Genomic DNA, 112,990 nt, shown 5'->3' on the forward strand with positions numbered 1-112,990 from the left:
CCCAGGGGGACGACGAGCACGCCGGTCGACAGCACCGGTTCTCCGTGCACATCCGTGGAGGTGTACATGATGCGCCACCCACGCGCGGCGAACGGAACACCCAGCAGCGGGTCGGCCTTCACGACCGTCCCCGGTGTCGGATCGATCGGCCCCGCCGGAGCCGTGTAGAACTCCGGCACACCGGGACGCTCCAGGGCGTTGCCCGCGACACGTGCCGCCTCCACGGCCACCAGCCCCCCCACGAACGCCAGGAGCGCCGCGAAGAACCCGAACGCGAAGCGATGGCTGGTCAGATGTCTCACTTCAACGGCTCCACGGCGGTGATCTTCGCGAGCCAGGGGCAGTAGATGTCGCTCGTGAGAGTGCCGTCCTCGACGTACTCGGGCAGTCCGTCGCACACCTCCGTGGTGAAGTCGGCGAACTCGAGCGAGGCCGGGTCGATGTGCCAGCTCCACGGCTCGTTGACAGAGGGGTCGTCGCGCACGATGGTCCCCACCGGGATGTTCGCCACTTCTTCACCGGCGAGCAGCTGCTTCGCGTGAGTCACCAGCTCCGCGGAGTCGAGCTCGATCTTGAACGTCTGGCCTTCGATCTCGAAGGTCGCGACGCTCGGCACAGCGTCGTCGTCCGCCGAGCATCCGGCAAGTGCGACGCCGGCGAGCGCGAAGGCCGCGATGCGTGCGGTCACTCGAATCCTCGTGTTCATCCCTGTTCGACACCTCTCTTCGGATCGATCCCGCCGCCGTGGCGAATCCTCCTCTTCAAGGATGGGGCGACCCCGCCGAGTCAGGACTGGTCGTTTCGCACAGTCATGACGTTCGGCTCGCGCTCCAGGCTGGTGACATCCACCTCGGCCGGCCTCCGCGCCCTGCGAAGCCGAGAACACGTGACCCACAGGAGACTTCATGCTCACGCGCACCCCTGCCCTCATCGGCACGGCGCTGGCCCTCATGCTCGCCCTCGGCTCAGCGGGAGCGGCATCCGCCGCCCAGAGCACTTCACTCACGGCAAGCCCGGAGAACATCGCGGTCGGCGACATCTCGACGGTGACCGCAACCGACCTGGGAGGGCTCGAGACGGCCGTCTTCGGACTGGACGGGACGCCGGGAGGGTCGCTCAAGGTGATCGGCGCGAGCGGATCGGCGTCGTCGGCTGAGGTGCCCGTGACCTCCGGCACCGCCAGCGTGGACTTCTCGTCGACGGAGTCTGGCACCTTCACGATCTCGGTCGGCAACGGCGAGACCGTGCTGTCGACGACGACGATCACCGTCACGGCCGGAAGCGGTGGCGATGCACCGACCGCGACGGTCGAGGCATCCCCTGCATCCGTCTCCGTAGGCGACAGCTCGACCATCACCGTCACCGGCCTGGGAGATCTCGCGACAGCGGACTTCGGTCTCGACGGGACACCCGGCGGCTCGCTCTCGGCGGAGAGCGCGCGCGTCGCCGACGGCACCGCGAGCGTCGAGTTCACCGCGACCGAGCCGGGGACCTTCACGATCGCGGTCAGCGACGGCGAGACGGTGCTGGGCACCACGACCGTGACGGTGTCGGCGGCTGGTCCGTCGCCGACAGCGTCCGTCACCCCCGTGACTCCGGCACAGGATTCGTCGAACGGTCTGATCTGGACGGTCGTGGTCCTCAGTGTGCTGGTGGTCGGAGCCATCGTGACGATCATCATCCTCGCTCGTCATCGCCGCTCTGCCGCCGCCTGACGTCGACCGCCGCGACCCGGCGGCGACATCCTCTTGACCTCCGGATGGAACTCTGATGACCGACTCACCGCTCACCTCTCGCCGCTCGTCGCAGCGCCGGCCGACCCGACCGAGATGGAGGTGGCGCATCGCTCTCAGCGCTGTGGCCGTCGCCGCCGTCGTCGCCGCTGGCACGCTCGCAGCCCCCGCGCTCGCTGGGCTGCAAATCCGTGTGGCCGACGGGTCTGCGGTGGAGATCGGCGGGTCGACGAGCGCGGTTCTCGTACCGGAGGGCTGGTTCATCGACCGATCGCGCGCCGGATTCCTGACGGTGACCACACCCGACCGCTCGCTGGCAGTGGAGATGTCGGCCGCCGAGGACTCGCCGCTCAGTGTTCTCGAGCGGGTTTCGGCGCCTCTCGAGTCGCGAACGGATGCCGCTCAGGTCGGCCGCATCCGGGAAGAGGTGCTGGCATCCGGTGTGGATATCGTGCATGCGGATGTCGGTCCTCGCGCAGTGGCGGCGGCACTGGGCGAGGGCCCCGTCGTGGCGGTTTCCGCCGTCGTCGCCGACGACCGCACGATGGCCGCGTATCGGCGCAGCATGGCCGAGATCCTCGAGGCGGTGCGCCCGTGAGGCGTCGCGTCGCCCTTGCGTCGGTGATGATCGGCGTTCTCGTTCTCTCCGGCTGCGCGCCCGCGGCGGATCCGGCCTGGCGCACCCCGGCCTGGTCCCCTTCGGCTGTCCTCGAGACCGTGCTCCCGGAGCCTGTCGACCCTGCCGGCGTCTCAGGTCTCGTCGGTCATCGGCTCCGCAACGACGATGTCGGCGTGCAGGCGCGTTTCGCCCTTCTGCCGGGCCACGGGCCGGTGGTGGATGCCTTCAACGAAGCCGTCGCCGCATTCGTGCGAGGAACGATCGACGCGCGGGCCCGGGCGGTCGCGATCGGCTACACGCCCCACGCGCACGCGCCCGGCTCGGGTCTGAACGCACGCGGCTGCGTGCCAGGATCGACATCACGGTCCGGCCTCGAACTGCTCGCCGATCCGGCGATCGGGCCGGCGGGCGGGGCGGGCGCCCTCGTCGTGTGCGACATCGTCGCGGCATCCGGATCCTTCCTCGGCGAGCGGGTCCGCGCTGTGACCGGCGGGCCGGACGGAGTGACATCCGACAGCTCGTCGACGCTCTACGTGGACACCGCCACCGGCGAGGTCGTCGACGCGACCGCGCTCTGGATGCCGGATGCCGCCCGCGCGATCGCAGCCGATGTCATCGAGGAGCTCCGGCGGCGGGCCGGCTCCCTCTCTCTCGCCCCGGCCGCCGAGGATGAGGGTGCCATCGCCCTGGTGCAGGCGGCGCTCGCCGGCTCGGTCCCGTCCCCCGAGGGGATGATCGTCACGCTGGCGCCCGGGTTCACCGCGGAGGTGCTCGTCGGACTGGGAGTCGCCCCGACGGCGGCCCCGATGCCGATCGCGGTCCGCCCGGGATCGGCCGACCAGCTGCTCACTGACACGGGCGTCCGGCTTCTCGCGGCATCGGGTCAGCAGTACAGTGGCCCGGCGCGCGGGGGAGCGGGCTTCGACCGCACCGACTGCACCCTCCTCCCGTGCGTCGCTCTCACCTACGACGACGGTCCTTCGCGGCTCACCCCCGGCATCCTCGACGCCCTCCAGGCGCACGGCGCGGCGGCCACGTTCTTCGTGCAGGGCAAGAACATGCGCAGCTACGCCGACGTGGCCCGGCGAGCTGTCGCCGAGGGAAACCTCGTCGAGAATCACAGCTGGAACCACCCGAACCTGTCGACGCTGACGGGTGTGGAGGTGTCCCGGCAGCTCGGCGACACGAATGCGGCGATCCTCGAAGCCACCGGCGCGCAGGCGACCGCGTTCCGCCCGCCCTATGGCGAGTACTCCGCTGCCGTGCTCGCGGCGGCGGGGATGCCCGCGATCCTGTGGGACGTCGACGTGCGCGACTGGGCGGGGCTCTCGGATGGCGACCTCATCGCCCAGGCCGTAGCTCAGCCGCGACCAGGATCGATCGTGCTCCAGCACGACGTGCACGAGAACACCGCCCGCACCGTCGGGGCCGTGTACGAGGGCCTTCAGGACCGCGGGTTCTCGCTCGTCACCGTTCCGCAGCTCTTCACGGGTGGCTTTCCCTCGTCAGGGGCGTGGCGCTCCGCCCGCTGAGCGGCGGTTCGAAACGTGTCGGAGAGGTGACGATGGAGACCGCGAATGGGCGGCTCTTCGGCTGTCGGTCGATCCGGCAATCAGAACTGGCATTTCTGTACAGGCGGGAACGTCCCGATCTCCACCAGAGTGAAAGCACAGTCAACCTGTGACTCGCGTGGCGGACCCGCACACACGACTCGAAGGCGGAAGACCATGTCGGACATCAACATCACCAACCCCCTTGCTCGCCGTTCGCCCCTCGGTGGCAGCATCGGGGTCGCCGTCGCATCGATCGTTCCCGTGCTGGCCCTCGCGCTCTTCCTCGTCTTCGGACTTCTCGGCGGGTGGACGTGGAGCTGGGCGTTCTTCCTCCTCATTCCGGTCAGCGGCATCCTCGTCTACGGCCTCCGTGGCGGGCAACGATCCTGACAGGCCGGCACCGGGCAGGGGCATGCCGAAGTGAACCACTCATCTACCCAACAGCCCGTCCGAGCACGGCTTGGCCGGCGCATGTTCGGGCGGGCTCGATAAGCGCCCGGCGGCCTGAGTGAGAACTAGTCGAAACGCACAGTCGTGCAGGATGCCGGCGGGATCAGGCTGGTTTCACAGCATCCCATCGTCGACAGGATCCCCATGAGCCGTTCCCTCTCTCCCCGCCTCACCATCGCCTGCCTTGCGGCCCTGAGCTGCGGACTCGTCCTCGCCGGCTGCGCTCAGACCGCCGCGCCCGAGCCCACGCAGACCTCCGCTCCGGCACCCGAGCCCACGCAGACCTCCGCTCCCGATCCGGCGTCGCTGACGTGCGACGACATCCTCCCCACCTCGGTGCTCGACTCGGCGCTGGGCGCCTCCTTCACCCTCAACAGCGACTTCGTGCCGCAGACCGGATCGGCCGGCTCGGAACTCGCGGCCGCGGGCGGAGTGGCGTGCGAATGGACCGACGGCGCAGGCGCGACCGTGCTGGTCGCAGCGGGCGAGCCCGGCCCGACCGTCATCGAGGCAGCCAAGGCGGAAGCCTCCCGCGCGGGCACCGCCACCGACGTCTTCGGCGCATCGCTCACGGGGTTCGCCTCGGGAGCGAGCGGATCGACGATCGATGTCTTCAGCGAAAGCGGAGCGTGGGTGCAGACGACGTCCACCCTGTACTCCTCCCCCTCGGATGCGGTCTCGATCGTCGAGCAGATCATGCAGGCCCTCCCCTCCGGGTAACAGCGTGTTCGGGGGCTTACCCGCCCCTCATGTCGCCCGCATGCCCGGCACCGACGGCCTTGTGACCTGGGCGGCGGAAGAGTACTTTCCGACCATGGGAGGCACGGGGGTGCGCCGTCATCGCCGCGAGGCGCTCGTATGCGTCGCGTTGCTCATCGGTGTTGCTGCGCTCACCGTCGGCTGTTCGGGTGCGCCGGGTGGCGCTGGCGCGAATATCGTGAAGAGCATCGTTCGCCAGGCTCAAGAAGCCCGCGTCTCGGTGTGGTCGGATGACGCGGTGCGAGCGGCGGCCCGTGAGATCCAGCTACCCGGGGTCGCCGACAAGAGGCGGGTGGCTGCGGCGCGACTGACGGAGGCCGGCCTCGACTTCGCCTGCATGCTCCCGGTGGGGGATTCGGCGGCGCTCGCCCGCATGCAGCTCACGGCGGAGATCCAGCGACGGGCGGACGCGACCGCGCAGAACAGCAGCCTCGCCGACGTCCATGCGCATTACGCCGCAGCGGAGACCCAGATGTCTTCGCTGATCGACGAAACCGCGGTGGTCGCTGCGCTTTCTCTCCTCGCCACGTACTGCAACATCGACCAAGCCGCCTTCTGAGACCGGCGGCGTCGTGCGGTGCGGTCAGCCGAGCCGCCCGGCGTCGTACCCGCGCCGTGCCGCTGCGATGAATCGCTCGACGGCGCTCTCCGGCGACGGGTCGCGCAGCACGCCGGAGGTCGAGCCCGTGCCCGCCGCGCCTGCGCGCATGATGTCGTAGACGTCGTCCGGGGTGCCCACGCCGCCGGCGTGCATCATCAGCACGCCCGGGGCGAGGTCGCGCATCCGTTCGTCGATCGCACGGATCCACGGACGGGGAGCTCCGCCGGCCGCGCCGATGAGCGCCGGCGGCTCGTAGAGGACCACGGTCGGGTCGAAGTCCGAGAGCGCGATCACCTCGTCGTCCGTCCCCGCGTAGACCATCGTCATCAGGCCGTTCGCCTGCGATCTGCGGATCGCCCGCTCCAGCGCCGGCAGATCATCGAGCGCGAGCCCGAACTCGAGGCCGGATGGGTGGCGCTCATCCCGCAGGGCCGCATGGCGACACCGGACGACCTGACCGGGCTCGTGGTCTTCCTCGCGTCCGGGGCGTCGAGCTATCTGACCGGCCAGCAGATCGTCATCGACGGCGGCTACACGGCCGTGTGAGGTTCCGGCTCGTCGGGCGCGCCTACGCCACCGGGCATCCCAGCTCGGTGGCGACGGCGCGCATCGCCGACGCGGCGGCATCCACCGTCATGAGGGCGTTCCCGCCCACGATGTGGAGGCCGTAGGCGTCTTCGAGGGCGACGAGCGTCATCGCGAGCGTCTCGTCGTCGAGGCGCGGTGCGAACACGCCCGCCGCGCGTCCCGCCTCGACGATGCGCCGGTAGGTGGCGAGCTGGCGGAGGTAGAGCGCCTGCACGAGCTCGTCGTGCAGCGACGCGTCGCCGGCGAGGGCGTCGAACTGGTACAGCAGGCCCATCAGCGCGTCGTCGGGCCCGGTGGGCAGGCCTTCGGCGATCGCGACCCCCAGCTGCACGCGCGGGTCGTCGATCTCGGCGAGGGCGGCGTCGCGAGCGGTGCAGAAGCGCTCGATGCCGGCCGAGTGCGCCTCCAGGAGCAGGGCGTCGAGATCGTCGTAGTAGTAGAGCACCGCGCCGCGGGTGAGGCCCGCGCGCTGGGCGACGTCGGTGAGGGAGAGCGAGCGCAGTCCGCGTTCGGCCCCGACGGCGAGCGTCGCGTCGATGAGCGATGCGCGTCGGCCTTCTTGACGACGGGGGCGAGCCATTCCTTGACACTAACGCAAAAGAATGTCAGGCTCACGGCTATTCTTTGGCGATCGAGTCAAAGAATGGATCTCCGCCCGACTCGCGGACGCAAAGGAGCGATCGTGTCCTCTCACACCGACACCGGCGACACCCCACCCCTGGACACCGCCACCCTGACGACGCACGGCGCGAACCTCTCGCGCTCCCTCGGGCTGGGCGGCAACGTGCTCATCACCCTCTCGGGCATCTCGCCGGCCTCGAGCGTCTTCATCCTCGGCGGTGCCGCGCTCGCGGTCTACGGCACCGGTGTGTTCTGGGGCTTCCTGCTCGCCGGTGTCATCAGCATCCTCGTCGGCTTCTGCTACGCCGAACTCGGCTCGCGGCATCCGATCGCCGGCGGCGACTACACCCTGGTCAGCCGGGTACTGGGGCCCGCGGCGGGATCCGCGGTCTTCTTCATCAGCCTCGTGAGCCTGCCGCTGATCATCGCGATCTTCGCCCTCGGAGTGGCCGACTATCTGGGCGTGGCGATCGCCGGACTCGACCCGCTCTGGACGGCGCTCATCGTGATCGTCCTCACGACCATCACGGCGTGCTTCAACATCCGCACCAACGCGTGGGTCACCGGCGTCTTCCTGTTCCTCGAGATGGCGGCGCTCGCGCTGCTGGCCCTCCTGGGCTTCATCCACGTCGAGCGGCCCCTCACGGCGCTGCTGCAGCCGGAGTTCCTCGACACCGCCACCGGCGGCCTGGCACCCCTCGGCATCGCGGGGCTCGTCCTGGCGATCACGCAGGGCATCTTCTCCTACAACGGCTACGGCGGGGCGATCTACTTCGCCGAGGAGACCAAGAACGCGCGCCGCACGATCGCCCGTGCCGTGCTGTGGAGCGCCGCCATCACGGTGGTCGCCGAACTCGTCCCCCTCACCGCGATCCTGCTGGGAGCGAGCTCGCTGCCGGAGCTGTTCGGCGCCGCGCTGCCGGTCGAGCACTTCCTCGCCGAGCGCTCGGGTCCGGTCCTCACGATCCTCGTGCTCGTCGCGATCGCCTTCGCCATCATCAACGCCATCATCGCGATCGCGCTGCAGTCCGGCCGTCTGCTCTTCGCCGCCGCGCGCGACCGCGCCATGCCGGCGGCGCTCGCCCGGCCGCTCTCGCGCATCTCGACGCGCACCCGGATGCCGATCACGGCGACGCTGACGGTAGGCGTGATCTCGCTCGCGGCGTGCTTCGTGCCGCTGGACGTGCTCCTCAACGCCACGGGTTCGACGCTCGCGTTCAGCTACGGCTTCATCGCGGTCGCGGCCATCGTCGCGCGCCGCACGCGGTCGGGGGATGCTGCGGGCATCTACCGGATGCCGGCCTGGCCCGTCGCGCCGGTCGTGGCGCTCCTGGCGATCGCGACGATCTTCGTGATCGGCATCCTCGATCCGGGGCAGTGGCTGAGCCTCGGCATCGCTGCCAGCATCGTGGCGGCCGGATTCCTCTACTACCTGGTCTACCTGCGCACGAACCCGGCGACCGCGCACCTCCTCTCGGGTGCCGACGACGAGGAGACCGTCTGATGCTCGATCTGCTCATCACCGGCGCCCGGGTGCGCACCTACGCTCCCGGAGCCCCGCGCGCAGAGGCCGTCGGCGTCGTCGGCGATCGGATCGCCTACGTGGGGGATGCCGCGCAGGCCCCCGCCGCGCGCCGCACGATCGATGCCGACGGACGGCTCGTCACGCCCGGCATCGTCGACAGCCACAACCATCTCCTCCTCGGCTTCGACGAGGACGCCGTGAGCCTCGAGGGTGCGCACGACCTCGCCGAGGTGCGCCGTCGCATCGGCGACTTCGCGACGCGGCGCCCCGAGCTGCCGTGGGTGTGTGCGGAGAACGCCGTGTACTCGATCGTCGAGAACCGCCGCCCGAACCTGCGCGACCTCGACGGCCTCACCGACCGCCCCGTCTTCGTCACGACGTACGACCAGCATTCGGTGTGGCTCAACCGCGTGGCGCTCGACGTGCTCGGGATCTCGCACGGCGGCGACATCGCGTGGGGGCGGCCGGAGCGGGATGCCGACACCGGCGAGCCGACCGGCTGGGTCACCGACTTCTACACGAGCGCGATGACGGTCGCCGGTCTCGCCGAGCTCCAGCGCGACATCCCGATGTACTCCCCGGAGCGGCGCTACCGGAAGATCCTCGCGAGCATGCGCATGGCGACGTCGGTCGGCATCACGACGGTCGTCGAGCCCCAGGTGCCGCTCGCAGAGCTTCCGCTGTTCGAGCGTGCGCTCGCCGAGGGCGAGCTGTCGTCGCGCGTGATCGCGGCACTGTTCCACCCCGTCGGCGCCGACGGCGCCTTCCGCGAGAGGATCCGCGACACGATCGACCGCTTCGCCCGTCAGCCGCGGCTGAGCGTCGGGCCGATCAAGCTCTACGCCGACGACGTCATCGAGCCGCACACGGCCCTGATGCTCGAGGACTACAGCAACCGCCGCGGGCTCCGCGGCCGACCGAGCTATCCGGGCCGCGAACTCGTCGACATCGTCACCGAGCTCGACCGGCTGGGGCTGCAGACCCACACGCACGCGACCGGGGATGCCGGCATCCGACTCGCCCTCGATGCGATCGAGAACGCGGCACGCGTCAACGGCACGCGCGACCGGCGCCACGGCGTCGTGCACGTCGAGTGCCTGCACCCCGACGATCTGCCCCGGTTCCGGCAGCTGGGCGTCACGGCCGCGATGCAGCCGCGCCACTGCTCACCCGATCTCGTGGCGGGCACGTGGATGGAGAACGTGGGGGAGGAGCGCTGGGATCGGGCGTGGCGGTTCCGCAGCCTCCTCGACGACGGCGCGACGGTGGCGTTCTCGAGCGACTGGCAGGTCGGAGAGATGGATCCGCTCGTGGGGATCTACTCGGCGGCGACGCGCGCGGGTCTCGACGGCGCGGATGCCTGGACGGCGTCGGAGCGGGTCGGCATCGACCGCGCGCTCGAGGCCTACACGGTGCACGGTGCACGTGCGTGGCACCGGGAGCACGAGATCGGTCGCCTGGCCCCCGGCATGCTCGCCGACCTCGTCGTATGGTCGGGCGACCTCCTCGCCCACGAGGGCGATCCGTCGCGCCTGCTCGACGAGCACGCCGAGGTCACGCTCGTCGGCGGCCGCGTCGAGCACTCCCGCGGTGCCGTGACGGATGCCGTCGGAGCGATGCTCGACGACCCCGCGGGGTCGGCGTCGATCGCCGACCCGCACGCGCACGAGGCCGCGCACGCGCACTGAGCGCCTGCGCGGCCTGCGCGGATCACCAGGACAGGATGACTCCGGCGCCCGCGAGACTCGCCGTGAACTGCCCGTTGTACTGAGTCGCCGAGATCTGCCACGAGACGACCGAGGAGTCGACGAAAGACCTTCCCGCCCCGCCTCCTCCTCCTGCGGAGATGCCGCTCGCGCCGCCCCCTGCTGCGCCGCCGGTGACGCCGCCGCCGCCGCTGCCCCCGTTGCCGCCCAGGTCCTTCGCTCCGATGCCCCGAGCGCCGGTCGACGACGTCGCACCGCCTGCGGCGCCGCCCTTGCCTCCCAGGGGCGGTGCGGTGCCCTGGCTGCCGTTCATCCCCGCGATGCCGGGGGTCCCGCATCTCGTATCGCTGGCGTTCGAGAACTCGAGACATCCCGCGCTGCCGCCCATGCCCGCCAGGTCGGGGTCGCCGCTGCCGCCGCCCTGGCCGCCTCCGCCCCCCGCGACGACGATCTCGTGCCAGTTGCTTCCGTCGGCGTTCGACAGTGCGATGAGGGTCGCGCCGCCGCCGGCGCCTCCCGTGCGCGAGTCCTGCTTGGCGGTGTTGGCCGGCCCGCCGGACATCCCTTCGGCGCCCCATCCGCCGGCGCCGGTGGCGCCGTCTCCGCCCACCGCGATCGTCACGATCTGGCCGGCCGTCACGGGAAAGCTTCCGGTGATGATGGCACCGCTGCCACCCTCCTTGGTGACCGGGTGCACAGCGCCGCCGCCGTCGCCCCCGGCGGCCTCGAACCTGACGCTGGTCACGCCCGCGGGCACGACCCACGTCTCGGTCGTGCCCGTGTACGAGTACTGCACCGGATTGCCGGCGGCGGTGGACCGGAGCGCCGGGGCGGGCGCGGGGGTGCGGGTGGCGACCGATGACGGTGCCGGCTGCGCGGTGCTGCCGCCGGCAGGAGCGCCCGCCTCGGCATCGGCCGGCTGCGCCGTTCCGGCGGCGGGGGACGTCGCCGGGGCGCGGTCCGCCATTCCCGCGGACGACGTCCCGGCGGAAGATGAGCACCCGGCGATGGCGAGAGCGATCAGGGGGACGAGTGCTGCCGCGAGCTTCCAGCCCTGCGGCCGGCGCCGTGCCGGCCCGGGGCGAGATCCGTGCGGATGCGATGTGGGCTTCTCGGACATGGGGGACCTTTCTTCGGGGGACTGCGACGTCCCGTATGGGGCGTCACCGCCACGGTCCTGGACCCGGCTCCAACCGCACTCCAACGCGATCCACCGCCCCGCCCGGTGTCCCGCGATTCTGGTCGCTACACTCCTAGCGACCAGACGCTCTCGCGCGCAGCAGGCGTCGAGCTGATCCGCCTCGCGACGGGAGGGGTGTCGGATGCCGTCGATCTCCACCGCCGCCGGACGTATGGAGTATCAGGAGGCAGGGAGCGGGCTCCCGCTTCTGCTCCTCCACGGCACACCGGGCGGCTCGGATCAGGGGCTGGCCGCGGCGCGGGTGCTCGCCGTCCGCGCCCGCGTGATCGCTCCGTCCCGCCCGGGCTACCTCGGCACTCCGCTGACGACGGGTCTCACGCCGAGCGAGCAGGCCGATGCGATGATCGCCCTCCTGGACGAGCTCGGTGTGCGCAGCGCGGTGGTTCTCGGTGTCTCCGGCGGAGGGATGGCCGCCGCCGCTCTTGCGGCGAGGCATCCGGAGCGGGTGCGGGGTCTCGTGCTGTGGTCGGCGGTGACGACACCGGCGAGGATCCCGGTGTGGCCGCTGACGCACGGGCCGCTCGCGAGGCGATCGACGGGGGAGGCGCTCCTTCGCGCACTGCGCCGCTCGCCGCGACTCCTGATCGGCCGAGCCGCCCGCGACGAGACCGCCGCGGAGTCAGCTCTGGCCATCGCGGAGACGGTGTTCCCGATCCAGCCGCGTCGCGACGGCCTGGTCAACGATGCCCGCCAGGCCTCCCGCCTCGACGCCGGCATGCTCGCGGACATCACGGTGCCCGTGCTCGTCGTCCACGGCACGAAGGACCGAAACGTGCCCTACCGCCACGCGGAGAACGCGATGCGAGCGCTGCCGCACGCTCGACTCGTGACCGTGACAGGTGCGGACCACTGGACCACGCCCGCCGACCGCCAGGCCCGCGAGGCTCTGCGGACGTACCTCGACGAGATGCCGTCCGCTCCTGCGTGAGGTCTGCCAGGGCGGGCATTGGAGCGGCGTTGGAGCGCGACCGCCGAGAGTCGGGGGATACCCGAGGAGGCCACCATGACCCGAGAGATCACCGTCGGTTCGCGCAGGGCTGCGCTGTGAGCGCCCTCTCGGTGTGGACGTACCCGCACGCCGGTGGCGCGCGGCGATTGGAGAGAACCCTGACGGACGGCACGCTGGGAGATCTGGCGGTCGCGGACGGCGCTGTCGTCACGTGGGCGCGGGGACGCGCATCGGCGCAGGTGCGCGAGCTGCAGGGCGTCGCTCGCACCTGCAATCTCGGAACGGCCTTCTGGGGCATGCTGTTCGGGATCGTCGTGTCGGGGCCCGAACTCGCGACCGTGGGCGGAGCGCGGCGACCCGCTCTCGACGACTCGCTGGAAGGCGTGGGGATCGATCGGGACACCCTCATCGCGCTCCGGCGCCGGTTGCGGCCAGGCGGATCGGCGGTTGCGGTGATCTGTGCCGAGGCCGTGGCATCCGCGATCGAATCCGTCCGTCCGAGCGTCGTGATCGACCTCCCCGCAGCGGCGTCGGATGCGGGCCAGCGGACGACGAGGCCGCTCACCGAGGGCCAGGAGCAGGCGCTGCGTCGGATCTTCGCATCGTAGGCGGCGCGCGGCGGATCTGCTGTGCTCTACTGGTGCCATGCGGGTGCGCGACCTCGGACTGCTCGGTGTCGAGGTCGACGGCGTCGAGCAGCCGCTGCGCGGCCGTCGCCCGCAGGTTCTCCTCGCTCGCCTCCTGGTCGGGGTGAACCAGCGGGTCACCGCGTCGGAGCTCCTGCAGGTCGTGTGGGGCGATGACATCGCCGATCACACCTCGACGCTCGAGTCGCACATCTGGCGTCTCCGACAGACGCTCGAGCCGCACCGGCCCGCCCGTCGACCCGCCCAGGTTCTCACCACGGACGTCGACGGCTACCGGCTGCTCGCGCGCGTCGACGACGTCGATTCGCTGCGCTTCGAGCGGGAAGCCGGCGAGATCCGCGAGCTGACCGCCTCCTTTCACGCCGGCAGGGTGCTGCAGCACTGCGACGAGGCGCTCTCCCTCTGGCGCGGGCGACCGTTCGAGCCGGTCTCGGACGAGATCTGGGCGAGCGCGGCCGTCGCCCGACTCGAGGAGATGCAGACCGAAGTGGCCGCGACTCGCATCGACGCCCTCCTCGATCTCGACCAGAATCAGCAGGCCCTCGCAGACCTCGAGCGTCTGATCGAGCGCGCGCCCCTGCGCGAGCGCCACTGGTCGCAGCGGATGCTGGCGCTGCACCGCGCCGGCCGCACCGACGAGGCGCTCGAGGCGTACCAGCGGATCCGCCGACTGCTCGACGAGGAACTCGGGCTCGCACCCGGGGTCGAGCTGGACCGGCTCCACCACCGCATCCTGGATCAGGATGCGGGCCTCGTCGTGCGGCAGTCCGTCGCCGCCCCTGCACTCCCGTCCGACGCCCCGCGGCCGCTCCCGCGCCGCACGACTCCGCTCATCGGCCGAGACGGCGACCTCGGGCGGATCTCGCGCCTGGTGGCCGGCCATCGCCTGGTCACTCTGACCGGCGTGGGCGGGTGCGGCAAGACGCGGCTCGCTCTCGAGGCCGGCCACGCGCTGGCATCCGAGTTCCCCGACGGGGTGTGGTTCGTCGATCTCGCGACGATCGACGACGAGTCGATGGTCGCCGCGCTCGTCGCATCCACGCTGCGCCTCGCGCCCGGCGTGGTGGGCTCCGCCATCGACTCCACGGTCGACCACCTCCGCCGTCGGAGGATGCTCCTCATCCTCGACAACTGCGAGCACGTGCTCGCTGGCGCGGCCGCCTTCGTCGAGCAGGTCGCCGACGCCGACGCGCGCTGCGCCGTGCTCCTGACCAGTCGCGAAGCCGTCGCCTTCCCGGGCGAGGTGATCTGGACGCTCGGCCCGCTGCCTGTGGACGCGTCGTCGACGGGCGAGTCGTCTCCGGCGGTCGAGCTCCTCCTCGCCCGCCTGTCGGAGGCCGTGCCGGAGCTCGAGGTCGACGACCATGTCCGCGAGCAGGCGGATCGGATCTGCGCCGCGGTCGACGGACTGCCGCTCGCCATCGAACTCGCTGCCGCCCGAGTGCGGACGGACGGTCTCGCGGCCGTCGCGACCCAGGCGGCAGCCGATCCGAGCCGACTGAGACGGCTTCGGAGCACGGGCGGCACCCATCATGACAGCGTCGGAGATGCGATCGAGTGGAGCCATCGCACCCTCACCGTCGACGAGCGGATCCTGCATCGTCGACTCGCGGTCCTCCCTGGACCGTTCACGGTCGAGGCGGCTGTGGCGCTCGCCGCACCCTCCGACGGCTCGGTCGCGGAGGTCCCCGCCGACGCGGTACCCGATCTCCTGTCGCTGCTCGCCCATCGCTCCCTGCTGGTGCCGGTTCCGCCTTCGACATCCCGGGGTCGGATGCGGTTCCGCCAGCTGGCGACCGTGCGCTCGCACGCGCGACGGGCTCTGACGGTGGAAGGCGAGGTCGCGGCGGTCGAGGATGCCCGCGACACGTGGGTGAGAGCGCTCGTCGCTGCTCGGCCACGGGTGTTCAGCCCCGACCCCGACCGCTGGTACGACGCCGTCGATGACGACTTCGACGCGGTCCGCAGCACGCTGCGCCGCCTGCTCGTCGAGGAGCCACGGCCGCAGGGGGCGGCCGTGGTGACCGGGCTCGCGGGCTACTGGTACCTCCGCCGCCGCCTGGTCGAAGGACTCACCTGGCTCGAACTCGCGGAGTCCGCGACCGGCGTCGAACCCCTCGACCAGGCGGGGGTCCAGTGCGCCCTCGCCGTGCGCTACGTTCTGCAGGGCCGCAGCGATCTCGCCCTGCCTCATGTCGAACGAGCCCGCAGCGGACTGGCAGTCGCTGCAGACACCGGACTGGCCTGGGCGCTCGCCGGACTCGCCTACTCGCTGCTCACCGGCGCCGAACCCCGGCTCGTCGCCGTGGTTCTGCGCGACGTCCGCGAGGTCGCCTCCGCGACGAACGACACTGCTCTAGCGGTCGTCGTCGACGCCCTGGCCGCCACGACCGCTGCGCGCCCCGACCCTGCTGAGGTGCAGGCGGTCTACGACCGTGCGGTGCTGCAGGACAACACGTTCGCCGCATCGATCTGCGCATCGTTCTTCAGCCTCTACGCGCTGCTGACCGAGGATCCTGCACTCGGCGAGCTCTGGGTCGGCCGTGGTCGGGAGCTGCACAGGCGGGTCGGCGGACGGGCGTTCAGCGGCTTCGACGAGAACGCGGCCGACTTCGCCGCGATGGCCGGGGACGTCGTCCGCGCCGCGCGGCTCTATGGGGCCTCCAGCTCGGCGGCGTTCCGTGACGGAACCGTGTGGCCGAGACAGTCGGCGACCCGAGAACTGATCCGCCGCACCGAGGACGCGCTCTCGCGAGAGGACTTCCTCCGAGCATGGCGCGCCGGTGAGGAGCACACCGGCGTCTAGCCGGATGCTGCGTTCCGCGGCCTGACCGGCGGCGCCGGCTCGCGCCGTTGGAGCGGCGTTGGATCCGAGGCTGTCACCGTCGTCGGAGACGTCGATCCGCGACGTCGTGACGAGAGAATGACGGAGGCGACCGTGTTCGCATATGTGAGCAGAATGCGCGAGAACGCCGCGCGCCGGCGGCGTCGCGCGACGTGGTCCGCGGCACCGGGGGTGTCCATCGGGCACAGGCGGCCGCAGCGCCGGGGGCCGGCCCGCGCCGCTCTTGCCCGGGTGATCAGCGCGCTGGCTCTGACAGCCGGATGCGTCGCAGGACCAGCCGTCACCGCGCTGGCCGCGGAGACCCCCTCGCCGGCTCCGACACCCTCGTCGATATCCACTCCGACCGCGACCCCGACTCCTTCGTCCGAGCCGTCGTCTTCGCCCTCACCGTCGTCGTCCTCGCCCACGTCGTCCGCCGACCTCTACGACCCGGGCGCCGTGACGGTGACGCCGCCCGCCCCGACGAACACGACATCGTTCGCGTACACGGCGAGCCGCAGCGTGTCCAAGGGGAAGTTCCAGTCGATCTACGGAGGATGCCCGGATGGATGGTACGTGCGCCCGGGGCAGCCGAGCGCGCAGGTTCCGACATCGCCGAACCCCTCGGTGGCGGCCGCGACCGGGCAGTACGTCGCATCGGAGGGAGCCAGCTTCTTCACCTCCATCCCGTCGACCGGCGACGGACACCTCTACCAGAACGTCACCGATCAGTTCCACAATTGGAGCATCGCCAGCGACCATCCGGCATCGCTCACCTGGTGGTGCGACGCCGTGCCCTCCTGGTACGCCGATGCGCCGCCGCTGCCGAAGACCGCGACCGGCGGCGAAGGGGTGAGCCCTGTCGACCCGTCCTGCTTCTACTGCAACATGACGATGCAGTACACGAACCTGTCCACCGGCCTGGCGCTCGACCCCGGCGGCTCCATCGGATCCCCGGTCCTCGTGCAGCAGCCGACCGGAACGTCCGCGCAGAACTGGTACCTGCAAGGGGACAGTGGCGGAAACGCCTTCGCGTACGACATCGCGACGTTCGGGTTCTGGCAGCCCGCGATGCTGCTCAGCACGGCGATCGCCGACGTCAACGGGTTCTTCGTGTTCGCGAGCGCGTCCGACGAGCCTCCGTCGGGAGGTCAGATCTCCTACGTCGACTGGGGTGCGGGACAGGTGTCCGAGGCCGTCATGCTGATGCAGACCGACACGACCTGGTCGGGGTCCACCCCGATGGGCGGGTCGTGCCTGACGGCGACCGGTGGGCCCGGTTCCCAGGTGACCGCGGCTCCGTGCGATGCGACCGACGATGCCCAGTGGTGGGTAGAAGCGGAAGGGAAGTGATGATGAGCGCCTCACGTATCGCGGTGACCGTGTTCGTCTTGGGTGCCGTCGGCGCCATCGTGAGCGGCTGCGCCGTCGGAGCGGATCCCGCTCCGACGCGGATGCCCGTTCCCGAGATCGCCTCGACGGGCGAGCTCGGCATCGAGTGCGAAGAACTGCTCGATGCCCTGCCCGGCTGGGAGCTCGATCCGACTCTGTCGCCGGGCCCGGGGACTCCCTCGGCGGCGGCTGCTCTGGTAGGCGGAACGGGCTGCGTGCTCAGCACGGGCGACACGCACCTGCTGATCGGCCTGGCTCATCCCGACGAGGCGTCGGCGTCCGCGCTGCAGGACTACTTCCGCATCAACGGTCTGACCTCTTCCAGAGATCTCGGCAGTGACGCATACTTCGACCCGGCCACGGGCGACGCCGAGATCTTCGAGGACGGCAAGTGGATCACGGTGGTCTCGGACTCGTTCGCGTCGCCCTCCGACGCTGAGGAAGTGATCGCGGCGATCAGAAAGGTCGCTGCCGCGCACGGCTGACGGTCCGCGGGATCGCCGGCGAGCCGTTCGCATGAGTTCGGGTCGGGAGACGGCACCGGCGCCGTATTTGGCAAGATGGGATCGTGTTCACAGCGGGCCGCCCAGGTGCCGTCTATCGAACGCAGGATTCCGGGTGGCACGATGAGATCCGACGACCGCTTCCCCGCTTCGGTGTTCTCGCGCGGCGAAGAACCCGACGCGCGGTTCTCGCTCGCGAACGAGCGGACGCTGCTCGCCTGGATCCGCACGGCGCTCGCGCTCGTCGCCGGAGGCGTGGCGCTGGAGGTGCTCGGACTCGACCTGCATCCCGGACTGCGACTGGGAGCATCTCTCGTCCTGGTCGTGATGGGGATCCTCACGCCCATGCTCGCCTGGTTCGGCTGGATGCGCACGGAGCGCGCCCTCCGAGAAGCGCGACCGCTTCCGTCGTCACTCCTCGGGCTCGCGCTCGGTGTCAGCGTCATGGTCGCGGGCGTGCTCGTGCTCCTCGCGATCATCCTGCGATGAGCGAGCTCTTCGATCCCGGACTGCAGCCCGAACGCACCGAGCTCGCCTGGCGGCGCACGGCGCTCGCCCTCGCGGTCGGCTCGCTCGTCGCGCTGAGACTGCTCCCCGAGGCGTTCGGAAGCATCGTCTGGTCGCTGGGCGGCGTCATCGGCCTGATCGGCAGCGGTGCGCTCCTGGCCGCATCGCGCCGACGCTGCCGGGCGATCGACGAGACACTGCGGGCCCAGGGAGATCGGGCGAGGATGCCCGGGGGAGTGCTGCTGCTCTCGCTCGTCGTCGGCGTGACCGTGATCGCTCTCGTAGGCGGCGTCATCGTGGTGGCAGCCGTCCTGCGCTGAGTCCTCGCCCGCGAAGGCCGACGCGAGCCCATTCCGAGCGTATCTCGATCCGCGGCACCGCTTGACGCTGGGCCACTTCTGCGCATATCTTCTTCGAAGCGGTTCGAATCGAAGCGGTTCGACGATTTGGTCCCGCATCTCGATGACGAGGCGCGATGCCGCGACACGAAGGAGTGAGATGACGACGCTGCCTCAGCCGCAAGCCGTCTTCCAGGAGGCCGCAGCGCGGAATCTTCGGAAGAAGGGTCGGCGACTTCGCCGAGGGAGAGCCGATCGCGCGCCGCATCGCACATCCGTCCGGCTCTTCCTGTGCATCGCCCCCTTCCTGGTGCTGGCGTTCCTCTTCTCCTACCTGCCGCTGTACGGATGGATCTTCTCGCTGTACGACTACAAGCCCGCGCTCGGGCTGGAGGGGAGCGAGTTCGTCGGCCTCCAGTGGTTCCAGCTGCTCGTGAGCTCGCCGACGCAGTTGGCACAGGTCGGCCAGGTCCTGATGAACACGCTCGCGATCAGCTTCCTCGGGATCGCGACTTCCGTCCTGCCGCTGTTCTTCGCGATCTTCCTCAACGAGATCAAGGCGCCCTGGTTCCGCAACTCCGTGCAGACGCTGACGGCACTGCCCAACTTCATCTCGTGGGTGCTCGTCTACGTCATCGCCTTCTCGCTTTTCTCCAGCTCCGGTCTGGTCAACGACGTGCTGATCGATGCGGGCATCGTCACAGCGCCCGTCAAGTTCCTGGACTCCGACCAGAACGTCTGGCTCACCATGACCCTGTGGAGCATCTGGAAGGGGCTCGGCTGGGGGGCGATCATCTACCTCGCCGCGATCGCGGGGATAGATCAGTCGCTGTATGAGTCTGCGCGCATCGACGGCGCCGGCCGATTCCAACTCATGCGCTACATCACCATCCCGCAACTGATGCCGACTTACCTCGTCCTCCTTCTGCTGTCGATCGCCAACATCCTCAACAACGGGATGGAGCAGTACTACGTCTTCCAGAACGCGTTCAACAAGCAATGGATCCAGGTTCTGGATCTGTACGTCTACAACATCGGAATGACCGGCAACAGCCTCTCGCTGGCGACGGCGATCGGCATGCTCAAGAGCCTCATCTCCGTCGCGCTTCTGCTGACCGTCAACGCGATCTCCAAGCGCGTGCGCGGCGAATCGATCGTGTGAGGAGCCCGAGATGACCGCTACTGCAACACGCACCCTGACCACCTCGACAACCGGCGGGTCGCGAAGGGATCGGCCGCCCACGGAGCCGCTGCGGCCCGGAGACATGCTGTTCCGCGCGTCCAACGCCTTCGTGTTCATCGTGTTCGCCCTGATCTGCGCCTACCCGTTCTACTACTTGATCATCAACTCGATCAGCGCGAACGATCTTTCGGCTGCAGGGGACGTGCGCATATGGCCCATCGATGTCCATCTCACGAACTATGCGCAGGTCTTCCAGCTGCCCGGGCTGCCGCTGGCCGCGGTGGTGAGCATCGGGCGCACCGTCATCGGCACGGTTCTGACCGTGCTCGCCTCGGCTTTCCTCGGATTCATGTTCACTCAGAGCCGGATGTGGGGCCGCCAGTTCTGGTACCGGTTCCTCATCATCACGATGTACTTCAGTGCCGGGCTGATCCCGATCTTCATCGTCATGAAGACCCTGGGTCTGACGAACAACTTCTGGGTGTACGTCCTGCCCTTCGTGGTCCAGCCTTTCAACGTCATCCTCGCCAAGACCTATGTCGAGTCGATGCCGCGCGAGCTGCAGGAAGCCGCGGAGATGGATGGGGCGAACATCCTGCAGGTCTTCTTCCGCGTGTACCTGCCCAACATGGTGCCCATCTTGGCGACGATCGCCATCTTCAGCGCCGTCACGCAGTGGAACAGCTTCCAGGACACCCTCATCTACGTCACGGACCAGAGCCTCTACACCCTGCAGTTTCTGCTCTACATGTTCATCAACCAGGCCTCCAGCCTGGCCATCGCGGCACAGAACTCCGGCGGGAATCTTGCACAGATAGCGGGTCTGGCGGGCGAGCAGACCCCGACTTCCATCCGGATGACGGTCTCGGTGCTGGTGATCCTGCCGATCATCTTCGTCTATCCACTGTTCCAGCGCTTCTTCGTGAAGGGCATCATGCTGGGCGCGGTCAAGGGCTGACCCGTCCTGCGACACCAAGAAAGGAAAGCAATGAAGCTGCGAAAGAAAGCCACGTTCGGCGTCGCCGCGCTGCTCGTCGCGGGTTCGCTCGTCTCGTGCACCGCGGGCGGAGGCGAGCGGGAGGCGATCGAGGAGTTCCCCGAGTCGTGGGACGAGACGATCACGATCGATGTGTTCGACGGACTGGCCAACTACATGGGCATTCAGCAGGGGTGGTTCGCCAAACTCGTCGAGGACAAGTTCAACATGAAGTTGAACATCATCGCCCCCAACGTCGCCGGGGGAGGTGACACTCTGTTCAACACCCGGGTGGCGGCAGGCGACCTCGGCGATCTGATCATCACGGACAAGGGAGAGCGGCTCACCGAACTCGTCGAGGGCGGGCTGCTCATGGATGCGACGCCTTACCTGCCGGCGATGGAGCACGTCAGCGCGTACAAGCCCGCTCTGGACTACCTGAACGACGGCAAGGACGGAGTCTTCGGCTTTCCGTCCAACGTCTCGTCACTCTCTCCGACAGAGCCGTCCGAGGGCCTCGAGCCGATCTTCGGAGCCTACGTTCGCTGGGACTACTACAAGGAGCTCGGCTATCCGGAGATCGATACCGTCGAAGACCTGCTTCCCATCCTCGCCGACATGCAGGCGGCTCACCCGACTGCCGACAACGGCAACCCCACCTATGCCTTCTCGCTTTTCAAGGACTGGGACGGCAACATGATGGTCGCCGGCAAACAGACCGCGACCTTCTACGGGTACGACGAGCTCGGATTCGCGCTGGCGCGTGCCGACGGCTCGGACTTCCAGAGCATCCTCGACCCCGACAGCGAGTACATGCGCAACCTCGAGCTCTATTTCGAAGCGAACCAGCTCGGACTCCTGGACCCCGAGTCCACGACCCAGAATTACGACACCGTGTACTCCAAGTACCAGAACGGGCAGGTCCTGTTCAGCTGGTGGCCATGGCTTGCGCAGGCTGCCTACAACACCGACGCGAACACGGCTGAGGGCAAGGGCTTCATGATGGCTCCGGTCGCGGACCAGAAGTCCTACTCCGTCGGCGCCGAGATCTACGGTGGGGGACAGGTGTTCGCGATCGGCTCGAAGGCGGAGGACCCGGAGCGCATCGCTGCTTTCGTCGACTGGCTCTACTCGCCGGAGGGCGCCTACGTCAACAGCAGCCAGGTCGGCGCATCGTCGGGCCCGCAGGGGCTGACGTGGGACGTGAACGACGCCGGGGAGCCGGAGTTGACCGAGTTCGGCCGAGAGGTCTTCCTTCAGGGAGGCGGAGTCGTCCCCGAGGAGTGGGGCGGTGGCAACTACGCGGACGGGGTCTCCGCGCTGAATCTCAGCGCGGTCGTCCCGGTGGACGTCGACCCCTCCACGGGACTGCCGTACAGCTACACGCTGTGGCCCACCTACCAGGAGAGCATCGCGGATCCGCTGAGCGAGGACTGGTCGGCGGCGATGGGCGGCGCCGCGTCGACCATGGACTACCTGAAGGAGCGGGATCAGATCCTCGTCGCCACCGGTGCCAGCTTCACCACGCCGGCGGACAGCTCCGAGATCGAGACTCTGCGCAACCAGATCAAGGAGATCATCAAGCAGTTCTCGTGGCAGATGGTCTCCGCCGAGAGCGAGTCGCAGTTCGACTCGCTGCGGAAGGAGATGATCGACACCGCCAACGGTCTGGGCTATGAGAAGGTGCTGTCGGTCGACATGGACAACGCGCAGGCGCAGGCGGACGCGCGTTCCGCTGTCGCCGAGGAGTTCGGCGACTGATCTGACGTGCATGTGAAGAAGGGCTCGGGGTGTTCACTCCGAGCCCTTCTTCACGCGCCGATCACGTGGCTCAGTCAGGTCGCGCGTCGTGCGAAAACGCTGCGGAAGATGAACGCGCTGACGTAGGCGCCGACGGAGAATCCGATCGTGGCGACGAGGATCAGGAAGGGAGGGAACAGGATGGCGATGGCGACCACGGAGACGGGGATCACGAGCAGTCCCATGGAGCGCAACGGCTCCGCCGCCGGGAGCAGGAGTGAGTTCTTCAGGGTGCGCGACACGCTCGCCTGAAGCCACGCCGTCTGCGCCATGGCGAACACGAAAGCGACGAAGAGGTAGAGCGCCCCCAGGACGGCCAGCAGGCCCAGGGCGCCGGCGAAGACCGCGTCATGGGAGAACCAGAACACGCTGCTTGCGACGAGCGCCGTCGCGGGCAGGGCGAGCAGGAGGAAAAGCGCCGTCGCGCGGCCGAAATCCGCCCGCATCGCCGGGAAGAAGTCTTTGAGTGGTCGGCCGCTCTCGTCGTCCGAGTAGCGGATCGTCACCGTGAAGAGAGCGGAGGTCGCTGCGCCGATCGTCAGGAGCGGGACGCAGCAGAGAAGGTACAGCGCGTTGAGAGCGACGAAGGTCAGGAAGACGGTGAAGCCTCCGAGCGCGCGGCTGTCGGGGTCGATCCTCATGCGCCGGCTCCGGCGGGAGGCGTCCGCACGATGCACCGCCTCATCGGACTGTAGAGATCGAGGTCAGCGCGGGCGGGAGCAGGCGGACCGTCGGGGTCGCCCCCTCGCTCAGAATCGCGCACAGCATGTCGGTGGCGGCAGCGCCCATCGACTCGGCGGGGATCGCGATGCTGTCCATGAGTCCCGGTGTGGCGCGGGCGAGGTCCTCGGGGCAGAGGGCCATGACCGCGGGGCGGCGGCTGTCGCCGCGGGCGGCGACGATCGCGGCGGCCGCGTGGGGCAGGCCCCCTTCGTTGTGGATGAAGAAGCCGCTCGCCTCGGGATCGCTCCGCACGATCTCTCGCGCCACGTCGGCTGCGCGTTCGTCACTGGGACACGCGTGAACGCTGCCGATGACCCCGCTCGCCTGGCAGGCCGCCAGGAATCCGCGAGCCAGTCGATCGGCATACGCCGTGTGGCGCTGCATCACCTCGGGCGGAGAGCCGATCAGCACGAGGCGGCGATGCCCCTCGCCCGCGAGTCTGTCGACAGCCATCCACCCCGCTGCCTCGAAGTCGAAGTCGACGCAGGGCAGGGTACGTCGCCCGTCGGGCAGCCCGATGAGCACGCTCGGATGGCCGAGCTTCGACAGAGTCTCGATGCGCGGGTCGTCGGACTCGATGTCCATCACCACGAGGGCGTCGACCATCGAGCCGTTCGCAGCGCGTTGGAGCGCCTCGGAGTCATCACTGGCGAGGAGCAGGATGTCGTACCCGTGCGCGCGCGCCCGCGTGACGACGCCCGTCACGACCTGCATCACGACGTGCACGTCGACACCCGTCCGGAGAGGCGCCTGCAGCCCGATGACGTTCGTGGAGCGCGAGGCGAGGGAGCGGGCGCCCGCGTGCGGACTGAAGCCGAGTGACTGTATCGCCCGCTCGACACGTTCCCGTGTCATCGGCGAGATGGCGCGCTTGCCGCTCATCACGTAGGAGACGGTGGAGATCGACACGCCTGCCTCGTGGGCGACGTCAGTGATGGTGACCACGTGTGCAGGACCCCCTTCGACGAAGCGGTTCGCTATGCCCGAGACCATATCCCGCTGGCAGTTGAACATCGCTTACTTCATAGTATAACGTCGCAGTGTTGAAGCGCTTCGATAGCTCGACGACATGGACATCGTGGTCACCGCGAACTCACGGGCGCGAACTCACGATGGGGACGCATGTCACTCGAGGCGAGATGAACCCCTGCGAAAGGCATCCCACGTGAAGTTCACCGACGGCTACTGGCTGACCCGTCCCGACATGAGTCCGCTCTATGCCGTCGAGGTAGATGACGTCCGAGTCGACCGCAGTGCGGGAACGATGACCGTCTATGCGCCGACGGCGGTCACGCGCGACCGCGGCGACACGCTCAACCGGCCGATGCTCACCGTGACATTGTCGGCACCGGCGGAGGGCATCATCAAGGTGCGCCTCGAACACCACGCGGGGCGTGTCGCCCGCGGGCCGTTCTTCGACGTCCACGACGACAGGGCACACACCCCCGAGTTCGATCAGAGCGCCGACGAGAGCATCCTGCGCTCCGGCTCCCTGGCCGTCCGCGTCCGACACTCGGGTCCGTGGCGGATGGACTTCGAGTGCGATGGCAAGCTCGTCACGAGTTCGCTGCCGCGCTCGATCGGGCACGTCACCGGTGCCTCTCCGTCGGGCGGTCCGAAGGCGACGTGGGTGCACCAGCAGCTCTCGCTCGAACCCGGGGAGCGGGTCTACGGACTGGGTGAGCGCTTCGGTGCATTCGTCAAGAACGGTCAGAGCGTCGAGTCGTGGAACGCGGACGGCGGGACCTCGAGCGAGCAGGCCTACAAGAGCGTGCCGTTCTATCTGACCACGGGCGGCTACGGCGTGTTCGTGAACCATCCGGAGAACGTGTCCTTCGAGGTGGGCAGCGAGGTGAATTCCCGCGTGCAGTTCTCGGTCGCCGGAGAGGCGCTCGAGTACTACCTGATCGCCGGCCCGCAGCCGAAGGACGTTCTGCGTCGCTACACCGCCCTCACGGGACGCCCCGCCCGCGTCCCCGCGTGGTCGTTCGGTCTCTGGCTCACCACGTCGTTCACGGCGAGCTATGACGAGCAGACCGTGTCGGCCTTCGTCGACGGAATGGCCGCGCGCGATATCCCCCTGTCGGTGTTCCACTACGACTGCTTCTGGATGCGCGAGTACCAGTGGACCGACTTCGAGTGGGACGCGCGCGCCTTTCCCGATCCGTCGGGCCAGATCCGTCGCATGCACGAGCGCGGGCTGCGCGTCTCGGTGTGGATCAACCCCTACATCGCCCAGCGGTCGGCGCTGTTCCGGGAGGCCGCGGATGCGGGATTCCTTCTGAAGCGCACGGACGGGAGCGTGTGGCAGTGGGACCTGTGGCAGGCGGGAATGGGACTGGTGGACTTCACGAATCCGGCCGCCGCACGCTGGTATGCCGACAAGCTCCAGGGCCTCCTCGACCAGGGCGTGGACGTGTTCAAGACGGACTTCGGCGAGCGGATCCCGACGGAGGGGGTGAGCTGGTTCGACGGGTCGGATCCCCTTCGCATGCACAACTACTATCCGCGGCTCTACAACGAGACCGTCTTCCGCCTCCTCGAGCAGCATCACGGCGAAGGCGACGCGATCGTGTTCGCCCGCTCCGCCACGGCCGGTTCGCAGCAGCATCCCGTGCATTGGGGCGGTGACTGCGACTCCACGTACCTTTCAATGGCCGAGTCTCTTCGCGGCGGACTGTCATTGGCGATGTCGGGCTTCGGATACTGGAGCCACGACATCGGCGGGTTCGAAGGCACGCCGGATCCCGACGTCTTCAAGCGATGGCTGGCGTTCGGCTTGCTCTCCTCCCACTCTCGGCTGCACGGGTCGGACTCGGTGCGCGTGCCTTGGGCCTTTGACGAGGAGGCGGTGGATGTCACACGCCGCTTCACCAAGCTGAAGATGAGTCTCATGCCGTACCTCGCGGGCGCCGCTGAGCTGGCGCACACGGAAGGCATTCCGATGATGCGGCCGATGCCGCTGGAGTTTCCGGCGGACCGGTCCGGCTACGACGCCGACACCCAGTACATGCTCGGGGGCTCGTTGCTGGTCGCGCCGATCCTCCGCGCCGATGGCACGGTGGAGTACTACGTGCCCGATGGCGAGTGGACCTCGCTCCTGGACGGAAGCGTCGTGAACGGGCCGCGCTGGGTCACCGAGACGCACGGCTACGAATCGATCCCGCTCCGGGTCCGCCCTGGAACGGTCCTGCCGATCGGCGGGGACGACTCGCGCCCGGACTACGACTGGGCCGAAGGAGTCACTCTCCGCTGCTTCGCACTTCCGGACGGATTCGACGAGCCGACGATCATCCGAGGTCACGACGGCGGGGCCCGCGTCGGCTTCCGAGTGCGGCGTGAGGGCGGCCGCATCGTCGCCGTCTCCGATGACGCGACTGCGTCGTGGTCTCTTCGCGCAGGTGAGCGGCAGGTCACTCGCCGGGGGCCGGGAGAGCTCTGGATCGACCTCGACGAGGATGCGCGATGAGCTCGAACGACGTCACGGTGGTCACGCCCGGCAGTCCGCCTCTTCCGTTCCGCGATACGAGTCTGCCGTTGAGGGCCCGCGCCGATGACCTCCTCGCGCGCCTCACAGCGCAGGAGAGAGCGGCGATGCTGCATCAGGCGACCCCCGAGATCGCTCGCCTCGGGATCGCGGAGTGGCGCACCGGCTGCGAGGCGCTGCACGGAGCTGCGTGGCTGGGAGTCGCCACCGTCTTTCCGCAGTCCGTGGGTCTGGCGGCGACGTGGGACCTCGACCTGGTGCGCCGGGTCGGAGAGGTCGCCTCTGTCGAAGTGCGAGCGAAGCGTGCGGAAGACCGGCTGGTGAGCCTCAATGTGTGGGCTCCCGTCGTCAACACCCTGCGGCACCCTCGCTGGGGTCGCAACGAGGAGGGATACTCCGAGGATCCCCACCTGACCGGAGCCATGGGTCGGGCCTACTCCGAGGGGCTCCGTGGAGACCACCCGCGAGTCTGGCGCACGGTTCCCGCGCTGAAGCACTTCCTCGCCTACAACAACGAGACCGATCGCTCCACGACGTCGTCGGAGATGTCTCTGCGCACGCTGCACGAGGAGGAGCTTCCCGCCTTTCGCGATGCAATCGAGTCCGGTGCTGCCGGGGGGATGATGCTCGCCTACAACAGGGTGAATGGAGTTCCCGCCCACACGCAGCCCGAGCTCGTCGCTGCGGCGAGGACGTGGACCCGGGGATCGCTGGCGATCGTCTCCGACGCCGGTGCGCCCACCTTCCTCGTGACTTCGCAGCGCACGCAGCCCGATCACGTCCACGCGACGGCGGCGCTCCTGCGCTCGGGGCTCGACTCCTACACTGACAACGATGCGGATGCCGCGCCGACGACCGGCTATCTGCGCGACGCTCTTGCTGAGGGCATGATCTCGCAGGCCGACATCGATGCGGCGGCTCTGCGCATCCTCGAACTCCGGCTGCGATCCGGAGAGTTCGACGGAAGCGACGACCCGTACGCGGAGATCAGCGGCGCCGACATCGATCTGGCGGAGTCGCGGGCCCTCGCACGTGATGCCGCGACCCGATCGGTGGTCGTCCTGCGCAACGATGCCGACGTGCTGCCCCTGTCGGGACCACGACGGGTCGCCGTGGTCGGGCCCCTGGCCGATGCCGTTCTGACGGACTGGTATGCCGGCACGCCGCCGTACTCGGTCGGGATCGCGTCGGCCGCGAGGGAACGGTACGAACAGGTCGACGTCGTCTCGGGGGCCGACACGATCGCTTTGCGCGCCCACTCGACCGGCGCCTATGTGCGATGCTCTGACGAGGCCGTTCTCTGCGCGGATGCGCAGAACGCAGATCACGCCTCGCAGTTCGACGTGACCGACTGGGGCGACGGCGTGCTCACGCTCCGCGCCCACGCGAGCGGGTGCCTGGTGACCGGTGCGAGCTGGCCCATGCGGGCGGACGCGGAGCGCGTCGGCGGATGGGTCGTGCAGGAGAGCTTCCGGTCCTACGTGCACGTCGACGGATCCTGGTCGCTGCTGCACATGGGCACCGGGCGCTGGGTGCGTTCGTTGCGCGACTCGGGACTGCTCGCGGCCGAGGCCGTGACCCTGGACGACGCCGAGAGGTTCACCGTTCGAGTCGTGGAATCGGGCCTCGCGGCCGTCCGGGCCGCGGCCGTCGCCGCAGATGCGGTCATCGTGGCCGTCGGCAACGACCCGCACCTCCGCGGGCGAGAAGCCGAGGACAGGCCCCACCTGCGCCTCCCAGACGCCGCCGCAGAGCTCTGGCGCACTGTTCGCGAAGCCAATGCGAAGTGCGTCCTGACGATCGTCTCGAGTTATCCGTACGTTCTGACCGGGGTGGACGCTGAGACGGTCGTCTGGTCCAGTCACGGCGGTCAGGAGTTGGGTCACGGTGTCATCGACGTCTTGTCGGGCGACCGTGAGCCTTTCGGCCGCCTGACGCAGTCGTGGCCGCACTCGGAGGAGCAGGCCGGTGATCTGTTCGACTACGACACGCTGCGTCAGCGTGCCACCTACCGTCATCAGTCCGAGCCTCCGACTTTCGCGTTCGGTCACGGACTGTCCTACTCGCGCGTCACGTACGAAGCGTTGCACTGCTCCGCGATCGAGACGCCCGCTCCCGCGCCGACCCACGCGCATCCGGCGTTCGTGCCGCGCGCACAGGATTCGACCTTGAGCGTCTCGGTGCGCGTGCGCAACACGGGAAGCCGGAGTGTCGACGAGCTGGTGCAGCTGTACGCGATGCCGGCGGAGTCATTCGCGATCCCCACCCCCGAGCGAATCCTCCTGGCCTATCGTCGAGTCGCACTGGCGCCCGGGGAGAGCGCCGACGTCGAACTGTCGTTCTCCGTCTGCCGGCTGGCGGTCTGGGACGACGAGATCCGCCTGAGCGACGCGCCCTCTGACTGGGTCCACGCCGGCGCTCTTCGCGTACAGCCCGGAGCATACGACCTGGCGGCGGGTCGCTCCGCGTGGGATCTGCCGCAGCGCATCACCCTGCGGGTGCGCTGACCACCGTCACCCGATTCACACCGACATTCGATGAAGGAAAGCATCTTGACCTCACACACTTCCCCCGTTGCACCGACGCGTGGGCGCCTGAGCCCGCTCGGCATCGGCGACGCGCACCTGACCGACGGTGTCTGGGCCGCCTGGCAGCGCGACAACGCCGCGACGTCCCTGCCGCATGCGCAGAAGTGGATGGAACGCGATGGAAGCCTCGACGCCTTCCGTCGGCTCCACCCCGGAGCGGACGATCTCGGCGAGCGGCGCTCGATCTGGTTCAGCGACTCCGACATCTACAAGGTGTTGGAGGGAGCATCCTGGGAGCTCGCACGCGACAGCGACGACAGGGCGGCCGTCCAGGAGCAGGTCGATGCGCTCATCGCCCTCGTCGCCGCTGCGCAAGCCGAAGACGGCTACGTCAACACCTACGTGCAGGCGGGACTCGGTCAGCGCTTCGAGAATCTGCAGATGAGCCACGAGATGTACTGCATGGGTCATCTCATCCAGGCGGCGGTCGCTCACCATCGTGCGACAGGCGGCGACGCGTTGCTCGCGGTCGCGGTGCGCGCGGCAGATCATCTGGTGGCCGAGTTCGGCGAAGGGCGGCGGCCCGAGAGCGACGGCCACCAGGAGATCGAGATGGCGCTGGTCGAGCTGTACCGGACCACCGGCACGCGCGCCTACCTCGATCTGGCACGTCAGTTCATCGACGGTCGCGGTGTCGGCATCTTCGTCGAGGAGCCGGGATCGCCGGTCGACGGGGTCTACCTGCAGGACGACGTGCCGCTCCGTCAGCGCGAGAGGATCCTCGGACACGCGGTTCGCGCGATGTACTACCTCGCGGGAGCCATCGACGTCGCCGTCGAGACCGATGACACCGAACTCCTCGCCGCCGTGCAGCGCATCTCGGACTCCGTGACGAGCGAGCAGCTCTATCTGACCGGAGCCCTCGGCTCTCGTCAGCACATGGAAGCCCTCGGCGAACCCCACGAACTGCCGCAGGATGTCGGGTATGGCGAGACCTGCGCCACCATCGGCTACATGGGTGTCGCCTGGCGACTCCTGTTGGCGACGGGCGAGGCGCGCTACGCCGATTTGTTCGAGCGAGGCCTGTACAACCTCTTCGCGGCGTCGACCTCCCTCGACCGCACCGGTTTCTTCTACAGCAACCCCGGACAGCGCCGCCGTGCCCTTCCGGCCGCGCCCGTCGACGACCGACCCGATCGCGCGGAAGCACCCGGAACGCGTCCGGCCTGGTTCTGGTGCGCCTGCTGTCCGCCGAACGTGATCCGGACGGTTGCGTCGCTCGGCGCCTACGCCATGACCTCTGACGCGCACGGCATCCAGGTGCAGCAGTTCTTCCCCGGTGAGTACACGATCCACACCGACGCGGGCAGCGTCCGTCTGGGCGTGCAGACCCGGTATCCCGACGACGGAGTCATCGAGATCACGGTCCTCGAGTCGCCCGCCGCGCCATGGAAGCTCAGCGTCCGTCGCCCGGGGTGGGTCCGGCACGCGGAGGTGACGACGAACGGACAAATCGCTGGACTGCAGGCGATCGTCGAAGGCGACGCTGTGTCGCTCACGGCCGAGTTCGCGGCGGGGGACCGGATGGTCGTCGCGTTCGAGGTCGAGCCTCGCTGGACCGTCGGTCATCCCGCCGCCGACGCGGTGCGAGGCACGGTCGCGCTGGAACGCGGGCCGGTCGTCTATGCGCTGGAGAGCGTCGATCAGAATCCCGGCATCGACCTGGAGTCCATCGTGGTCGACGCGGACGCCCCGGTGACCGAAGTGGACATCGCCATCGGCGATGTGGGCGTGCGCGCACTGCGAGCACAGGGCCGGAGGGTCGACGGTCGCGCGTGGGCCGGTTTCCCGTGGGCGGACAGAGCGGATGCCGAGTCCGCCACGGGGGAGGATCCGGTCGACCTCACCTTCATCCCCTACGCGCTCTGGGCCAATCGGGGGCCGTCCACGATGCGCGTCCACGTTCCGGTGCTTTCGCGCTGACCCTCCTCACCTTGCGGAGCGGGGTCGACGATTCAGGTGCCGTCGACCCCGCCGAGCTGACTGCGACGGCGCAAGAGATACGCGCGCTCGGCCGGATTGCCGGTGAGGGCGATGGCTCTGTCGTATGCCGCACGTGACTCGCCGCTCCGCCCGATCCGGCGCAGGAGATCGGCGCGGGCGGCGTGGAGGGCGTGATACTCCTCGAGCGGCTCGGCGATCCGGTCGATCTCGGCGAGCGCCACGTCGGGGCCGTCGACCTCGGCGACGGCGATCGCCCGGTTCAGTCGCACGATCGGAGTCGGGTCGACGGAGAGAAGGCGGTCGTAGAGAGCGACGATCTGCGTCCAGTCGGTGTCGCGTGCGGAGGGCGCGTGGGTGTGCACGGCGTTGATCGCCGCCAGGAGCTGGTACCGCCCGGGCGGATCGCCTCCCGCGCCGACGGCGGCGACCCGTTCGCGCACGAGGGCATGGCCTTCGATGATCTGCGCTCGGTCCCATGCGCCACGGTCCTGCTCGTCGAGGGTCACCAGCTCCCCGTCGTCCGACACGCGGGCCGCGCGTCGCGCGTCGGTGAGGAGCATCAGGGCGAGGAGGCCGGTCGCCTCGCCCTCCTCGGGCACGAGAGCGCGCAGCAGGCGGGCGAGCCGGATCGCCTCCTCGGTGAGGTCGGCGCGCAGAGGGTCGGCGCCGCCCGTGGCGAGATAGCCCTCGTTGAAGACGAGGAAGATCACGGCGAGCACGCCGTCCGTCCGCTCCCGGATGTCGGTGGACGACGGCTCCCGGTAGGGGAGGTCGGCGGCCCGGATCCTCGCCTTCGCGCGGGTGATCCGCTGGGCCATCGTGGTCTCCGGTACGAGGAAGGCGCGCGCGATCTCCGCGACCGTCAGGCCGCCGAGCAGCCGGAGAGTCAGAGCCACCCGGCCCTCCATCGCGAGGGCGGGGTGGCAGCACAGGAAGATCAGCCGCAGGCGGTCGTCGTCGACCGGGCCGGTCGGCTCCACGGGGGAGTCGTCCACCGGCATCCACGCGGCCTCGTGCTTCTCCTCGCGCCGCGACTCGCGGCGCAGCCGGTCGATCGCCTTGCGCGTCGCCGTCGTCGTCAGCCACGCCCCCGGCTGGGGTGGCACGCCGTCGCGGTGCCACCGCTCGAGCGCGACGACGAACGCCTCGGCTGCCGCGTCCTCGGCCAGATCGAGATCGCCGAAGCGGCGGGCGAGGCCTGCGACCACGCGCGCCCACTCCTCCCGGTGCGCGCGCGCGATCGCCGCCTCGACGCCGGGATCGCTCACGACTCCGTCGCGTGCCGTTCGACGATCTCGTCGAGGCCCGATGGGAACCGGTGCACCTCCTGCGGCCAGTCCAGGGCGACGGCCAGGCGGCCCGCCCAGTGGCGCGCCGCGTCGTCGTCCGCGACCTCCACGACGGTGAATCCTCCGAGGTGCTCCTTGGACTCCACGAACGGGCCGTCGGTGAAGACCGCCTTCCCGTCGCGGCTCACGACGCTGAAGATCGCGGTCGACGCGTCGATCCCCCCGTCCGCGTACAGGAAGACCCCCGCCTCCTGCATGTCGGCGAGCACGGCGGCGGATGCCTCGCTCTTGCTCTGCAGCTGGTCGGCGGTGTGCGCCGGCACCCACTCGTCGTTGAACGCGATCAGATATTTCGGCACTGCGTGTCCTCTCCTCGGGCGAGAGCCAATGTCTGCCTCTCGATGGGAACGACCCGCGCGGGTCGCACACCACATCCACGAACGGCGACGGTCGAATACGACACCGTCCGGTCGGATTCTCCCCTGAAGGACTGCTCGCCGGAAGGCTCCCGACGGCTCGCCGCACTCAGCGCCTTGGCTAGGCTCGGAGAACCACCGTCGGCGTCCTCTTGGCGCCCACGGAGCAGCGGGATGATCGTAGGAGGATGCCGGTGCCTGTTCGTCTGATCCATGTCGGACTCGGAGGGTGGGGTGGCAACTGGGCTCGCTCCGTGCTGCCGACCGTCGGCGAGGTCGAGGTGGTCGCGGTCGTCGACCCGCACGGTCCCACGCTCGACGCCGTCGTCGCCGATGCGGGCCTGGATCCGTCGCGCGCGTTCCCCGCACTGTCGCAGGCGATCGGCGCAGTCGACGCCGACGGAGTGGTCATCACGTCGCCCGCCGTCACGCACGTGCCGCTCGCTCTCGAGGCTCTCGAGGCGGGTCTGCACGTCCTCGTGGAGAAGCCGCTCGCGAACTCCCTGGCGGAGGCGGTCACCGCCGCCGACCGGGCGGAGGAACTCGGGCTGATCCTTCAAGTGAGTCAGAACTACCGGCACTACCCGGCGCCGAAGCTCGTGAGCAGACTTGTGAACGACGGCGCGGTCGGTGAGCTCTCGGCGATCAACATCGACTTCCGGCAGTGGGACAACGACGAACCGGCGGCCACCCACCGGCATTACGCGTTCCCGCATCCGCTCATCGCCGACATGGCCATCCATCACTTCGATCTCCTGCGGATGGTGACCGGGCGCGAGGCGGTGAGCGTCTACGCCAAGACGAGCAGTCCGACGTTCAGCAAGTATGCGCAGGAGGCGTCTGCGGCCATCGTGATCGAGCTGGACGGCGGTCTCGTCGTCAGCTACCGGGGCAGCTGGCTGAGCCGGGGAACGCCGACGCCCTGGGCGGGCGAGTGGCGCATCGAAGGCGAGTCCGGCGAGATCTTCTTCACGAGCCGCGGCGGTGGCGAGAAGGAGGATGCCTCCGGCGACGTCGTGACGCTCCGGACGCCGGGTGGGCGGCGCGCTCGTCCGCTCACGCTCGAGGAATCCGACGTGTACGACCGTGCCGGAGTGCTCCGGGAGTTCGCGCGCGCAATCCTCGGGGGGGCAGCGCCCCAGACGACGGCCCGCGACAACATCGGAAGTCTCGCGATCATGGACGCGGCTCTCCGGTCCGCCGCCAGTGGGCGCGCCGAACCGGTCGTCCTGCACCGACCCGCGACGAAGGAGAACCGACCATGACGAACGCCCCTCGCATCCTCGTATGGAACGAGAACGTGCACGAGACATCGGGTGACGCCGGCGTCATCCGGCACTACCCCCACGGCATCCACGAAGTGATCGCCGCGGGTCTGCGTGGCGTGCTCGGCGACGCGGCCGACATCCGCACGGCCACCCTGCAGCAGCCGGAGCACGGGCTCACCGAAGACGTGCTGGCGCAGACCGACGTGCTGCTGTGGTGGGGGCACGTCGCCCACGACCAGGTCTCCGACGAGGTGGTCGACCGTGTGCACGCCCATGTCCTCGGGGGCATGGGGATCATCGTGCTGCACTCGGGCCACTACTCGAAGATCTTCCGGCGTCTCATGGGGTCGAGCTGCTCGCTGAAGTGGCGCAGCGACGGGGAGCGCGAGCTCGTGTGGACGATCGCCCCCCGGCACCCGATCGCGGAGGGCGTGCCGCATCCGATCGTCATTCCGGAGCAGGAGATGTACGGGGAGTTCTTCGACATCCCCGTGCCGGAGGAGACGGTCTTCCTCTCGACCTTCGCCGGCGGCGAGGTGTTCCGCTCCGGCGTGACGTACACGCGCGGGTACGGCCGCGTGTTCTATTTCTCTCCGGGTGACCAGGAGTTCCCCGTCTACCACCACCCCGATGTCGTGCGGGTGCTGGCCAACGGCGTGAGGTGGGCGATGGCGACGCACGAGCGGCGTCCGCTGCCGGCGGACTACCACGCCCCGGGGTGGTTCGACCGCGTCGACTGACGCCTGGCTCGTGTCGTCACCTGCCGCAGCGCGGCGCCATCCCGCCCTCGTCATCCTCTTCCTCGGCGGCGCGCATCGGGGCGCCTCCGGCGACGCGGTTGCGCGGCACCGTCGTGGCGCACGGGATCGCGAGGAGGTCTCCGACCCGCAGATCCGCCGGAAGCCGTGCGGACATTCGTGACCCGGCGTCGGCTTCGGCGCGCAGCCGGGTGCGTCGCGTGTGCGCCGCCGATCGACGACCGAGCAGCCGCGCGGCTGCGAGGATCGCCGCGCAGTCGCGCAGCGTGGCGTCGATCCAGACATCCGGCCGCTGCAGTCCGCTGAACCGCTCGATGTGCTCGATCCGGGTGAGCACGACGGTCACGAAGTCCTGACGGCCGCTGCGGAGGCCGTGCACGGACGGGACCTGTCCGATGCGCACGAGGGGTGTGCGTCCGGTACGGGCGACGTCGACCATCGACGTGCCACGGATAAGGATGTCGTCGGCGGTGTGGACCGTTCCTTCCGGCCACCAGGACGCCTCCGCGAAGGGCTCGGGGCGGCTGCTGGTGATGCTGTGGAGGATGGACATCATCTCGAGCTCCTGCGGGGGGAGGGTGAGGGCGGGGATCCTGTTCGGGACGAACATCAGGCGAGGGTGCCCGTCGAGGCCCGAGCGGCGGGGTCGACGAGCGCTTCCGGAGTGCGGGGGCGGATGTCGTGGAGCGTGACGAGCTCGCGGCAGGGGATCGCGAGCAGATCACCCTCCGTCGCATCGCCGGGCACCCATGCGCACCCGGCTCCGCCGATCACGGCGCGCCGGAGCGGGGCGGTGGAGACGCGTCCGATCAATCGCGTCTCCTCCCACAGCACGGGGGCAGCCATCAGGTCGGCGTCGATCCGCACGACCCACTCGCCCACGTCGTCGGTGCACGTCCCGGTCACGGTGGTCATGACCACCGAGGCGTCCCGACGGAGTTCGGGGCGAAGCCGCGACCCCGGCACGAGCGCGTCGGCGCTGTGCACGCACGGGGTCTCGCACAGCTCGACGAGCCGGCGCAGCGACACCCCGGCGATCACGACATCCGTGGTGGTCGTCTGCGTGTGCTCGGGCCACGCGCTGGGATGGAAGGGGTCGGGGATGCTGCGGCGCAGGGTCGGCACGATCGCGGTGAGGGTCATGCGTCAGGTCTAGTCGCGGCGGAGTGCCGCCGACCCTCGTCCTCACGGAACCCATGCGGCTCCGCGGCGTGCATCTACGTCGGGCGTGCGGTGCGGGCGCGGACCGCGCTCTCGAGCCCTTCCTGGTCTCGGATGGGGCTGGCCTGCGGGTAGCTCGTCGTGAGGAAGTGCTGGGAGTAGGGGAAGCACGCTGCCTCGAAGGGCTCCGCCGCGCGGAACGCCTCGCCGAACGTGTTGCGGTGCACGTCGACGGCATCCAGCGGGACGCGGAGGGCCTGCGCCATCTCGCCCGGATCGAAGATGAGCCCGAACGGCTCGGAGCCGGTGTGCATGAGGCGTCCGCCGTAGTCGACCGACAGGTTGCCGTCGATCCACAGCCTCTGGTCCAGGGGGGCCATGGCGGCGGGCGGCAGCGCGGCCGTGACCTCCAGGTGGTGGGGGCGCTCGGCGCTGCTGACGTCGATGATCACCTCGCCGGCGTGCGATGTCGTGATGACGGCGCGGCTCGTGGTCGCGGCGGAGAATCCCTCGCCGGGGTCGTAGTTGATGGTGTTGGACTCGTAGTCGCAGATGACCCAGGTGAGCATGCCCGTGCGGGTGTTCTCCGCGATCAGGTACAGCTCCACGCGCCCGCCCCAGAAGACCGACGTGTGCACGGTGAACGCGCCGAGGATCGCGCACAGGCGCGGGGTCTCGTCGGCGAACATCGCGGTGGGCACGAGTCGGTAGTCCGGCGGGAGCAGCCGGCGTGCAGCCGCCTCGTCGGTGACCTCGTACGCCAGGAAGAAGCAGTAGGGCTCCACGACGAACCCCATGTACTCCTCGCCGCGCGCGTGCGCGACGATCCACCGCTGGAGCTTCATCGGCATGCGGGACAGCATCTCCGCGCGCCCGTAGAGGCCGGCGACCGCCTTGGGCGACACCAGATCCTCCGTGTGGGCGACGAATCTGCGCCTGTCCGCGGGATCGATCTGCGATGCCATGTCAGACAGCGTAGGTCGTGCCGCGGCCGCCGCGACGAAAGACGCTCTTGACGTCGCCGGATCCTCTGATCCATACTCTTCTCAGCCAAGATAAATCGATTTATCACGAGGAGGTGACGATCATGGCACGACCCCGGATCTCGGATGTCGCCGCCGCGGCGGGAGTGTCCGTCACGACCGTCTCCCTCGTCATGAACGACGTCGAGTCGCGCATCTCCGCCGACACCCGCCTCCGGGTGCGCGAGGCCGCGCGCGCTGTCGGCTACGCGCCGAGCTCCGTCGCCCGCGGGCTGCGCACGCAGCAGACGCGCACGGTCGGGCTCATCTCCGACCAGATCGCGACGACCCCGTTCGCGGGCCGGATGCTGGCCGGTGCGCAGGATGCCGCCCGCGCGCAAGGGCATCTCGTCTTCCTCGTCGACACCGGGGGAGACGACCAGATCGAGCGCGACGCCATCGCCGCCCTCACCGCTCAGCAGGTCGACGCCATGATCTACGCGAGCATGTGGCACCGCATCGTCGACGCGCCTGCCGGACTCCCGGCCGGCACGGTGTTCCTCGACTGTCGCCCCGCGGACGGCGGATTCCGCAGCGTCGTCCCCGACGACCGGGTCGGAGGCGCCGCCGCCGTGCGCGAGCTCGTGGCGGCCGGCCACCGGCGCATCGCCTACCTCGACACGACCGACACCCCCATCGCCTCGGCGCTGCGTCACGAGGGGTACCTCTCGGTGCTCGCCGAAGCCGGCATCCCGGTCGATCCCGCCCTCCACGTGACCGGCGACACCTCCGCGCAGGGCGGTCGCAGCGCCGCCGAGCGGCTCCTCGACCTTCCGGAGGATCAGCGGCCGACCGCGATCTTCTGCTTCAACGACCGCATGGCCGTCGGCGTCTACACCGCCGCCCACCATCGCGGGCTCGAGATTCCGCGCGACCTGTCGATCGTCGGCTACGACGACCAGCAGCTGATCGCGGCGGAGCAGGACCCCCCTCTGACCACCGTCGCGCTGCCCCACTACGAAATGGGTCGCTGGGCGATGGAGGTCGCGCTCGGCGTCCGCGCAGAAGGGGCTGAGGACGCCACGCACCTGATGGAGTGTCCCGTCATCCGACGAGACTCCGTGGGCCCGCCGCCGGCACAAGTCGCCAAACCGAACCGACGACGGGCTTCACACACCGAACGGCTGCCGGAAGCAGCCATCGATCGATGACCCACGTGGACGTGAGTCACCAAGAGAAGGAAACCACAACTATGCGCAGAAGGACGCCGATCTTCGTATCGGCCGGATTGGTCGGAGCGCTCGCTCTCACCGGATGCGGACAGGCAGGGCAGGGCGACGCGACGATGGAAGACGGTCGCACGCAGCTCACGATGTGGACGCACTCCGCGGGCAACGAGGCGGAGCTGGCGGTCTACGAGCAGATCATCTCCGACTTCAACGCCTCCCAGGACGACTACGAGGTCGTGCACGAGTCGTTCCCGCAGGGCGCGTACAACGACGCGATCGTCGCGGCTGCGGCCTCCGGCGACCTCCCGTGCCTGCTCGACCTCGACGGGCCGATCATGCCGAACTGGGCCTGGGCGGGCTACCTCCAGCCGCTCGAGCTCCCGAAGGAGCTGACCGATTCGCTGCTGCCCACCGCCGTGGGCGTGTGGGACGACCAGATCTACTCCGCCGGATACTGGGATGCCGCGCTCTCGATCTTCGCCCGCGAGTCCGTGCTGACGGCCAACGGCATCCGCATCCCCACGGTCGACGAGCCGTGGACGAAGGACGAGTTCTCCGCCGCGCTCGCGACGCTCAAGGCCGCCGGCTACGAGACCCCGCTCGACATCGGAGCGGAAGACGCCGGCGAATGGTGGCCCTACGCCTACTCGCCGTTCCTGCAGAGCTTCGGCGGCGACCTCATCGACCGCTCGACGATGCTCACGGCGGACGGCGCCCTCAACGGCCCGGAGGCGGTCGAATGGGGCGAGTGGTTCGCCGGCCTGTTCGCCGACGGCTTCGCCGGCAACGGCGGCACCGTGGGCAACCAGGAGTTCGTCGACGACGAGGTGGCCCTCAGCTACACGGGCGTGTGGAACGCGGTCGCCGCCCTCGAAGCCGTCGGCGACGACCTGCTGATCCTGCCCCCGCCGGACCTCGGCGAAGGCCCGAAGATCGGCGGCGGCTCGTGGCAGTGGTCGATCTCCTCGGAGTGCAACGACCCCGACGGTGCGCGTCAGTACCTGGAGTTCAGCTTCCAGGACAAGTACATCACCGAGTTCGCCGACAAGCAGGTCGTGATCCCCGCGACCGAGGCGGCCGCCGCCGCATCGGAGTACTTCTCCGAGGACGGCGCCCTGCGCCCGTTCGTGGAGTTCTCGCAGAAGTACGCCGTGCTGCGCCCGGAGACCCCGGCCTACGCCGTGATCTCGTCGACGTTCGAGACGGCCGCGAAGGACATCATGAACGGCGCCGACGTCACCGAGACGCTGAACCGCGCCGTCACCGAGATCGACGCCAACATCGCGTCGAACGACGGCTACGGCTTCTAGAGATCCACTGCGCCGGCGGGGGCTCCCCGCTCCCGCCGGCGCACCCTCAGAGAGATCTGCACATGACTGTCACACCACCGACGGTCGCGGCCGAGCAGCCTCGGCGCGCCACCCGTCGCATCCGCTCCATCAAGAGCCGAGAGACGTGGGCGGGGCTCGGGATGATCGCCCCCGCCGGCATCCTCCTCCTCCTCTTCCTCGTCGTCCCGGTGATCCTCGCGTTCACCCTGTCGTTCACGAACGCGCGACTCATCTCGCCGAACCCGCCGCGTTTCGTCGGCTTCGACAACTTCATCCGCGCGTTCGCCGCCGACCCCGTCTTCGTGCAGTCGGTCGGCAACACCGCGATCTTCGCGCTCGTCGTCGTGCCGGTGCAGGCCGGTCTCGGTCTGCTCCTCGCGGTGCTGGTCAACCGCCGCATGCGCGGCGTGACGGCGTTCCGGGTGATCTTCTTCATCCCGGTCGTCACCTCGATCGTCGTGGTGTCGATCCTCTGGAAGTTCATGTACCAGAGGGACGGGCTGATCAACTCGATGATCGACGCCCTCACCTTCGGCGCCTGGAGCGGCGTGGACTGGCTGAACAATCCGCAGACCGCGCTCGGGGCCATCATCGTCCTGTCGATCTGGCAGGCCGTCGGATTCCACATGATCATCTGGCTGTCGGGGCTGCAGACCATCCCCGAGGAGCTGTACGAGGCCGCGCGCATGGACGGCGCGAGCCCGTGGCGCCAGTTCACCAACGTGACCTGGCCGGGCCTTCGCCCCACGATGGTGTTCGTCCTGGTCACGATCACCATCGCCGCCCTCGGCCTCTTCGTGCAGGTCGACGTCATGACCCAGGGCGGGCCCGTGAACTCCACCTCCACGATCGTGTTCCACGCCGTGCGCAAGGGGTACGAGCAGCAGGAGATCGGCTACGCGGCCGCGATCTCGCTCATCTTCTTCGTCGCCGTGCTCATCATCGCGCTCATCCAGCGTCGGCTCACGCGAGAGAAGGACTGAGCATGTCCGCCACCAGAACCCTCACCACCTCGCGCGGCACGCGCCGCCGCGAGCCGAAGTCGCCCGCGAGCGAGAAGTCGCACCGGCTCCGCGGCAAGATCCTCCTCTACGTCGCGATGTCGCTGTTCGGGATCATGTTCCTGTTCCCGCTGGTGTTCATGTTCGTGTCGAGCCTCAAGCCCGACAGCCAGATCCTGCAGGACATCGACTCGCCCAACGCCTTCCTCCCCGTCGGCGACATCAGTCTCGACAACTACTTCGGCGTGTTCGAGCGGGTGCCGGTCGCCCAGTTCCTGTTCAACTCGATCCTCGTGACCGTCCTCACGGTCGGCCTCGGGCTCGTGGTCAACTCGATGGCGGGCTTCGCGCTGTCGCGTCTGGAGTGGAAGGGGCGCATCGTCGTCCTTGCGCTCGTGATCGCGACGCTGATCGTGCCGTTCGAGACGATCGCCGTGCCGATGGTCTACTGGGTGGCTCAGCTTCCGACCCTCGTGTTCGAGGGCGGGGTGCTCAAGTACGACTTCGGATGGCTCAACACGTACGAAGTGCAGATCGTGCCGTTCATCGCGAACGCGTTCTCGATCTTCCTGTTCACGCAGTACTTCTCCACGATCCCGAAGTCGCTCGACGAGGCGGCGCGCATCGACGGCGCCAGCTGGTTCACGATCTACCGCCGCATCCTGGTGCCGCTGTCGGGCCCGGCGTTCGCGACGGTCGCGATCCTGACGTTCCTCCCCGCCTGGAACCAGTACCTGTGGCCCCTCATGGTGGTGCAGAAGGAGGAGCTGCGTCCGGTCATGGTCGGCATGCAGTACTTCTTCCAGCTCAACACCGCGTGGGGTGAGGTCATGGCCTACACCTCGCTCATCACGCTGCCGGTGCTCATCGTCTTCCTGGTCTTCCAGCGGGCGTTCGTGAGCAGCATCGCGGCGAGCGGAGTGAAGGGATGACGGAGGTCGTCGAGCCTCGGATCGTGGTGATCGGCGAGGCGCTCGTGGATGTCGTGCACCGTGGCCGCGGCGTCGTCGACGAGGCGCCGGGGGGCAGCCCCGCGAACGTCGCGCTCACCCTCGGCCGCCTCGGTCGCCGGCCCGCCCTGGTGACGAGCCTGGGAGACGACGACCGGGGCGCGCTCGTTCGCCGCTGGCTGGAGGAATCGGATGTCGCGGTCTCGGCAGCGCCGTCGCCGCGGACCTCGACCGCCGTCGCGCGTCTGGATGCCGCTGGCGCGGCGCAGTACGAGTTCGACATCCACTGGGACCTCGGCCACGACCGCACGGGCTTCGCCGATCTCGTCGCGTCGGCCGATGTGGTCCACGTCGGATCGGTGGGCGCCGTCCTGGCTCCCGGAGCCGATCAGGTGCGCGCGCTCGTCGGTGCAGCGGACGCGGGGGCGATGATCACCTACGATCCCAACATCCGCCCGGCACTGGTCGACGACCCCGACGCCCTGCGGGAGCGTGTCGCGGAGCTCGTGGGACTCGCGGACGTGGTCAAGGCCAGCGACGAAGACCTGCGCTGGCTGCATCCCGGCCGCGATCCGCTCGACGTCGCGCGGGAATGGCGGCGGCGCGGTCCGGCGCTCGTCGTCGTCACCTCGGGTGCCGGCGGCGCCCACGCCGTGACCGCCACGGGTGACGTGGTCGTTCCGGGCGTCCCCGTCACCGTCGTCGACACCGTCGGGGCGGGCGACACCTTCATGGGTGCGCTGATCGACGGGCTCGCGAACCACGCCGCGGCGCGGCATCCCGCGGCGGTCGTCCCGCACGACGATCTCGAGACGCTCCTGCGGCGCTGCGCGCAGGCCGCGGCGATCACGGTGTCGCGACCGGGTGCCGACCCGCCCCGACGCGAAGAACTCGCCGGTGACGCGCGATGAACCCCACGACCGACCCGCGGCCGGCCGGCCGCTTCACCCCCCTCCGTTGCGCGCCGACGCGCTGAGAAAGAAGGAAGCACACGTGTTCGATCTGCCCGGCTCCTGGGTGTGGGACTACTGGTTCGCCGACGACGGCGAGAAGTACCACATCTTCTTCCTGTACGCCTCGCGGGCGCTGAGAGATCCCGATGCCCGCCACTACCGCGCCTCGATCGGGCACGCGGTCTCGACCGATCTGGTCGAGTGGACGCAGGTGGAGGACGCCCTCGTGCGCAGCGACGCGCCCGCGTTCGACGACCTGGCCACCTGGACGGGCTCGGTCGTGCGTCATCCCGACGGCACGTGGTTCCTCTTCTACACGGGCGCGTCTCTCTCCCCGGACGGCAAGAACGTCCAGCGCGTGGGGTATGCCACCTCCGACGACCTGACGACGTGGACGAAGGCCTCCGGTCCCGTGCTCGAAGCCGCCGGCCCGTGGTACGAGACCCTCGACGACGATGCCTGGCAGGACGAGGCCTTCCGCGATCCGTGGGTCTTCGCCGATCCGGAGGGCGACGGCTGGCACATGCTCGTGACCGCACGCGCGCCGCACGGGATCCCGCTCGGACGCGGGGTCGTGGGCCACGCGTGGTCGCCGGATCTGCGCACGTGGGAGCTGCGCGAACCGCTCACCGCGCCCAGCGACACCGGCTTCGGTCAGCTCGAGGTCATGCAGGTCGAGAACGTCGACGGCCGGCCCGTGCTCCTGTTCTCGTGCCTCGACGATCACGCGACGCCGGCGCGCGCCGGCGCGCGGGGCGGCACGTGGGCGGTCCCGGCCGAGAGTCTCACCGGCCCGTTCGACATCGACGCCGCCTATCCGCTGACGGACGACGCGCTCTACGTGGGCAGGCTCCTCCGCCGGCGGTCTGACGGCCAGTGGCTGCTGTTCGCCTTCCGCAACGCGGGGGAGGACGGACGCTTCGTGGGCGGCGTCAGCGATCCCATGCCGGTCGAGTGGCAGGCCGATCGCCTGGTGGCGCGTCGGGAGTCGCGGGAGTGATCCCCACGCGCCTCGGGACATGATGGGAGCCCCACCTCTCCGACGCCGAACAGGACCCGCACATGCCGACCAGGCTCCTCCTCATCTCGGACACGCACATCCCCGGGAGGGCGCGCGGGCTGCCGGACGCCGTGCGCGCGGCGGCGGAGGCTGCCGACCTCGTGATCCATGCGGGCGATTGGGTGGCGCTGCGCGTGCTCGACGACCTCCGCCTGCTGGCCCCCGTGGTGGGCGTCCACGGCAACAACGACGGACCCGATCTGCGGGAGGTCCTCCCCGAGGTCGCCGCCATCGAGATCGACGGCATCCGGTTCTCGGTCGTGCACGAGACCGGGGCCGCGCGCGGTCGTGAGGAGCGCATGGATGCCGCCTTCGCCGACACTGATGTGCTGGTGTTCGGTCACAGTCACATCCCGTGGGACTCGGTGACCCCGGCCGGCATGCGGCTGCTCAACCCCGGTTCGCCGACCGATCGTCGCCGCCAGCCGGTCTGCACCATGATGACCGCCGTCGCCGACGGCGGTGCGCTGCGCGACGTCGAGCTCATCCCCGTCGAACGAGGCTGAGCCAGCTCACCTCACGGGCGTACGCGGAACCGGCGCCCCTCGAAGCCGACGACGTCGCCCGCGTGGAGCTGGCGTCCGCGACGGCGGTCGACCTCGCCGTTGACGGTGACGTAGCCGTCGATGATGGCTTCCTTGACTTCGCCGCCGGAGTCGAGGGCTCCCGCGAACTTCAGGAACTGTCCGAGGCGGATGACGTCGCCTCCGATGGGCACATCGTCGATCGGACCCGGCTTCGTCATCCCCGAATGCTAGCCGAACGGGGTCGAATCGTCGGCGCGGCGGCGGTCATCGGGCAGGATGGGACCACGCCGGGTCGACGGGTGTCAACCCCGCGCGCGGACGGGTCCGGACAGTGGACAGTAAAAGGCCAGCGAGAGGAACGGTCATGAGCGACACGAACGAGAGCCACCACGCCGACGGCGCCGAGGAGGTCCACGGAGGAGCCATGCCGATGCCGCACGGTTCCGACGAGGCCGCACCGCTGCCCGCAGACGACGGCGCGATGCCGATGCCCCACGGATCCGAGGCGTCGAACGACTCGCAGACCGACGACGGTGCGCTGCCGATGCCGCACGGCCCCGCGGATGCTGCGCCCCCGGCGCAGGACGGCGCCCTGCCGATGCCGCACGCGACCCCGGACGACGCCCGCTAGCGTTCCGCGCTCCGCTCCCGGAGTGCCGCGGCGTCCAAGGCCGTCTCGGCGGCACGCCGCCCCTCGAGGATGAGGCGCGGCACGTCCGACATCGTCCACTGCGCCATGTGCTGCATCTCGGGCTGGATCAGCACGACGGACGGATCGGCGATCAGGTCGGCCGTGCGTGTCACGGTGCGCATCATGCGCACGTTCTCCCACTTCGCGTGCAGACGCACGACGATGATGCGCGACGCCCCGAGAGCGCGCGCGGCGGAGGCGGGGACGTTGTCGACCATCCCGCCGTCGGCCAGCAGGAGGGAGCCGCGCCGCACGGGAGGAAGCAGGCCCGGCACGGCGATCGAGGAGCGCAGAGCCACGCTCAACCGTCCGTGGTCGAGGATCACTCCTCGTCGAGTCCGCAGATCGGTCGCGTACGCGGCGAATCGCCGCGGGAGGTTCTCGATGAGCGGATCGGTGCCGAGCGCGGCGCGCACGGCATCCGTCACCGCAGCCGTGTCGAGCAGGCCCCAGCGCGGAGTGCCCGACCATCGCGCGATGTGCCGCCAGCGGAACGCCCGCGCGGCGCGCTCGATCGCGTCGGGCTCGACGCCCGCCGCGTAGGCCGCGGCGACCAGGGCGCCTGAACTCGTTCCGACGGCGATGCCCGGACGGATGCCGCGCTCGGCGAGCACCTGGAGGACGCCCACGTGCGCGGCGCCGAATGCGCCGCCGCCGCTGAGTGCGAGTCCCAGCGACGCGTCGTCGACGGTCTCGGGCGGAGGCATGGATCCACACTAGGGCGGCATCCGGTGGGCGGCGTCGAGGGCCGGACGGTGCGGGATCGCGCGCACGCCCGCCTGCGAATATCGCGAGACCTGCATCCGGATCGGCGTCGGGACCGGAATACCTTCACGCGGGACTTTGCCGGACTCGCCGGTGACCTCTGCGCAGGAGCGGAGTGCGACATGACGAAGATGCCGACCACGACCACCGTGGTGGAGTACGACGCCGCCGGCGACGCGAGCGTCCTGACGGTGCGCACCAGACCGCTTCCGCCCCCGGGCCCTGGTGAGGTGACCGTCGAGGTCATGACCGCCGGGCTCAACCACATCGACAGCTTCATCCGGGCCGGCACCGAGTCGGGCTGGGCGGACGAGCCGTGGCCGCGCGCATCGGGGAGCGACTTCGCCGGCATCGTGGTCGCCGTGGGCGCGGGGGTCTCGCGATTCGGCAAGGGGGCCGAGGTCATCGGGCACGTGCGCGAAGGGGCTCAGGCGACGTTCGTCACCGTGCCTGCCGGGGCGCTGGCGACCAAGCCCCGCGGCATCACGTGGGAGCAGGCCGGCGGCCTGTACCTGGCGGGCGCAACGGCCCTCTCCACGCTGGACGAGCTGCGCATCGGGCCCGGCGACGTGCTCGTGGTCTCGGCGGCGGCCGGAGGCGTCGGAAGCATCGAGGCGCAGATCGCCCGTCATCTCGGGGCGAAGGTCATCGGCACGTGCGGCGACCGCAACTTCGACTACCTGCGCCAGCTGGGCATCACCCCCGTGCGGTACGGCGAGGGGATCGCGAAGCGCATCCGCGACGCCGCAGGCGCTCCCGTCACGGCGATGATCGACAACTTCGGCCAGGACGGGGCGGATCTGGCCGACGAGCTGGGCGTGTCCCCGTCGCGCTACCGTTCCAGCGCAGACCGCCGCGACACCGAGCTGCGCCTCCTCCAGGGCGATCCGCCGTCGATCGCGCAGGGCACCCAGCTGCTCGAGCGACTGGTCGCGCTGGCCGAGCGCCGGGCCTTCACGCTGCTCGTCTCCGGCTTCTACGCGTTCGACGACGTCGCGGAGGCCTACGACGACCTGGCCCGCCTGCATTCCCGCGGCAAGATCATCCTCGGCATGCGCCCGGTCACGCGGGTGCGCACCCTCCGGGCGCGCGACGTCTTCGAAGCGGCCAAGTGACACCGGGGCCCCTCTCTCGCACGACCGCGAGAAAGGGGCCCACCGCGGTCGCCCGGAGGCGGCGCGATGGGCCCCTGGGCCCGCCCCGTCAGGAGGCCGGAACCAGCACGCGATCGATGGTGTGGATCACACCGTTGGTCGCGGGGATGTTGACCTTCCACAGCACCAGCCGCGGGTCGGTGAGCGACGGCGACTCATCTCGGAGCGTGACGACGCGCGGCTTCACCGTTCCGCCGTTGGCCATCGTGAGCGACTTCGACAGGATCACCTGCACGGGGCCGAGCTTCTTTCCGGCGACGACGTGGTACAGCAGGATGTTCGCGATCTGATCGGTCGTGAAGGCCGTGGTGATCGTGGTGAGAGCCTCGGCCTCTGATGCGGGCATCGTTCCGGTGAGATCCTTCACCAAGAGGAGGAAGGCACGGTCGTTGGGTGCGAACACCGTGTACTTCTTCGTCGTGTCGGCGAGCGCGCCGTTCAGCCCGGTGGCCAGCACCGCCTGCACGAGGATGTCGTAGTCCCACGGGTTGCTGTCGGGTGTGCCGCCTCCGGATGCCGCGACCGCGACGTCCACGATCGTGCCGCTCGGAGGTGCGCCGTTCGTCGCATGCGCGGGGGCGGCCGCGAACACGAGTGCTGCCGTGGTGACCGCCGCGAGGGCGATTCGGGTTCTGATCTTCATCGTTCAGCTCCTTCACTCAGGGATGCCGCCCGGACTGGTCTTGCGGGGCGCCATGAGTGTCTTCTCCGCGGTGGCCCTCCACGGATGCAGGTGGGGCGAACTCGACGGGCTCAGCGCGCCGAGGAGATGAGTCCGCCCGAGCCGAGCACGCGCTCGGGGTCGATGCGCACCACGACCCTCCGCGGATTCACGCGCGGCTGACGGTAGCGCGCCGCGTAGAGGTCGACGGCGAGCTGAACGGCATCCGGCTCCCGCTCGATGCGTGCACGACCGGCGATGCTCAGCCATTCCGGGCCGCTCACCTGGGCGACCGTCGCCCGGGCATCGCGCTCGACGTTGCGCACCTTCTGGCTCCCGTCCGACGTGATGATGCGCACCACACCGTCGACGAACGTGAAGCCGACCGCGACGACGTGGATCGAGCCGGACGGGGCGATCGTGGAGAGCGTCGCCAGGTGGCGCTCGGTGACGAAGCGGATGCCGTCCGGGGTGAGTGCGATGGTCATGTGCCCATTGTCCGCGACCCGTGTGGCGCGGGGCGCGGTGGGCGTCAGGCGGCTGCGTCCTGTTTCGGCTTTCGAGCCGTCGGAGCGGTGGCGGGGATGCCTCGGGACAGCAGGAGCGCGAGCAGGCTGATCACGATCAGCCCGAAGAACGCGACGCGCAGCGATGACAGCTGCGACTCCCGGTAGACCGTGGCGAGCTCCGTGGCCGCCTCCTCATCCAGCCCGGCCTGTTCCGCGATCTTCTCGACGTCCGCCGACGGCACGATCGCGACGCCGCCCTCCGTGCGCTCGTTCACGATGCCGCGGGTCTCGGCCGACAGGCCGCTCGTCGCGACCCCCGAGGCGAACGAGGTCGCGAGCGCGCCGATGAGGATGGAGCCGATCAGGGCGGTGCCCAGCGACGAGCCGAGGTTCTGGAAGACGCCCTGCAGTCCGCCGACCTCGCTGGTCTGCTCCTCGCCGACGCTCGACATGGTGACGTTGCCCAGCTGGGAGGCGAGGAGACCCAGTGCGCCCCCGGCCAGGAACATGCCGACGCCGAACAGCAGGCTGCGCAGGTCTTCGGTCACCGCGCCCAGGAGGATGCCGGCACTCAGCACGAGCACGAGCTGGCCCACGCGCACGATGCGCCGCGGTGACCAGAACCGCGAGAGCACGGTGCCGGCGACCGAGAACAGGATGAGCGAGACCGACAGCGGGAAGATCTTGATGCCGGTCTGGAGGGCGTCCAGCCCCAGGGTCATCTGCAGATAGACCGGCACCATGAAGAACAGCCCCGCCGTCACGGCGTACTGCGCGCCGAGCACGGAGAGCCCGCTGCGCAGCTGGGTGATCGAGAACATCTCGACGTGCACGAGGGGCGACCGGCCCAGACGCACGAGCCGCCGCTGGCGACGGACGAACGCATAGATCAGCGCGGCTCCGAGCACCATGAACCAGGCCGAGAGGGAGATGCCCAGGGGAGCGACGTCGACGCCGTTGATCTGGGGACTCTGCAGCGGGAGGATCCAGCCCCACACCTTGGTCTGCAGCATCCCGTAGACCACGAGGACGAGGCCGGCCGACGACACGAGCACACTGAGGATGTCGATCCGCACCGTGCGGCGAGGCGTCGTGTCGTTCACGAGGCGCGCGCTGAGGACCACGCCGATCATGATGACGACTTCGGCGACGAACACGTAGCGCCAGTCGAAGTAGGTGGTGACGAATCCGCCGATCAGGGGTCCGGCCGCGACGGCCGCGCCGGAGACCGCACCGATCGCGGCGTACGCCGTGACGCGGTCGCGGCCGTGGTAGTTGTCGGCGATGAGCGCCGCGATCGCGGGGATCACGAGCACGGCGCCGAGGCCCTCGATCACCGACCATCCGAGGAACAGGAACTGCACGTTCGGGCTCAGCGCGGTCAGCAGCGAGCCCATCGCATAGACGCAGGAGCCGACCACGAACGCCCGCCGGCGCCCCCAGACGTCTCCGAGCTTGGCTCCGAGCAGCATGAACGCCGCCATCGTCAGCGTGTAGAAGGTGATGGCGGCCTGCATGGCCGACACCGTGGTGTCGAGATCGACGACGACGGTGGAGATCGACACGTTCATCACGGTGCCGTCGAGCACCATGACGAACTGCGCGAGGCCCAGGACGATGACGGCGGACCACTTCTTCACAATGCGACGACCTCTTGCTCGGGGGAGTCGGCAGTGCGGCTGAGGTGCGGCGATCTGCCCTGAGCACGATGTTGCCCTATCCGGCGGGCGCGCGACATCAGGACGGCGGGAACTGTCGTCGGGGGGAGTCGGTCTCCTTCGTGGGGAAACATCGGCGAGAGGGTGGGACGCCGGACTCCCGCGATCACCGCTTATGGCCGTGAGTCGCTTCGATGTGCAAGGATCACACCACGGATCCCGCAGATCACACAACTGGCTTCGATTCGATTGATCGATGTGTCCAATCCGGGACCGACGACCAGAGCAAGGATGATCAGTATGAGCGTTCTCGACGCGACCGACCGCCGCATCCTCCTGGAGCTCGACGACGATCCCCGTCTTCCTGTCGCCCTTCTCGCACAGCGACTGTCGCTGGCTCGGGGCACCGTGCACGCGCGGCTCGAGCGGCTCGCGGCATCCGGGGCGCTGCGCTCCCACAGTGCCCGCGTCCGCCCGGAGGCGCTCGGACGGGGGGTCGCGGCGTCCATCCGCGTCGAGCTCGACCAGCATCGGATCGTCGAGGCGATCGAGGCGCTGCGCGGTGTGCCGGAGGTGCTGGAGTGCTTCGCCCCCGCGGGTGACACCGATCTCCTCCTGCGCGTCGTGGCGAAGAGTCCCGACGACCTGTACCGCGTCGCCGAGGTCGTGCGGCTGTGCCCCGGCATCCTGCGCACGTCCACGAGCCTGTTCCTGCGCGAAGTCATCCCCTACCGCGTGAGCGAACTGCTCAAGGCCGACGACTGACGGCCTCGGCTCCTAGGCTGGGGCGATGAGCACACCGGAGATCCGCCTCGCAACGACCGGCACCAGCGTCATCACATCGACGTTCGCGGATGCCGTGTCGCAGGTCGACGGCATCCGCATCGAGGCGGTCTCGTCGCGCGACGGGGAACGCGCTGCGGCCAAGGCCGCCGAGTGCGGCGCGAACTGGTCGGGCACGTACGACGATGTGCTCGCTTCTCCGCTCGTCGACGCCGTGTACATCGCGAGCCCCAACAGCGCGCACCACGCGCAGGCGCTCCGTGCGATCGCCGCGGGTAAGCACGTCATCGTCGAGAAGCCGGCCGTCACGACCGAGGCGGAGTGGGCCGAGCTGGTGGAGCGGGCGCGGCAGGCGGATGTCGTCCTCCTCGAGGCGATGCGCACCGAGTACGACCCCGGCATGGACCTCGTCCGATCGCTTCTGGCCGACCTCGGACGCCTGCGGCACGCGTCGCTCCGCTACGAGAAGCAGTCATCTCGCTATGCGAAGGTGCTGGCGGGCGAGCGCGTCAACATGTTCGACCCCGCTCTCGCGGGCGGAGCGCTCAACGACCTCGGGGTGTACTGCCTCCACGCCATGGTGATGCTGTTCGGTGTGCCCGACGGGCTGGCCGCGGCATCCGTCGGCGTCTCCTCGGGGGTCGACGGCGCCGGCACGGTGCTCGCGCGCTACCCCGGGTTCGTCGTCGACCTGTCGTACTCCAAGATCAGCTCGAGCGCGATCGCGAGCGAGATCCAGGGGGAGGAGGGCACGCTCGTGATCGACGACATCGCGGCGCCGCGCTCGGTGGAGCTCGTCGGGATCGACGGCTCCCGCGTGCGTCACGACGTCGAGGCGCCGGAGAACCCGCTCGTGCACGAGGTCCGCCGATTCGCGGAGCTGATCGCCTCGGGCGGCGACGCGAGCGCCGACCAGCGGCTGACCGGGCAGACCCTGCGGCTCATCGAAGAGGTCCGCCGGGTGGCGCCCGTCGTCTGACGGACTCGATCAGGCGTCGCCGACGCGGACCACGAGTTTTCCGCGGACGTGGCCGCCCTCCAGCGCGGTCAACGCCTCGACGGCGTCGTCGAACGGGTACACGCGATCCACGACCGGGCAGAGCCTCCCGTCGGCGAGGAGCGCGGCGAGCAGATCCAGGTCGGCGGCGGCGACGCGCGCCATCACCATGCGCGCATCGGTGCGCTGGAGCTTCGCCGAGGCGAGGCGCCGCACCGCGACCGTCGCTGGGCCGAGCACCCGCCCGCGGCTGATCCCGCCGACGGTCGCGACACGTCCGCCCGGGGCCAGCATGCGCTTCAGCGTCGCGACGGATGCGGTCGCGACGGTGTCGACGACGACGTCGTAGGGTCCGGTGGGGCGCTCGTCGGCGGTGTAGTCGAAGACGGAGTCGGCGCCGAGTGCGCGCACCATAGCGGCGTTGCGACCCGAGCAGACCGCGTCGACCCGGCTCGCACCGAGCGCGCGGGCGAGCTGCACCGCGAGGTGCCCGACGCCCCCGGAGGCGCCCCAGACGAGGACCCGCGCCCCCTCGGTGAGCCCGCCCGCGTCGCGCAGCGCCTGCAGCGCGGTGAGGCCGGCCATCGGCGTGGCCGCACCGATCTCGAACGAGATCTCCTCGGGGAGCTTCGCGAGCGACGTGACGCGGGCCACGGCGAGCTCGGAGAGCGCACCGTTCCCGATGTCGCCGAACACGCGGTCACCCGGCGCGAAGTCGCGCACCTCTGATCCTGTGGCCTCGACGACGCCCGCGAAGTCGGCGCCCGCTGTGCGGCGCTCGCGCACCGTGAAGCCCTCCTGGAGCCGCATGAAGTAGGGCTCGCCGCGGTACATGTGCCAGTCGAACGGATTGAGGCCGGCGGCCACGACGCGAACGAGCACCCGGTCGGCGGGCAGTTCGGGGACCGGGATGTCGGACTGCTCGAGTCCCGAGGCATCCGTGTACCTGTCGTAGGTCAGCGCGCGCACCGTGTCTCCTGACGGTCTTTGCTTACGGTGTAAGTTTCTTTTGAGGACAGTATGCTTACGCCGTAAGTTTGTCAAGGAGGCCGCATGGCACGGGTGGGGCTCACGCGGGAGACCGTCCTGACGACCGCCCTCGCGCTCGCGGATGCCGAAGGTCTCGACGCCGTGTCGATGCGGCGTCTCGCCGGAGAGCTCGGCGTCGAGGCCATGTCGCTGTACAACCACGTCGCGGGCAAGCGCGATCTGCACGCCGGTCTCATCGACCTCGTCTGGAGCGACGTCGACCTCGCGCTCGACGAGCCCGACTGGCGTGCCGGCCTGCACCGCCTGTGCGGATCGGCCCACCGCGCGTTGCTGCGGCATCCCTGGTTCTTCCGCCTGCCGCTCGCCGAGGGCGGGGCTTCGCGACTCGCCGTGGCCGACGCGACCCTCGCCCACCTCGATCACGGCGGGGTCGCGCCCGAGACGGCGTTCCACGCCCTGCACGTGCTCGACGGACATGTCTACGGATACACCTGGCAGGCGCTGGAGTTCTCGACACCGGATGCCGCCGCGCCCTCCCCTGACGAAGTGCGTGCGCTGGTCGCGCCCTATGCCCACCTCGCGACGCACGCGCGCCAGCACCTCGAGCACGCCCCGTCGGGAGACGGGTTCGTCCTCGGCCTCGACATGCTGCTCGACGGGCTCGCGGCCCGGCGCTGACGCCCGAGCGAGGTCAGTCGATCTCGCCGCCGGCGACCGTCTCGGCGAGCGCGTGCACGCGGGGGAGGTGGTGGGCGGCGTAGAAGTCCGCCGCGGTCAGGCGTGCGGCATCCGCCGCCGACGGCTCGGCGTGCGCCGCGACCGCGACGACGGCGAGGGCGTGCATCCAGCCGCCGGCGAGCGTGCCGAGCAGCAGGAGATACGGAACGCTCACGGCGTAGGCGTCGCGCTGGGATTCTGCGAACGCGAGGAGATCTGCCGTGGCGCGACGGGATGCCTCGACGGCCCGCCCGAGCCGGTCGGCCGCGCGCTCGGCCGCTGGCGTTCCGAGGGCGCGGAGGGCGGCGATCGTCTCGTCGATCCTCGCGAACAGCTCGCCGACGACGGCGCCCTGGTCGCGGAGCACCTTGCGACCCACGAGGTCGTTCGACTGGATGGCCGTCGTCCCCTCGTAGATCGTCGTGATGCGCACGTCGCGGTAGTGCTGGGCGATGCCGGTCTCCTCGATGAAGCCCATGCCGCCGTAGACCTGGATGGCCTCGCTGGTGACGATGATCGCGTCTTCCGTCGTCCACCCCTTGAGGATCGGCACGAAGAACTCCGCGAGCTTCGCCTCGGCCGGGTCGTTCTCGGCGCGGTCGAGCAGATCGCCCACGTACACCCCGAGGGCGCGCATCGCGAAGATCTTGCTCGACATCGACAGCAGCAGACGCCGCACGTCGGGGTGCTCGGCGATCGGCGCGCCCGTGGGGCGATCGAGCACTCGGCCCTGCAGCCGCTGCTGCGCGTACGCGGCCGCATCCTGGTACGCACGGTCGGCGATGCCCGTCGCCTGGAACCCCATGCCGGCGCGGGCCGCGTTCATCATGACGAACATGCCCGCCAGGCCCCCGCCGACCTCGCCGACGAGGTAGCCCGTCGCATCCTCGTACGCGAGCACGCACGTCGGGCTGCCGTGGATGCCGAGCTTGTGCTCGACGGCGACCGTCGTGATCGCGTTGCGCTCGCCGAGCGTGCCGTCGTCGTTCACGAGGAACTTCGGCGCCACGAACAGCGACAGACCGCGCGCGCCCTCGGGCGCGTCGGGCGTGCGGGCCAGCACGAGGTGCACGATGTTGTCGGCGATGTCGTGGTCGCCCCACGTGATGAAGATCTTCTGGCCGCGGATGCCCCAGCTGCCGTCGTCGCGCGGCGTGGCGATCGAGCGGATCGCTCCGAGGTCGGTGCCCGCCTGCGGCTCGGTGAGGTTCATCGTGCCGGTCCACTCGCCCGAGACGAGCTTCGTGAGGAAGGTCTCGCGGAGGGCGTCGGATGCTGCCGCATCCAGCGCGTGGATCTGCCCCGCGGTCAGCAGCCAGCACAGCGCGAACGCCGCATTCGAGGCGTTCCACATCTCGCTGAGCCCGGCCCGGACAGCGCCGGGCAGGCCGTCGCCGCCCGCGGAGACGGGGGCGTCGGCGGTGATCCAGCCGGCATCGACGAACGCGCGATAGGCCTCGGCGAAGCCCGCGGGCAGGTGCACCTGTCCATCCTCGAGGCGCGCGCCGACGCGATCTCCGGCCGTCTGGAGCGGCGCCAGGACGGATGCGGCGAACTCGCCCGCCGCCGTGAGGATCTCCTCCGCGTCGTCGGCGGAGAGCTCGCCGCCGGTGGCGCGGGCCACGAGGTCGAGACCGAACTCCTCACGAAGCAGGAACGCGTAGTCATCGATCGGCGGGATGTAGCGTGATGCCTCGGCCATGGGGTCTCCTCGAAGCGGGGGTGATACCGAGGCTCAGTGTAATTGGCACTCAGTACCGGGTGGAAGCCCCGGCGAGGCATCGCGGGTAGAGTCGTGCCATGCCTGAGTTCGAAGACCCGGAGAAGAAGCGCGGCGTCACGCCCACGCGCATCGGCATCTGGGTGGTCGTGTCGGCCGTCGGCATCTACATGGTGGCGTCCGGGCTCATCGGCGCACTGACGTCCGGCGGCTGACGACGAGGCGCCTTCGGCGCGGTGTCGGACAGGCCCAGCAGGAAGCGCGTGATCTCGAGCGCGGTGCCCTCGACGAGCGGCCCGCGGCCGAACTCCCACTCCGCGTCGCTCGCTCTCACCGTGCTGCCCGAGAGGGCTGCGCGACGATCGAACGACGTCGTGACCGAGGCGTGCAGCGACACCCGCCCGAGAACGGCCGGAGCGATCGCTGCATCCGCGCCCACCGTGTCGGCGAGGCGCAGGAGTGCGCGCGCGGCGTCGACGAGCTGGCGTCCGCGGCGACGCTTGCCGGCGCGCACGGCGTCCGCGAGCGTGTGCAGATCCCCGGCGGAGGCGAGGGTGCCCAGCCCGGCGTCGCTCGCGAAGCGCTGGGCGAGCCCGTCGGCGTCCGACTGCCCGTCCACGACGGCCGCCGCCCGCTCGACGAGCCGGGCGATCGTCGCGCGCTCGTCGGTGGTCACGCCCGATTCGTCGTCGCGGGGACGATTGCTGAGCGGCAGGTGGCGGGAGAGGTCCATCGGCGCCAGTCTACGGATGTGACAGCGTGTGACAGAGGGGCAGACTCGATCCCCTCGATGACCGAAGATCCCGCTTGGGATGTGACTGTCACATCTGCGGGCTGACGAAGACATGCATCCGGGTGCATAATGGAGCAAACGAGATGTGACCGTGCACATGCTCGACCGGCCAGAAGTGAAGTCCGATGAGCGAAGAAGCCGTCACCCGGCGTCCGAGTATCCGCGACGTCGCACGACTGGCCGACGTGTCGCACCAGACCGTCTCGCGCGTGCTCAACGACCATCCGAGCATCCGTCCCGAGACCCGTGAGCGCGTGCTCCGGGTCATGGAGGAGCTGCAGTACCGGCCCAACCGGGCAGCCCGCGCTCTCGTCACCAGTCGCTCGCAGACGATCGGCATCCTCGCCGCGTCGAGCTCGATGTACGGGCCGGCCTCGAGCATCGCCGCCATCGAGGCGGCCGCCCGTGCGCGCGGCTACTGGGTGACGACGGCCAACATCGATCCCGCCGATCCGGAGTCCATCCCGCTCGGTCTCGCGCACCTCATGGCGCAGTCGATCGAGGGCCTCGTGGTGATCGCGCCGCAGGTGCGCGTCATCCGCGCGCTCGTGCGCCAGTCGCTCGACGTGCCCTACGTGACGCTGCAGTCCACCGACCTCGACCCCGACCACACCCTCACCGTCGACCAGATCGCCGGCGCCCGCATGGCCACGAAACACCTGATCAGCCTGGGACACCGGCAGATCTACCACCTCGCAGGACCGCAGGACTGGATCGAGGCCGAAGCGCGCATGCGCGGATTCCTCACCGAGATGAGCGCGTCCGACATCCCCACCACGGCACCCGTCCTCGGGGACTGGACGGCCGAGTTCGGGTACTACGCCGGGCGCGAGCTGCTCACCGTACGGGACTTCACCGCGATCTTCTGCTCCAACGACCAGATGGCTCTCGGCTTCATCCACGCCGCCCACGCGGCGGGGCTCGACGTGCCGGGCGACATCAGCATCGTGGGCTTCGACGACATCCCCGAGGCTGCCCACTACTGGCCGCCCCTGACCAGCGTCCGACAGGATTTCACCGAGCTCGGACGCCGCTGCGTCGACCTGCTCCTGGGGCCGGCGGCGGGAGAGTCCGCGTCGCTCGCGTCGATCGCTCCCGAGCTGATCGTGCGGGCGTCGACAGGACCCGCGCGCTGGCGCTGATCTCGACGCGTTATCACTCCGTGACCCTTTGGAGTTGACAGCGGAGTCGGTCCCGCGCGTATCATCATCGATGTGAACGGTCACATGACCGGACATGGATGACCGGACGTCATCCGGATCACCGGACGAGGGAGTCGCGGACGTGGTACCTGGCAAGGATGCGGATCAGCGCGAGCAGTACGTGAGCGGGGTCAAGACCGAGGTCTCGATCGCTCGCGTGCGGGAAGAAGTCGCCGCTCTGCACTCCGAACTGGTGCGCTACGGCCTCATCGTGTGGACGGGCGGGAACGTCTCGGGCCGTGTGCCCGGTGCGGATCTGTTCGTGATCAAGCCGTCGGGCGTCTCCTACGACGACCTCGCACCGGAGAACATGATCCTGTGCGACCTCGACGGCAACGTCGTGCCGGGCACGCCCGGCAGCGACCGCTCCCCGTCGAGCGACACGGCGGCGCACGCCTACGTGTACCGCCACATGCCCGAGGTGGGCGGTGTCGTGCACACGCACTCCGACTACGCCGTGGCGTGGGCCGCTCGCGGCGAGGAGATCCCGTGCGTCATCACGGCGATGGCCGATGAGTTCGGCGGGCCGATCCCGGTCGGTCCGTTCGCGATCATCGGCGACGACTCGATCGGCCGCGGCATCGTGGAGACCCTCACGGGTCACCGCAGCCGCGCGGTCCTCATGCAGAACCACGGTCCCTTCACGATCGGACGCGATGCGAAGGATGCCGTGAAGGCCGCCGTGATGCTCGAAGACGTCGCCCGCACGGTGCACATCGCCCGTCAGGGCGGGGAGCTGATCCCGATCCCTCAGGAGGCGATCGACTCGCTCTACAACCGGTACCAGAACGTCTACGGACAGACCACCGACGCCCGGCGCTGACGCGCCGGAGCGCGGTCACAACTGAATATCGACAACCAAGACAGAGATGTCCACTGGAGAGGAAACACAGTGAAGTTCAAGAAGACAATGCTCGCGGCCGTGGCCGCGGGAGCACTCCTGCTCAGCGCATGCTCGGGCGGTGGCGGCGGTGCCAGCACCGGCGGCGGCGAGGGCGGCGGCGACGGCGGCCTGATCGGCGTCGCGATGCCGACCAAGAGCTCGGAGCGCTGGATCCAGGACGGCAACGCCGTCAAGGCGGCCCTCGAAGAGGCCGGCTACCAGGTCGACCTGCAGTACGCAGAGGACGACATCCCCACCCAGGTCTCGCAGATCGAGAACATGATCACGAAGGGCGCCGAGGCGCTCATCGTCGCCTCGATCGACGGAACGACGCTCACGGAGGTCCTCCAGACCGCCGCGGACAGCGAGATCCCCGTCATCGCCTACGACCGTCTGCTCATGGACACGGAGAACGTCGACTACTACGCGACGTTCGACAACGAGCTCGTCGGCAACCAGCAGGCCTGGACGCTCCTGAACGGCCTCGGCCTGACGGAGCTCGACGGCACCCCGATCGACGGTGCCCCGGAGGGACCGTTCAACATCGAGCTGTTCGCCGGTTCGCTCGACGACAACAACGCGTTCTTCTTCTTCAACGGTGCGATGGACGTCCTCAACCCGTACATCGAAGACGGCACGCTGGTCGTGAAGTCGGGTCAGACCGACATCGAGCAGGCCGCCACGCTCCGCTGGGACGGTGAAGAGGCTCAGAGCCGCCTCGAGAACATCATCACGGCGAACTACTCGGACGGCACGAAGATCAACGCGGTCCTCTCGCCCTACGACGGCATCTCGCGCGGCATCATCGGCGCCCTCACCGACGCCGGCTACTCCGTCGGCGACGAGTGGCCGATCATCTCGGGCCAGGACGCCGAGGTCGACTCGGTCAAGGCGATCCTCTCGGGCGAGCAGTTCGCCACGATCTTCAAGGACACGCGTGAGCTGGCCAAGGTCGCGGCGGGCATGGCGATCGCCGCGCTGAACGGCGACACCGTCGAGGTCAACGACGAGGAGACCTACGACAACAACGTCAAGACCGTCCCGTCGTACCTGCTCGCTCCCGTGCAGGTCGTGAAGGACAACGTCGAGTCGGCCCTGGTCGACACCGGCTACTGGACGAAGGCGGACCTGGGCCTGTGAGCCCGACCGCTCGATCCTGAGCACTGAGGTGGCGGCGGGAGAATCCTCCCGCCGCCACCTTCCCCTCCACTACGCTCCCTAGCAACAACGAGGAAGTTGGACAGCGTGACCGAAAACATCCTGGAGATGCGCGGCATCACCAAGACGTTCCCCGGCGTGAAGGCCCTCGCCAACGTGAACTTCGCCGTGCAGCGCGGCGAGATCCACGCCATCTGCGGCGAGAACGGCGCCGGAAAGTCGACGCTCATGAAGGTGCTGTCGGGCGTGTATCCCGCCGGCACCTTCGACGGGCAGATCGTCTTCGCGGGCGACGAGGTCGCCTTCAAGAGCCTGAGCGACAGCGAGGCCCGCGGCATCGTCATCATCCACCAGGAGCTGGCGCTCAGCCCGCACCTGTCGATCGCCGAGAACATCTTCCTCAACAACGAGCGCAAGGGCGTCGGTGGGCTCATCGACTGGAACAAGACGAACTTCGAGGCCGGAAAGCTCCTCAAGCGCGTCGGCCTCCGCGACAACCCCACCACCAAGATCAACCAGATCGGCGTCGGCAAGCAGCAGCTCGTCGAGATCGCGAAGGCGCTCTCGAAGGAGGTGAAGCTCCTCATCCTCGACGAGCCGACGGCCGCCCTCAACGACGAGGACTCCGATCACCTGCTCGAGCTCATCCTGAGCCTGCGCGAACAGGGCATCACGTCGATCATCATCAGCCACAAGCTGAACGAGATCAAGAAGGTCGCCGACACCGTGACGGTCATCCGCGACGGCAAGACGATCGAGACGATCGCGAAGAAGGACGTCACCGAGGACCGCATCATCAAGGACATGGTGGGACGCGATCTCGAGCACCGGTATCCCGACCACGAGCCGCAGATCGGCGAAGAGCTGCTGCGCGTCGAGGACTGGACGGCGCACCACCCGCAGGACCCGTCCCGCGTCATGGTCGACAACGTCTCGATCAACGTGAAGGCGGGCGAGATCGTCGGCATCGCCGGGCTCATGGGAGCCGGTCGCACGGAGTTCGCGATGAGCCTGTTCGGCCACTCGTACGGCTCGCGCATCTCGGGTCGCGTGTTCATGCGCGGCAAGGAGATCAAGACCCGCAGCGTCGCCGAGGCCATCGACAACGGCATCGCCTACGCGACCGAGGACCGCAAGACCTACGGCCTCAACCTCATCGAAGACATCAAGCGCAACATCTCGATGGCGTCGCTGAAGAAGCTCGAGAAGGGCGGCCTCGTCAACGACAACGAGGAGTTCGCCGTCGCCAACGAGTACCGCAAGAGCATGAACATCAAGGCTCCCAATGTGCTGGTGAAGACGGGCAAGCTCTCGGGCGGCAACCAGCAGAAGGTCGTCCTGTCGAAGTGGATCTACTCCGACCCCGATGTGCTCATCCTCGATGAGCCGACCCGCGGCATCGACGTGGGCGCGAAGTACGAGATCTACACGATCATCAACAAGCTCGCGGCATCCGGTAAGGGGATCATCGTGATCTCCTCCGAACTGCCCGAGCTGCTGGGGATCTCGGACCGCGTGTACGCCATCTCCGAAGGCCGCATCACCGGCGAACTCCCCATCGACGAAGCCACACCCGAAGCCGTCCTCAAGCTCATGACCATGGAGAAGCCCCGCTGACGCGGGCTTGCAGGAGACCAACCATGTCCAACGACAACTCATCGAACGAATCCACCGCCGCCGGGGCGCTCATCAACCCCTCGGACAACAAGTTCACCCGGTGGCTGACCACCGTGCTGAGCGACCTCGGCAAGAACGGCATCTTCATCGCCCTCATCGTCGTCGTCGCGCTGTTCGCGGTGCTGACCGACGGCATCCTGCTGCGTCCGCAGAACATCTCGAACCTGATCGTGCAGAACGGGTACATCCTCGTGCTCGCGATCGGCATGGTGATGATCATCATCGCCGGCCACATCGACCTGTCGGTCGGATCGGTCGCCGCCTTCATCGGCGCCGTCTCGGGTGTGTTCGCGGTGAAGATGGGGATGCCGTGGTGGCTCGCCATCCTGCTGTCGCTCCTCATCGGAGCTCTGGTGGGCGCGTGGCAGGGGTTCTGGGTCGCCTTCGTCGGCATCCCGGCCTTCATCGTGACCTTGGCGGGCATGCTGATCTTCCGAGGCCTCGCCCTCGTCGTGCTCGGCAACGCGAACATCGGCTCGTTCCCGACCGAGTATCGAGCTCTGGGGAACGGGTTCTTGACGGGCATCTTCGGCGAGACCGATCCCGACATCTTCACCCTGGTCATCGGCGCCGTCGGCATCGTGGCGCTCATCGTGCAGCAGGTGCGCACCCGTGCCGGACGTCAGAAGTACGACCAGGAAGTCGAGCCCTTCGCGTGGTTCGTCGTCAAGCTCGGCCTCGTCTCCGTGGTCATCGGGTGGTTCGCGTGGGCGCTCGCGTCGTACAAGGGCATCCCCGTGACGCTGATCGTGCTCGCGCTGCTCGTGCTGGTCTACGGCGTCGTGATGAACCGCACGGTGTTCGGTCGGCACGTCTACGCCATCGGCGGCAACCGCCACGCCGCCGAGCTCTCGGGCATCAAGACGCGACGCGTCGACTTCTGGCTGTTCGTCAACATGGGTGTTCTGGCGGCCCTCGCCGGTCTCATCTTCACGGCCCGACTGAACCTCGCCGGCCCCAAGGCCGGTGACGGCTTCGAGCTCGAGGCCATCTCCGCGGCCTTCATCGGCGGCGCGGCTGTGCAGGGTGGTGTCGGCACGATCGCCGGCGCGATCATCGGTGGTCTGATCATCGGCGTCCTGAACAACGGCATGTCGATCATGGGCATCGGCATCGAGTGGCAGCAGGCCGTGAAGGGCCTCGTGCTGCTGCTCGCCGTCGCCTTCGACGTCTACAACAAGCGCCGCTCGGGCAACTGAGTCCCCGCTGACACGAGACGGCCGCACCCCCCGGGGTGCGGCCGTCTCGTGCGTCGTGCGGAGATCAGTCGTCGGCGGGCGTCTTCTCGGGATCACCCGGTCGCACCTGGGCGTCCTCGCGGATGTCGATGCGTGTGACACCGTCCCGCGTCGTGACGTCGATGCGCGGCGCCGCATCCTCCTCCGTCGCGTTCGGTGCGGCCAGCAGCTGGTCGCGGCGCTTCTCTTCGTCGGTCATCTCGTTCGGCATGGCGGTCGTTCCCCTCTCTCCTGCGCAATCTACGTGGCCGCGAAGGTGCGGTGCGCGGGGTTGACACCCGGAGGTGCGATGATGGAGGGTCGGGCGAACAGGGGAGCCGAGTGGGCCGTTTCATCTATGAAGACACCGTGCGTGTGGAGTTCGACGACCGGTTCCTCGCCCACCTCCAGATCATCGTCGGCAACAAGCTGCGCCGGAGCGAGTCGTTCTTCTTCCAGTGGCGCGACGACACGAGCACGGGCGGCGGGCGCACGGCGGTGTGGCTGCACTCCGGGGCATCCCTCGTCTTCAAGTTCCACGGCTCCCGTCCGCCGGCGATCAACCGCACGTGGCTGGATGCCCTGATGCACTCCGCGAACTCGACGAGCGGTCTCGTCATGGTGCCCGAGCCCGAGGAGACCGACGTCGTCGAGGTCGGCTGACGCCGCGCCCGCCCGTGGGGGTGGTCCCCGGTAGCGTGCCCGCATGGCGGAGCGGGTCGAGGCATGGTGGGCAAGGCGACGGTTCTCGCGGGGAACGGCCGTGCCGTACGAGATCGGCACCTATCGCGATGCGTGGGCGACGTACCCCCAGCTCATCCGGCAGTACCACCCCGAGCTCAACGCCGGCATCACCCTGACGCAGATCCCTCCGGCAGCCGACGTGCTGCTGCTGTGGCAGTGCGACATGGGGCACACCTTCGTGGCGACCCCCGCCGAGCAGCGCGCCCGCCCGGGCGGTGAGCGTCGCCGCTCGGCGTGGTGTCCGGACTGCTCGCAGCTGGCCCGGCCGCCGCGCGTGCGCGCAGCCTCCGCACCGCGCGCACCGGCCGCGAAGCCCCGCAAGCCCGGCCGCGCGCTGTGCGAGAAGACGCCCGACCTCCCTGTCGGCGAGCCGTTCGCGAGCGGGTGCGCGCCGCGCCCGGCATCCGCCGTCGAGGCTCGTCTGCGGGCCGACCTCGCCGCGCGTCTCTCTGTGACGACGGGACTGAACGCCGTGCGGGTCGCTCGACCGTTCTTCGGGCACGTCGAGGTGTGGCCCGACATCCTGCTCCCCGAGCTGCGGATCGCGCTCGAATACGACTCGACCGGGCGATTCGGGCTCGAGCACGTGGGCCGGCGCGAAGAAGCCGACCGGCGCAAGGACCGCCTGCTGCGGGAAGCCAGGTGGGAGGTGGTGCGCATCCGCACGGGGAAGCTCGAGAAGCTCGGACCGTACGATCTGCAGCTGTCGTCGCTCGGCCGCCGCGGGGTCGACCGCGTCATCGACGTGCTGCGCGACATCCGCGGGCCGTTGTTCGTCGACGCGTATCTGGCCTGATCAGGCGGCCCGCTCGAGGGCCAGCAGCATCTCCTTGGCCTCCGCCCCGCCCCGGTAACCGCCCAGCGACCCGTCGGTGCGCAGCACGCGGTGGCACGGCAGCACGAGAGGGAGCGGGTTCGTCGCGCACGCCGTGCCCACCGCGCGCACGGCGCCGGGGTTGCCGACCGCCTCGGCGACCTCCTTGTACGTCGCGGTGCGTCCGTAGGCGATGTGCGCGAGAGAGCGCTGCACCGTGCGCCGGAACCCCGACGACAGCCGGTCGTCGAGGGGCAGCTCGAACGTGTGCCGGGCGCCGGCGAAGTACTCCTCGAACTGACGCGCGGCGTCGTCGAGGCGCGACGGGGCCGACAGCACGCGCGGACCCACCTGCTCGGCGAGCGTGGCCAGCACGTCATCGAAGCCCTCGCGCTCGAAGGCCACGCGCACGAGACCGTCATCGGTGGCCGCCAGCAGGAGCCCGCCGATCGGAGAGTCCACCGTGCGGTACGAGACCTCGAGGATGCCGACGGCGGCGGCATCCGCCACGAGTCGCTCGTGCAGCCGGGCGAGGTCGTCGGCGTCGATCGGGAAGAGGAGGTCGGTGGTCACGGTGTCGCTCCTTCGGTGTGGGAGAGCCGGGTGCGCAGCGACCGGATGCCGTCGGCCGACGCGCGGCGCACGGCATCCGGTGTGCCTCCGATCAGACGTGCCGTCTCGGCGTGGGGGAGGCCGCCCAGGTAGTGGTAGGCGACCGCGAGACGCTGCCGTTCGGGCAGTGCGGCCACGGCGCGCCAGAGATCGAGGTCGCGCTCCGCAGGAGGCAGGGCCGACTCGGGGAGCTCGTCGGTGAGGACGGCGCGGCGCGCCCGACCGCGCACGACGTCGATCGCCTTCCGCTGCGCGATGCGCACGAGCCAGGCCTCGACGTTGGCGTCGGCGTCGAGGTCGGGCCAGGCGCGGAGAGCCGAGAGGAAGGTTTCCGACCAGGCATCCTCGGCATCCGCCCCGATCCCGAGCACCGCACGGCACACCCGCAGGACGGTCGCACCGTGCGCCTGCACCACCGGCTCGAAGGGCTGTCTCATGGTCATCACGGGGTAGACGCGCGGGGGTGGCTGAACGTGAGGTCAGAACAGCCGGGTGGCCGAGACCTCGGCGGGCTCCTCGAGCTCGAGGAGGGTGCGCTTGCGCTCGAGCCCGCCCGCGAAGCCGGTGAGCGACCCGTCGGCGCCGACGACGCGGTGGCACGGGATGAGGATGCTGAGGGGGTTGTGTCCGACGCACTGGCCCACACGCTGGGCCAGGCGCTTGTCGCCGAGGCGCTCGGCGATCGCGCCGTACGTCGTGGTCTCGCCGTACGGGATCTCCGTCAGGATCTGCCAGACCTTCTCGGAGAACTCGTCGCCCGCCGTCCGCATCGGGACGTCGAACGCCGAACGCGTTCCCGAGAGGTACTCGCGCAGCTGCGCCGCCGCGCGCGAGAGCAGGGGGTCGGATGCGTCGGCGACGAGCTCGCCGATCGCGGAGTCCTTCGGGGGATACCAGTGCCCGGGGAAGTAGACGCCGACGACCGCGTCATCCTCCGCCACCAGCTGGAGGTCGCCGATGCTGGTCGGCGCGAAGGCGTGTCGTGTCGTCATGTCCGCATCTCCCTCAGGTCAACACACTACTGAGCAGACGCACCGGCACCGTCGAACGTGAGGTCGGGCGCACGAAGAAGACGCGGAGCCTCCGAGAGGAGGCTCCGCGCCGTATCACGCGGGGTGCTCAGGCGAGCCAGCGGAACTTCTGCACCAGGGGCAGGCTCTTCCACCAGGCGCCCAGGCCCCACGTGTCGCCCGCCGCAAGGACTGCGACCACAATCAGGGCGAGCGCGTAGATGATGTGGTAGTCCACCAGGGGGTTGGTGGAGCCGGTGCCCGCCGCGAACGGCCACTCGGCGACGTACATGAGCAGCATGAGCGCGCTCCCGGCGACGGCGGAGATGCGCAGGCCGACGCCGAGCATGACGGCCGCGCCGATTCCCAGCATCCCGGCCATGAAGAGCACGTCGACGAGGGGGCTCGCGAGGCTCTGGAAGAAGGGGGCCAGCGGTCCCTTGACACCGGGGCTCAGGAGGAATCCCTGTGCCGGTGTGCCGCCGTTGATCCACGCGCGCTCGACCGGGGTCGAGAAGCCGAGGCCGAAGGTCTTGTCGAGGAAGGCCCACAGGAAGATGAATCCGGTGGCGAGGCGGGTCACGGCGAGCCAGCGACGGCCGGTGGCTGTGGTGACGAGCGTGGACTCCGCCGCGAGGGTGCGGGGGCGGGTGGTGCGGGCGACGGTGAGGGGGGATCCGGTCGGGACCGCGTGGGTGGTCATGATGCTTTCTCCTTGCCTGCGGATCCTCGTGAGATCCGATCTGATGTGGTCAGACCACACGATACTCCTGTGGTCACACCATACGCAAGGGGTTCTCTCGGCGAACGCGCAGGTATGCCCCGGCATCGGCTCGATCCGCGTCGAGGATGGAGGAAGACACGCGGCCGGGTCCTCGAGCAGGGAGCTCGAAGGGTGAGAACTCCTACGGTTCTCGACGCCGAGCGGCGGCGCCGAGCGGGGGGTGCCGACGCGGGGGCGCCGAGCGGCGGCGCCGAGCGGGGGGTGCCGACGCGGGGGCGCCGACGCGGCGCCGACGGCGAGGCGGCTAGCGGCGGACGCGGTCCTGGGCGCTGCGCGGCGGATCGCCCGACACGTCGATCTTCTCCTGAGCGCCCAGCGACGACCACGCCGACGCGACGCCCTTCGCCGCGTGCTCGGAGGCCCGCACCGCGCGCTCGTCGGCCCACGAGTTCAGGCGGTGCCCGGAGTGCCCGCGCACGTGCTCGAGCACGACATCCGGGAGCCCTGCCGCACGGCGTGCGTCGCGTGCGGCGATGAGCTGCTCGAGGATGTCCTGGTTCTTCACGGGCTGCTTCTGCGAGGTCTTCCAGCCGCGCGCACGGTGACCGTCCATCCACTTCGAGTAGGTGTCGATCGCGTACTTCGAGTCGGCCTGCACGGTGAGGTGCGCGACGTCGCGGTGGTCCTCGATCGCGTGCAGCAGACCCAGCAGCTCGCCGATGTTGTTCGTGCCCTCGGGCACCGATCCGGCGGCCCAGTGGCCGTCCTCGCCGACCCACGCCCAGCCGGCGGGCCCGGGATTGCCCTTGCAGGCGCCGTCGGTGGCCACGATGTAGGGCTGGTCGGAAGTCACCAGGCAAGGCTAACGGGCGACGGATGCCTCGACCCGTCGTCGGCGTGGCATCCTTGCACCACCACCCCCGCATCGAAGGAGATCATCATGGCCGGCAGGTTCGACCTCGAGACGACGACACTCGCGCAGCTCCTCGCCGATCCGGAGGCCAAGGCCGTCATCGACGACGTCGTGCCCGAGCTGCCGCATCACCCGATGATCGGCTTCGTCAAGAACATGCCGCTCGACCAGCTGCTGAAGATGGCGGGCGGTCAGGTGCCGGCCGATACCGTCGCCGAGCTGACGCAGCGCATCGGCGCCCTCTGACGGCCGTGATGATGCGCCTCGACGACGTCGATCCGACGCTGCTGCCCTCGCTGCGCTTCGCGCCCGTCCTCGACCTCGAGAACCCGTTCGTGCGCTGGCTCGTGGGAGCGGCGTCCCCGCTGATCCCCGGCGCCCGTGTCGACGGCGTCGTGCGCACGACGGCCCGCGTCGGCGACGTGCGCCTGCGCGTGCACCGGCCGAAGAACCCGACGGGCGCCGGTCTCCTGTGGATCCACGGCGGCGGCCTCGTGCTCGGCTCCGCCGCGATGGACGATCGGTTCTGCGGCGAGACCGCGCGGGAGACCGGAGCCGTCGTGGTGTCGGTCGACTACCGGCTGGCGCAGAAGCATCCGTTCCCGGCGGCGATCGACGACTGCCGCGCCGCGTGGGGCGCCTTCGTGACCCGCGCGCCGCAGCTCGGCGTCGATCCCTCGCGCATCGCGGTGGGCGGCCAGAGCGCGGGCGGAGGTCTCGCCGCCGCCCTCGTGCAGCGTCTGCACGACGACGGCGCGGATGTCGCAGCCCAGTGGCTGTTCTGCCCGATGCTCGACGACCGCACGGCGGCCGACCGCACGCACGACGAGGCCGCGCACCTCGTGTGGAACAACCGCTCCAACCTCGTGGGCTGGTCGACCTACCTCCGCCGGCCCCCGGGGGCGCCCACGCTCCCGCCCTACGCCGCCGCTGCGCGCCGGGACGATCTCTCCGGCCTGCCGCCGACGTGGATCTACTGGTCGGACATCGAGCTGTTCGCCGCCGAGGACGCCGACTACGCCCGTCGCCTGGCCGACGCCGGTGTCGCCGTCGAGAGCGTCGTCGTTCCGCGCGCGGCGCACGGATTCGAGGCCTGGGCGCGCGACACCGTGCTCGCGAAGGATCTGCTGCGCGGTGCGCGGGAGTGGCTCAGGGCCGCCGTCGCCTGAGCAGCCGCCGACGCGGCGGAGCGGATGCCTCCGCCGCGGCCCGCGCGGCCGCGTCGGACTCCTTCCGCGCCTGTCGACGCGCCCTCCACTCCGCGACTTCCTCGTCGACCTCGCGGGTCGGTGTCACCACCGGGGGCCCGCCGAGCAGCTGCCGGCGCGCTTCGACGACCCGCCGATTGAAGTCCTCGACGTACTCCCGCACGTCGGCTTCGCGGGGCAGTGCATCGAGGCGCGCGTCGAACTCCGCGTGCTCGACCCGGAGCATCAGCGCGGGCGGGCCGAGCCCGCGCAGCTGCTCGGTCTCGATCTTGCGCCGGATCCACCAGTCGGCGTCGTGACGGTCTCCGAGACCCTCGAGCGGCTTGCCCGCACCCGGCAGATCGTCGAAGTCGCCGCGGCGGATCGCCTGCTGGATCGCCGTCTCGACGTACGCCGCGCGATCCGCGGCCGTCGGCGTGCGCCCGGTCGGAGTGCCGGTCTCCGCGTCGGCCTCCTCCGGGAGAAGCCCCGCCTCGCGCAGCTGCCGATCGAGCCGGTACTGGGCTGCGGCTTCGCGCGGGTCGTCCATGGGGCACCTCCGCTTCGACCCTACGCCGGACATCCGAAATGCCGAACAGCGGCATCCGTGATGGAATCGGAGCACCCGATCCGAGGAGGAACACCATGCGCGCGACCTACATCTACGGCGCCGGCGACGTCCGCGTCATCGAGGTGCCCGACGCGGCGATCGAGCAGCCGACCGACGCCGTCGTGCGCGTCACCGCGGCGTGCGTCTGCGGCAGTGACCTGCATCCGTTCCACACGATGCCCGAGACGCCTGCGGGGCGCCCGATGGGGCACGAGTTCATCGGCGTCGTCGAAGACATCGGTGCCGACGTGACCACCGTGAAGCCCGGCGACTTCGTGATCGCGCCGTTCGTCTGGTCGGACGGCACGTGCGACTTCTGCCGCGAAGGCCTGCAGACCTCGTGCCGCCACGGCGGCATCTGGGGACAGCTGCCGGCGACGGGCGGTCAGGCCGAGGCCGTGCGCGTCCCCTGGGCCGACGGCACGCTCGTCGTCGTCCCCGCTCCCATCGACGACGCGCTCCTGCCGTCTCTGCTCACGCTCTCCGACGTCTACGGCACCGGCTGGCACGCGGCGGTGACCGCCGGAGTCGCCCCCGGGAAGAGCGTCACGGTCATCGGCGACGGCGCCGTGGGCCTTCTCGCCGTGCTCTCGGCGAAGCAGCTCGGCGCGGAGCGCATCATCCTCATGGGCCGCCACACCGTGCGCACCGACCTGGGGCGCGAGTTCGGGGCGACGGATGTCGTCGCCGAGCGCGGCGAGGAGGGGGCGGCCGTCGTCAAGGAGCTCACCGGCGGCGACGGCACCCACGTCGTCCTCGAGGCCGTCGGATATCTCGAGGCGTACGAGCAGGCGCTCGCCGCGGTGCGACCCGGCGGCACCATCAGCCGCGTCGGCGTCCCGCAGTACCGGGATGCCCCCGCCGGCCGCGTGCTGTTCAGCCCCAACGTCACGCTGACCGGAGGTGTGGCCCCGGTGCGGGCGTACATCGACGCCCTCCTGCCCGGCGTGCTCGACGCATCGGTCGACCCCGGCCGCGTGTTCGATCGGACCGTCGGACTCGACGACGCTCCCGACGGCTATCGCGCGATGGACGCGCGCGACGCGCTCAAGGTGCTCGTGCGGCCCTGACCCGCGACCGCGTCAGTTCGCGCTGCGCGTGGACTGGCGCACGATGAGGTGGGTCGGCAGGGGAGGAGCCTCGGTCACGCTGTCGGGCTCCTCGACGGCGACGAGCACCTTCTGCATCATCTGCTCGCCGAGCCCCGCGAAGTCCTGTCGCACGGTCGTGAGCGGCGGGTACAGGAACCCCGCCTCGGGCACGTCGTCGAATCCCACGACGCTGACGTCTTCGGGAATGCGGAGTCCGCGCTCCCGGAACGCGGAGAGCAGGCCGATGGCGGTGTGGTCGTTCGCGGCGAACACCGCCGTGCCGGGCTCTATGTCGAGCTGGGAGCCGATGCGGTAGCCGCCGGCGGGGGTCCAGTCGCCGATCATCGGCTCCACCGCCTCGAGCCGGTGCGCAGCGAGCTCGTCCCGCCATCCGCGCACGCGCTCCAGCGCATCGGGTGCGCGCAGCGGACCCGCGACGTGGAGGATCCTCTCGTGGCCGAGCTCGGCGAGGTGGCGCACGGCCGACCGCGCACCCCGGTACTGGTCGATCGAGACGATGGACGGGCTGCGCCGGGATGTCGACGCCGAGGCCACCACCGGAACGCTCAGATCGAGTCCGCGCACGATCTCCAGCACGTCGACGTCGACGACGATCAGCACGATGGCGTCGACGCGCTGGCGGAGCAGCCCTTCCACGACGCCCCGCACGCCGGCCGGATCGGTGTCGAGCCCGCTGACGGTGTCGACGTTGTAGCGGGCGGTGCGGGCAGCGAAGTTGAAGTGCATCGCGATCGACGTGGGGCCGAAGTCCGAGACGCCGGGCGTCATCAGGCCGATCGTGCGGGTGCGTCGGGTGACCAGTGCCCGGGCCGCGGGCGACGGGCTGTAGCGGAGCTGCGCGATGGCGTGCTCGACGCGCGCGCGGGTGGCGGGTCGCACGTTCGGCAGGTCGTTGATGACGCGCGACACCGTCTGGTGGGAGACGCCGGCGAGGCGCGCGACGTCGAAGATGTTGGCCGCTCGCGTCGTCCCGTCGTCGGCGGTGACGCCCCCCTGCTCACTCATCGATCTCATCGGGCTGTGCGACGAGGGCCAGGAGAGAGTCGACGGTGAGATCGTCCGCGCCGAGCACGTCGACGACGCGGTTGTCGCGGAGGATCGCCACCCGGTGGGAAACCCGGAGGACCTCTTCGAGCTCGGCGGAGATGAAGACCACCGACAGCCCGTTGCTCGCCATCTCTCCCACGAGGTTCTGGATCTCGACCTTCGCGCCGACGTCGATCCCGCGCGTGGGCTCGTCGAGGAGGAGCAGGCGCGGCGACAGGGCGAGGAGCCGCGCGAGCAGCACCTTCTGCTGATTCCCCCCGGAGAGCGTGCCCGCCGGGCGATCGAGATCGGACGGACGGATGTCGAGGGCCTCCACCCAGCTGGCCGCGAGCTCGCGTCGGCGGGCGGCGGGGATCAGGCGCGTCACACCCTTGTCGGCCTGGAGGGCGAGGGTGATGTTGTCGAGCACGCTGAGGTCGCTGATGATCCCCTCCGCGCGCCGGTTCTCCGACGAGTACACCACGCCGAGGGACATCCCTGCCCGAGGGCTGCGCGGAGACACGTCCCTGCCCGAGATCCGCAGCACACCGCTGTCGAGCCTGTCGATCCCCGAGAGTGCTCGTGCCAGCTCGGTGCGCCCCGATCCGAGCAGTCCGGCGACGCCCAGGACGTCGCCGTCGAAGAGCTCGACATCCGCGCCGACGATCCCCGGAGACACCGTCACGCCCTGCGCGCTGAGGAACGCGTCGCGGGCGTCGAGGTCGGGTTCGGATGCGCGGCTCGGCGAGGTCAACGCCGTCGCACGCCGGCCGAGCATGGCCTGCACGAGGTCGATCCGGAGGAGCTCACGGGTCAGGTACTCGCCCACGAACCGCCCGTCGCGCAGCACCGTCACCCGGTCGCAGAGCTCGTACACCTGATCGAGGAAGTGCGACACGAACAGGATCGCGACACCGCGCTGCGCGAGGTCGCGCACGACGCGGAAAAGCTCGGCGACCTCGTCGAGATCGAGGCTCGACGTCGGCTCGTCCAGCACGAGCACCCGCACATCCGTGGAGATCGCTCGGGCGATCGCGACGAGCTGCTGCACGGCGAGCGAGTGCGTGCCGAGGAGAGAGGACGGGTCGATCTCGAGGCCGAGGTCGGCCAGGAGTGCGCGGGAGTCCGTCCGCATCCGCCGCCAGTCGATGCCGCCGAAGCGGCGCGGCTCGCGCCCGAGCCAGATGTTCTCCGCGACCGAGAGGTTGGGGAGGAGGTCGATCTCCTGGTAGACGGTGCTGATGCCCGCCGCCTGGGCGGCGTGCGGAGAGCCGAACCGCACCGGTTCGCCGTCGAGGCTCAGCACACCCTCGTCGAGGGGGAGGGCTCCGGTGACGGCCTTGATCAGCGTGGACTTGCCGGCCCCGTTCTCGCCCATGAGCGAGTGGACCTCGCCGGGGAACAGACGGAAGTCGACCCCGTCGAGCACCGCGTCGGCGCCGAATCGCACCGTCGCGCCGGTGAGCTCCAAGAGCGGCCGGGCCCTGTCCATCCCGTCATTATCCTGCCTGCCGTGCCCGATCATGCGCGGCCCGCCCCCACGTCCTCCGCTATGTCCTCCGCCGCGACGACCGGGCGACGATCAGACGCTGGACGATGATGAACAGCAGCAGCAGGATGCCGATGATGATCTGCGTCCAGGACTGCTCGGCGCCCATGAACGAGATGATCTTCTTGATCGTGCCGTACACCAGCACGCCGACCAGCGAGCCCAGCACATACCCGACCCCGCCCGTGAGGAGCGTGCCGCCGATCACGACCGCGGCGATCGCGTCGAGCTCGGTGCCGATGCCGTTGCGGGGGTAGCCGGCACCGGAGTAGGCCGTGAGGAGCAGGCCGGCGAGACCGCCGCAGACGCCGCTGATGACGTACACCGCGATCTTGGTGCGGGCGACGTTGAGACCCATGAGCCGTGCCGACTGCTCCCCGCCCCCGACGGCGTACACGGTGCGACCGAAGCGGGTCCAGTGCAGCACGTACACGGCGACGGCGACGACGAGGAGCGCGATGATCCCGGTGGGCGTGATGTACCAGTCGCCGACGGTGATGCGGGTGCGCTGCAGCCAGAGCACGGCGGGGTCTTCGACCCGGATCGAGGACAGGCTCACGACGAACGCGAGCCCGCGCGCCAGGAACAGCCCGGCCAGGGATGCGATGAAGGGCTGCACGCTGAAGTACTGCACGAGCACGCCGATGAGCAGGCCGATGAGACCACCGCCGATGAGCATGATCGGGATGACCAGGTACGCCGGCAGACCCTGCGAGAGCAGACTCGCGCACAGGATGCCGGTGAACGCCATGACCGATCCGACCGAGAGGTCGATGCCACCCGTGAGGATCACGAACGTCATGCCGACGGCGAGGACGACGAGGTAGGCGTTGTCGAGCAGCAGAGCGGAGAGATTGCGGCCCGTGACGAAGTTGCCGAACTGCACCTGCGCGCCGATGAGCAGGACGATGAGGATGGCGATCGCGGCGAAGGTCGGCATGAGCGATGCGCGGCGGCTCATGAAGATGCCGTAGCGGGCTCCGAGCCCGGACGGCGCGACCGAGGTCGCCTGAGTGCTCGTGGTCATCGTGCCACCCCCGCCGCGCTCGTGGAATCGGTGTGCGATCGGGTGCGCGAGCGCAGCGTGTGTCTGACCCATCTGTGCAGCTGCGGCGACTGCACGACGACCACGACCACGACGACGATGGCGAAGAAGACGGGGCTCTGCGCCGGCGGGACCCCGAGGAAGAGGATCGTCATCTCGAGCGTCTGGATCGTGAGGACGCCGATGACCGTCCCGGCGATCGTGAACTTCCCGCCCATGAGCGACGTTCCCCCCAGCACGACCGCGAGGATCGCGTACAGCTCGATGAACTGACCGGTCGCGTTCGCGTCGGCCGCCCGGATGTTGGCGCTGTAGATGATGCCGGCGATGCCGGCGAGAAGGCCGCTCGACAGGTACGCGCTGAAGACGATGCCGCGTGAGCGCACGCCGGCGAGCCGGCTGGCTTCGGGGTTGATGCCGACGGCCTCGGTGAGGACCCCCAGCGCGGTGCGGCGCTCGAGCAGGGCGACAATCGCGATGGCCAGGAGCGAGATCAGGAAGGCGACGGGCAGGAACACGAGGTATCCGGAGGCGATGAACGAATACGGCGCGCTGTTGACGGTCGTGATGAAGCCGTCGGTGATCAGCAGCGCGACTCCGCGGCCCGCGAGCATGAGCACGAGCGTCGCGATGATCGGCTGGATGCCGCAGACGGCGACGAGGAATCCGTTCCATGCCCCGAGGATCAGCGCCACGCCGAGCGCCACCACCAGCGCCACCAGCACCGTGCCGACGTCGTCGGGATCGGCGGAGCCGCCGATGATCGTGAGTGCGACGGCCCCCGAGACGGCCATGATCGCGCCGACGGACAGGTCGATCCCGCGGGTCGCGATGACGATCGTCATGCCGAGGGCGACGAGCATGAGCGGTGCGCTGTTGCGGAGGATGTCGATCAGCGCCCCGTAGAGCTGGCCGTCCCGCACGGTGACGGCGATGAACTGGGGCCGGGCGATCGTGTTGACCACGATCAGCGTCAGCAGGGCCACGACGGGCCAGAAGAGCCGGTGCTTCACGAGCTTCTTCATGCTGCGCTGCCTTCCGCCTTGTTGGCGATGTAGTCGATGAGACCGTCCAGGTCGACGTCGCGTGCCTCGAGCTCGCCGATGGATCGACGATCTCGCATCACGACGACGCGTTGGGCGAGCCGGAGCACTTCCTCCAGCTCGGACGAGATGAACACGACCGACAGCCCCGCGGCGCTCAGCTCGGCCACCTTGCGCTGGATGTCGGCCTTCGCGCCGACGTCGATGCCTCGAGTCGGCTCGTCGAGGATCAGCAGTTCGGGCGCGGTGGCGAGCCAGCGCCCCAGCAGCACCTTCTGCTGATTGCCCCCCGACAGGTTTCCCGCGATCGCGTCGGGGTCGGCGGGACGGATGCCGAGCGCCTCGATGTATTCCGACACGACCGCATCCTGCTCGCTGCGGCTCACCTTTCGCAAGGCGCCGCGGCGGGCCTGGATGCCGAGCACGATGTTCTCCGCCACCGACAGGTCGGCGATGATCCCCTCCGCGCGACGATTCTCCGACGAGAACGCGACGCGGCGGTCTATCGCGTGGCGGGGGGACGAGACCTTGGCGGCGACTCCGGAGAGCTCGATCTGGCCGGAATCGGCCCGGTCGGCGCCGTAGACGAGCCGCACCAGCTCGGTGCGACCGGAGCCCAGGAGCCCGGCGATGCCGACGACCTCGCCCTCGAACACCGTGAGGTCGGCGGGTTCGAGCACGCCGCGCCGCCCGATGCCGGTGGCGCGCAGCGTCGGAACACCGGAGCGGTCGATCTCGCGTTCGGACATCGTGGCCAGAGCGTCGAGCTCGTCGAGCTCGCGCCCGATCATGCGGGAGACGAGCTCGCCGCGCGGCAGGTCGGCGACGGGATACTCACCGATGAGCTTGCCGTTGCGCAGCACCGTGATCCGATCGGAGATCTCGTACACCTGGTCGAGGAAGTGGCTGACGAACAGGATCGCGACGCCCTTGTCGCGTAGATCGCGGATCACCGCGAAGAGCTGCTCGACTTCGTCGCGGTCGAGGCTCGAGGTCGGCTCGTCGAGGATCAGCACCTTCGCGTCGAGCACCATCGCCCGGCTGATGGCGACCAGCTGCTGCAGGGCGATGGAGTGGCTCGCGAGCACGGACCGGGTGTCGAGGCTCTGGCCGAGGCTCTCCATGTGCGCTGCGGCGGCGCGATGGGTCGCCTTCCAGTCGATGAGAGGACCTCGTCGCACCTCGTGCCCGAGCATGATGTTCTCTCCGACGGAGAGGTTGGTGCACAGGTTGACCTCTTGGTAGACGGTCGAGATCCCGGCATCCTGCGCGTCGGCTGTCGTGCTGAAGACGCGCGGCTCGCCCGCGACCACGATCTCGCCCTCGTCGACGGCGTAGACGCCGGTGAGGGCCTTGATGAGCGTGGACTTGCCCGCTCCGTTCTCGCCCATGAGGGCGTGGACCTCTCCGGGGCGGAGCGCGAAGTCGATCCCGTCGAGGGCGAGCACCCCGGGGAAGCGGATGGTGATGCCGGTCATGGCGACGACCGGTGCGAGCGTGACTGCGGTGTCCGCGGACATGGGTTTCGTGGCCTTTCCCACTCGTTGTCGGCGCATCCGCCGGAGGCTCGATCGCCTCCGGCGGATGCGTGGCGACCCGTCGCCCGAAGGGACGGTTCGCGGACGACTCAGTACAGTCGCTCGTCGATGACCTTCGCGGCCTCTTCGGGCGTGAAGCTGAGGTCGGTGACGAAGTAAGTCTTCTCGACCGTCTCGCCCGCGAGGACGTCCTTCACGATGCCGGCCGCCAGTTCACCCAGCAGCGGGTTGCACTCCACGATGAAGTTGATCTTGTTGTCGATCAGCGCCAGCATGCCGTCCTTCACCGCGTCGATCGAGATGATCTTGATGTCTTCGCCCGGCTTCGCGCCGGCCGCTTCGATCGCCTCGATGGCGCCGAGCGCCATGTCATCGTTGTGCGCGTACACGAGGTCGATGCCGTCGACGCCGTACTTCTGGAGGAAGCCCTCCATCACGGTCTTTCCGCCGTCACGGGTGAAGTCGCCGGTCTGCGAGTCGATCTTCTTGATCGAGGTCCCCTCGACCGCTTCATCGAAGCCCTCGGCGCGGTCGTTGGCCGGAGCCGAGCCGGTCGTTCCCTCGAGCACGACCATGTTGGTCTCGGTGTCGCCGAAGTTCTCGGCGGCCCACTCGCCGGCCATGACTCCCTCGTTGCGGAAGTCCAGCCCGACCCAGCTCGCGTAGAGATCGTCGGGGGCCGAGACCGTGCGGTCTTCGAGCACGACCGGGATGCCGGCGTCCTTCGCCTCCTGGAGCACGTCGTCCCACCCGTCCGAGACGATGGGTGCGATCACGATCGCGTCGACGCCCTGGTTGATGAAGTCGCGCACGGCGGCGATCTGGGCGGCCGGGTCGTTGTCGGCCGCGTTGAAGATGAGGTCGAAGCCGTTCTCCGCGGAGAACGCCTCCTTCATCGATGCGGTGTTGGCCGAGCGCCAGCCCGACTCCGACCCCGTCTGGGCGAACCCGACGGTGATGGTGTCGCTGCCGGAGTCGCCCCCGCCCGAGTCGCCGCCGGCATCCGTCGAGCCTGCGCAGCCGGTCGCGGTGAGAGCAATGGCTCCCAGGACGGCGAAACCGGCGAGAAGCGTCTTCTTGTTCACTTCAGAACCTCCTCGTTCTGGTCCGGCAGCACCGCCGGAGACCGTGGTCGCGGGCTGGAATGTCTGTCCGCGACTGAATGTTAGCCCTCACATTCGGTATCCGCGCAACTTGTGAGCGGTAACATTTGCGTAACAGGCGGACGTTACCGCCCACCGACTTGAATGTGGAAAGCGGGCGGCTGCAGACGATATGTGAGGGATCACATCCCGCCGACGACAGTGCCGGGTATCCTCGACCGCGTGAGCACGAGTCCTGATGACGCCACCGCCGGACTCCTCCGGACTCTCGTCGACACGATGGACGGACCTGTCGTCGACCGGGAGGGGTGGGAGTCGTTCGCCCTCATCCTGGAGTTCCCCGACGGCGCGTTCAACGAAGCGCACGGCTACGTCTACTCGCCCGACGGCGTGATCTCGGCCGTGGCGTGCGACCCGTGGCTCGTCGCTCCGGCGGTGAAGGCCTACACCGACGGCTGCTACCCGGTCGGTGACGCGCTGCCGCGCAAGATCCTCGTGCAGTTCGACCGGGCGACGGGTCGGTACATGACGACCTTCGAAGAGACCGATGAGGCGCGGTGGAAGGCGACTCCGCGCACCTTCCGGGAGCTTCGCGAGGAGCTGCGCCCGACGTTCGACTGAAGCCGGGTGCTCACACGTGGTCGCGCCACGAGTGCTTCGGCTCGTAGCCCAGCAGGCGCCGGGCCTTGTCGATCGCGAGAAGGCTCTCGTGGTCGGAGAACGCCCGGGCGTGCGGGGTGTCGGGGAAGACCTCCGCGACGAGCTCGGCGTTCGTGCGCGTCATGACAGAGTCGGCGGCGGCGATGATGAATCGGTCGAACCCGGCCGGCGCCACCTCGAGGGCGCGTTCGATCGCCTGCGCGCCGTCGCGGGCGTCGATGTAGGCCCAGAGGTTCCACTTGCGCCGGCGGGCATCGGCGTCGTACGACGGGAACTCGGCGTAGTCCTCGGGCACCATGACGTTCGAGAAGCGCAGGGCGGTGATCGCCAGGTCGGGGTGCCAGCGCACGAGTTCGATCGCCAACTGCTCCTCGAGGTGCTTGACCAGCGAGTACACCGACTCGGGCCGGGCCGGGTAGTCCTCGTCGACGGGGATGTAGGGCGGCGGCACGTCGAACGGCAGCCCCAGCACGGTCTCGCTCGATGCGTAGACGATCTTGCGGATGCCGAGCCGCACCGCGGCGTGGAACACGTTGAACGTCGCGGTCATGTTGTTGTGGAAGGTGGCGACGTCGCTGCGGATGCCCGGGGCCGGAATGGCTCCGAGGTGCACGACCGCATCGACCCCGCTGTGGGTGTCTCCCACGCCGCCGAACGCGTCGATCACCTGGCCGTAGTCGGTCAGGTCGACCTGCACGAAGTCGGGGGCGCGGGTGCCTACGACATCCATGCCGACGACCTCGTGCCCGGAGGCGCGGAGTTCACGGGCGACGACGGTGCCGAGCTTGCCGGTGGAGCCTGTCAGAGCGATGCGCATGCCTCCAGCCTGGCATCATCCGCGGACATGCGGGGTGCGATGCGGCCATTCGGAGCGCGCGCCCGGCGGATAGGGTGAGCGCGATGGCAGAGATCCCGCCCCCGGCCTCCGGCGCCCGCGTCGGCGTGCGCGACGTCGCGCGCGCCGCGGGCGTGTCGGCGCAGACGGTGTCACGGGTCATCAACGCCCACCCGAACATCCGGCCCGAGACGCGCGAGCGGGTGCTCGCGGCGATGGCGCAGCTGGACTACCGCGTCAACAACGCCGCGCGCGCCCTCGGCACCCGCACCACCCGCACGCTGGGCGTCATCGCGTCGGACGCGACGCTGTACGGTCCGGCCGTCGGAATCGCCGCCCTCGACGCCGCCGCGCGCGAGGCCGGTCGCTGGATCGCGACGGCGTATGCGGATGCCGCGGACGAGGCATCCGTCCTCGATGCCGCCCGTCGCCTCCAAGACCAGGGCGTCGACGGCATCGTCGTGCTCGCCCCGCACGCGCGAACACTGCGGGCGCTCGCCGCGTCGCAGCCCGACCTCGCTCTCGAGGCCATGCACACCGGCGAGGGGGCCGAGCGCCAGCGGGAGGGAGCCGAGCTCGCCGTCGCGCATCTCGTCGAGCTCGGGCACCGGTGCATCGCGCGCCTGGCCGGGCCGGCCGACTGGCTGGAGGCGGCGGCTCGGGATGCCGGAACCGATGACGCGCTCGCCCGTCGGGGCCTCGAACCAGGCCGCCGGTGGACGGGGGACTGGAGCGCGACGACGGGTGCGGCACTCGCCTCCGAGATCGCGGCCGCCGTCCGGTCGCCCGGCGGACCGACGGCGATCGTGGCGGCCAACGACCAGATGGCCCTCGGGCTCATCGCGGCCCTGCGCGCCGAGGGGATCGAGGTTCCGCGCGATGTCAGCGTCGCCGGCTTCGACGACAATCCGGATGCGGGGTACTACCGGCCGGCGCTCACGACGGTGCGCCTCGACGTCGCGGGAGAGGCGCGTCGCGTCGTCGCGGCGGCCGTGGGAGAGGCATCCGGCGCGCTCGACCCCGCGCCGCCCGTGCTCGTCGTCCGCGAGTCGACGGCGCGCATCGACTGAGGGCGTGCGCAGCCTCTGGCACTTCGCGTTTGTTACCGGTAACATGCAACCGGCGGATGCCGCATCCCGCCCACGTGACCAACGGAGGACCCCGTGAGCCCCACCGCGACCGACGACTCGGCGGCCGTCCGCGACGCGATCGAGCGAGGCGCCACGGCGCTCGGGATCGAATTCGGATCGACCCGCATCAAGGCCTGCCTGATCGCGGCCGACGATCCCACGCGTGTCCTGGCGGTCGGCGTGCACGACTGGGAGAACGCCTTCGTCGACCGCGTGTGGACGTACGCGCTCGACGACGTGTGGACCGGGCTGCAGACGGCCTATGCCGCGCTCGTCTCCGACGTCCGGGCGCGGTACGACGTCCAGCCACGCACCTTCGGCGCCATCGGCGTCTCGGCCATGATGCACGGCTACCTGGCGTTCGATTCGTCGGGCGATCTGCTCGTGCCCTTCCGCACGTGGCGCAACACCTCCACGGGGGCGGCCTCCGCCGAACTCAGCGCCCTGCTGGGGGTCAACATCCCGCTGCGCTGGTCGATCGCCCACCTGCACCAGGCTCTGCTTGACGACGAGCCGCACGTGCCCGACGTGGGCTTCATCACGACCCTCGCCGGATACGTGCATTGGCGCCTGACGGGTCGCGCCGTGCTGGGGGTCGGAGACGCGTCGGGCATGTTCCCGATCGACTCGGCGACGTGCGACTACGACGCGGACCTCCTGGAGAGGTACGACGCCCTCCGGCGGGCGCGGGGAGCGCACGCCGCATTCCATCTCCGGGCGCTGCTGCCCGAGGTGCTCGTCGCCGGCCAGGCCGCGGGGAATCTGACGGTGGAGGGCGCCGCCCTCCTCGACCCCACCGAGGCGCTCCGCCCGGGAATCCCGCTGTGCCCGCCCGAGGGCGACGCCGGCACCGGCATGGTCGCCACCCACGCGGTCGCCCCGCGCACGGGCAATGTCAGCGCGGGCACGAGCATCTTCGCGATGGTCGTGCTCGAGCATCCGCTCTCCCGCGCCCACGAGGAGCTCGACCTCGTCACGACGCCCGCCGGCGACGCGGTCGCGATGGTCCACTGCAACAACGGTGCCAGCGAGCTCGGTGCGTGGGCGTCGCTCTTCGGGCGCTTCGCCGCCGCCGCGGGAGCGCCGGTGGGCGCCGATGCGACCTTCGGTGCGCTGCTGCGCGAAGCGCTCGACGGCGAGCCTGACGCCGGGGGGATCCTCGCCTACAACCAGCTGGCCGGCGAGCCCCTCGCGGGTCTGGACGAAGGGCGCCCTCTCGTGGTGCGCACGCCCGACAGCTCCCTGACCCTGGCCAACTTCATGCGCGCGCAGGTCTACGGCGTCTTCGCGACGCTGACCCTCGGCATGCGCGTGCTCGAGGCGGAGGGCGTGACGCTGGAGCGGATGTTCGCGCACGGCGGCATCTTCCGCACAGCGGGCGTCGCCCAGCGACTGCTCGCCGGTGCGCTCGCCGCACCGGTCGCCGTCGGCGATACCGCCTCCGAGGGCGGCGCGTGGGGCATCGCCGTGCTCGCGGCGTACCTGGGGCGGGGCGGCGACCTCGCGACATACCTGGACGAGGTCGTGTTCCGCGACGCCGACGTCGTGGTCGTGGAGCCCGACCCCGCCGACGTCGCCGGCTACGCCGCCTACCTCGACCGCTACCGCGCAGGACTCGCCGTCGAGGCATCCGCCGTCGACGCCCTCTGACCCGCAGGCCCTCCCGAAAGGAAACCCCATGACCCTCTCCCGCTCGCTCGAGGCCTACGAGGTCTGGTTCGTCACCGGAAGCCAGAACCTGTACGGCGAGGAGACGCTCCGTCAGGTCGCCGAGCAGTCGCAGGCCGTCGCCGGTGGGCTTTCCGACCTCCCCGTGAAGGTCGTGTGGAAGCCGGTCCTGAAGGACTCCGACTCGATCCGCCGGCTCGCCCTCGAGGTGAACGGCCGCGACGACGTCATCGGCGTGATCGCGTGGATGCACACGTTCAGCCCCGCCAAGATGTGGATCTCCGGTCTCGACGCCCTTCAGAAACCGCTGCTGCACCTGCACACGCAGGCCAATGTGGAGCTGCCGTGGGCCGACATCGACTTCGACTTCATGAATCTAAACCAGGCCGCGCACGGCGATCGCGAGTTCGGGTACATCCAGACGCGTCTGGGCGTCGCGCGCAAGACCGTGGTCGGCCACGTGTCGAACCCGGCCGTCGTGCAGCAGATCGAGGACTGGCAGCGCGCCGCCGCCGGGTGGGCGGCCGTGCGTTCTCTGAAGCTCGCCCGCTTCGGCGACAACATGCGCTACGTCGCAGTCACCGAGGGCGACAAGACCGAGGCGGAGCTGCGGTTCGGTGTCCAGGTCAACACGTGGGGTGTCAACGAGCTCGCCGATGCGGTGGCCGCGGCGACAGACGCGCAGGTCGACGCCCTCGTCGCCGAGTACGTCGAGCTGTACGACGTCGCCGACGAGCTGCTCCCGGGCGCGGAGCGCCACCAGTCGCTCCGCGACGGGGCCGCCATCGAGGTCGGCCTGCGGTCGTTCCTCGAGGCCGGGGGCTTCGGCGCCTTCACGACGTCGTTCGAAGACCTCGGCGCCCTGACTCAGCTGCCGGGCCTCGCGGTGCAGCGGCTCATGGCCGAGGGCTACGGGTTCGGGGCGGAGGGCGACTGGAAGACCGCGATCCTCGTGCGCGTGGCGAACGTCATGGGTGCGGGCCTCCCCGGGGGAGCGACCCTCATGGAGGACTACACGTACGACCTCGTCGCGGGCGACGAGAAGATCCTGGGTGCGCACATGCTCGAAGTCGCGCCCTCGATCACGTCGCAGCGTCCGCGCCTCGAGATCCACCCGCTCGGCATCGGCGGCAAGGACGACCCCGTGCGGCTCGTCTTCACGGCCGATCCGGGCAGCGCCCTCGTCGTGGCCATGTCCGACATGCGCGACCGGTTCCGGCTCGTGGCCAACGTGGTGGAGAACATCGAGGCGCCCGATCTGCCGCAGCTGCCCGTCGGCCGGGCGGTCTGGAAGCCCGCTCCCGACTTCGCCACGAGCGCGGCCTGCTGGCTCACGGCGGGCGCGGCCCACCATACTGTGATGACGACCGCCGTCGGCATCGAGGTCTTCCGCGACTTCGCCGAGATCGCGCGGACCGAGCTCGTCGTCATCGACGAGGACACGACGGTGCGCGGCTTCCAGAAGGAGCTGCGCTGGAACCAGGCCTACTACCGACTCGCGCAGGGACTCTGACACGCATGGCACGCACCCCCCTCTCCGGCACCCAGCACGCGCTCCGATCCGGCGACTACGACGCCGTCATCGCGAGCGTCGGCGCCTCGCTGCGCTCGTTCACGCACCGCGGACGCGACCTCACCGTCTCGTACGACGCCGACGAGGTGCGCATGGGCTACCGGGGAGCGACCCTCGCGCCGTGGCCGAACCGCGTCGTCGACGGAAGGTACTCGTTCGGAGGGGAGGACTACCTGCTCGCGCTGACCGAGCCCGCCCGAGGTCACGCTCTCCACGGTCTCGCCGGATGGCTGGCGTTCGAGGCCATCGACAAGGGTCCCGATCACGTCACCCTCGCGGCCACGATCGAGCCGCAGACCTCGTACCCGTGGCGCATCGAGGTCGAGACGACCTTCGCGCTGTCGACCGACGGCCTCACGCAGACCGTGCGCGCGCGCAACCTCAGCACGGATGCCGCGCCATGGGGCACCGGGCCGCACCCCTACCTGGTGGCCGGTCCGTCGGCACTGGACACCTGGACTCTGACGCTGCCGGCCGAGCGCGTCCTGCAGGTCGACGAGCGGCTGAGCCCGACCGAGCTGCGCGCCGTCGACGCCGACGACGCGGCGCGGTTCGACTTCCGCGAGCCGCGCGTGCTGGGTGCGGTCGAGATCGACCACGCCTACACGGGTCTCGCACGCGACGAGTCCGGGGTGACCGCGGTGCGGCTGACCGACCCGGAGGGCACGGGCGTCGAGATGGTGTGGGGTCACGCGTGCCCGTGGGTGCAGATCCACACGGCCGACAAGGGCCTCGGCAAGCCGGGGCATCGTGCAGGACTCGCCGTCGAGCCGATGACGTGTGCGCCCGATGCCTACAACGCGGACACGTACGACTTCGACGCGGGGCTCATCGTGCTCGAGCCCGGCGCGACGGCCGAGGCCTCGTGGAGGATCGCGGCGCTCTGACGTCGAACGCCGTCAGTTCCGGTGGTCTCGACTGCGACGCTGGGGAGAGCCCCCACGACGCCCGCCCGCGGGACGACGATGCGTCCACGAGCGAGCGTCGCGGCTCCCCCAGAGATTCCGGTTTGCGCCGATCGCCATCACGACGAAGCCGGCGCCGACCGCGATCCGGATGAGTCCCGCCCCCCAGCGGTGACGGCGACGATCGCGACGACCCTGGAGGGTGCGGGAAGGCCCCCTGGCTCCCGCACCCCCTGGGCGCCGGCGATCTGCGCCCCGACATCCGTGGCGCGATCCCGGACGATCGGGCCGTGAGGCCCGACGACGGAGCGCTGCGATCGGGCGGAGGCCCGAACGTGTGCAGCGCGAGAATGGTGAGCGCGGATCCGACGAGGAGGAACCGCGCGATTGCGCTCAGGAAGGCGCAGCCGATCGATGGTGATGACGACCTCCCTGTTCGGTGAGCGACGGGTGCCGCGTCCTCCCTGTTCGGAGCGCGGCCCGGGACGGATTGGACGACGCGGCGTCCGACCGCATGAACGGAGGGCCCCGGAGTGTTCTCCAAGGCCCTCTGGTTCAGATGCGACGCGGGCGTCGCGAAGCCTCACTCGTCGCGGAGCTTCTCCTTGACTTCGTTGCGCTTCTCGACGGAGTCGCGCTCTGCCTCGGCCTTCTTGACGTTGGCGTCGGCCTTGGCCTCGTCGACCTTGTCGCCGATCTTGTCGGCGGTGTCGTCCCACGCGTCCTTGATCTTGCGGCCGGCCGTGTCGGCGGTCTCTTTCGCGTCATCGATGAATCCCATGAGGGCTCCTCTCGTCAAAGGCTGGTGAACTCCACGCTATGTCTCCTCGGCACTCGTCGTCAGGGGATTGCCAACGCGCGAGCGCGGTGCTACCGCCTCTGCGGGATGATCGACAAGAATCCGCCCGAGGTGTCATGCTCGGCACGTGCGTTTCGAATCGACTCTCCGCCAGATGGGCAACAACACCGGCATCGAAGTGCCGCCCGAGGTGCTCGACGAACTCGGCGGCGGCAGACGACCGGCCGTCGATGTCACGGTCAACGGATTCGAATACCGCTCGACGGTCGCCTCGATGGGAGGGAAGTACCTCATCGCCTTCTCTTCGGACAAGCGCGCCGCCAGCGGCATCCGGGGCGGTGATGCGATCACCGTCGACCTGACCCTCGACACGGCCCCGCGCACCGTCGACGTGCCGGAGGATCTCGCGTCGGCGCTCGCGGCGGGAGGCGTGACGGAGGCGTTCGAGAAGCTCTCGCCGAGCGCGAAGAAGGCGCACGTCACGAACGTCCTCGGTGCGAAGGCCGCCGAGACGCGCAGCCGGCGAATCGAGTCGATCGTCGACAAGCTCTCCTGAGGCCTACAGGTAGATCTCGTCGGCGAACACCAGCCGCTGCTCCCACACCGGCGGGGGCGCGGCGATGGTCGCCGAGCCGACCGCGGGGTCTCCGGGGAATCTCTCCCACTCCTCCACGGTGACGCGCCAGCCGGATGCCTCCGGCCCCGGGCGCTGCAGCGGGATCTCGTCGCTCGCGCCGAGCGTCGTGCCCCACGCGATCGTGCGCTCGGCCTGCTGGTACGCGGCCACATCCATGCGACGCGTATCGACCGTGATCCAGCCGAGGTCGCCCGGAAGATCGGGGTCCGCCTTCTGCAGGCGTGCCACGACGAGGCGATTGAGGGCGATCGCCTCGAGATCGGTGAGAGGCGGACGACGCGATCCGCTTCGCCGCACCGGCACGGGTCCGCTCACCACGACGCGTACCTCGTGCTCATCGAGCCGGCTCACCAGCGCCGTCCGCTCGGGTGGCACCTGCACGAAGTCGCTCGAGACCGGACTCGACAGCTCCAGGCCCGCGACGCTCTCGGGCTGATAGCGGGCCAGGGCGAGTCGGATGAACGGCCAGGTGACGGCACCGGGGTTGAGCGCGACATCCACGTACCAGAGCCGTCGATCCGCGTTGTACTGCGGGCGATAGCCCAGCACGGTCGCCCGGTAGGTCGTCGTTCCTCCTGCTGCCGTGGGCAGCGGCAGCCCGGTCTCGATCGCGACGGGCTCACCCGGGCGCCAGTCGTCGTCCACGCCGGTGGCGCGCCAGAAGTCGATGAGCGTCAGGCCCTGCAGGTGCGGGTCGTCCCACGATGCGCTCGTCCAGATCGGGTCCTGCGCCCACAGCGAGTACGGGCCGGCGGCATCCGAGCTGCCGAGCAGGATGCCGAGCAGCTCGCCCTCTCCGGAGGAGAACCACGGCCGCTGGAGATAGATGCGCAGCCCCGCTCGGCGCACATGGCGCTCCGCCATCGGCTGCGCGGGATGCACGCCGCCCTCGTCGTCGGCGGGGCCTTCGTCCTGCGCGGTGGCGGGGTCGTCGACGAGGGTCGGATCGTCGTTCGACCATCGGAACAGCGGCACCACGGAGTGCACGACGGGCGGCTCGGGACGCGCGGACGAGGGCACCGAGAGGCGCAGCACGTCGCTCACGACACTCGATCCGTCGTCGAAAGGTGCGGCATCCGGCGCCCGCTGCAGGAGCGCAGGCGGGAAGTACTCGCGGAAGCGCGTCGATGCGCGCAGTCGGTAGTCGACCATGCGGTGCTTCGTGTCGCCGAACTCGTGGCGGAGGCCGTGGATGCGGATGCCCGGGTCCGGCGCCCAGTCGAGGTCGCCCGAGGGGAGGAGGTCCTGGGCGAAGAGGATGCCCAGCCGCTCCTGCTCGGTGACCTTCGTGGTGCCCGCGATGCCCCTGCTCGCGCGCTCCTCCCAGACGGGGAGGCCGAGGTCGTCCACGGGCTCGGTCCAGGATGCCTCGATCGTGAGCTGCTCGGTGCTCGGGCCGTGCACGTGCACGCCGCCGAACAGACTCGCGTACGTCTGCGAGGCGCCGCGCACCGAACGCACGTTCACCGGGCGGGGCGCACGGACCGGTCGGGGCACGGCGTGCACGAGCAGCACGTCCTCCTTCGGGGTCAGCGACCACAGGTAGCCGTCGCGAACGGCCTCGCGGACGATCTCGAGCGACTGCACGACGGCCGGGAGGCTCCGCCACATCCCGAGCACGGTGAGAGCCTCGTCGTGCAGGCTGCTGGAGATGCGGAACCGCTGGACCGTTCCGGGGGGCAGCGCGAGGTCGATCACCCGGCCGTCCACCGATGCCCGCGCGGTCGGCCCGTCGGTGAGCGTCAGCCGGTACGGACGCACGAGCGGCCACCCGCGGGGCTGCTCCACGTCGTACTCCGCGGTGAAGCCCTCGATGCCGAAGGGCAGGGGGAGAGCCGGATCGGTCGTCGCGTCGGGGAAGACGATCGACACGCCCTTCGCGAGGGGATCCGGGAGGTAGGGCGTGACGAGGTCGTCGACGTCGTGCACGACGTACTGCCCGGCCGGCGGGGCATCGCCCTGGGGGATCGGGAGGGTGACGAGATCGGCCGGATCGACGCTCGCGTCGTGGACGATCGAGACGCCCGGCACCGGCGTGCGGGCTCCCGGGGCGTCGATGTCGGCGACGTCGATGTCGTACAGCGTGCCGTTCTCGCGCAGGGCCGCACCGAGCGCCGCCTTCAGGCCGGCATCGGAGCCGTCGCCCACGAGCTCGTCGAACTTGCCGTGGTACTCGGCCTGGAGCTGCCCGATCTTGGGCGGCACCAGGTGCCTCTGGCCGACGGATTGGAACGGCGAGTCGGGATCGACGGCCGCGACGGCCGAGCGATAGGCGACGGGATCGGTCAGCGTCACCTCGAGGGTGTCCGGATGCTGCGTCACGCCGCTGCGGATGACGATGACGCGCTGCGACTCGCCCTCGCTGTAGCGTGCGCGGGGTACGAGGGTGGGCGGCGGCACCGGATCCCATCGCAGGAACGGGCGAGGCGCCGTCATGGTGCGCAGGGCCTCGGCGACGGCCCCCGGATCGATCAGGCCCGGCGTGAACTCGGTGAGCCCGCGACCGATCTGCGCGGCGATGGCCGCGTCGATCGTCGCGCGATCCGTCACCGCGGTGATGCCGAAGGCGGCCCCCGTGGTCGAGCTCACGGTCTCGCGCACACGCTGGGTGATCGCGGCCGCCCGCGAGGGTGCCGAAGCAGACAGGACGTCGCCGCCCGCGGAGGCCGCGCCGATGTCGACCCGGCCGAGGACGCGGGAGATCTCCGCGCGCAGCGCGGTCTGCTCGGTGCGTCCGAGTGTCGGGGTGGGGCGGTCGGGGACCAGCGAGGCCGGGTCGGCGATCGAGGCGGCGGTGGCGGCGTGCAGCGTCTCGGCTGCCGGCCCGAGCCGGCCGAATCCGGACGCGCGCTCCCTGGCGGGCGCCTCCTTCTTCCATCGGCTGTCGAGCGTCTTCTGCAGCTTCTCGGCCACGGCCTCCGGCAGTGCGATCCGGCCGAGCGCGATCGGGGTGCGTCCCCGCTCGTCCCCGCGCCGCCGGAGATCGCCCGCGCCGCGTGCGCGACCGCCGGCATCCGGAGCCGCGGGAGGGAGCGCCGGGGGTCGTACATTGCCGGCGAGGTCGACGAGCCAGGCGCGGAACGCGTAGTCGTTGCCGTACCGGAGCTTCGGCAGAGTGCCCGGGACGATCGTGTGCGTGAAGCCGATCGGATGGGTGGCGTCGACCGGCACGGCAGCGGGTGCCGGCTCGACGATCTCCTCGAGCTTCTGCGATCCGTCGGGCTGGGTCACCAGCTCGTTGCGGACGCGCTTGCCGGGCTTGGGCACCGACAGGCTCCACCCCTCCCAGCCGAACATGGCCTCGTGGACGTTGATCGGCGGGGGTGGGGCATCCGGCGCCACGGGGGTCTCCTCGGCCGGGGCGCCCTGGATGAACCCCTGCCCGGCGCCCAGGTCGACGGCGTCGGCCAGCCCGGTCACCTCGGCCGTCGAGCGCCGAGCGTGCAACGAGCGCCACTCGCCGTCCTGCACCGTCCACACCTCGACGCGCATGCCGCGTGCGACGTCTTCGCTCAGCACCTCGAGTCCACCGCCGGCCGGAGGGGCGGATGTGGCGAACTGCGCCTCGAGCTGCTTCTGGCGGCCGATGCGGTCGAACAGGGCGGATGCCTGGCCCTTCCGGGCGAGGGTGAAGCCCTGGGAGCGGAGGGCCGGGGCGGCCGCGTCACCGGGCTCGCGGTTCGCCTGGCGCTGCAGGAGCCGGGGGAGGACCCGCAGGAACTGCTCGGTCTTCAGCGCCGTGCCGTCGCCGTCGGTGTCGAGCACGGCGAAGCGGTCGGTGTCGCCGATCGCGAGCGCGCCGCGCACCCAGTCCGCCGTCGCCGGCACCGTCACCAGCGCGCCGTCGGCCGTCGCCTCGCAGCGCACACGCGGAGCGGCCCCCGTCACCTCGGCGGCGTCCGTGCGCACGGTCAGGGTGGCAGACAGCCACCGCGACTTCCGCAGCCTCGCGGGGTCGGTCACGACGAGATCGATCACGAGGCCGAGGGCGCGCAGGAGCGCGGCGTGGTCGCCGACCATCGCGACGCGCTCGTGGAACTCGGGGGTCTTCGGGGTCAGCGGATCCGGTGGCGGCGCGTCGGGGACGGCCTGGTACGGCCTGGCCGACTCGGGCCGGTCGTAGTACCGGCGCACTTCGTGCAGCGCGGTCAGGACCCCGAGCATCCCGTCGGCCGCCGCGGTCGTGCCCGCGGCCGGCCGGCGCGGGCCGATCCGGTCGCTGCCCTCCCCGATGGCGGTGTCGAGCACGCGCGTCCAGCGCTCGTCGTCGACGTCGCCGATTCCCGCCCTGCCGGCGATGACCTTGAGCCGGCGGAGCGTGGCGACCAGGTCTTTCGCCAGCGGATGCGAGCCCGGCGCCGGCGGATCGACGATCGACGACACGGAGGTGAGCAGTCCGACGAACGCGCCGGTGTCGTGGACGGCCTGCAGATCGAACGAACGCCACCGGCGCTCATCCAACGGCGGCACGGTGTTGGCGCGGACGGGGGTGGAGCCCGGGAAGAGGGCGTCCCACACGTCGGGGCGCACGGGGTCGACCACCGCCGTGCACGGGATCGGCCCGTTGTCGTCGCGCAGCTCGACGGTGAGGCCGCCCTTGACCGCGGCCGCCCACCCGGAGAACACGGCGAAGTCCGACAGGGTCGTGCCGTCGGGGCCGGCCTCGGAGGCGGCGTCGCCGGTCAGCTTCGGCGTCACGAACACCGAGACGTGGAAGTCCTCGGCGGGTCGCGTCGAATGCGGAAGCGCGAGGGCGATGACGTGTTCGGTGACCATGACCTCACGCTCCTTCCAGCGCGAAGGCGCGCCAGTACTCGTCCCACGCGGGTGCGGAGCCGTCGGGTTCGAGCAGCTGATCGGCGAGCGACGGATCCCCCTTCGATCCCGCGAACTGCCGTGTGCACTCGATCGTCACACTGCCGGAGAAGCAGAGCACCGACACCTCGATCGTGAGGCGGGCCGTGCCGATGAGCTTCCCCGAGTCGAAGTGGTACGTGAGCTCGAGGTACAGCTCGATCGACGCCGAGATGAGCCCCAGCACATCGACCTCGCCGCGGAGGCGGAAGTACGCGGTGAGCTGGCCCTTCTCGGACTCGAGCCGCATGTACACGCCGATCGTGGCCGAGATCGATCCGGATGCGACGCCGAAGTCGACCGCGAGCATGACGCCCGCCTCGAGTCCCAGCTCCAGCACGGTCAGGCCTTTGGGATTCAGCCGGATGAGGAACCACCCGCCGCCGCCGATGCACATGACCGAGAGGTTGAACGGACGCTCGCGGGTGCAGAAGGTGAAGCCGAAACTCAACGCCTCGCCGAGGAAGGGCACCTGCACGTCGGCGCCGAGCGAGATGTTGGAGAGGTTGAAGACACCGACCGCGACACTCGGGATCGGCAGGGTGAACCCGGCCTTCAGGCCCGACGAGTCGACCTCGAGGAACGGCGGGTCGCTGAACCCGTCGAGCGGGATGAAGTCCTTCAGGATCTCGACGAAGCTGAGGATGCCGAGGAAGGTCAGCTCGCCCAGATTGACGTCGACCTCGGCCTTGCCGTCGCTTCCCGCGATGAACGAGATGTTCTCGAAGGGGATCCGGATGAGAGGCGCCTTGCCCTGGGCCTCCGTGCCGAACAGGTGGAGGGTCAGTCCGCGGATCTCGGCCATCGCGCGCACCGAGGCCTCGCCGGTTCCCGACACCCGTCCTTCGACGGCGAGGGTGAAGCCGTCGGGCGCGAGCTCGATGAGGGTGAAGGTGTCTTCATCGGGCCAGTGGGTGAAGAGCTTCGGGTGGAACGCGTAGCGGAACGACGTCTCGAGGCGTCCGGGCTCGAACGTCTCGAGCAGACGGGTGAGCTGGGCGATCATGTCGGTTGCGCGGGCTGCGGTGTCGATCGCCGAGACCAGGGTCGCGAGCGTCGTGCGCAGCACCGGAGGGACGAGCGGATGCGTCGTCGGCACACCGCCGAGCGCATCGGCGACGTCTTCGAAGGCATCGGCGAGGCCCTGGATGCGCGTGCTGACGGGATCGGGGTTGCCCTCGCGGAGGAGGTCGCCGATCGCGGTGAAGACGGCCTCGATCGGCGTCATCGCCGACTGCGCCGCGGCCGCGGCATCCGCCGGTGCGGAGTCCACGACCTGCTGCAGCGTCGCGAGCAGCTTCTCGATGTCGTCGACGAGCTTCGTGACCGCCTCGACCGCTTCGCTCGCGAGATTCGGCAGCCCGGTCGCGTCGAACACGCCGTCGATGAGCTCCCACAGATCCACGAGGCCGAAGAGCTTCGGCAGCGCTCCCTTGAAGAACTCGGCCGGATCGAAGTCGAGGTTCTCCATGCCGACGATGTCGCCGACGGCCCCGGTGAGCGTCGAAAGCCCCCGGATCGGCAGATCGGGCGTCACGAAGCCGCCGGCGCGGTCGCTGCCGGCGCTCGGCGAGCCGAACGAGACGGCCGGCAGCGGCACGACCTGATCGAGCGTGCCCTGTGCGGCCGTCTTGGCCTCCGCGAGGAGCACGTTCGCCCACAGCTGCCCCTGGTTGCTGTCGCCGGGCTTCTCGCCGAGCCCGTTCGCGAGGTAGCTGTCGTTGTAGACGACGCGGATCGCGCCGACGTTCGACAGGCGCCGCGCGGCATCCATCACGACGTCCGCCGAGCTCAGGAACGGGACCGACTCGCCGCGCGAGGCCCGGCCGCGGAAGCGCAGCTGCTGCGTCTCGGTGATCGAGTCGCCCCCGGACGAGCGAGGCGTGAAGGCGAACTTCTGGCCGTGGGCGGGGATGACGCGCTTGTCGTCCTCGTCGTACTCCAGGTCGACCTCGGCCGGCCGGTCGAAGTGCTCGGCGACCCACAGCAGCGGAGCGCGCAGGCTGCCGGGGCGGCCGTCCTTGTCCCACACGTCGAGATCGAACGCGAAGAACGAGCCGTCGCCGAGCTGCGGCCAGAAGTAGGTCTGGCTGCTGTACGCGTCGTTCGCGACGGCATCGGGGTCGGCGAGGGGCGGCGTCGTGGTGGGACGGATGTCGACGCGCGAGAACGGCCAGTCGGCCGCGGTGTACGCGCGGCTCGGTTCGCTGACCACGAGGAACTTGATCTGGTAGAGGCTCGCGACGGCGGGTGTGCGGGTGACGCGCCGCTCGGTGATCTTCACCAGGGCCGCGGGATGCCCCAGCGGATACAGGTACCCGGGATACACGACCCGCACCCACTGGTCGCGCCCGAGCGGGGCGACGTGGTCCCACGCGAGCACCGACGGCATGCCCGGATCGAGGCGCGAGTACTCCTTCGTGTACCAGGCGCCGTGCAGGTCGAGCCAGGCGCCCAGCGACGACAGCCACAGCTTGTCGACGCGCACCGGACGCACCGATCGGGAGTCCCGGATCCCGGGCCACTTCTCCGCCGTCTGCCGCACGATCCGATGACGGTCGGCCCGGTTCAGCGAGCCGCGGAACGGCAGGTCGGCCGTGCCCTGCGGCGTCGAGAGCGGATGCGTGAGGTCGCTGTCCTCGTTCGTGCGCCAGGTGGCCTGGGTCAGCCCGTCGCGGTCGCGCGTCCAGATCGCGCGGATGATGCGGCGCCCGTCGGGATTCTTCTCCGTCGCGCCGGCGCCCGCTGCCAGCCCCAGCCTGCTGTGCCACAGCTCGACGTTGCGCCGACCGTCTGCGGCCGGAACGGGGGAGTCCGCGTGCACCCACCGGCCTTCGCTCGACGGCGAGATCACCAGGCGGTACGGCGCCTCGATCGCGGTCTGCTCGTCGGTCGGAGGGCTCGAGTACTTCGGCCGCACCGTCGTGATGTCGGGGATGCGGGTGACGATGTCCTTCAGCGCGGTCGGCAGCTCGGCGCGGGCGCCGAGCGACGCCCCGGCGGCGACGGGGGTGCGCGCGGCATCCACCCGCACGGATCGGAGGTTCTGCGCGTACGCGAGCGCCCCGCGCGTCGTCGCCGCGTCGGGCGGCGGCTGGATCCGGCGATCCGCCGCCGACGGCCGCTCGAGCAAGATGCGCGATCCTGCGTACCGGGCGATCAGGTTCGGGCCGACCCATACGAAGCGCCGGCCGTCGGTGGAGTCGTCGATCGATCCGCTCGAACCCGGAGGCTCGGCGTTCGGGTGGAGTGCGGGCGTGAGGGTCGACATCGCCCGCAGGATGCCTGCCCGGGTGAACTCGATGCGGTCCTGCGGTCCGATCGCGAAGACGAGGCGGCTGGCGCGGGCCGGCACGTAGCCCACCGGGATGCCCGGAGCGGTGTTGTCGGAGACGGTGTTCGCCGGAGCGCTCGGCGGGGTCGTGGTCGTGTTCGTCGGATCGATGGGATCGGGGTAGATCGGCTTGTCCGTACCGGTGTCGGTGACGTACTGCGCCTCCTCGTGCGCGTGCTGGTACGGGAAGGTCACCGCCATGAGCCACGGCCCCGCACCCGAGCGCTCGACGTGCGGCAGGTCGCCGTCGGTCGCGATCCGCGCGCCGAAGAAGTCGACGGAGAGGGCGACGAGGTCGCGGCCGCGCACGACGTCGACAGACACATCGGGGCGGCGCGGTCTGCCGAACCACGGTGGAAGGGTCAGGCGGTCGTCGTCGCCGAGGAAGCGCCACCCGGCATGGAACCGCTCCGCCGCGTCCGTGCGCACGATGCGCGTCGTCGCTGCGCGCGCGATGTCGCCGATCCGATCATCCTGAGCCATCTCGACCCCCCAGAGCCGTCGACAATTCCTGTCGCTCTCGTCGGGTCTCAGGAGGCGGCTTGTGGCCGTGATGAGCGGGAACGCGCGTCACGATACTCCCGGTGCGCGCGGCGCACCAGGGCCCCGCGTGCACGACGGAATTGGGATTGGCGACGGGCCGAGCGTCCGCAGGAGCTCGGCCCGTGGGGGAGCGACGTCAGGGACGCTGGCCGCCTCCGCCGGGGCCGCCTCCGCCGGGGCCGCCCATGCCCGACGACGTCTGCTCGCCCGCCACGGCGGTCGCCACGGTCGTACTGCCCGCGGTCCCCGCGTCTGCGAGGGGCCCGGCGACCGTCGTGCCCGCGGAGCCGCCGGAGGCCAGCGTGTAGGTCTGGGCGTTCACGAGTCCCGCCGCCGAGTAGACCAGGCTCTGGGTCGCCTTCGTGACCGTGAACGACGCGAGGGCGGCGCCCGAGGCATCCACGATCGTCAGCACGTCGCCCTCCTGCGCGGTCTGCGAGAGCGTGAACTGCACGGATGCCTGGGCCGACGTCGCCGTCGGAGCCACCGCCATCCCGCTCGATCCCGCCGCGATGAGCGTGCCGCCGGAGATCTCCATGCCGCCGTCGGCGTCGAGCGCGCCATTGCCGTCGTTCGTCGGACCGGCGACCACGACGGTCCCGCCGGTCTGGGTGATGCCTCCCGAATTGACGTCGAGGCCGTCGCCTGCGGCGTCGAGCACGACCGTGCCGCCCGAGATCACGAGGGTGAGTGCCGCCGTCCCCGCGTCGGGCTCCGACACGTTGACGCCGTCGTCGCTCGTCGTGAGGTCGGAGGAGCCGCCCGTGACAGTGATCTGTCCGGCCTCGTAGCCCTCGACCGCACGTGCGATCGTGACGTCGCCGGCGGAGACGACGAGCTGCAGCTCGGCGTGCACGGCGTCATCACCCGACGACACGGTGACGCTCGCGCCCGCGAGGTGCGCGTAGGCGTTCGTGTTGACGCCGTCGTCCCCCGCGTCGATCGTGATCTCGCCGCCCTCGAGCACCGCGATGGTTCCGGCCGACACGCCCTTGGCGCCGGCATCCTTCCCGGCATCCGCGCCGCCGCCAGCCACGATGTCGACCGTGCCCCCCGTGGTCACGACGTCGGTGAACGCGTCGATGCCCTCATCGGCCGAGACGATCTCGAGCGAGCCCGCCTCGATCAGCATGTAGCCGCGATCCGCCTCGGTCTCGTTGTCGGACTTCACCCCGTCTCCGCCTGCGTCGATCGCGATGTCGCCGCCGCGGACGATGACGTAGTCCTTTCCACGGATGCCGTCGTCCACCGCGTCGACGGTGATCGTGCCCGACTGGATGACGAGCCCGTCGGTCGAGGTGATGCCGTCGTTTCCGTTGCCCGTCACCTCGAGCGCGCCGGTTCCGGTGATCGTGAGGTCGGCGGCGGAGTGCAGCGCCGCGTTCGCCGCGGCATCGTCCGCATATGAGGCCGCGTCGGAGAGGGCGTTCTCCGATCCGTCGGCGAGCACCACGATCGCCTCGTCGGCGGCCTGGATGTCGATCGCCGCCCCGGAGGCGTTCGCGATGTCCGCGCCGTCGAGCACGAGCTGCACGATGCCGTCCCCCGCGCTGTCCACGACGACCTGCCCGGCGAGGTCGCCGCTGAGGACGTAGGTGCCGGCGGCCGTGATCGTGACGGTCGAGCCGTCGACCGTCACGCCGGCGCTGTCCGACGCGGACGCGGTCGAGCCCTCGAGGCTGATCGTCGTCGCGTCGGCCGCCGAGTAGTCCGCGTCGTCGGCGGAGTCGTGCGCCTCCTGGTTCTGCGCGAGTACATCGGAGGCACTCTGGGTGGCATCGCCCGACATCGTGACTGCCGAGGTGGTCTCGGTCGTCGCGGTGTCGGTCGTGTCCTGCCCGGTCACGGCGGCCGCCGAGCACCCGGCCAGAGCCAGAGCGGCGGCGAGCGGCGCGGCCACGAGCCACGAGCGGCGGGGGCGGTGCGGACGGGGGTCGGAGGGTCGATCGAGCACGGCGTGCTCCTCTCGGGTGAGCGGCCGGTCAGGCCGCGGATCGGGTGGGGGTGGGAGGGACGGATGCCTCGGCACCCGCGAAATGGCGGTCCAGGACGCGGCGCCACCTGTTGCTCGGCAGGTGCGGCCGGAGGGCCGCGAGCCCCGTGCCGTACTTGGAGAGGGTCGACGGACGATGCCCCTGGCGCCACAGGGCACGGTCGAGTGCGCCGGCCCGCTGGCCGGATTTCGTCTCGACGATCACCGACCCCGGGAGCGACAGCAGCCGCCCGTCGACGTCGATCCACTCGAGCTCGAGGTCGATCGTGCCGCGCGAGGCATCCGACGTCGTCCCCGCGGCGGGGAGGAGGAGCGTCACGCGCCGGTAGCGCGTGACCAGCACCGGGTCGAGGTGGCGGGCGAGCCAGGGCGCCCGGGGAATCCCGGCGTCGGTGAGCAGCTCCGTCGCGTAGGCGATGCCGTCTTCGTCGAGCTCGTCGCGGAGCACCGGCACGCGCTCCTTGACGGTGGCCGACCGCCCGCCGCGGGTCTTCACCTCGAGGAACGATCCGCCCGAGTCGACGTAGGTGCGCGCACGCACCTTGAAGCGGCGGCGGCGACCGTGCGCGGCCCCGTGGAAGCTGTCGAGCGCCGGGGTGTCGAAGTACCGCGACTCGTAGCGGAGGGCGCGTCGGTCGGCGATCTCGAGCACGGCGGTGCCGGCGGGAAGCTCGTCGAGCACCGGGGGGAGCGCGCCGGAGGGGAGGATGTACTTGCGGTCGACCCGCGTCTGCAGCTCGGCCTGGGCGTTGAGCTCGTCGAGGTCGACGCGGCGGAGATCCGACAGCCGGGCGGTCATCGCGCACCAGCCGTCATCTCGCGGCGGGCCTCGACTCCGGGCCGGACGTCGCGGTCGCGGGCGACGGCGAAGCGCACGTCGACCGTCGTCGTGTCGGAGACGAGGTCGATCGCCTTGACATCCACGGTGTGCACACGGCATCCGAGCAGGTCCTCGACGTGCAGGCGCAGCTGCTCCTCGTCGAGGATCGCCCGATCGAGCACGAGCGACTGCTCGCGGTGGCGGCGCAGCAGTGCGGGCGCGTCGATGATCGCGAGGGTCGCGACGACGAGGGCCATCAGCGCCGCGCTGAGGACCGTGACGGTGCCCGACAGTCCCGAGATGAGCCCGAGGGCGAGGGCCGCGAAGTAGTAGGCGATCTCGCTCTGATCGATCTCGCGGGAGCGGAGCCGGATGATCGACAGGACGCCGAACAGGCCGAGGCCGAGGCCCGCCCCGACGGTGGTCGACCCGAGCACCATCGACACGGCGAGCACGCCGACGTTGATGCCCACGATCGCGATCGTGAGATCGCGTCGGCGGTGGCGCGGGAAGTACACCGCGAAGGCGAGGATGCCGATGGCGACGATGTCGAGGGCGACGACGGCGAGCTGGTCCATGAGGGTCTCCGGAACTGACGGGGAAGTGCGATGTCCCCATTCAGCCGAGAGCCCCTATGCGGCTCCTATGACGCGGTGAAGCTCCCCTTACGAATGACCGCGACCCTGCGCGATGGGTGTCGTCGTGTCGATCGCGGCCCGCAGCTTCGCCCTCATCGGCGCCCAGTAGTGCTGGGGAGTCACGCGGGAGAGCACGTCGACGAGGCCCGCCTCGCGGCCCACCATCGTGCGCGCGCGGCGGCGGACGGTCGCCTCCACGATCCGCACCGCGGCATCCGCCGGTGCGGTGTGGTACATCCGCGCCTGGGCTTCGGCGGCCCGCTGGGCGACCGCCGGATCGATCGCGGCGGCGTAGCGGCCGTGCAGGATGATGCCGGTCTTGACGCCGGCGGGATACACGGCGCCGACCGTCACAGTCGACCCCTCGAGCTCGTGCCGCAGCGCTTCGGTGAAGCCGCGCACCGCGAACTTGCTCATGGCGTAGGGGATGCGGCCCGCGGGTGCGGCGAGGCCGTAGATCGACACGAGGTGCGTGACATGGGCGGCCGTCTCGCGTCGGAGCGCGGGCAGCAGGGCCTTGGTGATGTTGACCGTGCCCCACAGGTTGACGTCCATGAGCCAGCGCATCTCCTCCATCGTGAGCTGGTCGATGTCGCCGAGCATCGACGAGCCGGCGCAGGTCACGAGGGCCTGCACGTGAGGGTGGGATGCTGCGATCCCGGCCGCCAGGGCGAACACGGCGTCGTCGTCGGTGAGGTCGACGGCGTGCGTCGTGTGGCCGCTGCCCGTGAGGTCGAGGGCGAGGGAGGCGAGCCCGTCGGCGTTGCGGTCGAGCAGTGCGAGACGCGCACCACGGCGGTCGAGTTCGCGCGCCACTTCGGCGCCCATGCCGCTCGCCGCGCCGGTGATCACCGTCGTCCGCCCGCGGACATCGAGTCGAGGCTTCTTCGCCATCGTGGCTCCTCTCGGAATCAGGGCCGAGATCGATTCTCCCCCGACGGCGGAGCAGCCCCCGACCGATACGCTCGTGTGTGGAGGAGGCGCGACATGGGGCGCACGGCCGAGGCGATCGCCGAGGGTCTCTCGATCGCCCGCGCGGCGGCTCGCCTGACGATCCGCAATCGCATCCTGGTCGACACCATCAGCGGCGGCGAGTCGTTCGACCCCGAGCACTTCACGCAGTTCGCGCGCGAGACTCTGCTGGCGCTCGCCGAGGAGCAGCAGGCCGCCGCCGACCTCGCCCTCCGGCAGCGCAAGAAGGCGTGGGGACGCTACAGCGACCCCGACGGCACGCACGACTACCGTGATCGCGACACCGGCAACCTCCGCAAACGCCACCGCCAGTACACGGGCGTCGCGAAGGGGCTCCGGGCCGAGGCCGACGACCCCGAGGCGCTGCGCGTGCTCCTCGAAGAGTCGCGGGATGCCGCCTGGGGCGATGTCGAGGCGAATCTCCTCCGGAGGCTCCGGGTCGAGTCGGCGCATCCCGAGCTCGACGACGACTACGCGTCGATGCGGGATGCCCGGATGCAGTCCCTCCAGATGATCGATCTGCCCCGCCTCCAGGCCCACCGCCGCCGCCTCGCGGAAGGCGCTGCCGCCGCTGCCGCGGCATCCGACGACGCACGCTGAGACCGCGCTTCCCTGACAGATCGGAGCGGGTCCAGTAGGGTCGCGGAATGGCGACAGCGACCACGCAGACCCACAAGCGCGAGGCATTCGGCTCTCGGAATGTCTTCATCCTCTCCGCGATCGGGTCCGCGGTCGGACTCGGCAACATCTGGCGTTTCCCGTATGTGGCGTACGAGGGCGGCGGCGGGGCGTTCCTCATCCCGTATCTGTGCGCGCTGATCACGGCGGGCATCCCGCTGCTGTTCTTCGACTACGCGATCGGCCACCGCTTCCGCGGATCGGCGCCCCTCGCGTTCCGTCGGATGCACCGCGCCGCCGAGCCGATCGGGTGGTGGCAGGTGCTCATCTGCGTGGTCATCGCCGTGTACTACGCCGTCATCGTGGGCTGGGCGGCGATGTACACGTGGTTCTCGTCGCAGCTCACGTGGGGTGCCGGGAGGGAGAACGACTTCTTCTTCGTCGACTTCCTGCGCTCCGCCGACGTCAACGAGGTGGGCGTCTCCACCGAGTTCGTCCCGCAGGTCGGCATCCCGCTGATCCTCGTGTGGCTCGTGGTCATCGTGATCATGGCGCTGGGCGTCAAGCGCGGCATCGGCACCGCGAACCTCGTGCTCATGCCGCTGCTGACGCTCATGTTCGCGGTCCTCGTCGTGCAGGCGCTGTTCCTGCCCGGCGCTCTGGACGGGCTCAACGCCTTCTTCACGCCGAACTGGGAGGCCCTGGCCGATCCCGCCGTGTGGGCGTCGGCGTACGGGCACATCTTCTTCTCACTCTCGGTCGCGTTCGGGATCATGGTGACCTACGCGTCGTACCTCAAGCGCAAGACCGACCTCACCGGGTCGGGTCTGGTCGTCGCCTTCGCCAACTCGGGCTTCGAGATCCTTGCGGGCATCGGCGTGTTCGCCGCCCTCGGCTTCATGGCGCAGGCGCAGGGCACGGAGGTCGCCGGCGTCGCGACATCCGGCATCGGGCTCGCGTTCATCGCGTTCCCCACGATCGTCTCGCAGGCGACCGGAGGCACGATCATCGGAGTGCTGTTCTTCGGCGCCCTGGTGTTCGCCGGCATCACGTCGCTGGTGTCGATCCTCGAGGTCATCGTCGCCGCGCTCCAGGACAAGCTCGGATGGGGGCGCGTCCGCACGGTGCTCACGGTCTCCATCCCGCTGGCCGTGATCTCGATGGCGCTGTTCTCGACGACGACCGCCCTCACGGTGCTCGATACGGCGGATGCCTTCGTCAACGCCTTCGGCATCATGGCGGTGGCGCTGGTCGCCGTCATCGTGGTCGCCTGGGTGCTCCACAAGCTCCCGGTGCTCCAGGAGCACCTCAACCGCCGATCCAGCTTCCGCACCGGGCGGCTGTGGAAGGTCCTCGTCGGTGTGCTCGCACCCGTCGTGCTCGGCTACCTGCTGATCAGCGAGATCATCGCGAAGACCTCGACGCCCTACAGCGGATACCCGGACTGGTTCCTGGCGATCTTCGGCTGGGGGATGGCGATCGCGCTGGTCGTGATCGGCGTCCTGCTGTCGCTGCTGCCGTGGAGCGGCCGATCGCACGCGAAGGACGACCCCGACTACGACGAGTTCCTGGCCGAGGAGGAGTACGACCCCGATCCGGAGACGGGCACCATCCCCATCGCACAGCCGCAGGAGAAGGGAGCGGGAGCATGAGTGTCGCAGCGGTCATCATGATGATCATCGCGATGGTCACGGTGTGGGGCGGCCTGATCGCCGCGATCGTCAACCTCGCGCGGCACCCCGAGATCGCAGAGACCGAGCCCGCGCCGCCCGTGGAGCTGTAGCGGGCGTCCCTGAGGGGCCGGAAACAGCGAAGGCCCCGCGGGTGACCGCGGGGCCTTCAATACTGTCTCAACACAGTGTGCGCCCGAAGAGACTCGAACTCCCAACCTTCTGATCCGTAGTCAGATGCTCTATCCATTGAGCTACGGGCGCATGGTTCGCGCGCCGCGCAAACCAGAGACGAGCATATCCCACGGGCGGGGATGGCGCGAATCGAGGCGGTCGTCGCAGCCCCGGAGTAGCGTGATGCGCGACTCGACACCGAGGAGGCCCCCACCGTGCAACTCGTCCAGATCGCGCAGCACGCCGACGACCTCGATCGCGCGGCCGACTTCTACACCGTGCTCCTCGACACGCCACCGACAGCCCGTTTCGATCCGCCCGGGCTGCTCTTCTTCGACCTCGACGGAGTCCGGCTGCTGCTGGAGAGGTCGGCGCCGAGCTCGCTCGTCTATCTCCGGGTCGACAACGTGCACGAGACCCTGGAGCGCCTGGGCGGACTCGTCGACGTCGTGTCGCCCGCGCACGTCATCTTCACGCACAGCGACGATCTGCTGGGCCCTGCGGGGTACGAGGAGTGGCAGGCGTTCATCCGCGATTCCGAGGGCAACACCGTCGGTCTCGTCGCCTACCAGCGACCGTGAGGCATCCTGATTGCGCGCCTCGCTCAGTGCGAGATGGATCGTTGCACCATCGTGCTCACCCGCGCTCGCCCGAGCCGTGCATCCTGCGCCTCCGACGCGTAGCCTGAAGACGTGAGCGCATACGTCTCGGCGTTCGAGCTGTTCTCCATCGGAGTAGGACCCTCGAGCTCCCACACCGTCGGACCCATGCGTGCGGCGCACGATTTCGCCGTGCGCCTGCGAGAGGCGGGTGTGCTCGACCGGGTCGCCCGCGTCACGTGCACGCTCTATGGATCGCTCGGAGCCACGGGCATCGGCCACGGCACACCCGACGCGGTGGTCGCAGGCCTCGAAGGGCTCGCGCCCGAGACGGTGGATCCGGATGCCGTCCGCTCGGCGTGGACGTCGTGGTCGGGCGAGCGGGATCTGCTGGTCGACGGCACGCATCCCGTCGCCTTCGCGAAGTCCGACGTCACCTTCGCGGCGCGCACGCGACTCCCCGGGCATCCGAATGCGATGTCGCTGGCGGCCTGGGCGGATGCCTCGGAAGGCCCTGCGCGCGCGGACGCCGGTGGCGTCGTGCGCGAGACCGGTGCTGCCCGCGCCATCGAACTCGCCCCGCCCACGGGGACGCCGCTCCTCGAAGAGACCTACTACTCGATCGGCGGCGGCTTCATCCGCCGTGAAGGCGAGCCTCCCCGCGTCGCCGCGCACGCGTACCCGTTGAGCTTCGCGAGCGCGGAGGAGCTGCTCGCCCTGTGCGACGAGCGCGGCATCACGATCGCCGAGGCTGCCCGCATCAACGAAGAGGCGCTGCGCACCGACGAGGAGATCGCCGCGGGCCTCGACGTGCTGTGGGACACCATGTCGCGCTGCGTCGAGGCCGGACTCGCGCACGACGGCGTGCTGCCGGGCATCCTGAAGGTCAAGCGTCGCGCGGCATCGATCCGTGCGCAGCTGGAGGAGGCGGAGTCCGACGGCCGCCGCGAGCTCCCGGGCGAGTGGCTCGGGGCCTTCGCGCTCGCCGTCAACGAGGAGAATGCGGCGGGCGGCCGCGTGGTCACGGCCCCGACGAACGGCGCGGCCGGCATCCTCCCGGCCGTGGCCATGTACTGGTGGCGCTTCCTCGCCGACTCGGGCCTGGGCTCGGGCAACGCCGTGACGCCCTACGGAGAGCTCGTCGGGAGCGCCCTGCTCGGGTTCCACCCGGCCGAACCCGACCTCGTGGAGGGGGCGCCCGACGCGATCGCCGAGGCCAATCGCCGTCGCGGCATCCGGCGCTTCCTCCTGACGGCGACGGCGCTGGGGTCGCTGTTCAAGGCCAACGCGTCGATCTCGGGCGCGGAGGGCGGATGCCAGGCCGAGGTCGGCTCCGCGTGCGCGATGGCCGCGGGTGGACTGACCGCCGTGATGGGCGGCACGAACCGGCAGATCGAGAACGCTGCCGAGATCGCGATGGAGCACCACCTCGGCCTCACCTGCGATCCCGTCGGCGGCCTCGTGCAGATCCCGTGCATCGAGCGCAACGCCATCGCGGCATCCACCGCCGTCACCGCCGCGCGCCTCGCGCTGCGCGGCGACGGCTCGCACTTCGTCTCGCTCGACGCCGTCGTCGAGACGATGCGCCAGACCGGCATCGACATGTCGACGAAGTACAAGGAGACCAGCGAGGGCGGCCTCGCGGTCAACGTCATCGAGTGCTGAGCCGATAAGGTTCAGGCGTCAACGCCGTCGCGCGGAGCAAGGAGGATCGCATGTCTTTCCAGGCATATCTCGACAACATCGAAGACAAGACGGGGCTCACGCCTCGCCAGTTTCTCGATCTCGCGTCCGAGAAGGGCTTCGGCCCCGGCACCAAGGCGGGCGAGATCGTCGCGTGGCTCGCCGAGGATTACGGCCTCGGGCGCGGGCACGCCATGGCGCTCGTCCACGTCATCACGAAGGGGCCGAAGATCGCCGCGAAGCACGTCGACTCCGGTGGGGCGCACAGCGACCCGAGCGACACGCTCTGGCTCGACGGGAAGGCCACGAACCCCGCCTCGTGACGGCCGACGCGAGGAGCGGCGTCAGCACTCCGGGGGAGTGTTGCGCCGCAGCTTCGAGGTGAGGTCCCTGAGCTGAGCGAGCTCTTCATCGGTGAGGCAGGCCATGCGCTCCGCGATCGACGCGCCGTGCGACAGTGCGATGCGGCGGAACTGCGCGGCGCCGTCGTCGGTGGCGCGGACGAGCGCGCCGCGTCCGTCATCCGGATCGGGGCACTTCGACACGAGCCCCCGTTCGACCATGCGATCGACCAGCCGCGACACGCTCGGCTGGCTGATGAGCATGCGCGACGTGACATCGCGCAGCCGGGCCGTCTGCTCCGGCGCACGGGTGACGGTGAGCAGCACGTCGTACTCGGCCTGCGTCAGCTCGGGTCCGACGAAATCGGCACTGATCTCGTGGAAAACCTCGTGCTGAGCGCGGAAGAGACTCTCCCAGGCGTCGATGGCGAGGCGTCGGTCGGTCACGGGCCCAGATTACAGGCCACCTCCGCGACATAGGCTGAAGCAATGAGACGGATGCTGCGGACGCTGGTCATCTCGATCGCACTGGCTGCGGCATCCGGACTCGCCGTCGCCGCTCCGGCCGTGGCGGTGACGAGCGTCGCCGCGGGGGAGCCGCGGATCGCGGGAGTCGACGACTTCGAGTTCGAGAGCATGCACGCCGACTACACGCTCGGCCGTGCCTCCGACGGGTCGAGCACGCTCGAGGTCGTCGAGACGTTCGTCGCCGTCTTCCCCGAGTCCGACCAGAACCGGGGGATGCGTCGCAGCATCCCCGACTCGTACCAGGGCGCTCCGCTGCAGCCGGAGTTCGTCTCGATCACGGATGAGAACGGCGACCCGCGTCCGTCCGAGATCACCGAAGACGACGGGGACTTCACGATGACCTCGCGCGCCGACGACTACGTCCACGGCGCGCAGACCTACGTGTTCACGTATCGGCTGCACAACGTCACGCGATACTTCGCCGACACGGGGGTCGACGAGTTCTTCTGGGACGTCAACGGCGTCGATGCCGCGCAGCCCTACGGCCGGGTCTCGGCCACGCTCCGGTTCGACGACGGAGTCTCCGACCGGCTCACCGGGGCGATGGCCTGCTATCGGGGCTACGCCGATTCGACCGACCGGTGCGAGATCGCGGCGACGGATTCCGGCGGTCGGACCGTCGTCGAGGCGGAGGCGTCGGACCTCCTGCCGAACCAGACCATGACGATCGCGGTCGCGTTCGAAGCGGGCACGTTCACGCCGTTCGACGCGTCGTACCTGGCGTCGGGGTGGGGCTGGGCGCAGGGCATCGCCGGGCTGGGACTGGTCGGAGCCGTGACCGCCGCCGGAGTGGTGGCGTCGCGTCGGCTGCGCGATGAACCCGGCCGGCCCACGATCATCGCGGAATACACGCCCCCGCCCGGGATCGACGCGCTCGAGAGCGCGGTGCTTCTCGCGAAGCCCGCCAAGGCGATCCCGGCCGAAGTGCTCGAGCAGGCCGTGGTCGGCAGCATCCGGATCGTGGAGGGCGCGCCCGGGTTCTGGGGCACGGCCAAGCTCACAGCCGTGCTGGTCGACCCTTCGAAGGCCGACGGCGATGGCCGGATGCTGCTCGACGGCCTCTTCCCCCAGGGCGTGCCGGGTGAGCAGTTCGAGTTCGGCAAGACCGACACGCGACTGTCGACCGTGGCGCAGAAGATCCTGAAGGCCGCCGAGCAGGAGCTGAAGAACGGCGGCCTCCGAAAGCCCGTCCGCGCGTGGACGCGGGTCTGGCCGATCCTTCTCACCCTCGGCATGGCGGTGCTGGTGTTCGGATTCGGGATCGCCGCGCTGACGGCATCCGTCTCCTGGGTGGTGCCCGTGGTGCTGCTGGTCGCTGCGGTCTTCGCCACCGTCGCGGTCGCGATCATGATGGCCCGGATGCCGCTCACCGCGGCCGGAGCCGAGGCGCGCGACCACCTCGCGGGGCTGAAGGTCTTCATCGAGTGGGCCGAGGCCGACCGCATCCGGATGCTGCAGTCGCCCACGGGTGCGGAGCGGGTGCCCGTCGACGTGAACGATCCGCGCATGATGCTCCGCCTCTACGAGAGCCTCCTGCCGTACGCCGTCGTGTTCGGCCAGGAGAAGGAGTGGTCGGAGCGTCTGGCGGTGCTCTACGGCGAGGGCAACTCGCCGGGATGGTACTCGGGCACGACGGCGTTCAGCGCGGCCTCGTTCTCGTCGGGCATCTCGTCGCTGTCGTCGAGCACCACCGCGTCGTCGTCGACCTCAGGCGGGTCGTCCGGCGGCGGATCGGCCGGTGGCGGTGGTGGCGGCGGCGGAGCGGGCGGGGTGTAGCGCCTCAGCGCACGCGGATCGCCGACGGCTGCACCGTCACCGTGAACGACGCGGTGTCGCCGATCTCCTCGCCGTCGATCTCGAACGGGCGCGCCTCGGGCAGGGTGACCTCGATCCGCTTCGCGCGACCGTGGATGACGGAGTCGGAGCTCGTCGCGGTGTCGGACTTGCCGAACAGCCGCATGATGCCGTTGTCCCACATCATCGTCTTCAGAGTGCCGGCCCACTCGGCCAGCCCTTCGGCGCTCAGCACGAGGTAGTCGAGCTCGCCGTCCGACGGATCGGCGTCGGGGAGGAGGGCGACACCGCCCTGGAGCATCCCGCAGTTGCCGATCAGGAGCGTGTGCCCCCGCTCGTCGCGCGCGGCCTGGTCGTCGGTGGTGACGTGGAACGGCAGCACCTCGCTCGCGGCGAGCGCACGCCCGAGCGATTCGACGTAGGCGAGCCAGCCGGCCTTGCTCTTCAGGTCGTCGTCGGTCTCGGCGATCATGTTGGCGTCGATGCCGAATCCCACCATGACGACGAAGCCGTGGCGTTCGTTCTCGCCCTCGAGCTCGACGTCGACCCAGCCCATGTCGACCGGGCGGGTGCCGTCGCCGAGGGCGCGCACGAACGCGGCGGGGACGTCGTTGATCGGCACGGAGAGGTTGCGGGCGAGCAGATTGCCCGTGCCCAGGGGCACGATCGCGAGATCGGCGGATGCCTTGCTGTCGGCGAAGTGCTCGGCCACGGCGCGTACCGTGCCGTCTCCGCCGGCGACCACCACGAGGTCCGCGCCGTCGGCGAGAGCGCGTGCCGCCACACCCTGTCCGGGGTCGTCTTCGCTCGTCTCCCACCACCGCACATCGACGTCGGCATCGTGCTGCGCCGCCGCGAGGCCCGCCTCGAGGGTCTCCCTGTCGGTCTTGGTGGGATTCCAGATGATGGCGATGCGATCGGACATGCAGACTCCTCGTTCGGGATGGCTCATCCATCCTGCCCTGCGGATGCGGTGGAGGGGGACCGTTGCGGTGTCCCTCCGGACAGAGTAAGGGCCGGTCGGAGAGGCTTCCAACCGGCCCTTGTCCCTTGCACCAAGAGTGTCCTGCAATCACATGTACGGGAGCTGCCACAGCAAAACAACTTCCGTGACACAGACTCTATAACGGCGAGGTAACGAAGGGAAGAGGTGGACGTTATCTTTCTGTGATTCTTTTCGGACAGCGCCCGGCCGGTCCTCCCGATCGGGGCGTGCGTGACACAGACTGAGTTTCGACAGCTGCCGGGAACACATCCAATCCGCGCAGCCGACGCTGACGAACAGCACTGTGAGAGGCATCCTCGATGCGAGGGCGCTCGCACGGCGACGGAAGGAAACCATGGGAATCGGGACGGCATTCCGGCGGTTCGAGCTCGACACCCGCCCCATCCACCCCGACACGCGTCGGGCCCTGGATCGACGCTGGGCGGAGCTGCCCGAGCACGTGAAGACCCCGAACCAGCTGCTCGGTCGCTGCGCCGTGGGCTGCGAGGGCACCCACGGCGTGTTCCCGAAGTGCAACCTCACGTGCTCGCCGTGCTACCACTCCGCCGACGCGAACAAGGTGCGCATCGACGGCGACCACACCGTCGACAACGTCGCCCGCCAGATGGACTTCCTCCGCGAGGTGCGGGGGCCACGCGCCCACGCCCAGCTCATCGGCGGCGAAGTGAGTCTGCTGTCCGCCGAGGATCACGCTCAGGCGCTGCTCGCGATGCGGGCGGTGGGCCGTGAGCCGATGTCGATGACCCACGGCGACTTCGACTACGACTACCTCCTCGACCTCGTACTGGATGCCGAGGGTCGGCCGCGCTTCGAGAAGGTCTCGTTCGCCGCGCACTTCGACTCGCTCATGCGCGGCCGCCGCGGCGCCGTGCGTCCGCGCAGCGAAGCCGAGCTGAACCCGTTCCGGGAGAAGTTCGCCCAGATGTTCGTCGACCTCAAGCGCGACCACGGGGTGAACAGGTACCTCGCGCACAACATGACCGTGACGCCGTCGAACGTCGACGAGGTCGAGCAGGTCACTCGGGACGTGCTGGAGATGCCCTTCGACATGATGTCCTTCCAGCCCGCGGCGTTCATCGGCGACGATCGTCGCTGGCGCGAGGACTTCGGCGAGGTCACGATCGACGCCGTGTGGGAGCGCATCGAGAAGGGCGCGGGTCACAAGCTGCCGTGGCAGGCCACGCAGTTCGGCGACCCCCGCTGCAACCGCTCGACGGTCGGCATGCGCGTCGGTGGCACCTTCGCACCCCTCCTCGACCCGGAGGACCCGAAGGACATCGCCGCGCGCGACCGCTTCCTCGATCACTTCGGCGGCATGATCTTCGGCGACGTTCCGAAGGGCGTCCTCACCGTCAAGGTCCTCCGCGCGATCGCCGCCCACCCCGGCGACATCCCTCCGCTCATCGGCCTCGCCCGCCGGGTGCTCCGCCGCGGAGGAGGGATCCGCCGCGTGCTCCGTGCGGCGCGGAAGGGGAAGCTGTCGTTCAAGACCTTCGTCGTCCACAACTTCATGGACGCCGAGCAGGTGGCTCCCGCGTGGGACCTCATGGAGAAGGGGATCGTCGCCGACGACCCGCTCCTGAAGGAGACGCAGGAGCGACTCGGCTCGTGCATGTACGCGATGTCGCACCCGGAGGACGGCAGGCTCGTGCCCGCGTGCGTGCAGCACTCCGTGCTCGACCCGATCGAGAACGTCGAGCTGCGCAAGCTCCTGCCGCTGCCCACGACGCGCGACGGCATCGCCCCCCAGGTCGTCGCCCGTCCGTCGGGGCTCACCGCGGTGCGCACCACCGGCCGCGCGGCTTCCTGAGCGCGCCCGATCCGGCTGGTCGCCCCCGCGTCAGCCGGCGACGACGTGGAGGGCGGCCAGGGGGAGCTCCACCGCGACGCGATCGCCCGGGAGGCGCTGCGTCGTTCCGGCCGCCTCCGCGTGAAGCCGGATCCCGCCCGCCGCTTCGAGGATCAGGTCCGAGCGGGCACCCGCCCGCCGCACGTCGCTGACCGTCGCCTCCACCCGGACCGACTCCGACGGCAACGGAGCGGTGAGATCGGCGAGTCCGACATCCTCCTGACGGATCAGGAGCACGGCTTCGCCCTCCTCCGCCGCGCGGCGGAGGAGGGGGATCCGGCCGAGCGCGCTCACGTGCCGATCCCCGATCACACGGCCGGGGATCTCGTTGCGTCCGCCCATGAGTCGCGAGACCTGCACCGTGCGCGGCCGACGGTACGCGTCGGCGACGGTGCTCTCGTGCAGGAGCACGCCGTGGTCCATCACCGCGATGCGGTCGGCGACCCCGGCGGCCTCGTCGCGGTCGTGCGTGACGAGCACGATCGTCGGGGAGACAGCCTGCCGGATCGTCGCGAGGAGGTCGTGCATGTCTGCCCGGAGTGCGGGGTCGAGCGCGCTGAACGGCTCGTCCAGGAGGAGTACGGCCGGCTCGGCGGCGAGGGCGCGGGCGATCGCCACGCGCTGCTCCTGACCGCCGGAGAGCTCGCCCACGCGGCGGTCGCCGTATCCGGCGAGCTGCACCATTCCGAGGAACCGCTCGGCGCGCTCGCGCGCGACCGCCTTCGAGGCGCCGGCGACACGATCGGCGAATGCGACGTTGTCGCGCACCGTGAGGTGGGGGAACAGCAGCGACCGCTGGAACACCATGCCGACGCCGCGGCGTTCGGCGACCACCGCGCCGACGTCGACCCCGCCGATGCGGACCGTGCCCGCGTCCGGCGTCTCGAGACCGGCGATCACGCGCAGCAGCGTGCTCTTGCCCGAACCGCTGCGGCCGAGGACCGCGGTGCATGCGCCTGCTGCGACGGTGAGCGAGAGGTCGTCGAGAGCGACGGCCTCCGCGCCCGGGAAGCGCTTGGCGAGACGGGTGAGGACGAGATCGGCGCTCATGCGGAGACCCTCTCCTGGGGTGACGGCCGAACGGCCGGACGCGGGGTGTCGGGGGGAAGCGGGGCGAGAGGACCTCCGACGGATGCCGCCCGGCTCCGGCGTGCTGCGGATCGGCCGCGTCCGAGCGACAGTGTGGCGATGAGGAGCACGACGGGCGGCACCACGGCGGCCAGCGACATGACGGCGACCGCGGCGTCGTTGCCGAGTCCGGCGGCTGCGCCGGCGACCACGAGCGGAAGGGTGACCAGCTCGCCACCGCCCACGATGACGGTCACGATGTAGTCGCTCCACGCCACGAGGAAGGCGAGGAAGGCCGCGCGCGCGAGCGCCGGGGCGATCATGGGCAGATGCACGCGACGCAGCATCTGCAGCCTGCTCGCGCCCAGCAGCCGCGCCTCGTCTTCGTACCCGCGGTCATAGGCGCCGTACGCCGTCCGCATCACGAAGGCCGTGTAGGGGATCGCCAGCACCACGAGCACCAGCACCACCCCGATCACCGGCGGGACGAAGGCGCGCAGCAGCAGGACGTTGACCCCGAGCACCGCGGCGAAGGGCGGGAGCGCGATCGGTGCGAGCAGGAGTGCGGAGACCGCACGGGGGAAGGGCACGGCGCCGAACGTGAGCGCCCGCGCCGCCAGCGCGCCGATCGGCGTCGCGATCGCGGCGACGGCGAGTCCGAGGGCGATCGACCGGGCGAATGCGGGCCACGCGCCGAAGCCCGATGCGTCTTCGATGCCCGTGAACCCCCACGCGGTCGGAAGCGGAGAGGGATACGACCACGCGTCGGCGAACGACCAGAGCAGGAGCGGAAGGAGCGGGAGTGCGAACCAGGTGATCAGGAGCGCGCTGACGAGGATGCGGCCCGCTCTGCCGGCCCCGCGGGAGGCCGTGAGCGCACTCTGCGCCGGGCGGCTCATCGCCACGCCGCCGTCCGCCGGAGTGCTCCGAAGGTGGTCGCGACGACCGCGAGGGCGATCGCGGAGGTGACGACCGCGACGGCTGCGGCTTCGGGGCGGGAGTCGAGCGAGACGCCCTGGAAGAGACGGACGGCCAGCACCGGAAGCGGCTCCGGGTAGGTGCGTCCGAGGAGCCAGGCCACCTCGTACGAGCCGAGGGCGTACACGAATCCGATCGCGCCCGCGATGATGATCGACGGCAGCGTGAGCGGCAGCAGCACGTGGCGGAAGCGCTGCCACCGGCCGGCGCCGAGGAGCGCCGCGCTCTCGTCGTACGCCGCGACCCGCGTGGCCAGCGTGCCCGTGACGACGAGGGCGACGAAGGCGGACTCCTTCCAGGCGAACTCCGCGACCACCGCGGTCCACCATGGCCCGCCCACGAACGCGGGCCATGCGTCCGGCGCGATGCCGAGCAGCCGCGGGAGCACCCCGGCGTCGGCCAGGAGGAGTCCCACGGTGGCCGCCCCGATCAGATGCGGAATGGTCACGGTCACGGCGCCGAGCCCCGCCACGATGCGGCCGCCGAGCCTCCCCGAGACGATCACGATCGCCGCGGCCGTGCCGACGGCGACCGCGATCACGGTCGAGGCGGTCGCGATGCCGAGCGACACGCCCACCGCCGCGGCGAGATCGTCGGGGTGCGCGGTGAAGGCATCGAACCCCGGGCGGGCCGGCCCGGCGATCGGCAGCAGTCCGAGAGCCTGCACCACCGTGGCGCCGAGGCCGCCGACGACGACGATCGCGGTCACGACGACCGCGGGCAGGACCAGCAGCGCCCCCCGCCGACGCTCCGCGCGCGTGCCGGCGCGGGGTGCGACGGGGGCGAAGCTCATCGGCTCAGCACGTTCGTGCGCCAGCCCTCGTCGAGAGCGGGCACCCACGCGGCCGAGAGCTCGCCGTGCGCGTTCCGAGACAGCACTTCGTATCCGGGGACGACGGGCGACTGCGGCAGCTCGTCGAAGAGCGCCCGGTCCTCGGCATCCAGTCCCTCGATGTCCAGGACCGTGAACTGGCCCCACACGTCGGGCTGCGCCTTCGCCACCTGCTGCGGGACCGACAGCGCCACGTTCGCGACGACCATCGCGCCCGCGGTCGCGTCGGAGTTGATCGGAAGGCCGAGGAAGCTGGCGTTTCCGACCGTGCCGTCCTCGAGCGGGAGGACGGTGGTGCCGGGCGGGTACGTGCCGTCGGCCACCAGGTCGGTGAGGGTCGCCGGACCGTAGGTCATCGTCATGTCGATCTGGCGGTCGGCGAAGAGCTGGCCGAGCTCGGCCTCGTTCGCCGGGTACGTGTCGCCCCCGCGCCACAGGCTCGGCGCGAGCTCGGCGAGGCGGTCGTAGAGCGCCGGGGCCAGTTCGTCGAAGGATTCCTCGGAGAACTCCGCCGGCACCTCGTCGGCGCCGCCCGAAACGCTCGCGAGCACTTCGCGGAGGAAGACCGAGCCGGTGAAGTCCGGCGGCGCGGGGTAGGTGAACCGGCCCGGGTGGGCCTCCGCCCACTCGAGCACCTCCGCCATCGTCGTCGGCGGGTCGGTCACGGCGTCCGCGTTGTAGGCGAGCGTGAACTGCGCCTTGTGCCAGGGTGCCTCGCATCCGTCCACCGGGGTGCCGAAGTCGGACTGCAGGAGCGGGTCGCCGGGGTCGGTGTTGGCCATCGAGGGCAGGAGGTCGGTCCACCCGCAGAGCCACGCGTCGGCCTCGCGGCCGGTGCGGAAGTTGTCGCCGTTGACCCAGATGAGGTCGACCGTGCCGTCGGCGCGGCCCGCCTGCAGCTCGGTGAAGACGCGGTTCAGGGCGTCACGCGTGTCGGTCACGGGGACGCGCTCGAGCGTCACACCGTACTCCGCGACGGCCGGGGCAAGGATGTCGTCGACGTAGGCGTTGCCCTGGTCGTCGCCCCCGTACATCCAGAGCTGGACGGTCTGCCCTTCGGCGTCGGCCAGGACCTGGTCCCAGTCGTCGTACGACGCCGAAGCGGAGCCCGCCGGCGCGGCACAGCCGGCGAGGGCGATCATCGGCACGGCGAGGACGACGGCGGCGGCGGTGCGGATGGTGCGGGGACGGGCGCTTCTCACGGCGGACTCCTCGGGGACGAGCGGGCCGGAAGGCACACGCTGGACTAGGGTATGGGAGATCGGAAAGGACGCTGTGCAGGCTGATGACCCGGGTTCGCGGCCCGTCCGATCCACGCGCTGGGCGGTCGCCCGCCTGTTGCTTCTCCTTCTGTTCGTCGCCCTCGCCGCAACGGTTGGGTTCCTCTTGGCGCCCACGGATGTCGAGGTGATCCGGGCGGCCGCGGCCGAGTGGGGCTGGGCGGGCGCGCTCGTGTTCCTCGTCGGCTACGCCGCGCTCACCCTGACGCCGGTGCCGAAGAATCTGCTGGGCATCGCTGCGGGCGTGGTGTGGGGATTCTGGGTGGCGCTCGTGCTCGTTTACGTCGGCGCCCTCCTCGGCGCGGCGGCCTCCTTCGTCATCGGGCGCGCGCTCGGCAGGGAGGCCGTGGAGCGCCTGACCGGCGCCCGCGTGGCCCGTCTGGACGAGGTGCTCGCCCGACGGGGATTCCTCGCCGTGCTCGGTGCCCGGCTCATCCCCGTCATCCCCTTCACCCTGATCAACTACGGCGCGGGGCTGACGG

General features: G+C 70.0%; 108 protein-coding genes, 1 tRNA gene and 1 pseudogene (1 of these 110 cut by a window edge). 62 read left to right on the forward strand and 48 right to left on the reverse strand.

Going from position 1 to position 112,990, the window contains the following annotated elements; translation table 11 throughout:
- Window positions 1-302: pseudogene (locus B0B14_RS00005) on the reverse strand (alpha/beta hydrolase); the annotation flags it as partial.
- Entirely contained in the window at window positions 299-688 is a 390-nt protein-coding gene (locus B0B14_RS00010; protein ID WP_256714191.1) for a BP74-related protein, read from the reverse strand. The pseudogene B0B14_RS00005 and the gene B0B14_RS00010, both read right to left, overlap by 4 nt.
- 217 nt (window positions 689-905) lie before the next feature.
- On the opposite strand from B0B14_RS00010, the gene B0B14_RS00015 reads away from it, so the two are divergent.
- From B0B14_RS00015 to B0B14_RS00040, 6 genes are all read left to right on the forward strand, one after another.
- Window positions 906-1,715, forward strand: coding sequence for a hypothetical protein (locus B0B14_RS00015; protein WP_076679370.1), 810 nt, complete (start codon window positions 906-908; stop codon window positions 1,713-1,715).
- Between the two features lie 55 nt (window positions 1,716-1,770).
- Window positions 1,771-2,331: a hypothetical protein gene (locus B0B14_RS00020; RefSeq protein WP_143733576.1), complete on the forward strand. Its 561-nt coding sequence runs from the start codon at window positions 1,771-1,773 to the stop codon at window positions 2,329-2,331.
- Window positions 2,328-3,884 (forward strand): polysaccharide deacetylase family protein, encoded by a 1,557-nt coding sequence (locus tag B0B14_RS16115; RefSeq protein WP_143733578.1) that lies wholly within the window; start codon window positions 2,328-2,330, stop codon window positions 3,882-3,884. Before B0B14_RS00020 ends, B0B14_RS16115 begins: the two co-directional genes overlap by 4 nt.
- 195 nt (window positions 3,885-4,079) lie before the next feature.
- On the forward strand, window positions 4,080-4,295 hold the full coding sequence (locus B0B14_RS00030; RefSeq protein ID WP_076679374.1) for a hypothetical protein: 216 nt from the start codon (window positions 4,080-4,082) through the stop codon (window positions 4,293-4,295).
- Window positions 4,296-4,499: 204 nt separating this feature from the next.
- Window positions 4,500-5,075, forward strand: a complete 576-nt coding sequence (locus B0B14_RS00035; RefSeq protein ID WP_076679376.1) for an alginate O-acetyltransferase AlgX-related protein — start codon at window positions 4,500-4,502, stop codon at window positions 5,073-5,075.
- A gap of 40 nt (window positions 5,076-5,115) precedes the next feature.
- Window positions 5,116-5,673, forward strand: a complete 558-nt coding sequence (locus B0B14_RS00040) for a hypothetical protein (RefSeq protein ID WP_076679378.1) — start codon at window positions 5,116-5,118, stop codon at window positions 5,671-5,673.
- A gap of 24 nt (window positions 5,674-5,697) precedes the next feature.
- On the opposite strand, the gene B0B14_RS16675 is transcribed toward B0B14_RS00040, so the two are convergent.
- Window positions 5,698-6,042, reverse strand: coding sequence for a beta/alpha barrel domain-containing protein (locus tag B0B14_RS16675; RefSeq protein ID WP_256714346.1), 345 nt, complete (start codon window positions 6,040-6,042; stop codon window positions 5,698-5,700).
- Between the two features lie 51 nt (window positions 6,043-6,093).
- Between B0B14_RS16675 and B0B14_RS16680 the strand changes: the two genes are divergently transcribed.
- Entirely contained in the window at window positions 6,094-6,261 is a 168-nt protein-coding gene (locus tag B0B14_RS16680) for an SDR family oxidoreductase (RefSeq protein WP_256714323.1), read from the forward strand.
- 22 nt (window positions 6,262-6,283) lie between these two features.
- On the opposite strand, the gene B0B14_RS00050 is transcribed toward B0B14_RS16680, so the two are convergent.
- Window positions 6,284-6,883, reverse strand: a complete 600-nt coding sequence (locus B0B14_RS00050) for a TetR/AcrR family transcriptional regulator (protein ID WP_076679383.1) — start codon at window positions 6,881-6,883, stop codon at window positions 6,284-6,286.
- Window positions 6,884-6,985: 102 nt separating this feature from the next.
- Between B0B14_RS00050 and B0B14_RS00055 the strand changes: the two genes are divergently transcribed.
- Both B0B14_RS00055 and B0B14_RS00060 read left to right on the forward strand, forming a co-directional pair.
- Window positions 6,986-8,428 (forward strand): APC family permease, encoded by a 1,443-nt coding sequence (locus B0B14_RS00055; protein ID WP_256714192.1) that lies wholly within the window; start codon window positions 6,986-6,988, stop codon window positions 8,426-8,428.
- A complete protein-coding gene (locus tag B0B14_RS00060) occupies window positions 8,428-10,137 on the forward strand; it encodes an amidohydrolase (protein WP_083710201.1) in 1,710 nt (569 codons plus the stop codon). Before B0B14_RS00055 ends, B0B14_RS00060 begins: the two co-directional genes overlap by 1 nt.
- A gap of 22 nt (window positions 10,138-10,159) precedes the next feature.
- On the opposite strand, the gene B0B14_RS00065 is transcribed toward B0B14_RS00060, so the two are convergent.
- Window positions 10,160-11,275: a glycine-rich protein gene (locus B0B14_RS00065; protein WP_083710202.1), complete on the reverse strand. Its 1,116-nt coding sequence runs from the start codon at window positions 11,273-11,275 to the stop codon at window positions 10,160-10,162.
- Between the two features lie 202 nt (window positions 11,276-11,477).
- On the opposite strand from B0B14_RS00065, the gene B0B14_RS00070 reads away from it, so the two are divergent.
- From B0B14_RS00070 to B0B14_RS00115, 10 genes are all read left to right on the forward strand, one after another.
- Window positions 11,478-12,284: an alpha/beta fold hydrolase gene (locus B0B14_RS00070; RefSeq protein ID WP_076679387.1), complete on the forward strand. Its 807-nt coding sequence runs from the start codon at window positions 11,478-11,480 to the stop codon at window positions 12,282-12,284.
- A 116-nt stretch (window positions 12,285-12,400) separates the two neighbouring features.
- A complete protein-coding gene (locus B0B14_RS00075; RefSeq protein WP_143733579.1) occupies window positions 12,401-12,913 on the forward strand; it encodes a DUF1269 domain-containing protein in 513 nt (170 codons plus the stop codon).
- Window positions 12,914-12,950: 37 nt separating this feature from the next.
- Entirely contained in the window at window positions 12,951-15,758 is a 2,808-nt protein-coding gene (locus B0B14_RS00080) for an AfsR/SARP family transcriptional regulator (protein ID WP_076679392.1), read from the forward strand.
- 477 nt (window positions 15,759-16,235) lie between these two features.
- Entirely contained in the window at window positions 16,236-17,129 is an 894-nt protein-coding gene (locus B0B14_RS00085) for a hypothetical protein (protein ID WP_143733581.1), read from the forward strand.
- 2 nt (window positions 17,130-17,131) lie between these two features.
- Window positions 17,132-17,653, forward strand: a complete 522-nt coding sequence (locus B0B14_RS00090) for a hypothetical protein (RefSeq protein WP_143733582.1) — start codon at window positions 17,132-17,134, stop codon at window positions 17,651-17,653.
- A 141-nt stretch (window positions 17,654-17,794) separates the two neighbouring features.
- Window positions 17,795-18,160 (forward strand): YidH family protein, encoded by a 366-nt coding sequence (locus B0B14_RS00095; protein ID WP_076679399.1) that lies wholly within the window; start codon window positions 17,795-17,797, stop codon window positions 18,158-18,160.
- A complete protein-coding gene (locus tag B0B14_RS00100) occupies window positions 18,157-18,498 on the forward strand; it encodes a DUF202 domain-containing protein (RefSeq protein WP_076679401.1) in 342 nt (113 codons plus the stop codon). Before B0B14_RS00095 ends, B0B14_RS00100 begins: the two co-directional genes overlap by 4 nt.
- A gap of 178 nt (window positions 18,499-18,676) precedes the next feature.
- Entirely contained in the window at window positions 18,677-19,678 is a 1,002-nt protein-coding gene (locus B0B14_RS00105) for an ABC transporter permease (RefSeq protein WP_076679403.1), read from the forward strand.
- A gap of 10 nt (window positions 19,679-19,688) precedes the next feature.
- Window positions 19,689-20,657: a carbohydrate ABC transporter permease gene (locus B0B14_RS00110; protein WP_083710206.1), complete on the forward strand. Its 969-nt coding sequence runs from the start codon at window positions 19,689-19,691 to the stop codon at window positions 20,655-20,657.
- Window positions 20,658-20,687: 30 nt separating this feature from the next.
- Window positions 20,688-22,436 (forward strand): extracellular solute-binding protein, encoded by a 1,749-nt coding sequence (locus tag B0B14_RS00115; protein WP_076679409.1) that lies wholly within the window; start codon window positions 20,688-20,690, stop codon window positions 22,434-22,436.
- A 74-nt stretch (window positions 22,437-22,510) separates the two neighbouring features.
- Here B0B14_RS00115 and B0B14_RS00120 read toward each other — a convergent pair whose 3' ends face one another.
- Together B0B14_RS00120 and B0B14_RS00125 are read right to left on the reverse strand one after the other, a co-directional pair.
- On the reverse strand, window positions 22,511-23,116 hold the full coding sequence (locus tag B0B14_RS00120; protein WP_076679412.1) for a DUF624 domain-containing protein: 606 nt from the start codon (window positions 23,114-23,116) through the stop codon (window positions 22,511-22,513).
- A gap of 40 nt (window positions 23,117-23,156) precedes the next feature.
- Complete coding sequence (locus tag B0B14_RS00125) at window positions 23,157-24,143, reverse strand: LacI family DNA-binding transcriptional regulator (RefSeq protein WP_076681169.1); 987 nt, start codon at window positions 24,141-24,143, stop codon at window positions 23,157-23,159.
- A 220-nt stretch (window positions 24,144-24,363) separates the two neighbouring features.
- On the opposite strand from B0B14_RS00125, the gene yicI reads away from it, so the two are divergent.
- From yicI to B0B14_RS00140, 3 genes are read left to right on the forward strand one after another with little or no spacing between them, the layout of a single operon-like run.
- Window positions 24,364-26,667 (forward strand): alpha-xylosidase, encoded by a 2,304-nt coding sequence (yicI, locus tag B0B14_RS00130; RefSeq protein ID WP_076679414.1) that lies wholly within the window; start codon window positions 24,364-24,366, stop codon window positions 26,665-26,667.
- Window positions 26,664-29,192: a glycoside hydrolase family 3 C-terminal domain-containing protein gene (locus B0B14_RS00135; protein ID WP_076679416.1), complete on the forward strand. Its 2,529-nt coding sequence runs from the start codon at window positions 26,664-26,666 to the stop codon at window positions 29,190-29,192. Before yicI ends, B0B14_RS00135 begins: the two co-directional genes overlap by 4 nt.
- A gap of 45 nt (window positions 29,193-29,237) precedes the next feature.
- A complete protein-coding gene (locus B0B14_RS00140) occupies window positions 29,238-31,196 on the forward strand; it encodes a glycoside hydrolase family 127 protein (RefSeq protein ID WP_179085238.1) in 1,959 nt (652 codons plus the stop codon).
- A 32-nt stretch (window positions 31,197-31,228) separates the two neighbouring features.
- Here B0B14_RS00140 and B0B14_RS00145 read toward each other — a convergent pair whose 3' ends face one another.
- A complete protein-coding gene (locus tag B0B14_RS00145; protein WP_076679420.1) occupies window positions 31,229-32,485 on the reverse strand; it encodes an RNA polymerase sigma factor in 1,257 nt (418 codons plus the stop codon).
- Window positions 32,482-32,865, reverse strand: coding sequence for a YciI family protein (locus B0B14_RS00150; RefSeq protein ID WP_076679422.1), 384 nt, complete (start codon window positions 32,863-32,865; stop codon window positions 32,482-32,484). The genes B0B14_RS00145 and B0B14_RS00150 overlap by 4 nt, the downstream gene beginning before the upstream one ends.
- A 245-nt stretch (window positions 32,866-33,110) precedes the next feature.
- On the opposite strand from B0B14_RS00150, the gene B0B14_RS00155 reads away from it, so the two are divergent.
- Together B0B14_RS00155 and B0B14_RS00160 are read left to right on the forward strand one after the other, a co-directional pair.
- Window positions 33,111-34,187, forward strand: a complete 1,077-nt coding sequence (locus B0B14_RS00155) for a Gfo/Idh/MocA family protein (RefSeq protein ID WP_083710208.1) — start codon at window positions 33,111-33,113, stop codon at window positions 34,185-34,187.
- On the forward strand, window positions 34,184-34,930 hold the full coding sequence (locus B0B14_RS00160; protein WP_076679424.1) for a ThuA domain-containing protein: 747 nt from the start codon (window positions 34,184-34,186) through the stop codon (window positions 34,928-34,930). Before B0B14_RS00155 ends, B0B14_RS00160 begins: the two co-directional genes overlap by 4 nt.
- Before the next feature lie 16 nt (window positions 34,931-34,946).
- On the opposite strand, the gene B0B14_RS00165 is transcribed toward B0B14_RS00160, so the two are convergent.
- From B0B14_RS00165 to B0B14_RS00175, 3 genes are all read right to left on the reverse strand, one after another.
- The gene (locus B0B14_RS00165; protein ID WP_076679425.1) at window positions 34,947-35,558 is read right to left on the reverse strand and encodes a hypothetical protein; all 612 of its coding nucleotides are present in this window, start codon (window positions 35,556-35,558) and stop codon (window positions 34,947-34,949) included.
- Complete coding sequence (locus B0B14_RS00170) at window positions 35,558-36,091, reverse strand: hypothetical protein (RefSeq protein ID WP_076679426.1); 534 nt, start codon at window positions 36,089-36,091, stop codon at window positions 35,558-35,560. The genes B0B14_RS00165 and B0B14_RS00170 overlap by 1 nt, the downstream gene beginning before the upstream one ends.
- A 74-nt stretch (window positions 36,092-36,165) precedes the next feature.
- Window positions 36,166-37,074: a hypothetical protein gene (locus B0B14_RS00175; protein ID WP_076679427.1), complete on the reverse strand. Its 909-nt coding sequence runs from the start codon at window positions 37,072-37,074 to the stop codon at window positions 36,166-36,168.
- Between the two features lie 122 nt (window positions 37,075-37,196).
- Between B0B14_RS00175 and B0B14_RS00180 the strand changes: the two genes are divergently transcribed.
- The 7 genes from B0B14_RS00180 to B0B14_RS00210 all read left to right on the forward strand — a co-directional run bounded on the left by B0B14_RS00180 (window position 37,197) and on the right by B0B14_RS00210 (window position 44,101).
- On the forward strand, window positions 37,197-38,282 hold the full coding sequence (locus tag B0B14_RS00180; RefSeq protein ID WP_076681171.1) for a LacI family DNA-binding transcriptional regulator: 1,086 nt from the start codon (window positions 37,197-37,199) through the stop codon (window positions 38,280-38,282).
- A gap of 41 nt (window positions 38,283-38,323) precedes the next feature.
- A complete protein-coding gene (locus B0B14_RS00185; protein WP_076679428.1) occupies window positions 38,324-39,610 on the forward strand; it encodes a sugar ABC transporter substrate-binding protein in 1,287 nt (428 codons plus the stop codon).
- A gap of 62 nt (window positions 39,611-39,672) precedes the next feature.
- Window positions 39,673-40,614, forward strand: coding sequence for a carbohydrate ABC transporter permease (locus B0B14_RS00190; protein WP_143733584.1), 942 nt, complete (start codon window positions 39,673-39,675; stop codon window positions 40,612-40,614).
- Between the two features lie 2 nt (window positions 40,615-40,616).
- Window positions 40,617-41,564: a carbohydrate ABC transporter permease gene (locus B0B14_RS00195; protein WP_076679429.1), complete on the forward strand. Its 948-nt coding sequence runs from the start codon at window positions 40,617-40,619 to the stop codon at window positions 41,562-41,564.
- Window positions 41,561-42,493, forward strand: a complete 933-nt coding sequence (locus tag B0B14_RS00200; RefSeq protein WP_076679430.1) for a carbohydrate kinase family protein — start codon at window positions 41,561-41,563, stop codon at window positions 42,491-42,493. Before B0B14_RS00195 ends, B0B14_RS00200 begins: the two co-directional genes overlap by 4 nt.
- A gap of 82 nt (window positions 42,494-42,575) precedes the next feature.
- Window positions 42,576-43,535, forward strand: coding sequence for a family 43 glycosylhydrolase (locus tag B0B14_RS00205; RefSeq protein WP_076679431.1), 960 nt, complete (start codon window positions 42,576-42,578; stop codon window positions 43,533-43,535).
- Window positions 43,536-43,597: 62 nt separating this feature from the next.
- The gene (locus B0B14_RS00210) at window positions 43,598-44,101 is read left to right on the forward strand and encodes a metallophosphoesterase family protein (RefSeq protein ID WP_076679432.1); all 504 of its coding nucleotides are present in this window, start codon (window positions 43,598-43,600) and stop codon (window positions 44,099-44,101) included.
- 11 nt (window positions 44,102-44,112) lie between these two features.
- Here B0B14_RS00210 and B0B14_RS00215 read toward each other — a convergent pair whose 3' ends face one another.
- On the reverse strand, window positions 44,113-44,340 hold the full coding sequence (locus B0B14_RS00215; RefSeq protein WP_076679433.1) for an RNA-binding S4 domain-containing protein: 228 nt from the start codon (window positions 44,338-44,340) through the stop codon (window positions 44,113-44,115).
- Window positions 44,341-44,486: 146 nt separating this feature from the next.
- Between B0B14_RS00215 and B0B14_RS00220 the strand changes: the two genes are divergently transcribed.
- The gene (locus B0B14_RS00220) at window positions 44,487-44,753 is read left to right on the forward strand and encodes a hypothetical protein (RefSeq protein WP_076679434.1); all 267 of its coding nucleotides are present in this window, start codon (window positions 44,487-44,489) and stop codon (window positions 44,751-44,753) included.
- On the opposite strand, the gene B0B14_RS00225 is transcribed toward B0B14_RS00220, so the two are convergent.
- Window positions 44,750-45,520: a patatin-like phospholipase family protein gene (locus tag B0B14_RS00225; RefSeq protein WP_076679435.1), complete on the reverse strand. Its 771-nt coding sequence runs from the start codon at window positions 45,518-45,520 to the stop codon at window positions 44,750-44,752. The two genes, B0B14_RS00220 and B0B14_RS00225, sit on opposite strands and share 4 nt — an antisense overlap.
- A gap of 180 nt (window positions 45,521-45,700) precedes the next feature.
- Between B0B14_RS00225 and B0B14_RS00230 the strand changes: the two genes are divergently transcribed.
- Window positions 45,701-46,693, forward strand: coding sequence for an NADP-dependent oxidoreductase (locus B0B14_RS00230; protein WP_076679436.1), 993 nt, complete (start codon window positions 45,701-45,703; stop codon window positions 46,691-46,693).
- A gap of 88 nt (window positions 46,694-46,781) precedes the next feature.
- Here the strand turns inward: B0B14_RS00230 and B0B14_RS00235 are convergent, their stop codons facing one another.
- The 3 genes from B0B14_RS00235 to B0B14_RS00245 all read right to left on the reverse strand — a co-directional run bounded on the left by B0B14_RS00235 (window position 46,782) and on the right by B0B14_RS00245 (window position 49,542).
- A complete protein-coding gene (locus tag B0B14_RS00235) occupies window positions 46,782-47,375 on the reverse strand; it encodes a fasciclin domain-containing protein (RefSeq protein WP_076679437.1) in 594 nt (197 codons plus the stop codon).
- A gap of 110 nt (window positions 47,376-47,485) precedes the next feature.
- Window positions 47,486-47,881 carry a TIGR03618 family F420-dependent PPOX class oxidoreductase gene (locus B0B14_RS00240; RefSeq protein WP_076679438.1) on the reverse strand — a complete coding sequence of 132 codons (396 nt, stop codon included), beginning with the start codon at window positions 47,879-47,881 and terminating at the stop codon, window positions 47,486-47,488.
- Window positions 47,882-47,925: 44 nt separating this feature from the next.
- Window positions 47,926-49,542 carry an MFS transporter gene (locus B0B14_RS00245; RefSeq protein ID WP_076679439.1) on the reverse strand — a complete coding sequence of 539 codons (1,617 nt, stop codon included), beginning with the start codon at window positions 49,540-49,542 and terminating at the stop codon, window positions 47,926-47,928.
- A 318-nt stretch (window positions 49,543-49,860) separates the two neighbouring features.
- On the opposite strand from B0B14_RS00245, the gene B0B14_RS00250 reads away from it, so the two are divergent.
- Both B0B14_RS00250 and B0B14_RS00255 read left to right on the forward strand, forming a co-directional pair.
- Window positions 49,861-50,325, forward strand: a complete 465-nt coding sequence (locus tag B0B14_RS00250; RefSeq protein ID WP_372236623.1) for an Lrp/AsnC family transcriptional regulator — start codon at window positions 49,861-49,863, stop codon at window positions 50,323-50,325.
- Window positions 50,326-50,350: 25 nt separating this feature from the next.
- Window positions 50,351-51,322 (forward strand): Gfo/Idh/MocA family protein, encoded by a 972-nt coding sequence (locus B0B14_RS00255; RefSeq protein WP_076679441.1) that lies wholly within the window; start codon window positions 50,351-50,353, stop codon window positions 51,320-51,322.
- A 9-nt stretch (window positions 51,323-51,331) separates the two neighbouring features.
- On the opposite strand, the gene B0B14_RS00260 is transcribed toward B0B14_RS00255, so the two are convergent.
- Window positions 51,332-52,309, reverse strand: coding sequence for an NAD(P)-dependent alcohol dehydrogenase (locus tag B0B14_RS00260; RefSeq protein WP_076679442.1), 978 nt, complete (start codon window positions 52,307-52,309; stop codon window positions 51,332-51,334).
- 84 nt (window positions 52,310-52,393) lie between these two features.
- Here B0B14_RS00260 and B0B14_RS00265 point away from each other — a divergent pair, with 84 nt between their 5' ends.
- Window positions 52,394-53,008, forward strand: a complete 615-nt coding sequence (locus tag B0B14_RS00265) for a TetR/AcrR family transcriptional regulator (protein ID WP_076679443.1) — start codon at window positions 52,394-52,396, stop codon at window positions 53,006-53,008.
- Between the two features lie 13 nt (window positions 53,009-53,021).
- Here the strand turns inward: B0B14_RS00265 and B0B14_RS00270 are convergent, their stop codons facing one another.
- Window positions 53,022-54,749: an acyl-CoA dehydrogenase family protein gene (locus B0B14_RS00270; RefSeq protein ID WP_076679444.1), complete on the reverse strand. Its 1,728-nt coding sequence runs from the start codon at window positions 54,747-54,749 to the stop codon at window positions 53,022-53,024.
- A 98-nt stretch (window positions 54,750-54,847) separates the two neighbouring features.
- Here B0B14_RS00270 and B0B14_RS16685 point away from each other — a divergent pair, with 98 nt between their 5' ends.
- Complete coding sequence (locus B0B14_RS16685) at window positions 54,848-54,982, forward strand: hypothetical protein (protein ID WP_256714194.1); 135 nt, start codon at window positions 54,848-54,850, stop codon at window positions 54,980-54,982.
- Here B0B14_RS16685 and B0B14_RS00275 read toward each other — a convergent pair.
- Window positions 54,934-55,500, reverse strand: coding sequence for a hypothetical protein (locus tag B0B14_RS00275; RefSeq protein WP_076679445.1), 567 nt, complete (start codon window positions 55,498-55,500; stop codon window positions 54,934-54,936). The two genes, B0B14_RS16685 and B0B14_RS00275, sit on opposite strands and share 49 nt — an antisense overlap.
- A gap of 185 nt (window positions 55,501-55,685) precedes the next feature.
- On the opposite strand from B0B14_RS00275, the gene B0B14_RS00280 reads away from it, so the two are divergent.
- The 5 genes from B0B14_RS00280 (at window position 55,686) to mmsB (ending at window position 61,679) form a co-directional block, all read left to right on the forward strand.
- The gene (locus B0B14_RS00280; protein WP_076679446.1) at window positions 55,686-56,702 is read left to right on the forward strand and encodes a LacI family DNA-binding transcriptional regulator; all 1,017 of its coding nucleotides are present in this window, start codon (window positions 55,686-55,688) and stop codon (window positions 56,700-56,702) included.
- Between the two features lie 181 nt (window positions 56,703-56,883).
- A complete protein-coding gene (locus B0B14_RS00285) occupies window positions 56,884-57,585 on the forward strand; it encodes an L-ribulose-5-phosphate 4-epimerase (protein ID WP_076681173.1) in 702 nt (233 codons plus the stop codon).
- A gap of 87 nt (window positions 57,586-57,672) precedes the next feature.
- Window positions 57,673-58,785: a multiple monosaccharide ABC transporter substrate-binding protein gene (gene chvE / locus B0B14_RS00290; protein ID WP_372236632.1), complete on the forward strand. Its 1,113-nt coding sequence runs from the start codon at window positions 57,673-57,675 to the stop codon at window positions 58,783-58,785.
- Window positions 58,786-58,890: 105 nt separating this feature from the next.
- Complete coding sequence (mmsA, locus tag B0B14_RS00295; RefSeq protein ID WP_076679448.1) at window positions 58,891-60,420, forward strand: multiple monosaccharide ABC transporter ATP-binding protein; 1,530 nt, start codon at window positions 58,891-58,893, stop codon at window positions 60,418-60,420.
- Window positions 60,421-60,443: 23 nt separating this feature from the next.
- Window positions 60,444-61,679, forward strand: coding sequence for a multiple monosaccharide ABC transporter permease (gene mmsB, locus B0B14_RS00300; protein WP_076679449.1), 1,236 nt, complete (start codon window positions 60,444-60,446; stop codon window positions 61,677-61,679).
- Between the two features lie 64 nt (window positions 61,680-61,743).
- On the opposite strand, the gene B0B14_RS00305 is transcribed toward mmsB, so the two are convergent.
- Window positions 61,744-61,929 (reverse strand): hypothetical protein, encoded by a 186-nt coding sequence (locus tag B0B14_RS00305; RefSeq protein WP_076679450.1) that lies wholly within the window; start codon window positions 61,927-61,929, stop codon window positions 61,744-61,746.
- Between the two features lie 110 nt (window positions 61,930-62,039).
- Between B0B14_RS00305 and B0B14_RS00310 the strand changes: the two genes are divergently transcribed.
- Window positions 62,040-62,360: a DUF7882 family protein gene (locus B0B14_RS00310; protein ID WP_076679451.1), complete on the forward strand. Its 321-nt coding sequence runs from the start codon at window positions 62,040-62,042 to the stop codon at window positions 62,358-62,360.
- Between the two features lie 43 nt (window positions 62,361-62,403).
- On the forward strand, window positions 62,404-63,237 hold the full coding sequence (locus tag B0B14_RS00315; RefSeq protein ID WP_076679452.1) for a zinc-ribbon domain-containing protein: 834 nt from the start codon (window positions 62,404-62,406) through the stop codon (window positions 63,235-63,237).
- Here B0B14_RS00315 and B0B14_RS00320 read toward each other — a convergent pair whose 3' ends face one another.
- The 5 genes from B0B14_RS00320 to B0B14_RS00340 all read right to left on the reverse strand — a co-directional run bounded on the left by B0B14_RS00320 (window position 63,238) and on the right by B0B14_RS00340 (window position 66,454).
- Window positions 63,238-63,828 carry a methylated-DNA--[protein]-cysteine S-methyltransferase gene (locus B0B14_RS00320; protein WP_076679453.1) on the reverse strand — a complete coding sequence of 197 codons (591 nt, stop codon included), beginning with the start codon at window positions 63,826-63,828 and terminating at the stop codon, window positions 63,238-63,240.
- Window positions 63,825-64,304, reverse strand: coding sequence for an RNA polymerase sigma factor (locus B0B14_RS00325; RefSeq protein WP_083710213.1), 480 nt, complete (start codon window positions 64,302-64,304; stop codon window positions 63,825-63,827). The genes B0B14_RS00320 and B0B14_RS00325 overlap by 4 nt, the downstream gene beginning before the upstream one ends.
- A gap of 42 nt (window positions 64,305-64,346) precedes the next feature.
- Window positions 64,347-64,859 (reverse strand): methylated-DNA--[protein]-cysteine S-methyltransferase, encoded by a 513-nt coding sequence (locus tag B0B14_RS00330; protein ID WP_076679455.1) that lies wholly within the window; start codon window positions 64,857-64,859, stop codon window positions 64,347-64,349.
- A gap of 127 nt (window positions 64,860-64,986) precedes the next feature.
- Complete coding sequence (locus B0B14_RS00335; protein WP_076679456.1) at window positions 64,987-65,580, reverse strand: DoxX family protein; 594 nt, start codon at window positions 65,578-65,580, stop codon at window positions 64,987-64,989.
- A gap of 325 nt (window positions 65,581-65,905) precedes the next feature.
- Entirely contained in the window at window positions 65,906-66,454 is a 549-nt protein-coding gene (locus B0B14_RS00340) for a ribonuclease H family protein (protein ID WP_143733587.1), read from the reverse strand.
- 87 nt (window positions 66,455-66,541) lie between these two features.
- Here B0B14_RS00340 and B0B14_RS00345 point away from each other — a divergent pair, with 87 nt between their 5' ends.
- A complete protein-coding gene (locus B0B14_RS00345; RefSeq protein WP_076679458.1) occupies window positions 66,542-66,760 on the forward strand; it encodes a hypothetical protein in 219 nt (72 codons plus the stop codon).
- An 8-nt stretch (window positions 66,761-66,768) separates the two neighbouring features.
- On the forward strand, window positions 66,769-67,683 hold the full coding sequence (locus tag B0B14_RS00350) for an alpha/beta hydrolase (RefSeq protein WP_256714326.1): 915 nt from the start codon (window positions 66,769-66,771) through the stop codon (window positions 67,681-67,683).
- Here B0B14_RS00350 and B0B14_RS00355 read toward each other — a convergent pair.
- On the reverse strand, window positions 67,664-68,251 hold the full coding sequence (locus tag B0B14_RS00355; RefSeq protein ID WP_083710215.1) for a DnaJ family domain-containing protein: 588 nt from the start codon (window positions 68,249-68,251) through the stop codon (window positions 67,664-67,666). The genes B0B14_RS00350 and B0B14_RS00355 overlap by 20 nt on opposite strands.
- Window positions 68,252-68,346: 95 nt before the next feature.
- On the opposite strand from B0B14_RS00355, the gene B0B14_RS00360 reads away from it, so the two are divergent.
- Complete coding sequence (locus B0B14_RS00360; RefSeq protein ID WP_076679460.1) at window positions 68,347-69,381, forward strand: zinc-dependent alcohol dehydrogenase family protein; 1,035 nt, start codon at window positions 68,347-68,349, stop codon at window positions 69,379-69,381.
- A gap of 12 nt (window positions 69,382-69,393) precedes the next feature.
- Here the strand turns inward: B0B14_RS00360 and B0B14_RS00365 are convergent, their stop codons facing one another.
- The 6 genes from B0B14_RS00365 to B0B14_RS00390 all read right to left on the reverse strand — a co-directional run bounded on the left by B0B14_RS00365 (window position 69,394) and on the right by B0B14_RS00390 (window position 76,709).
- A complete protein-coding gene (locus B0B14_RS00365) occupies window positions 69,394-70,428 on the reverse strand; it encodes a LacI family DNA-binding transcriptional regulator (RefSeq protein WP_076679461.1) in 1,035 nt (344 codons plus the stop codon).
- Entirely contained in the window at window positions 70,421-71,941 is a 1,521-nt protein-coding gene (locus tag B0B14_RS00370; protein ID WP_076679462.1) for a sugar ABC transporter ATP-binding protein, read from the reverse strand. The genes B0B14_RS00365 and B0B14_RS00370 overlap by 8 nt, the downstream gene beginning before the upstream one ends.
- A 58-nt stretch (window positions 71,942-71,999) precedes the next feature.
- On the reverse strand, window positions 72,000-73,025 hold the full coding sequence (locus B0B14_RS00375) for an ABC transporter permease subunit (protein WP_083710217.1): 1,026 nt from the start codon (window positions 73,023-73,025) through the stop codon (window positions 72,000-72,002).
- A complete protein-coding gene (locus tag B0B14_RS00380) occupies window positions 73,022-74,068 on the reverse strand; it encodes an ABC transporter permease (RefSeq protein ID WP_076679463.1) in 1,047 nt (348 codons plus the stop codon). The genes B0B14_RS00375 and B0B14_RS00380 overlap by 4 nt, the downstream gene beginning before the upstream one ends.
- Window positions 74,065-75,606 carry a sugar ABC transporter ATP-binding protein gene (locus tag B0B14_RS00385; protein ID WP_076679464.1) on the reverse strand — a complete coding sequence of 514 codons (1,542 nt, stop codon included), beginning with the start codon at window positions 75,604-75,606 and terminating at the stop codon, window positions 74,065-74,067. Before B0B14_RS00385 ends, B0B14_RS00380 begins: the two co-directional genes overlap by 4 nt.
- Window positions 75,607-75,713: 107 nt before the next feature.
- A complete protein-coding gene (locus B0B14_RS00390) occupies window positions 75,714-76,709 on the reverse strand; it encodes an ABC transporter substrate-binding protein (RefSeq protein ID WP_076679465.1) in 996 nt (331 codons plus the stop codon).
- 240 nt (window positions 76,710-76,949) lie between these two features.
- Here B0B14_RS00390 and B0B14_RS00395 point away from each other — a divergent pair, with 240 nt between their 5' ends.
- Window positions 76,950-77,348, forward strand: coding sequence for a hypothetical protein (locus B0B14_RS00395; protein WP_143733589.1), 399 nt, complete (start codon window positions 76,950-76,952; stop codon window positions 77,346-77,348).
- Window positions 77,349-77,358: 10 nt separating this feature from the next.
- On the opposite strand, the gene B0B14_RS00400 is transcribed toward B0B14_RS00395, so the two are convergent.
- Window positions 77,359-78,204, reverse strand: coding sequence for an NAD-dependent epimerase/dehydratase family protein (locus B0B14_RS00400; RefSeq protein WP_076679467.1), 846 nt, complete (start codon window positions 78,202-78,204; stop codon window positions 77,359-77,361).
- Between the two features lie 83 nt (window positions 78,205-78,287).
- Here B0B14_RS00400 and B0B14_RS00405 point away from each other — a divergent pair, with 83 nt between their 5' ends.
- The 4 genes from B0B14_RS00405 (at window position 78,288) to B0B14_RS00420 (ending at window position 83,480) form a co-directional block, all read left to right on the forward strand.
- Window positions 78,288-79,292, forward strand: coding sequence for a LacI family DNA-binding transcriptional regulator (locus B0B14_RS00405; protein ID WP_076679468.1), 1,005 nt, complete (start codon window positions 78,288-78,290; stop codon window positions 79,290-79,292).
- A 93-nt stretch (window positions 79,293-79,385) separates the two neighbouring features.
- Window positions 79,386-81,002 (forward strand): xylulokinase, encoded by a 1,617-nt coding sequence (locus tag B0B14_RS00410; RefSeq protein ID WP_076679469.1) that lies wholly within the window; start codon window positions 79,386-79,388, stop codon window positions 81,000-81,002.
- A gap of 28 nt (window positions 81,003-81,030) precedes the next feature.
- Complete coding sequence (gene araA, locus B0B14_RS00415; RefSeq protein ID WP_076679470.1) at window positions 81,031-82,533, forward strand: L-arabinose isomerase; 1,503 nt, start codon at window positions 81,031-81,033, stop codon at window positions 82,531-82,533.
- Window positions 82,534-82,538: 5 nt separating this feature from the next.
- Window positions 82,539-83,480, forward strand: coding sequence for an aldose 1-epimerase family protein (locus tag B0B14_RS00420; RefSeq protein WP_076679471.1), 942 nt, complete (start codon window positions 82,539-82,541; stop codon window positions 83,478-83,480).
- Window positions 83,481-84,081: 601 nt separating this feature from the next.
- Here the strand turns inward: B0B14_RS00420 and B0B14_RS00425 are convergent.
- The gene (locus B0B14_RS00425; RefSeq protein WP_076679472.1) at window positions 84,082-84,279 is read right to left on the reverse strand and encodes a hypothetical protein; all 198 of its coding nucleotides are present in this window, start codon (window positions 84,277-84,279) and stop codon (window positions 84,082-84,084) included.
- A 145-nt stretch (window positions 84,280-84,424) separates the two neighbouring features.
- Here B0B14_RS00425 and B0B14_RS00430 point away from each other — a divergent pair, with 145 nt between their 5' ends.
- Window positions 84,425-84,853, forward strand: a complete 429-nt coding sequence (locus tag B0B14_RS00430) for a YdeI/OmpD-associated family protein (protein ID WP_076679473.1) — start codon at window positions 84,425-84,427, stop codon at window positions 84,851-84,853.
- 3 nt (window positions 84,854-84,856) lie between these two features.
- On the opposite strand, the gene B0B14_RS00435 is transcribed toward B0B14_RS00430, so the two are convergent.
- The 6 genes from B0B14_RS00435 to B0B14_RS00460 form a co-directional block, all read right to left on the reverse strand.
- Window positions 84,857-89,710, reverse strand: a complete 4,854-nt coding sequence (locus B0B14_RS00435) for a hypothetical protein (RefSeq protein ID WP_076679474.1) — start codon at window positions 89,708-89,710, stop codon at window positions 84,857-84,859.
- A gap of 4 nt (window positions 89,711-89,714) precedes the next feature.
- On the reverse strand, window positions 89,715-93,605 hold the full coding sequence (locus B0B14_RS00440; protein ID WP_076679475.1) for a hypothetical protein: 3,891 nt from the start codon (window positions 93,603-93,605) through the stop codon (window positions 89,715-89,717).
- 196 nt (window positions 93,606-93,801) lie between these two features.
- The gene (locus B0B14_RS00445; protein WP_076679476.1) at window positions 93,802-95,619 is read right to left on the reverse strand and encodes a carbohydrate-binding domain-containing protein; all 1,818 of its coding nucleotides are present in this window, start codon (window positions 95,617-95,619) and stop codon (window positions 93,802-93,804) included.
- 28 nt (window positions 95,620-95,647) lie between these two features.
- Window positions 95,648-96,457, reverse strand: coding sequence for a polyphosphate polymerase domain-containing protein (locus B0B14_RS00450; RefSeq protein ID WP_076679477.1), 810 nt, complete (start codon window positions 96,455-96,457; stop codon window positions 95,648-95,650).
- Window positions 96,454-97,056, reverse strand: a complete 603-nt coding sequence (locus B0B14_RS00455) for a DUF4956 domain-containing protein (RefSeq protein WP_076679478.1) — start codon at window positions 97,054-97,056, stop codon at window positions 96,454-96,456. Before B0B14_RS00455 ends, B0B14_RS00450 begins: the two co-directional genes overlap by 4 nt.
- Before the next feature lie 87 nt (window positions 97,057-97,143).
- Window positions 97,144-98,010, reverse strand: coding sequence for an SDR family NAD(P)-dependent oxidoreductase (locus B0B14_RS00460; protein WP_076679479.1), 867 nt, complete (start codon window positions 98,008-98,010; stop codon window positions 97,144-97,146).
- A 93-nt stretch (window positions 98,011-98,103) separates the two neighbouring features.
- On the opposite strand from B0B14_RS00460, the gene B0B14_RS00465 reads away from it, so the two are divergent.
- The 3 genes from B0B14_RS00465 to B0B14_RS00475 are packed head-to-tail and all read left to right on the forward strand — an operon-like array spanning window position 98,104 to window position 100,489.
- Window positions 98,104-98,688, forward strand: coding sequence for an asparagine synthase (locus B0B14_RS00465; RefSeq protein WP_076679480.1), 585 nt, complete (start codon window positions 98,104-98,106; stop codon window positions 98,686-98,688).
- Between the two features lie 47 nt (window positions 98,689-98,735).
- On the forward strand, window positions 98,736-100,358 hold the full coding sequence (locus B0B14_RS00470) for a sodium-dependent transporter (RefSeq protein WP_076679481.1): 1,623 nt from the start codon (window positions 98,736-98,738) through the stop codon (window positions 100,356-100,358).
- Window positions 100,355-100,489 (forward strand): methionine/alanine import family NSS transporter small subunit, encoded by a 135-nt coding sequence (locus B0B14_RS00475; protein WP_076679482.1) that lies wholly within the window; start codon window positions 100,355-100,357, stop codon window positions 100,487-100,489. The genes B0B14_RS00470 and B0B14_RS00475 overlap by 4 nt, the downstream gene beginning before the upstream one ends.
- A 78-nt stretch (window positions 100,490-100,567) precedes the next feature.
- On the opposite strand, the gene B0B14_RS00480 is transcribed toward B0B14_RS00475, so the two are convergent.
- Window positions 100,568-100,640 (reverse strand) — tRNA-Arg (locus tag B0B14_RS00480).
- A 125-nt stretch (window positions 100,641-100,765) separates the two neighbouring features.
- On the opposite strand from B0B14_RS00480, the gene B0B14_RS00485 reads away from it, so the two are divergent.
- The 3 genes from B0B14_RS00485 (at window position 100,766) to B0B14_RS00495 (ending at window position 103,155) form a co-directional block, all read left to right on the forward strand.
- Entirely contained in the window at window positions 100,766-101,131 is a 366-nt protein-coding gene (locus B0B14_RS00485; RefSeq protein ID WP_076679483.1) for a VOC family protein, read from the forward strand.
- A 111-nt stretch (window positions 101,132-101,242) separates the two neighbouring features.
- Complete coding sequence (locus tag B0B14_RS00490; RefSeq protein ID WP_076679484.1) at window positions 101,243-102,814, forward strand: L-serine ammonia-lyase, iron-sulfur-dependent, subunit alpha; 1,572 nt, start codon at window positions 101,243-101,245, stop codon at window positions 102,812-102,814.
- A gap of 50 nt (window positions 102,815-102,864) precedes the next feature.
- Window positions 102,865-103,155 (forward strand): DUF4287 domain-containing protein, encoded by a 291-nt coding sequence (locus B0B14_RS00495; protein WP_076679485.1) that lies wholly within the window; start codon window positions 102,865-102,867, stop codon window positions 103,153-103,155.
- Between the two features lie 21 nt (window positions 103,156-103,176).
- On the opposite strand, the gene B0B14_RS00500 is transcribed toward B0B14_RS00495, so the two are convergent.
- Complete coding sequence (locus B0B14_RS00500; protein ID WP_076679486.1) at window positions 103,177-103,620, reverse strand: MarR family winged helix-turn-helix transcriptional regulator; 444 nt, start codon at window positions 103,618-103,620, stop codon at window positions 103,177-103,179.
- 42 nt (window positions 103,621-103,662) lie between these two features.
- Here B0B14_RS00500 and B0B14_RS00505 point away from each other — a divergent pair, with 42 nt between their 5' ends.
- Window positions 103,663-105,477 carry a DUF2207 family protein gene (locus tag B0B14_RS00505; RefSeq protein WP_076679487.1) on the forward strand — a complete coding sequence of 605 codons (1,815 nt, stop codon included), beginning with the start codon at window positions 103,663-103,665 and terminating at the stop codon, window positions 105,475-105,477.
- A gap of 4 nt (window positions 105,478-105,481) precedes the next feature.
- On the opposite strand, the gene B0B14_RS00510 is transcribed toward B0B14_RS00505, so the two are convergent.
- Window positions 105,482-106,420 carry a diacylglycerol/lipid kinase family protein gene (locus B0B14_RS00510; protein WP_076679488.1) on the reverse strand — a complete coding sequence of 313 codons (939 nt, stop codon included), beginning with the start codon at window positions 106,418-106,420 and terminating at the stop codon, window positions 105,482-105,484.
- A gap of 415 nt (window positions 106,421-106,835) precedes the next feature.
- Between B0B14_RS00510 and B0B14_RS00515 the strand changes: the two genes are divergently transcribed.
- Complete coding sequence (locus B0B14_RS00515; protein WP_076679489.1) at window positions 106,836-108,311, forward strand: radical SAM domain-containing protein; 1,476 nt, start codon at window positions 106,836-106,838, stop codon at window positions 108,309-108,311.
- A gap of 30 nt (window positions 108,312-108,341) precedes the next feature.
- Here the strand turns inward: B0B14_RS00515 and B0B14_RS00520 are convergent, their stop codons facing one another.
- The 4 genes from B0B14_RS00520 to B0B14_RS00535 are packed head-to-tail and all read right to left on the reverse strand — an operon-like array spanning window position 108,342 to window position 112,430.
- Window positions 108,342-109,400 carry an ABC transporter ATP-binding protein gene (locus B0B14_RS00520; RefSeq protein ID WP_076679490.1) on the reverse strand — a complete coding sequence of 353 codons (1,059 nt, stop codon included), beginning with the start codon at window positions 109,398-109,400 and terminating at the stop codon, window positions 108,342-108,344.
- A complete protein-coding gene (locus tag B0B14_RS00525; RefSeq protein WP_083710440.1) occupies window positions 109,397-110,317 on the reverse strand; it encodes an ABC transporter permease in 921 nt (306 codons plus the stop codon). The genes B0B14_RS00520 and B0B14_RS00525 overlap by 4 nt, the downstream gene beginning before the upstream one ends.
- Window positions 110,314-111,189: an ABC transporter permease gene (locus tag B0B14_RS00530; RefSeq protein WP_083710219.1), complete on the reverse strand. Its 876-nt coding sequence runs from the start codon at window positions 111,187-111,189 to the stop codon at window positions 110,314-110,316. The genes B0B14_RS00525 and B0B14_RS00530 overlap by 4 nt, the downstream gene beginning before the upstream one ends.
- On the reverse strand, window positions 111,186-112,430 hold the full coding sequence (locus tag B0B14_RS00535) for an ABC transporter substrate-binding protein (RefSeq protein WP_218642059.1): 1,245 nt from the start codon (window positions 112,428-112,430) through the stop codon (window positions 111,186-111,188). The genes B0B14_RS00530 and B0B14_RS00535 overlap by 4 nt, the downstream gene beginning before the upstream one ends.
- A gap of 136 nt (window positions 112,431-112,566) precedes the next feature.
- On the opposite strand from B0B14_RS00535, the gene B0B14_RS00540 reads away from it, so the two are divergent.
- A protein-coding gene (locus B0B14_RS00540; protein ID WP_256714196.1) for a TVP38/TMEM64 family protein crosses the window boundary here: on the forward strand, window positions 112,567-112,990 show its 5' portion. Its footprint extends 221 nt past the window's final position; the window shows 424 of its 645 coding nt (coding positions 1-424); its start codon is at window positions 112,567-112,569; its stop codon lies beyond the right edge, outside the window.

It is taken from the genome of Microbacterium sp. RU33B (genome assembly GCF_900155915.1).
Lineage (GTDB): Bacteria > Actinomycetota > Actinomycetes > Actinomycetales > Microbacteriaceae > Microbacterium.

Bases quoted from the DNA above. Each gene is read 5' to 3' on its own strand.
- B0B14_RS00170 (WP_076679426.1), bottom strand. From the start codon at position 36,091: ATGACCCTCACCGCGATCGTGCCGACCCTGCGCCGCAGCATCCCCGAC.
- B0B14_RS00095 (WP_076679399.1), top strand. From the start codon at position 17,795: ATGAGATCCGACGACCGCTTCCCCGCTTCGGTGTTCTCGCGCGGCGAA.
- B0B14_RS00525 (WP_083710440.1), bottom strand. From the start codon at position 110,317: ATGAGCCGCCCGGCGCAGAGTGCGCTCACGGCCTCCCGCGGGGCCGGC.
- B0B14_RS00455 (WP_076679478.1), bottom strand. From the start codon at position 97,056: ATGGACCAGCTCGCCGTCGTCGCCCTCGACATCGTCGCCATCGGCATC.
- B0B14_RS00090 (WP_143733582.1), top strand. From the start codon at position 17,132: ATGAGCGCCTCACGTATCGCGGTGACCGTGTTCGTCTTGGGTGCCGTC.
- B0B14_RS00450 (WP_076679477.1), bottom strand. From the start codon at position 96,457: ATGACCGCCCGGCTGTCGGATCTCCGCCGCGTCGACCTCGACGAGCTC.
- B0B14_RS00505 (WP_076679487.1), top strand. From the start codon at position 103,663: ATGAGACGGATGCTGCGGACGCTGGTCATCTCGATCGCACTGGCTGCG.
- araA (WP_076679470.1), top strand. From the start codon at position 81,031: ATGACCCTCTCCCGCTCGCTCGAGGCCTACGAGGTCTGGTTCGTCACC.
- B0B14_RS00270 (WP_076679444.1), bottom strand. From the start codon at position 54,749: ATGGCCGAGGCATCACGCTACATCCCGCCGATCGATGACTACGCGTTC.
- B0B14_RS16675 (WP_256714346.1), bottom strand. From the start codon at position 6,042: ATGACGATGGTCTACGCGGGGACGGACGACGAGGTGATCGCGCTCTCG.
- B0B14_RS00495 (WP_076679485.1), top strand. From the start codon at position 102,865: ATGTCTTTCCAGGCATATCTCGACAACATCGAAGACAAGACGGGGCTC.
- B0B14_RS00200 (WP_076679430.1), top strand. From the start codon at position 41,561: ATGACGGAGGTCGTCGAGCCTCGGATCGTGGTGATCGGCGAGGCGCTC.
- B0B14_RS00100 (WP_076679401.1), top strand. From the start codon at position 18,157: ATGAGCGAGCTCTTCGATCCCGGACTGCAGCCCGAACGCACCGAGCTC.
- B0B14_RS00350 (WP_256714326.1), top strand. From the start codon at position 66,769: ATGATGCGCCTCGACGACGTCGATCCGACGCTGCTGCCCTCGCTGCGC.
- B0B14_RS00230 (WP_076679436.1), top strand. From the start codon at position 45,701: ATGACGAAGATGCCGACCACGACCACCGTGGTGGAGTACGACGCCGCC.
- B0B14_RS00020 (WP_143733576.1), top strand. From the start codon at position 1,771: ATGACCGACTCACCGCTCACCTCTCGCCGCTCGTCGCAGCGCCGGCCG.
- B0B14_RS00035 (WP_076679376.1), top strand. From the start codon at position 4,500: ATGAGCCGTTCCCTCTCTCCCCGCCTCACCATCGCCTGCCTTGCGGCC.
- B0B14_RS00235 (WP_076679437.1), bottom strand. From the start codon at position 47,375: ATGAAGATCAGAACCCGAATCGCCCTCGCGGCGGTCACCACGGCAGCA.
- B0B14_RS00475 (WP_076679482.1), top strand. From the start codon at position 100,355: ATGAGTGTCGCAGCGGTCATCATGATGATCATCGCGATGGTCACGGTG.
- B0B14_RS00420 (WP_076679471.1), top strand. From the start codon at position 82,539: ATGGCACGCACCCCCCTCTCCGGCACCCAGCACGCGCTCCGATCCGGC.
- B0B14_RS00110 (WP_083710206.1), top strand. From the start codon at position 19,689: ATGACCGCTACTGCAACACGCACCCTGACCACCTCGACAACCGGCGGG.
- B0B14_RS00195 (WP_076679429.1), top strand. From the start codon at position 40,617: ATGTCCGCCACCAGAACCCTCACCACCTCGCGCGGCACGCGCCGCCGC.
- B0B14_RS00190 (WP_143733584.1), top strand. From the start codon at position 39,673: ATGACTGTCACACCACCGACGGTCGCGGCCGAGCAGCCTCGGCGCGCC.
- B0B14_RS00160 (WP_076679424.1), top strand. From the start codon at position 34,184: ATGACGAACGCCCCTCGCATCCTCGTATGGAACGAGAACGTGCACGAG.
- B0B14_RS16685 (WP_256714194.1), top strand. From the start codon at position 54,848: ATGCCTGAGTTCGAAGACCCGGAGAAGAAGCGCGGCGTCACGCCCACG.
- chvE (WP_372236632.1), top strand. From the start codon at position 57,673: ATGCTCGCGGCCGTGGCCGCGGGAGCACTCCTGCTCAGCGCATGCTCG.
- B0B14_RS00070 (WP_076679387.1), top strand. From the start codon at position 11,478: ATGCCGTCGATCTCCACCGCCGCCGGACGTATGGAGTATCAGGAGGCA.
- B0B14_RS00280 (WP_076679446.1), top strand. From the start codon at position 55,686: ATGAGCGAAGAAGCCGTCACCCGGCGTCCGAGTATCCGCGACGTCGCA.
- B0B14_RS00325 (WP_083710213.1), bottom strand. From the start codon at position 64,304: ATGAGACAGCCCTTCGAGCCGGTGGTGCAGGCGCACGGTGCGACCGTC.
- B0B14_RS00275 (WP_076679445.1), bottom strand. From the start codon at position 55,500: ATGGACCTCTCCCGCCACCTGCCGCTCAGCAATCGTCCCCGCGACGAC.
- B0B14_RS00060 (WP_083710201.1), top strand. From the start codon at position 8,428: ATGCTCGATCTGCTCATCACCGGCGCCCGGGTGCGCACCTACGCTCCC.
- B0B14_RS00370 (WP_076679462.1), bottom strand. From the start codon at position 71,941: ATGGACAGGGCCCGGCCGCTCTTGGAGCTCACCGGCGCGACGGTGCGA.
- B0B14_RS00105 (WP_076679403.1), top strand. From the start codon at position 18,677: ATGACGACGCTGCCTCAGCCGCAAGCCGTCTTCCAGGAGGCCGCAGCG.
- B0B14_RS00215 (WP_076679433.1), bottom strand. From the start codon at position 44,340: ATGACGAAGCCGGGTCCGATCGACGATGTGCCCATCGGAGGCGACGTC.
- B0B14_RS00365 (WP_076679461.1), bottom strand. From the start codon at position 70,428: ATGAGTGAGCAGGGGGGCGTCACCGCCGACGACGGGACGACGCGAGCG.
- B0B14_RS00355 (WP_083710215.1), bottom strand. From the start codon at position 68,251: ATGGACGACCCGCGCGAAGCCGCAGCCCAGTACCGGCTCGATCGGCAG.
- B0B14_RS00210 (WP_076679432.1), top strand. From the start codon at position 43,598: ATGCCGACCAGGCTCCTCCTCATCTCGGACACGCACATCCCCGGGAGG.
- B0B14_RS00255 (WP_076679441.1), top strand. From the start codon at position 50,351: ATGAGCACACCGGAGATCCGCCTCGCAACGACCGGCACCAGCGTCATC.
- B0B14_RS00050 (WP_076679383.1), bottom strand. From the start codon at position 6,883: ATGGCTCGCCCCCGTCGTCAAGAAGGCCGACGCGCATCGCTCATCGAC.
- B0B14_RS00465 (WP_076679480.1), top strand. From the start codon at position 98,104: ATGGGGCGCACGGCCGAGGCGATCGCCGAGGGTCTCTCGATCGCCCGC.
- B0B14_RS00040 (WP_076679378.1), top strand. From the start codon at position 5,116: ATGCCCGGCACCGACGGCCTTGTGACCTGGGCGGCGGAAGAGTACTTT.
- B0B14_RS00515 (WP_076679489.1), top strand. From the start codon at position 106,836: ATGGGAATCGGGACGGCATTCCGGCGGTTCGAGCTCGACACCCGCCCC.
- B0B14_RS00385 (WP_076679464.1), bottom strand. From the start codon at position 75,606: ATGTCCGCGGACACCGCAGTCACGCTCGCACCGGTCGTCGCCATGACC.
- B0B14_RS00335 (WP_076679456.1), bottom strand. From the start codon at position 65,580: ATGACCACCCACGCGGTCCCGACCGGATCCCCCCTCACCGTCGCCCGC.
- B0B14_RS00345 (WP_076679458.1), top strand. From the start codon at position 66,542: ATGGCCGGCAGGTTCGACCTCGAGACGACGACACTCGCGCAGCTCCTC.
- B0B14_RS00065 (WP_083710202.1), bottom strand. From the start codon at position 11,275: ATGTCCGAGAAGCCCACATCGCATCCGCACGGATCTCGCCCCGGGCCG.
- B0B14_RS00315 (WP_076679452.1), top strand. From the start codon at position 62,404: ATGGCGGAGCGGGTCGAGGCATGGTGGGCAAGGCGACGGTTCTCGCGG.
- B0B14_RS00165 (WP_076679425.1), bottom strand. From the start codon at position 35,558: ATGTTCGTCCCGAACAGGATCCCCGCCCTCACCCTCCCCCCGCAGGAG.
- mmsB (WP_076679449.1), top strand. From the start codon at position 60,444: ATGTCCAACGACAACTCATCGAACGAATCCACCGCCGCCGGGGCGCTC.
- B0B14_RS00510 (WP_076679488.1), bottom strand. From the start codon at position 106,420: ATGTCCGATCGCATCGCCATCATCTGGAATCCCACCAAGACCGACAGG.
- B0B14_RS00155 (WP_083710208.1), top strand. From the start codon at position 33,111: ATGCCGGTGCCTGTTCGTCTGATCCATGTCGGACTCGGAGGGTGGGGT.
- B0B14_RS00305 (WP_076679450.1), bottom strand. From the start codon at position 61,929: ATGCCGAACGAGATGACCGACGAAGAGAAGCGCCGCGACCAGCTGCTG.
- B0B14_RS00460 (WP_076679479.1), bottom strand. From the start codon at position 98,010: ATGGCGAAGAAGCCTCGACTCGATGTCCGCGGGCGGACGACGGTGATC.
- B0B14_RS00380 (WP_076679463.1), bottom strand. From the start codon at position 74,068: ATGAAGAAGCTCGTGAAGCACCGGCTCTTCTGGCCCGTCGTGGCCCTG.
- B0B14_RS00400 (WP_076679467.1), bottom strand. From the start codon at position 78,204: ATGCGCATCGCTCTGACAGGCTCCACCGGCAAGCTCGGCACCGTCGTC.
- B0B14_RS00440 (WP_076679475.1), bottom strand. From the start codon at position 93,605: ATGGCTCAGGATGATCGGATCGGCGACATCGCGCGCGCAGCGACGACG.
- B0B14_RS00330 (WP_076679455.1), bottom strand. From the start codon at position 64,859: ATGACGACACGACACGCCTTCGCGCCGACCAGCATCGGCGACCTCCAG.
- B0B14_RS00250 (WP_372236623.1), top strand. From the start codon at position 49,861: ATGAGCGTTCTCGACGCGACCGACCGCCGCATCCTCCTGGAGCTCGAC.
- B0B14_RS00080 (WP_076679392.1), top strand. From the start codon at position 12,951: ATGCGGGTGCGCGACCTCGGACTGCTCGGTGTCGAGGTCGACGGCGTC.
- B0B14_RS00180 (WP_076681171.1), top strand. From the start codon at position 37,197: ATGGCACGACCCCGGATCTCGGATGTCGCCGCCGCGGCGGGAGTGTCC.
- B0B14_RS00530 (WP_083710219.1), bottom strand. From the start codon at position 111,189: ATGAGCTTCGCCCCCGTCGCACCCCGCGCCGGCACGCGCGCGGAGCGT.
- B0B14_RS00375 (WP_083710217.1), bottom strand. From the start codon at position 73,025: ATGACCACGAGCACTCAGGCGACCTCGGTCGCGCCGTCCGGGCTCGGA.
- B0B14_RS00220 (WP_076679434.1), top strand. From the start codon at position 44,487: ATGAGCGACACGAACGAGAGCCACCACGCCGACGGCGCCGAGGAGGTC.
- B0B14_RS00520 (WP_076679490.1), bottom strand. From the start codon at position 109,400: ATGAGCGCCGATCTCGTCCTCACCCGTCTCGCCAAGCGCTTCCCGGGC.
- B0B14_RS00030 (WP_076679374.1), top strand. From the start codon at position 4,080: ATGTCGGACATCAACATCACCAACCCCCTTGCTCGCCGTTCGCCCCTC.
- B0B14_RS00185 (WP_076679428.1), top strand. From the start codon at position 38,324: ATGCGCAGAAGGACGCCGATCTTCGTATCGGCCGGATTGGTCGGAGCG.
- B0B14_RS00425 (WP_076679472.1), bottom strand. From the start codon at position 84,279: ATGGGATTCATCGATGACGCGAAAGAGACCGCCGACACGGCCGGCCGC.
- B0B14_RS00360 (WP_076679460.1), top strand. From the start codon at position 68,347: ATGCGCGCGACCTACATCTACGGCGCCGGCGACGTCCGCGTCATCGAG.
- B0B14_RS00240 (WP_076679438.1), bottom strand. From the start codon at position 47,881: ATGACCATCGCACTCACCCCGGACGGCATCCGCTTCGTCACCGAGCGC.
- B0B14_RS00015 (WP_076679370.1), top strand. From the start codon at position 906: ATGCTCACGCGCACCCCTGCCCTCATCGGCACGGCGCTGGCCCTCATG.
- B0B14_RS00135 (WP_076679416.1), top strand. From the start codon at position 26,664: ATGAGCTCGAACGACGTCACGGTGGTCACGCCCGGCAGTCCGCCTCTT.
- B0B14_RS00115 (WP_076679409.1), top strand. From the start codon at position 20,688: ATGAAGCTGCGAAAGAAAGCCACGTTCGGCGTCGCCGCGCTGCTCGTC.
- B0B14_RS00265 (WP_076679443.1), top strand. From the start codon at position 52,394: ATGGCACGGGTGGGGCTCACGCGGGAGACCGTCCTGACGACCGCCCTC.
- B0B14_RS00405 (WP_076679468.1), top strand. From the start codon at position 78,288: ATGGCAGAGATCCCGCCCCCGGCCTCCGGCGCCCGCGTCGGCGTGCGC.
- B0B14_RS00225 (WP_076679435.1), bottom strand. From the start codon at position 45,520: ATGCCTCCGCCCGAGACCGTCGACGACGCGTCGCTGGGACTCGCACTC.
- B0B14_RS00470 (WP_076679481.1), top strand. From the start codon at position 98,736: ATGGCGACAGCGACCACGCAGACCCACAAGCGCGAGGCATTCGGCTCT.
- B0B14_RS00175 (WP_076679427.1), bottom strand. From the start codon at position 37,074: ATGGCATCGCAGATCGATCCCGCGGACAGGCGCAGATTCGTCGCCCAC.
- B0B14_RS00120 (WP_076679412.1), bottom strand. From the start codon at position 23,116: ATGAGGATCGACCCCGACAGCCGCGCGCTCGGAGGCTTCACCGTCTTC.
- B0B14_RS00435 (WP_076679474.1), bottom strand. From the start codon at position 89,710: ATGGTCACCGAACACGTCATCGCCCTCGCGCTTCCGCATTCGACGCGA.